Source organism: Mesorhizobium sp. CA16 (genome assembly GCF_020165175.1).
GTDB lineage: Bacteria > Pseudomonadota > Alphaproteobacteria > Rhizobiales > Rhizobiaceae > Mesorhizobium.
The window spans coordinates 56,494-166,830 of sequence record NZ_JAIUHP010000012.1 but is presented as its reverse complement, the minus strand read 5'-3'; the positions used below and the strand labels follow the sequence as shown (position 1 = coordinate 166,830).

Here is a 110,337-nt window from a genome sequence, read left to right as displayed (position 1 = left end):
ACCCATGGGAGATCTCGCAAGAGGTGGGAGGGACTTATCAATGCACCGAGTCAGGAGAGCAGATAGTTGGTGCAGTGCAGCACGACAATGGCACGGCCATGTGTCGGCTCGATTACAGCGCGGCAGCGCCATCTTGCCGGCTCCGTGGCGGCGTGTCGCCGGGCTGACACGGCACTGTCATGCTGCCATGCAACATATTTGCCAGCGCATTCGCGCGGGTCATTTCAAACCTTACTGGGGCACCAGCCATGGAAATCGCCGATGTCGTGAAGCGAGCCTATGCCATGCCGCTCACCAACCCCTCCTTCCCGCCCGGCCCTTATCGTTTCTTCGACCGCGAATACATCATCATCACCTACCGCACGACGCGCGAAGCGCTGGAAGCCGTCGTGCCGGCGCCGCTCGAGATCGACGAGCCTCTGGTCAAATACGAGTTCATCCGCATGCCGGATTCGACGGGCTTCGGCGATTACACCGAGACCGGCCAGGTCATCCCGGTGCGCTACAAGGGCCAGCACGGCGGCTACGTGCATTCCATGTATCTCGACGACGACGCGCCGATCGCCGGCGGCCGCGAGCTCTGGGGTTTCCCGAAAAAGCTCGCCAACCCCAAGATCGTGCATGAGGGCGAGGTGGTGGTAGGCACGCTGCACTATGGAAGCGTTCTGTGCGCCACCGGAACCATGGGATACAAGCACCGCGAAGCCGACCACGACCAGGTGCTCGCCTCGCTCGCCGCGCCCAATTTCCTCATCAAGATCATCCCGCATGTCGACGGCAGCCCACGCATCTGCGAGCTGGTCCGCTACTACCTCACCGACATCACGCTGAAGGAAGCCTGGACGGCGCCCGCCGCGCTCGACCTTCGGCCACATGTCATGGCCGATGTCGCCAAGCTGCCGGTGCTCGACATCGTCTCGGCCGTTCACTTCACCGCCGATCTGACGCTGGGTCTCGGCGAAGTCGTGCATGACTATCTCGCGGACCGCGGCCGATCGGCTGCCGGCGCGAAGGAACTGGAGAAAGCCGGTGCTTGAGCGTACCCGCAACAAGGCGGTCGCCGCCACCATCCAGGAAATCACTGCGCAATATGACCGCATCGCCCTGGTCTTCCAGGGCGGCGGTGCGCTCGGCGCCTATCAGGCAGGGGTCTATCAGGCGCTTGCCGATGCCGGCTGCGAGCCGACCTGGCTTTCCGGCGTCTCGATCGGCGCCATCAACGCCTCGATCATCGCCGGCAACGAGCCGAGCCGCCGCCTGCAGCGGCTGGAGCAGTTCTGGCAGACGATCTCGGGCCGCAAGATCTGGGCCTATACGCCCGAAGGCGACATCTATCGCGATATCCGCAACCAGACCTCGTCATTGATGACCATGACGATGGGCCAGCCGGGCTTCTTCAAGCCGCGCAGCCCGAACCCCTGGTTCCAGCTGGCGGGAGCCGAAGGCGCCACCAGCTTCTACGACACCGCCGAGCTCAAGGACACGCTGGAGAGCCTGATCGACTTCGACGTGCTGAACGACGGCAAGAAGCGCTTGAGCGTCGGCGCGGTCAATGTCAGGACCGGCAACTTCGTCTATTTCGACACCGACAAGGTGCGCATCGGGCCGGAGCACATCATGGCGAGCGGCGCGCTGCCGCCGGCCTTCCCCTCGATCCGCATCGAGGGCGAGTATTACTGGGACGGCGGCATCGTGTCCAACACGCCGCTGCAATATCTGCTCGACCAGGAGGAGGACCGCTCCTCGCTGGTGTTCCAGGTCGATCTGTTCAGTGCCCGCGGCGTGCTGCCGCGCGGCTTGGCCGACGTCCTGTCGCGCCACAAGGACATCATGTATTCCAGCCGCACGCGCCAGAACACCGACAACTTCCAGCGCATCCATGCGCTCAAGATGAAGCTGCTCGACGCGCTGAAGCGCGTGCCGCCGGACCAGCTCAAGGACGGCGAGAAGGAACTGATGGCCGACTATTCCGACGCCGGCGTGGTCAACATCGTCCACCTGATCTATCAGCACAAAGGCTATGAAGGCCACGCCAAGGACTACGAGTTTTCCGGCACCTCGATGCGCGAGCATTGGGAGATGGGCCTGGAAGACACCGAGCGCACGCTGCGGCACAAGAAGTGGCTGATGCTGCCCGACAATGCCGACGGCGTCACCATCCACGACCTGCATCGCGAAGACCCGACCTGATATTTGCATCCGCCACAAGCGGAGCAATCTCGGGAAAAAGTCACGACGGTCGCTCGCCTGGGAGCCCGTAAAACTGTGAAGCTTTGCTTCATAGCCCATCAACATTGTCGCGGATAGCCGCTTGCGGAGAGCGGGCTTACATCTGGGCGTCAGCAAAATGCGCTGGGCTCAATGGAGTACCGCCGATGACCGCAGAAGCTGTTCCCCCTGCCGTCGTTCCATTGCGTGACGCTTGGCGAGGCCTGCTGTGGTTTGTGCCGCTCACAATGCTCTGGCTACTCTTGATCTATCGTTGGTCGGCGATCCCGGAGAGCGGCGTTCCGACCACGTTCCACCAGCTCGCGACCCATGGGCTCATCGCCCTGGGATTGTGGCTCGGCCTCGAACATACGAGCCTGACACCGGGTCAACGTCGCGCGACTTGGTTGACGATCATGATCCCGGATACGCTGTGGTTCGCCGTCGCTTGGAGCGCCGCGATCAATGGCATCTTCCATCTGGACGCCACGGCTTTACCGGCGTTGCCATCGGCTATCTTCCTGCCGGTGATCTTCGGTGCGCCGCTGTTGCTGTTCTCCAGGCGGGTCGGGCAGGTGCTCGATGCAATGCCGGCGAGCTGGCTCGTCGCGGTTCAGCTCTACCGCGTATTCGGCAGTTGGGCGCTCGCGGCGTGGCTGCATGGTGCGCTGCCCGGCGTATTCGCGGTGCCGGCAGGCGTCGGCGACGTGCTGACAGGGCTGTTCGCATTGCCTGCGGCGATCGCGGTGGCGACCGGCACAGCCGGGGGCCGGAGGGCAGCAATTCTCTGGAATATCCTCGGCCTTGCCGATTTCGCTGTCGCGATCACCATGGGCATAATCACCTCGCCCGGCCCGTGGCAGTTGATCGTTCCGGATGTGCTGAGCATCGGCGCTGGCGATTATCCGGATGTGCTGACCCCTGCTTTCGTGGTGCCAAGCTCAATCCTGCTGCATGTTTTGTCGCTGCGCCAGCTGCGCCGCCGCAGCAGGGAAATTGCGCGACGATAGAAAGAAACGGCGCCGCCAGCCGCGCCGTTCCTTTGAGGGCCTTCCTGCTCAGAAAACGTGGCGGAGGATCACGAACAGCACGAAGGCCAGCGCGATCGAGCAGGGCAGCGTGAGCACCCAGGCCAGCAGCAGGTTGCGCACGGTCGACCACTGCAGGCCGGAGCCGTTGGCTGCCATGGTGCCGGCGACGCCGGACGACAGTACGTGCGTCGTCGACACCGGCAGGCCGAAACGGTCGGCCATACCGATGGTGATCATCGCGACCAGCTCGGCGGCGGCGCCCTGACCATAAGTCAGGTGGCTCTTGCCGATCTTCTCGCCGACGGTCACGACGATGCGCTTCCAGCCGACCATGGTGCCGAGGCCGAGCGCCAGCGCCACGGCGATCTTCACCCACAGCGGAATGAACTTCGTCGCGTTGTCGACCGCCTTGTGATAATCGGTGACCGCCTTGAGATCGGCGTCCTGCATCGGCAGCAGCTTCTTCTTGTCGATCAGCTTCAGCGCTTCGCCGATCAGGTAGATGTCGTTGCGCGCGTTGCTGACAAGGTCGGTCGGCACGTTGTCGACCGAGGCGTAAGGCTGCAGCCCGGCGGTGGTGTTGTGGATATAGGTCTGCAGCGCGATCGTGGTCTGATCGTTCCAGCTCTTGCTGCGCACGGCCTCCTGCACGGCAGCCTTTGCAGCATTGGCATCGGCGACAGCAACGCCAGGCTTGACGTACTTGCCCAGAGCCTGCTCGACAGACACCGAGGCCGCCTTGTAGGCGTCAAGATAGTTGATGTCGGGCGTGCGGTTGAGCGCGTAAGCCGTCGGCACCACGCCGATCAGGATCAGCATGATCAGTCCCATGCCCTTCTGGCCGTCATTGGAGCCATGCGCGAAGCTGACGCCGGTGCAGGTGAAGATCAGCAGCGCGCGGATCCACCATGGCGGCGGCGCATTGCCCTTCGGCGCTTCATAGAGCGCCGGATTGCGCACCAGGAGCTTCATCGCATAGAGCAGGATGGCGGCGGCGAAGAAGCCGACGATCGGCGAGACCAGCAAGGTGATGCCGACATTGGTCGCCTGCCCCCAGTCGACGCCGCTGGTGGCGCTTCCGGCCGGGGCCATGAACTGGTTGGCGAGGCCGACGCCGATGATCGAGCCGACCATCGTGTGCGAGCTCGAAGCCGGCAGGCCGAGAAACCAGGTGCCGAGGTTCCACAGGATGGCGGCGACCAGAAGGGCGAACACCATGGCGAAGCCGGATGACGAGCCGACCTGCAGGATGAGCTCGACCGGCAGCAGCGACAGGATGCCGAAGGCCACCGCGCCGCTCGAGGTCAGCACCCCGAGGAAATTGAAGACGCCCGACCACATGACGGCGAATTCGGCCGGCAGCGAGCGCGTGTAGATGACGGTGGCGACCGCGTTGGCGGTATCGTGGAAGCCGTTGACGAATTCGAAGCCCAGCGCGATCAGAAGCGCGATGCCAAGCAGGATCCAGGGCACCGTCTTGGCGATGGCCAGATCCTGGCTGAGCGCATAGCCGACATAGACGATGCCGACGAGCACCAGCACGCCGAAGGTCGGCAGGAACCATTTGGCACCGCCCGATTGTTCCAGGGGATGATCCGGTCTCGGGATCCCCGCCTCACTCGAAACTACGTCCACCATTGTCCCACTCCTTTTGCATTGCAGCAAAGAACCGGGAAGGACGCTATGTCCCTAGAATGAAGCTGGTGTGACGCTCTTAACCGTTTGGTCACCACCACTACCAAGCCGTTTGGTCACCACCAAACCGTTGGTGACCTATCCGGCTATCTTCAGGAGCGAGGACACCAGGAGCTTGCGCTCGTCTTCTGAGAGCACGTCTGAATCAAACAGATTCATGCTGCGCATCCCCTCAATGGCGAGATAGCAGACCAGCAACGAGCCGAGGTCATCCGTCTCTCCCTTCAGCCGTTCGAACAGCTGGCGCTTGAAGGCCTTGATCGGCGTCAGAAAATCGGGATCTTCGGCGATCGCCGAGAACATCCACGACGCCGAGGGTTTTGGCCGCTCGCAGTCGTCGGCCGACAGCTTGATATAGGCTGAGAGGACGCTCTCGTGGCTGGCCTCGGCGGCGCGTGTTTCCAGCGCCTTCTGGAAGTCGCTGAGATAGCTTTCGACCAGGCCCTGCATCAGCTTGGCCTTGGTCGGAAAATTGTAGAGCAGGCCGCCTTTCGACACTCCGGCGCGGCTGGCGACCGCCTCGAGCGACAGGCTTCCCGGGCCTGCCTCGCGCGCTACGTCGGCGGCGGCGGCAAGTATCTTTTCGCGTGAGTTCGCCCTAGGTACTCTCATCGCGCTCCCCGTACATTAGCTTAGGCGGAATTGACAAGACCGTCCAGCCGGTACAGTAAAGCGCGCCGATTTGAAATCGGGACTTATCGTCGATATGTGTCCCGGCATCGATTGTTTTGCCGGTTGCCGGCTCGAGGGGACTGTCCGTGAAGCGCTTTTTCATCATCGCCGGATTCTTGCTGCTGCTTGCCCTGGTATGCGTCGGCATTGTTGGCTTCAACTTCATGCGCGATGCCGGCATCAAGCAGTATTTCGCCACCATGAAGCCGCCGGCCGCGACCGTCTCGACAGTGATGGTCAAGCCTTCGGTATGGACCCCCGGCATCGAGGCCATCGGCACCGTCAACGCCGTGCGCGGCGTCGATCTCACCCTCGAGACGAGCGGCATCGTCAGGGACATCCTTTTCCACGCAAACCAGAAGGTTGCCGCCGACGCGGTGCTGGTGCAGCTCGACGATGCCGTCGAGAAAGCCGATCTGGTGGCGCAGAAGGCGCAGGCCGCCTCGGACCAGGCGGCGCTGACCCGCGCGATCGAATTGCAGCGGCGCGGCGTCGGCACCGACGCGACGCTTGACGCCGCGCGTGCCGCGGCGGACGCCTCGGCCGCGCAGGTCAACAAGCTGCAGGCGGTGCTCGACCAGAAGCAATTATCCGCGCCCTTCGGCGGCACGGTCGGTATCCCGAAGATCGACATCGGCCAGTATCTGGCGCCAGGCAACGCGGTGGTGACGATCCAGGACCTGGACACGATGCGGGTCGACTTCACGGTACCCGAACAGCAGCTGCCGCTGCTCAAGATCGGCCAGACCATCAAGCTCGGCACCAATCTCGCCGATATGTCCTTTGCCGGCTCCATTCGCGGCATCGACCCCAAAATCGACCCGGCAAGCCGGCTGGTCTCTATCCGCGGCGAGGTCGCCAATCCGGAAGGCAAGCTGACGCCTGGCCAGTTCGTCCAGATCCGTGTCGAGCTGCCGCAGGAAAACAATGTCATTTCCGTGCCGCAGACGGCGGTGACGACCAGCCTCTATGGCGATTATGTCTTCGTGGTCGAGCCGGCGAAGCCCGCAGCCGCTGCCGCGCCGGCGAAGCCGGATGAGCAGAAGGTTAGCGCCGATAAGGCGGCCGGCGATGCCGCCAAGCCGCAGGCGGACGCCACCAAGCCAGCCGACAACGCCGCAAAGCCGGCGGACGCGAAGCCGGCCGACAAAGCGGCCGGCGACGCCGCCAAGCCGGCCGAGGCCGCGCAGCAGCCTGCGCTCACCATCTCGCAGGTCTTCGTCAAGCTCGGCCGCCGCAACAACGGCATGGTTGAGATCGTCGAGGGCCTCAAGGACGGCGACCAGGTCGTCACGGCCGGCCAGAACCGGCTCTTCAACGGCATGTCGGTTGCCGTCGACAACACCATCGATCCCAGCAAATCGGCGAACAAACAGGTTCAGCAATGAGCTTTTCCGACCTTTTCATCCGCCGGCCCGTGCTGTCGACGGTGCTGGCCTGCCTGATCCTGCTGCTCGGTTTCCAGGGCATCTTCGGCCTGTCGATCCGTCAATATCCTAAGGTTGACGAGACGGCGATCACCATCACCACGGCCTATCCCGGCGCCAGTGCCGACCTGATCCAGGGCTTCATATCGGCCCCGATCGCGCGCGCCGTCGCCTCGACCGAAAACATCGATTACGTCACCTCGTCCAGCCGTCCGTCCTCGAGCACGGTCACGGTGCAGATGAAGCTCGGCTCCAATCCGGACGTCGCGCTGGCAGAGGTGCTGTCCAAGGTCCAGGGCGTGCGCGGCACCTTGCCGGACGCCTCCAAGGATCCGGTCATCGTCAAGGGCACCGGCCAGCAGTTCGCGATGATGTACATCTCGATGCAGAACCCGAACATGACGAAGGAGCAGCTCACCGAATATATCGAGCGCGTCATCCGGCCTCGCATCTCGACCGTGGAAGGTGTCGCCGACGTCCAGATCTTCGGCGCCCAGGAATATTCCATGCGCGTCTGGATCGACCCGATCAGGCTTGCCGCCCGCGGCGCCACCGCCGTGGACGTGCTGACCGCGATCAACAACTCGAACTTCCTGTCGGCGCCCGGCAACACCGAGAACGAATATGTGGTCTCCTCGATCACCGTGCATTCGACCCTGCAGACGCCTGAGGCCTTCGCCCAGCTCCCGATACGCTCGACGGATGGCCAGGTGGTGCGCCTGCGCGACGTCGCGCATGTCGAGCTCGGCGCGAAAAACACCGACACCAGGGTGAGCTTCAACGGCAAGCCGGGAACCTTCCTGGCCATATTCCCGACGCCTGCGGCCAACCCGCTGACGACCGCCGCCGCGGTCACCCGGCTCGTGCCGCAGATCCAGGAGACGCTGCCGAAAGGCATGACGATCGAGGTCGTCTACGACGCCACTGGCCAGATCAGCGCCTCGATCGAGGAAGTGTTCAAGACCATCGGCGAAGCCGTCGCCATCGTCATCGTGGTCATCCTCCTGTTCCTGGGCTCGTTCCGCTCGGTGATGATGCCGATCGTGACGATCCCGCTATCGCTGATCGGCGTCTGCTTCATCCTGTTTGCGGTCGGCTATTCGATCAACCTTCTGTCGCTGCTGGCCATGGTGCTGGCGATCGGCCTTGTCGTCGACGACGCCATCGTGGTGGTGGAGAACATCCACCGCCACATGGAGGAAGACGGCATGTCGCCGATGCAGGCGGCCTTCAACGGCATGCGCGAGATCGCGACGGCCATCGTGGCGATGACCATCACGCTGGCCGCCGTGTTCGCCCCGCTTGCCTTCACCGGCGGCCTGACCGGCGCGCTGTTCCGCGAATTCGCGGTGACACTGGCCGGCTCGGTGGTGTTGTCGGGCGTGATCGCCATGACCATCACGCCGATGATGTCCGCTCGCCTGCTGAAGCCGGGCCAGCACGGCCGCTTCCAGCGGATCGTCGACGGAACCTTCAGCCGCGTCGAGCGTGTCTACGAACGGGCGGTCACCGCTTCGCTCAGGAACCGCCCGGTGACGCTGATCATTGTCGTCGCTCTAGTGGCGCTGACCGGCTTCATGTTCACCAAGACCTCGACGGAGCTGGCGCCGGAAGAAGATCAGGGCTTCCTGCTCTCGATCGTCACCGCGCCGCGCTATGCGACATCGGATTACACCGAGGCCTACGTCAACCAGATGCTTGGCCTGGTGAAGGACATTCCCGAGACCAGGGCGCAATTCTCCGCCGTCGCCTTCGGCGGCGCGACCAACGGCGCCTTCGTCGGCTTCGCCTTCAAGGACTGGGCAGAGCGCAAGCGCAGTTCGAAGGAGCTCCAGGCCGACATTCAGGGCCGCCTCGCCAAGGTCGCCGGCGTCGAAGCCTTCGTCTTCGCGCCGCCGACGCTGCCCGGCTCCGGCGGCGGCCTGCCGATTTCCATGGTGGTGCGCTCCACCGGAGCTCCCTCGGAGGTCTTCGAGCAGGCGGAGAAGATCAAGAGCAAGGCGCAGGGTTCCGGCCGCTTCATCGTCGTGCAGAACTCGATGTCTTACGACGCGCCGCAGGTGACCGTGACCATCGACCGCGAGCGCGCAGCAGCATTGAACCTGCCGATCGCCGATATCGGCAATACGCTGACGCTGCTTGTGGGCGGCTCCGAAGTGGCGCAGTTCGACCGCGACTCCAACAGCTACGACATCATCCCGCAGGTGCCGCAGGAATTCCGCGACAATCCCGACAAGCTCGGCGAGTATTTCGTGCGCAGTGTCGACGGCAAGATGGTGCCGCTGTCGGCGGTCGTGAAGATCTCGACCAATGCCTCGCCGGCGGCCATCGAGCAGTTCAACCAGCTGAACTCCTCGACGATCTCGGCCTTGCCTCTGCCTGGCGTGACCACCGGCGACGGACTGAAGGTGCTGGAGGATCTCGCTAAGGAGACCCTGCCCGACACCTTCTTCGTCGACTATTCCGGCCAGTCGCGGCAGGAGAAGGAGCAGGGCAACACCATCCTGATCGCCTTCGCGGCGGCGGTGATCGTCATCTACCTGGTGCTGGCGGCCCAGTTCGAGAGCTTCCGCGATCCGCTTATCATCATGATGGCGGTGCCGCTGTCGATCTTCGGCGCGATCGTGCCGCTCAACATCGGCCTGGGGACGCTGAACATCTACACCCAGGTCGGCCTGATCACGCTCATCGGCCTGATTACCAAGCACGGCATTCTGCTGGTGGAATTCGCCAACCAGCAGCGTGAAATACATGGCATGCGGCGCCGCGACGCCATCATCGCTTCGGCCAAGGTGCGCCTGCGGCCGATCCTGATGACCACGGCGGCCATGGCGCTCGGCGTCGTGCCGCTGATCGTCTCCAGCGGCGCCGGTGCAGCCGCGCGCTATTCAATGGGCCTGGTCATCTTCACCGGCATCCTGGTCGGCACCATGTTCACGCTCTTCGTCGTGCCGATGTTCTACACCTTCATCGCCAGCAAGGACCTGCCGCATCTCGCCGAGAAGCCCGATCCGAATCTGATGCCGGCGCTGCCGAGCTGAGACGACAACCGAAGCGAAAAACAAAAGAGGCCGGAATTTTCCGGCCTCTTTTTTTGGCGGCTGCCTCACAGCTTCGCGATCGGTGGAAGGCGGCAACCTGCCTGCTACTCTTACCCAGCCGGTTACTTGGCCAAGCCTTATTTGACAATGACGATGCTGGTGTTGCCGGGGCCGAAGGCCTCGACCAACTGATAGAAATCGGCCGCAGCATCGGGATGCAGCCGCACGCAGCCATGCGAAGCGGGGCGGCCGAGACGGCTGACGGCATAGGTGGCGTGGACCGCGTAGCCGCCGCTGAAAAACACCGAATGCGGCATCGGCGCGTTGTCGTATTTTTTCGAATACCACATCTCATGCAGGCGGGTCGGCTTGAACGAGCCGGTCGGCGTGATGTGCCTTTTGTCGCCGGTCGACACCTTCCAGATATAGGTCGGGCGGCCATCGACCGTGACTTCCATGATCTGCTGCGACAGCGAAACCTTGGCGACGATCTGGTTGGCATGGGCGGCGTTGCCGGCGCCGAAGAGCAGCGCCGCGCCGGTGAGCGCGGCGGCGGTGATGTTGATGAGCTTGGCGGAATTGGCGGAGTGCATGACGATCCCTCTGTTTTTTGCCGTTGTGTCCGGCTTCAATTTCGATGGGGCCTTATCGTGCTCGTCCGTTTCAGACCTATTTCGCTTGATGCTCGTTTCTGTTTCGAAATCGTTTCTGCAAATTAACAACCAGGCCAGTAGAGCAATACTGCGGACTTATTCGAGAGGTGGCGGTCCGGCGTCGCACAATCAGCTTATGCCAGAAACGAAAGTTCATTTTATCCGTATATGAAAGACCAGGGCCCATTTTCGAAACCGATTTGCAACAAAGTGCGTCTCCGGCGGCATGATCTGGATACAGGCCGGCATCAAATTTGACGCAACGGGAACAGACATCCACAAACGAAATGGGCAGGAAATCGAAACTCCGCTCCTGGCTTCCCAGGATCAGCGTCGCGGCGATCGTGCTCGGCGGCGCCGGCTCGGTAGCCGGCAAGCCGGCGACGACGCTGGCGGCGATGACTTCCGGCGAGGTTTCGACGCTGCACATGGCTCTGTTCATCGCCACGGTCTGGATTTTGTCCAGCCTGCGCGTCCACCGGCTGAAGGCCTTCTGGCGGGTCGGCCTCCGGTTGATGAGGACGCGCGGCCCCTCCGGCTACTTGCTGCCGAGAGGACCGAAGGCCCGCGCCGCAGCGGGGGGCTCCGTCAGCGGCGCGGGCGCTTCGGGAGTTTCCTGAGCCCGATTTCGAGATCGAGGATTTGAAGAGATGAAGACGAAACTTGCCGCCTCGGTGCTTTCAGCGCTGCTTTACGCGCAGGGTTTGCTGGGCTTTGCCGCTCTTGCGACGGTGTTGCTAAAGGAGCGCGCCCAGGCCGGGATAACCGTCAGCGCGAACGTTCCAACTGGACCCTCTGTCATCGTCGTGCGCTGAACGCCAGGCGTTGTCGGACCCAAAATGACCACCGCTTTGGGAAATCCGATGCTCAAAAGCCTCGCTGATCAAAGCTTACTCGTTGCGTGGAACCGGCGGATCGAAACGATAGCCGGCACCCCTGATGGTGGTGATGGTCTCGGTGTCGAGCTTGCGGCGCAGCCGCACGATGCGCGAATCGATCGAACGGTCGAAAGCATCTGCATTCTCCGCCGGCGCCGCGGCAATGATATCGTCGCGCGTCAGCACCTTGCGCGGGCTGGCCAGGAACAGCTTGAGCAGCGCCACCTGGCCCGGGGAGAGCTGCTCCTCCGCGCCCGAGCGATGCATCACCATGGCCGACCGCAGGTCGACGGTGGCGTTTTCCAGTACGACCAGCTCGCCGCCGGCCCTGCCGCGTCTCATCAGCAGGCCGCCGATGCGCGCGGCAAGCTCGCGCACGTTGAGCGGGCTTTCGATGACGTCGGCGGCACCCAGCTCGAGCGCCAGCACCTTGTCGACGAGGTCGCGCGGCCGGCAGATCAGGATGAAGTCGGGACCGCCCTTGCCACCCCCGCCCTGACTGCTGTAACGCCTGAGCAGTTCGCGGCCTTCGGCCTGGGTGACGTCGTCGCCGACGACCACGACATCGATGCCGCCGGCCGAAAGCAGCGTCTCCGCCTCCCAGGGCTGGCGCGCCTGACGCACATCGTGCCCGCGCCGTTCGAGATGATCGGCGAGATTTTTGGCGACCACCTCGGCGACGGACACAAGCGCAATGACGGATCGTGCGGCCATTTTCTTCACCCCGCCACAGACAACTCGAGATGAGTGCTGGACATCATGTTTATACCCAATCTACTTTCCGCTGAAAGCGGGAGCGAGCTCGTCGTGAAGGCACGCATCATCGTCGTCGAGGACGAACCGGATCTGAGGGAGGCTGTGGCCGAATATCTCGGCGCCAGCGGCTATGACGTCGTGACGGCCGAGAATGCGGCCGCCGCGCGCGCGCTGTTCGAGGCGCAGTCCTTCCACCTCGCCATCCTCGACATCGCCATGCCCGGCGAGGACGGGCTGTCGCTCGGCCGCTGGCTGCGCTCGAAAACACAGATCGGCGTCATCTACGCCACGGCCGCCGGCACCGCGCTCGACCGCATCGTCGGGCTGGAGCTCGGCGCCGACGATTATATCGTCAAGCCGTACGAATTGCGCGAGGTGCTGGCGCGGGTGCGCAGCGTGCTGCGCCGCGTGCCGCAGCCGGCCGAGCCGCAGCCGGCGAAGGCCGAAACCGCAAATCGCCGTTTCGTGAATTTCGGCGGCTTCCAGGCCGATTTCGACGGCCGTCTGGTCATCGGCGCCAATGGCGCGGTGATCGAGATGGCCAAAAGCGAGTTCGACGTGCTCGAGGTTTTTCTCACCCGCGCCAACCGGCTTCTGACGCGAGCGGCGATTTCGGAGGCGATCGGCTTCGTCGAGGATCCGGAATCCTCGCGCGCGGTCGACATCCGCATCATGCGGTTGCGAAAGAAGATCGAGGCCGACCCCGCCAATCCGAAATTCCTGCGCACGGTGCGCGGCGAAGGCTATATCTTCTCGCTGCCGAGCGGCGACGCCAACTAGAGCATTCCGGGAATGGCATGAAACGGCTAGGCTCAGCGCCTTGGCCGTAGCCTTCCGTCCGGAATTGCGCCAAAACAAAGCGGTAGAGCGGTTCGCCGTTTCCGTGGAACGGAGGGGCGCTCTGAACGACCGACGTCCGGGCCTGGATGACCATGACTGCTGATGCAGCACGCACCGATACGAATGGCTCGCGTCCCGGCGGCGCCGCGATGGCGGCTGTCCATGTCGTGCGCCGCCTGCGCGAGGCAGGCGACTGGCAGCGCGAGATGGACGACATACTAGGGACGATGTGCCGCAAGATGGATTGCCAGCGCGGCATTCTCTTCCGCCTGCGTGAATTGCCGGGCGAAGGCTTCGCCCAGTCCGTCGCCGCTTATTGGATCGACCCTGACTTCGGCGGCGAGCTGGCCTCGCCTACGGTGATCATGCAGTCGATCATCAACTCGGACTCGCTGCTGGAGCAGTTGCAGGAGGACGAGCGGCAAGGCAAGATTTTCTCCGGCCACACGCGCGACCTCGAGGGTTTCCTGCGGGCCGATTTCGAGAAGCAGAACATCAAGTCGTTCCTGTCCGTCTCAGTGTTCGCGCATGGCCACCTTTGGGGCACGCTGGCCATCAATGACTGCATCGCTGAGCGCGAATGGACGGATGAGGAAGAAGCGACGCTGCACATCATCGCTTTGGCGATCGGCGACGCCATCGAGCGCTCGCCATCGGAAGCGCATGCCAGTGAAGTGATCCGCCGCACCATGCTGCAGGCTTCACTGGACGCCATCATCGTCATCGACGAGACGGGTTCGATCATCGAATTCAATCCGGCCGCCGAGAAGATGTTCGGCTTCCAGCGCAGCGCAATTCTCGGCAAGGACCTGCTCGATACCATCGTTCCGGTATACTACCGCAAAGGCTATGCCTCTGGCGCCGAATACATGGCCGGCCGCGGCGCGCCGATGGTCGGCCAGCGGCTGGAGACCGTCACGCAGAACGCCGCGGGCGAGATTTTCCCGATCGAGCTGACCGCAACCGAGATGCGTGTTGCCGACCGCCGCCTGATCTTCGGCTCGATCCGCGACCTGCGCGAAAAGCTGCAGGCCGAGGAGGAGATCAACCGCCAACGCGAGAAGCTGCACCAGAACGAGAAGATGGCGGCGATGGGCTCGCTGCTCGCCGGCGTCTCGCACGAGCTCAACAATCCGCTGGCGGTGGTGGTGGCGCAGTCGACGCTGCTGCATGAATTCGCCGGCGACCCGCAAACCAAGGTGCGGGCCGAGAAGGTGCGCGCCGCCGCCGAGCGATGCGGCCGCATCGTCAAGAGCTTCCTGTCGATGGTGCGGCTGCATCCGACCGAGCAGGCCGAGACGGATCTCAACCAGGTGATGCGCTCGGCGCTCGAAGTCACCGCCTATGGGGCGCGCTCCAGCGGCATCATCATCGACACCGACTTTGCCAACGGGCCGCTGCTTGCCATGGCCGATGCCGACCATATCACCCAAGTGGCGGCCAACTTCCTCATCAACAGCCAGCATGCGCTGGCCGGCGTCACCGGCGAGCGGCGCATCAAGGTGCGGACGTTCCGCAACGAGCACGGCAATCCGGGCTTCTCCGTCGAGGACAACGGCCCGGGCATCCCCGCGGCGATCCGCTCGCGCATCTTCGAATCCTATTTCACCACCAAGCCGGTCGGCGTCGGCACCGGCATCGGCCTGTCGATCTCGAAATCGATCGTCGAGCGCCACAAAGGCAACATCTGGTTCGAGGAGGTCGAGCCGCAAGGTGCGCGCTTCGTCGTGCAGTTGCCGGCGATCGCGGGCGGCAACGCCGCGCCCGGCGAAGGTCCGGCGCGTTCGAGCGGCCTGCGCCACGCGCTGGTGATCGACGACGAGCCGGACGTCGCCGGCTCGTTGTCCGACATACTCGAACTGATGGGCGTGAAGTCGCGCGTCGTGGCAAGCTGGACATCGGCGGCGGACGTGTTGAACGGCTACATGCCGCCGGACATCGTTTTTTCCGATCTGCGCATGCCGGGCATCAGCGGCATTGCGATCTACCGCGAACTGCTTGCTCAGCGGCCCGCGCTGGCGCAGCGCTTCGTGCTGGTCACCGGCGATCTGATCGGCGCCAAGGCGGAAATCGAAGCGCTGCCGCCGCAGCAGCGCCCGCACATCCTGGAAAAGCCATTCTCGACGCTCGACGTCCGCGGCATCCTCTCGGCCATTGCCGACGAAGCCGCCGCCGACAACGGCGCCCATATCTGAGCAGGTTAGCCTGGGACCACCAGGTAGGCGGAATCTGAACCTAAACTCGCCGTCGCCGGCTTCGTCGAGATTCAGGTCAGGCTGAGTCGAAAATGGTGACTTCCGAGAACCGGAACGGAACGTACTTTAAGTACGTGAGCACCGGAAGCGCAGCAAGCTGTCCTTCGCAGGTCGGCCTCACCTGAATATCGACAGGCCCCAAAAAAGAGGCTCCCGACCGATTTCCACGGCGGGAGCCTGACTGGAGCGCAGGAGGGCGCGCTCAGGGGAGGTCTTAAAAAACGTTCGGCGTGTTGGTGAGCGGCGCGGCGTTGGCGATCATGCGCACCGCGCGCTCCCTGTGCTTGCCGGATTGCTCGGCGATGGCGCGCAGGCACTCAAGGCTCTCGGCGCCCCAGTTCTGACCCTTGCAGGCAAAGTCGATCGTGGATTCCGGCAGGCGAGCGGTCTTGAGCGTGGTCTGCGCGCCCTCGACGACATTGGCCGGCGGATTGATCGAGGCGAAAGCCGGCCCTGAGGCAGGCGCGGCCAGCATGGCGACAAAGGCGCAGGCGCCGATCAGCATGAACATCGCCATCGGATGGTCGCTGGCGCGCTGCCGCAGCGCAAGCTTCGGCCGGCGGTCATTGCGTTGCGGTCCATGCAGGCGGCGATTGGCATCGGTGGTGCGAACTTTCGCAAACATCGGTTGTTCCCTTCGTTCTCTTTCTTTTTGGTTATGAAACGAACATAACCGCACCAGGTAACTGCCGGATGGTCGGCGATGATTGCCTGTGTAACAGGATTGAAACAGATGCCGGACGCGCCAGCCTTCCCAATCCGAGGCAACCATTCGAGCGGCCATCGAAATGGTCAGCTCAGATATGCGCCTGCCGCGCCTGGCCGACTGTAAACGGCATCACATAGCAACGCCTGAATCGAGCGCGCCGCCGCTGTCTGCCGCACGCCCGTTAACTCATCGAAACAGGCCTTCTCCGAGGGCGGCATCCGCCCGCTGAATTGCCGCTCCGCTTCCTCGATTAACACGAGGATTTTCCGGGATTTTTTCGGCTCGGGCGAGGTCAAACTCACCGCCACGGAATTTCCATACTCCTACAAGTAATTGCATTTCAATGAAAAATATGCTTTTATTGAATGAGTATTCAACAAAAAGAAGACATGCAGATGAACCCGCACCTCCGTGACGTGGCGATCCCCAACGATTGGGACCGGCGGGGTTTGCCGGGGTGGAGTTACCATTCCAACGCCCTTCTCGAGCTTGAGAAGGAGTACGTCTTCCGCAACCACTGGCAGATTGCCGGCCATGTCTCCGACGTGCCGAATCCGGGCGACTATCTGACCATGGATGTCGTCGGCGAGCGCGCACTGATCGTGCGCGGCAAGGACGGCGTCGTGCGCGCCTTCAACAACATGTGCCGCCACCGCGGCAGCCGCGTCGTCGCCGACAGCCAGGGCACCTGCAAGAACGCGCTGGTGTGCCCGTTCCATGGCTGGGTCTACAATCTCGATGGCACGCTGCGCGGTGCTGCCCGTCCGGGCTCGTTCCCCGAGCTGGACAAGGCCGAGTTCGGCCTGATGCCGCTCGACCTCGAAATCTGGATGGGCTTCATTTTCATCCGCTTCCGCAAGGGCGGCCCGCAGCCTTCGGTGGCCGAGCTGCTGAAGCCGATCGAGGCCGAGATGGCGCATTACAATGTCGCCGACATGGTCCCGTCCTGGGGCATCTGGACCCAGAAATCGCCGGTCAACTGGAAGTCGGTGCGCGACGTCGACAATGAAGGCTACCACGTCGCCATGGCCCATCCGGCGCTGCAGGACCTCTATGGCGCGACCTATTTTGACGAGCCCTTCATCAACGGCGTGTCGCGGTCCTTCGCCACCTACAATCCGCATGCCGGGCGGCGCTGGAGCGTTCGCGAGTACATCAAGCTCGCGCCCGAGGCCACGCATCTGCCGGAACATCTGCGCAAGGCCTGGATCTATTACGGCATCTTCCCCAACAACGCGCTGTCGATCATGCCGGAATCCGTCCAGTTCTATCAGGAGTTCCCGCTATCGACCGGCGAGACGCTGCTGCGCGGCGCCATCTACCGCTACAAGAACGAGACGCGCGAACAGGCGGCGGCACGCTACCTCGCCTATCGCATCGACCGCGACACCATGAACGAAGACGTGCAGCTCTCGGTGTGGTCGAACGAATCCATGCTGTCGGAAGCCTTCGAGGGCTTTTACCTCTCCGACCTCGAATACGGCGTGCGCACCCACCACGACCACCTACGCAGGCAGATCCCGGTTCTGAACCTGGAGACGGCGCCCGAGGAGAAGGACATGTGGGGGCTGAACGAGGCGCTGAGGTCGAGGGGATGAGCTCTCTCCTTCTCCCCGTAAAACGGGAGAAGGAAGAGCCAATCACCCCCGCCAGACCCCTTCCTTCCTTAAATCATCCATGGTGCGTGAAATGCCTTCGCGCAGGATCGCCACCATGTCGTCGACCTGCTCGCGGCTGATGATCAGCGGCGGCGACATCACGCACATGTTGATCAGCGGCCGCACCAGAAGCCCTAGCTCGTGGCAATGCGTATCGATGCGTTTGCCCACATTCTTGTCGAGCTGCAGCGGATCCTTGCTGTCGCGGTCGGCGACGCATTCGACGCAAGCCATCAGCCCGACGCCACGCACCTCGCCGACCAGCGGCAGCTCTTCCAGCGTCTTCAGTCGCGCCTGGAAATAGGGCGCGATCTCGCGCGTGTGGGCGAGCACGCCCTCTTCCAGCAGATCGAGATTCTTCAGCGCGACGGCGCAGCCGATCGGATGGCTGGTGTAGGTGAGCCCATGGCCGAACAGCGCATCGGGATGGTTGGAGCGGCGCAGCTCTTCGAGCAGGCGCTCGGAGATGATGACGCCGCCGAGCGGGAAATAGCCCGATGTGACGCCCTTGGCGAAGGTGATCATGTCCGGGTCGATGCCGAACACGTCGCCTGAGGCAAAGATATGGCCGAGCCGTCCGAAGCCGGTCACCACCTCGTCCGAGACATAGAGGATGTCGTTCTCGCGGCAGATCTCGCGGATACGCTTCAGGTACCCGTCCGGCGGCACGATGACGCCTCCGGAAGCCTGCACCGGTTCGCCGACAAAGGCGCCGATGCGCTCCGCGCCGACGCGCGCGACGGTGTCGCGGAACTGGTCGACCAGGAAATCGGTGAAGGCGGCGATGCTCGTCTCCTTCGGCCGCCGGAACGGGTCGGGCGAGGACAATTTGACCACCAGATCGTCGGCGCCGTCCATCCAGTCGCGGTCACGCGGCCGGCCGTTGAGCGAGGCCGACAGATAGGTCGAGCCGTGATAGGCGCCGCCGCGGCTGAGGATCAGCTTCTTCTCCGGCCGTCCGCGCACATTGTTGTAGAACTGCATGAAGCGCAGCGCCGTCTCCACCGCCGAAGAGCCGCCGGTGGTGAAGAAGGTGTGGCTGAGATCGCCAGGTGCCGCATCGGCGATGCGCCGGGCAAGCTCGGCCGAGGGCGCGTTCATCGTATACCAAGGCGTGTTGTAGGAGAGCGCCATCGCCTGGTCGTACATGACCTTGGCCAGCTCTTCGTGGCGATGGCCGACATTGATGCACCACATGCCGGCCGGGCCGTCGATGAGGCGCTTGCCGGAAGCGTCAGTGATGTAGATGCCGTGGCCCTCGCCGATCAGCGCGCGCGCCTCGTTGCCGACCGAGCCGGCGTAGGGCCAGGGCTGCAAGAGATGGCGCTTGGCGAGCTCGACCGCGTCGTCATCGCCGACATCGATGAGTTCGCTTGCCTTGATCTTCCTTTGAGCCGCCATTTTCGCCTCGCATCACCAGGGTTGTCAGATTTCGTCGGATATCAACGATATGGAAAACCATGGAAATTCGGCTTTTCATCATTTGATTTTGAATATCCGTTCAATCAATATCACAGAAATAGCGCTTGATTTCAATCGGCGGATGCGCTCATGATGAAAGAAAGCCGGCAAGCTAGGGAGCGATCGCGCTCCAATCATAATTCGGGAACAGGCAGCCGGCGCCACGAATGGGAAGGCGCATGGCGGGACAGTCCGAGCCAGCTACCGAAATCACGCCCGGAGCGTTGCAATGACGGTTGCCGCGGAAGGGTCGCCCCCGTTGCGCATGGCGGGATCGAGACGAAGGCCCTTTCTGCAATCGGAAGCCGTCCAGGGCTTTGCCCTGATCAGTCCCACCTTCGTCTACGCTCTCATTCTCCTCGTCTTGCCGATCCTGGTCGTCATCGCCCATTCCTTCTGGACGCAGAACTATCTCACCATCGATCACACATTCACGCTGGAGAATTACCGGATCGCGCTGACCGAGCCGATCTACCGCGACCTGCTCTGGCGCTCGCTCTACATCTCGCTGACCGTCAGCCTGTTGACCGTGGCTCTGGCCTATCCGATCGCCTATTTCATTTCCTTCCATGGCGGCCGCCACAAGAGCTTGTGGCTGTTCCTCATCACCATCCCGTTCTGGACCAGCTACCTGCTGCGCGTGATGTCGTGGAAGGTGATCCTCGGCTATAACGGCGTGCTCAACTCCGGCCTGATGGGCCTCGGCATCATCGACGAGCCGTCGACGGCGCTGCTCTACAATTCCACCGCCGTCATCATCACGCTGACCCATGCCTGGGCAACCTTCGCGATCCTGCCGATCTTCGTTTCGCTGGAGAAGGTCGACCGGACCCTGGTCGAGGCGGCGACCGACCTCGGCGACGGGCCGCTGCGCTCCTTCCTGCGCGTCACCCTGCCGCTGTCGGCGCCCGGCGTCATCTCGGCGGCGCTGATCGTCATGATCCCGACAGTCGGCGACTACGTCACGCCGAAGCTCGTCGGCGGCAAGGACGGCGTGATGATCGCCAACGCAATCCAGGCGCAATTCGGCAAGGCGTCGAACTGGCCGCTGGGTGCAGCACTTTCCGTAACCACGATGATCATCGTCTCGCTGATGGCCGGCGCCACTGTGCTGGTCTTCCGCGCCCTGCAGAGGCTGGCACGATGACGGCGATCAGACGTTACCTGCCCGGCTGGCTGTCGAGCTATGCCGTCCTCTATCTGCTGTTCCTTTACCTGCCGGTGATCTTCTTGCCGATCTTCTCGATCAACACGGCGGCGACGCCGAAATTCCCGCTCTCGGGCGTCACGCTGCGCTGGTACGAGGACCTGCCGCGCACGCCGGCGCTGATCGACGCCACCTGGAACAGCCTCATCGTCGGCGTTTCCGCCTCGATCCTGTCGACGGTGCTGGGCATCCTCGCCGCCCGCTCGATCACCCGTTACCGCTATCCCGGCCGCCGCGCCATCAACGGACTGATCATGGCGCCGCTGGTGCTTCCCGAAGTGATCGTCGCTATCTCGATGCTGCTGGTCATGCTGCAGCTCGGCCTGAGCCTGTCGCTGTTCACCGTGGTGCTTGGCCATGTGCTGGTCTGCATTCCTTATTCGATGACCGTGCTGACCTCCGGTTTCGAGGGTTTCGATCGCAGCCTGGAAGAAGCTTCCGCCGATCTAGGCGAGAGCGCGTTCGGCACCTTCCGGCGCGTGACGCTGCCGATGGTCGCGCCGGCGATCATCTCCAGCCTGCTCGTCTGCTTCACCATCTCGCTCGACGAATTCATCATCGCCTTCTTCCTCACCGGCACCGAGGCGACGCTGCCGATCTACATTTGGGGCCAGCTGCGGTTTGCGGCCAAACTTCCCGGCGTGCTGGCGCTCGGCACCTTGCTGCTCTTTGCGTCATTCCTGCTGATGACGATTGCCGAAATCCTGCGCCGCCGTGCGGCGAGACGCACCCAGAACGAGGGAGGCCTCTATGCTTGAGCGGATCCACTCCGAGCGCACGCAAACCGATCGCACCATGATCGAGATCCGCGACGTTACCCGCAGCTACGGCTCCTTCAAGGCGCTGGACAATGCCTCGCTGGCGATCAGGGAGGGCGAGTTCTTCTCGCTGCTCGGGCCTTCCGGCTGCGGCAAGACCACGCTTTTGCGCATGATCGCCGGTTTCGACACGCCGACCAGCGGCTCCATCGCCGTCGACGGCCAGCCGATGGACGGCATTCCCGCCAACCGCCGGCCGACCAATATGGTCTTCCAGAGCTATGCGATCTTCCCGCATCTCAATGTCGAGCAGAATGTCGCCTACGGCCTGAGGCGGCTGAAGCTCGACGCCGGCGAGGAGAAGCGCCGCGTCGAGGAAGCGCTGGCGCAGGTCTCGCTTACCGGTCTCGGCAAGCGCCGCGCCACCGAGCTTTCCGGCGGCCAGCGCCAGCGCGTCGCTTTGGCCCGCGCGCTGGTCATGCGGCCCAAGGTGCTGCTGCTCGATGAGCCGCTCTCGGCGTTGGACAAGAAGCTGCGCGAGCAGATGCAGGTCGAACTGCGCCGCTTGCAGCAGGCGGTCGGCATCACCTTCGTGCTGGTCACGCACGATCAGTACGAGGCCCTGGCGATGTCGGACCGCATCGCGGTGATGTTCGGCGGCAAGATCGCGCAGGTCGCTTCGCCGAAGGAAATCTACCAGCGCCCGGTCAATCGCCAGGTCGCCGACTTCCTCGGCGGCATGAATTTCGTAAAAGCCGAGATCGTCGAGGAAAACGGCGCTTCGCTGGTGCTCGACACGCTGGGCTTCGGCCGCGTCAGGACAGACAAGCCAAGGGCTTTCGTGCGCAATGGCGGCGCGGCGACGCTTGGCATCCGGCCCGAACGCCTGCGTGTTTTGTGGGACAACGCGTCAGCAAAATTCGAGGTCGCCGGCAAGGTCGTCGAGCGCCACTATTTCGGTGAGATCACGCATCTGATCGTCGAGATCCCCGGACTGGAAAAGCCGCTTTCGGTGACCGAGACCAACGATTTCGGCGCCGACGACATTCCGGTCGGCGCGCCAATCCGTCTCGCCTACGACCCCGAGGCGCTGGTGGCGATGGCGGACTGAATCTTTGCAGCAGCGACGCGCCCCGCCACGATCGCGCCTTCGACATAGCCCGGGAAAGACGGCGAGACTTCCGAAGCGGCAAAATAAACCGGCGGCGCGCCGGCAAGGATCACGTGCTCGGCATTCCGCGCCGTCACATCGGTGATGAGATCGCTATAGGCGCCGCCGCTCCAGCGGTCATGCGTCCAGTCGCGCGAGCTGAAATCGATGACGTCGGCGGCCCGCAGGCCGAGCGCCTGGACAAGCCTCGCGATGATTTCCGCACGCAAGGCCGCCTCGCCGAGCGGGTGCCAGCGCAGCGCCAGCGGCCCGCCAACGAAGACGACAAGCGCGGCATGGTCGGCATCCGTGCTGGCGTCGCAGGCAAACAGCCCCGGCTGGTCGCGCCACATGACCATGCCGCACAGGTCGCGCTCGCGCCAAAAAGGCTTTGCGTAACGCACCAGGATCTTGATCACCGCGCCGCTTTCCCAGACGCCGAGCGCACTCGCCAGTTCAGTCGGCAAAGGCGGCGCGAAGTCGAGCTTCGCGGCCGTCGCCGGCGGCAAGGCGACCAGCGCTGCGCCCGCTTCGACAACGCCGCCGGTCGAGACGACGCGAATGCCTTGCCGCCCGCGCTCGATCCGCGTTGCGGCTTCTCCCAGCCGCAGGCGGTTGCCGAGATCTGCTGCCAGATCATCGGCCAGCGACTGCATCGTCTCGCGCAGAAAATACTGCAGCTCGAAGACTTCGTTGGTGATGCGGCGATCATTGTCGATCAGGTACCACAACGGCACCTTGTCCAGCGGCAGGCACCACAGGCCCTCGATCATCGAACGGAAGGCTGCCTTGGCGTCGGCCGCGTCCGCCTGGCGCTCGAGCCATGTCGCCACGGTCAACCCGGCGATCGACGGATCGTCCGGCTCGATCCCGTTCATGCGCTCGCGGATTGCCATCGCGACATGATAGGTCCGCTCCGCCCGCGCTGGCGTCATCGACGGATAGGTGATGAATTCGCCCTCGACATAGGTCTCGACGAAGCTCTTGCCGTAGGCCCTCGCCAGCGCCATCACTTCGGGCATGTCCACGCACAAGAACTGGCCGCCGCTGTCGATCAATTCGCCGAGCCCATTGCGCACAGCCTCTACCCTGCCGCCGACGCGGTCGCGCGCCTCGAGCACAAGGAAATCGATACCGGCGCGCTTCAATTCGAGTGCGGCGGACAGACCGGTGAAGCCGGCGCCGACGATGACGACGTCGGTCCTTTCGATGATGCTCTTCAATAGCCGGCCTTGATCTTCTCGAATTCGGCGATCATCTTGAGCTTGAGCTCCGAGGGCAGCGGCTGCTGGAACAGCGTCTTGTCGACCCATTTTTCCACGTTGTCGTAGCCCTTTTCCTTCAGGACCGCCGGATCGACGCCGGCCATGCCCTTGGCATTGGCCTGGCCGTAGCCCCAATCCTTCACCAGCACCTTGGCGACTTCCGGATCGTTGACGGCGTTGAGGTAGTCATAGGCTTTGTCGACGTTGCCGGGCGCGTCCTTGAACAGCACGTAGCCGCAGACCCAGGTCGAGATGCCTTCGTCGGTGTCCTTCTTGGATTTGATCGGCACGCCGGCCTTGACCGACTGCACGGTCGCATCGTTCCAGGCCCAGGCGAGGTCGACCTCGCCGCCGGAAAGCAGCTGCACGATGTCGGTGGTGTCGGTCCAGTAGGAGCGCACATTCTTGTGCACCTGGCGCAGGAAATCGGATGCCTGCTTGAACTGGTCGTCCGTCATCTTGGTCCAGTCCTTGAGCCCGATGGCGAGGCTGGCCAACGCGTAGGCGTCGTCGACATTGTCGCCGATCGAAACCCTGCCCTTGTATTTCGGATCGGCGAACGCCTTCAGCGACTGCACGTCCTTTTCGGCGATCTTGTCGGAATTGTAGGTGAGCTGGGTATTGCCCCAGTCCCACGGCATGAACCAGGCCTTGCCGTCGGACGTCGTGGCAAGGTCCTTCATCGCCATGATGCCGGGGTTGAGATCCTTCCAGCCTGCGATCTTGGACGTGTCGAGCGGCTGCAGCAGCCCCGCCTCGCGCCATTTCACCACGCTCTGCGAGCAGGGATGGCCGAGATCGGACTTGAAGCCGGAGCGGATTTTTTCGAAGGCCTCGTCCTCGTCGCCGAAGAAGGCGAAGGTCGGCGAATCGCCGTTCTTCTCGACATACTTGCCGTGGAAGCTCGGATCCTCATAGCCTGACCAGTCGAAGACGATCAGATCCTTGTCGGCGGCGACCGCGAACGCCGCCGCCGAAGCGGCGAGCACGCTCCCAAGCGCCAGGGTCAATGTCAGGCGTCGGCTGAGTTTCTTCATGATGTTCCATCCTCTTTTGCCGGTCTTGTTGGCCGGCTGTTGCTAACCCGGCTTTCGCTAGCTCCAGTTCTCGCTAGCCAAAGTGTTTCGGGAAGGCGGCGGCCAAAAACGCATTCGCCGCCTGCAATGCGGTCTCTCGCGTGGTGTCCTCAGTCCCCATCATCAGCCGCAGCCACAAGCCCTCGAGCATGGCGCTGAGCGCCAGCGCTATGACCTGCGGGTCATAGGTGTAGTTGCCGCTCACTTTGAGCGTCGTGCAGAGATCGATGAAGACCTGCTGGTAATAGGCGTCGCGCGAACTGCTCAGCGCCTGGTAGGTCGGCCGCGACTTGGCTTCGCCCCAGAAGGCGAGCCATGCGGCAAGCTTGCGCTTGTTGCAGATCGAACGGTCGAAATCGGCCCATACCAGATGCTGCAGCTGCCGCGCCGGATCGTCGCCCGCCTTTTGCAGGGAAGTGCGCCAATGCGCCGAATATTCGTCATACATGTGCTGCAGCGTGGCGATCAGCAGCTTTTCCTTGCTCTCGAAATGGAAGTTGACGATGCCGCGCGACAGGCCCGCGCCGTCGGCCACGTCCGCCATCGTCGTTTCGGCATAGCCGCGCTTGGCCAGGGAATCGATCGTCGCCTCGATCAGCTGCAGCCGCCGGACCTCTTTCGAGGCCTTGCGGCCACGCTTTTCGGCATCGCCTTTCCGCGCCGTTTCGGGGAGAGCATCGCTCGCCTCTGCAGTCTTCATGGGTGTGACGGTCTCCAGCATTGCCGGCTATCCGACCGGCTTCCAACCGCGCAGATGAGTGGGGCGGTGCTCGCCACTGTCAAGCACCTTCTGCATCGCCTCCCAGGTCTTGATGTTCTTGTCGACATAGGCCGCGCCGACCGCTGCCGCGGCCCGCGCGTAGAGCGGTCCCTTGAGCCGCGAAAGCTCTTCGCGCGCGACCTCGCGGTACCATGGATTGCGGTCGCGTATGGTGATGTCGGTAAAGCCGGCGCGCCGCATCGCCTCGGCATAGCGCGCCGGCGAGGCCATGGCGAAGGAGAGCCCTTCGGCAGCGACATAGGCCTTCATCTGAGGCGACGGCTCGCCATCATGCGAAATCATCCAGTTCGACGCCGCAAACACCCCGCCGGGCTTCAGCACGCGAAAGATCTCGGCGAACAGCGCGTCCTTGTCCGGCACATGCAGCAGCGCGTCCTTGGAGAAGACGACGTCGAAGGAAGCGTTCGTGAAAGGAAGCGGTCCCCGCGGCGCCTGGACAAAGCTGACACGATCCTCGAGGCCCTGCATGATCGCCCCTCGCCTCGCCGTCTCGATCACCGGCCTTTCGACGTCGAAGCCGGTGGCTCGAGCCGCGCCGTGCGTTGCCGCCAGATGCAGCGTGATGCCGCCGGCGCCGCAACCGATATCGAGGATCGTTTTGCCCTTGAGGGAGAGGCCTTCGACCACGCGGTCGACCTCGTCCGGACCGCCCGGCGACAAGTAACCCTCGCCCCACAGCGCTTCGAGGAAGCGGATGGCGGTTTCGTCATATTCCGGCTCGGCGTCGGCCGTCTCGATCATCCGATCCTCAACCTCAAATGGCGATGCGGATCAATCCAGAAATCAAGGCAAAGCCTAGCGCATCAACAGGAAAACGCAACACCATTTGTTGAACATTCATTCAATATTGCTGGACAAAAAACTGTGATCCGTGCCAAATTCGGGGCAATCGGGGACAAGACGCACGGAGCAATTCCAGGAAAGCGTGATGCGGTTCTCCGACCGGAATTGCGGAGAAACAAGCAGATAGGGCAACCGGCGGGAGGTTCGGCGCGCATGAAGGCATGGGACGCGATCGTCATCGGCGGCGGCCATAACGGGCTGGTCACCGCCTGCTATCTGCAGCGCGCCGGGCTGGACGTGCTGGTGGTTGAGAAGAACGATTGGGTCGGCGGCGCGGCCACCAGCCGCGAGCTGACGCCGGGCTTCCTCTATTCCAACTGTTCCTATGTCTGCTCGCTGTTTCGGCCCGAGATCATGCGCGACCTGGAGCTGCCGCGCTTCGGCCTGCAGGTGATCTCCTATGAAGGCGGCGCGGTGTTCACGCGCGACGGCGACTACCTCGCCAACTACCGCGATCATGACGCCCATCGCCGTGAGTTCGCCCGCTTTTCGAAGCGCGACGCCGAGGCCTATGACCGCTATTCGCGCGACGTCACGAGGCAGTGCCGCTTCATCCAGCCGCTCCTGATGCGCACTGCGCCCGACCCGACGAGCTTCAGGCCGCGCGACCTGGGCGAGTTGCTTTATCTCGGCAAGAAATTCGCCGGCATCTCGGCCGAGGAGATGGCGCTGACCTTGCGCTTCTGGACGATGTCGATCTCGGACTTCCTCGACGAGTATTTCGAGACCGACGTCATCAAGGCGAACTTCGCGCTGTCCGGCATCATCGGCACGGCGCTGGGCCCGATGTCGCCCGGCACGGCTTATGTGCTGCTTCATCATTATATGGGCGAGGTCGACGGCTCGGTCGGCGCCTGGGGCTACGCGCGCGGCGGCATGGGCGCCGTCACCAAGGCGCTGGCCGCTTCCTTCAAGGCCAGTGGCGGCACCATCCGCACCGGCGCCGAAGTTGATCACGTGCTGATCAGGAACGGCAAGGCCAAGGGCGTGGTGCTTGCCGGCGGCGAGGAGATTTACGGCAAGCTCGTCATCTCCAATGCCGACGTCAAGCGCACCTTCCTGAAGCTGGTCGAGGAGAAGGAGCTGCCCGACATCTTCCTGCGCCGCGTCAGGAACTTCAAGATCCGCGGTTCGTCCGGCAAGGTCAACATCGCGCTCGATTCCCTGCCCAAGTTCCCGGCTTTGCCGAAGGATTCGCCGGTCTACCGCGCCGACATGCATTTCACCGATTCCATCGAGCGCATGGAGCGCGCCTATGACGACTGGAAGGCCGGACGCTGGTCGGCCGATCCCTTCCTCGACATGATGATCCCGACCACGCTCGATCCGACCATGGCGCCGCCGGGCAAGCATTTCATGAGCTGCTTCGTGCAATACGCGCCGCCGAAGATAAGAGGGGCGGACTGGACCGATGCCGACCGCGACGGCTTCGCCGAAAGCGTGATTGCGCAGATCGCGCAATATTCGCCCGGCTTCCGCGACCGCATCGTCCATATGGAAGTGCGCACGCCGCGCGAAATCCAGGCCGAGGTCGGCCTCACCGAAGGCAACATTTTTCAGGGCGAGCTCACCTTCGACCAGCTGCTCTTTAACCGCCCGGTGCCCGGCTACGCGCAATACCGCTCGCCGCTCAGTGGGCTCTATATGTGCGGCTCCTCCACCCATCCGGGCGGCGGCGTTATGGGCGCGCCCGGGCGCAATGCCGCCGCCGAGATCCTGCGCGATCTTGCCAAGCCAACCCTGCATATGAGCCCGGCCCATGACGTCATCTGATTTGAACTGGGACGCCATCGTCATCGGCGGCGGTCACAATGGCCTCGTCGCCGCCGCCACGCTGGCCAAGTCGGGCCGCAAGGTGCTGCTGCTCGAGGCCAGCAACGAGGTCGGCGGCGCCGCGCGCACCGAGGAATTCGCGCCGGGCTTTCGCGTCTCCACGGTCGCGCATCTGCTCAATCGCCTGCATCCCGATGTCGTGAAGACGCTGGAGCTGGAACGCCACGGGCTGACGGTAGAGCGCGGCGACTTCGTGCCGTCGGTTGCGCTGTCGAAGGACGGCCCGCTGGTGCTCCACGGCGCCTATGGCGAGGTGCTGACGGGCGCCAGCCCTTCGGAACAGTCCGCCTGGAAAGATTTGCGCGCGCAACTGCTGCGCTATGCCGGCGTGCTGAAGCCTTTCCTGTCGCGCCGACCGCCTGATCTTGGCGGCATGTCACTCGCCGATGTGACCGGGCTCGGCCAGACCGCGCTGGCGCTGAAGCGGCTTGGCAGGGAAGACATGCGCGACTTCCTGCGCGTGCTTTTGATGAATGTCTACGACCTGCTCGACGAGCAGCTCTCGGACGACCGGCTGAAGGGCCTGCTTGCTTTCGACGCGACGCTCGGCTCGCATCTTGGGCCGCGCTCGCCGACTTCGCTGCTCGGCCTCTACTACAGGCTGGCCGGCGAAATTGGCGGCCTTGCCGGCGCGCAGGTCCAGCCGAAAGGCGGCATGGGCGCCGTCGTCGCCGTCATCCGCACGGCGGCGGAAAAGGCGGGCGTTTCGATCCGCCCGGCTTCGCCGGTCGCCAAGGTGATCGTCGAAAAGGGCCGCGCCGTCGGCGTCGTCACGCAGGGCGGCGAAACGCTGCAGGCCAACATCGTCGTCTCCGCGATCAACCCGGCGACGACGATCCTCGATCTTGTCGGCCCGCGCGACGTCGATACCGGCTTCGTGCGCAAGGTGAAGAACATCCGCATGAAGGGCGATGCGGCCAAGCTGCATCTGGCGCTGGATCGGCCGCCGCAATTTTCGGGCGTCGACGCCGCCGGCCACAAAGGTCGCCTCGTCGTCGCGCCTTCGCCCGACCATGTTGAGCGCGCCTTCAATCCGTCGAAATATGGTGAGTTCTCGCCTGAGCCGGTGATGGAAATCACGCTGCCCAGCCTGGCCGACCTATCGCTCGCCCCATTCGGCGCCTGCGTGCTTTCGGCTGTGGTGCAGTACGCGCCTTATGCGTTGAGAGAGGGCTGGGGCGCCGGCAAGCCGCGCTTCCTCAAGGCGATCATGGCGCAGCTCGAGACCTATGCGCCCGGCATCGGCGCAACGGTCAGCCACGCCGAGCTTTTGACGCCCGCCGACATCGAGGCGCGCTACCGCATGCCTGGCGGCCACTGGCACCATGGCGAGTTGCAGGCCGACCAGATGCTGATGTCGCGGCCGGTCTCCGGCTGGTCGGGCTACGACACGCCGCTCGAAGGCCTGTTCCTCGCCGGCGCCGGCTCGCATCCGGGCGGCGGCATCTCCGGCGCGCCCGGCCTCAACGCCGCGCGCCGCATCATCGCGATGAAGGGGTGAATATGTTTTTGCAAATCGCTGAAGTCGCGCTCCATGGCGCCCCCCTCTGGCCTGCCGGCCATCTCCCCCACGAGGGGGGAGATCAGCAGCTCGATCTGTCGGCGCTTTTCTTGCGACGTTGGAGATTGGCGAAAGTCAGCGTGACGTCCAATCTCCCCCCTTGTGGGGGAGATGTCCGGCAGGACAGAGGGGGGCGCGAAGGAACGCCGTCATGAATCGTCATGTGAAAACCGACGCCGCCCGCACCCTCGCCCAATCCCACTTCCGCACGCTGCGGCTCGGCACCCCCTTCCAGCCGCGCATCGACGCGCTGGCGCTGACGAACGACTGGTACAACTGGGCCGGCTACCGCGCGCCGCATTCGCTGTGGGACGAGGAGCTCGAATATTTCGCCATCCGCAGCCAGGCGGCGCTCTTCGACATCTCGCCGATGACCAAGTACCGCATCGAGGGCCCGGACGCCGAAGCCTATCTCGACCGCGTCACGCTGCGAGACGTGACCAAACTGAAACCCGACCGCGTCCACTACACCGCCTGGTGCGACGACGATGGCTTTGTCCTTGATGATGGCACTTTGTTCCGGCTCTCGCCGACACGCTTCCGTCTCTGCTCGCAAGAGCGCCATCTGCCCTGGCTGCTCGACAGTGCGATCGGCTATGAGATCAGTGTCGAGGAAGAGACCGAAGCGGTCGCCGGACTTGCGCTGCAGGGCCCGACCTCCTTCGCCATCCTGCGCGAGGCGGGCTTTGGCGGCGTCGAGCGGTTGAAAATCTTCGACCTCGCCGAGTTCGCGCATGACGGCGCTGCCGTGACCATCTCGCGCACCGGCTTCACCGGCGATCTCGGCTACGAATTGTTCGTGCCGGCCGACAAGGCGCTGAGCCTCTGGGATCGGCTGATGGCGGCGGGCGAGCTGCGCGGCATCCGCGCCATCGGCTATACGGCGCTGAACCGGGCCCGGCTGGAAGCCGGGCTGATCGTCGCCAATGCCGATTTCACAGCTGCCGAGCACGCCATCCGCGCCGACCGCCTGCGCATGCCGGACGAGATCGGCCTCGGCTTCATGATCGATCCGGACAAAGGCCATTTCAACGGCCGCCGCGCCATCCTCGACGCCCGGGCGAAGAAGAAGCTGCGCCATGTGCTGGTCGGCCTGGAGATCGAAGGCAACATCCCGGCTGAGCATGCGATCGTCTACTACAAGAAAAGCCAGGAGGTTGGGCTGGTCAGCGCGGCGATGTGGTCGCCCATGGCCAAGCGCAACATCGCGCTCGCCTCGCTGCGGCGGCCCTATGGCGAAACAATCGTCGACGACCTCTGGGTCGAGATTTACGCCATGCGCGAGTTGCAGTACCAGAAGCTGATGAAGAAGGCGAAGGTGGTGCCGAGGCCCTTCATCAAGCTCGACCGCCGCACCGCCAACCCGCCCGCGGACTTTTGACATGGCAAGCGAAGCGGAAGACCTGGAAGCGGAAGCCGCCGAGCAGTGGCAACTGGTCAACACGCCACTCGGCGAGATGTGGTCCGGCCGCACTCGCTACGCGGCGGCGATGTATTTCTTCAAGCGCGGCGAAATGAACGCCGAGACGCTCGAGGTCTACCGCATTTGCGCCCGGCTCGACGCGGAAAACCCCTTGGCGATCATCCGCGACCGTGGCGTCGGCAAGGAATGGCTGAAGCGTATCGGCTACGACGGATAGACCCGCCTTAGCCTATGGTGCGCTCAAGCACGCTCAACCAATTCCGGTAAGCGATCTTCTCGATCAGCGCGCGCCCGAAACCGCGCGCGGCGAGCGCGTCGATGAGCTTCGGCAGACCGCCGACGTCGCCGATGGGGGCCGGGATCATGGCGCCGTCGAAATCCGAGCCCAGCCCGACCCCGTCTTCACCCAGCGCCTGCAACAGCGAATCGATGTGGCGCACCATGATATCAATGCTGGTGTCGGCGTTCATGCGGCCGTCCTCGCGCAGGAAGCCGGTGGCGAAGTTCAGGCCCACCATGCCGCCGGATTCGCGGATCGCGCCGAGCTGCCAGTCGGTCAGGTTGCGCGAATGGCCGCAGATCGCATGCACATTGGAATGGGTCGCGACCAACGGCGCATCGCTAAGCTCGGCCACGTCGCGAAAACCCTTCTCGTTGAGATGCGAGAGGTCGATCATGATCCTGAGCTGGTTGCACGCCTTGACCAGCGCCTTGCCGGCATCGGTGAGACCTGGCCCGGTGTCGGGCGAGGACGGAAAGCGGAACGGCACGCCGTTGCCGAAGGCGTTGGGGCGGCTCCAGACGATGCCCAGCGAGCGCAGCCCTGCGGCGTGCAGCACATCGAGCATGGCAAGCCCGGGATCGATCGCCTCGACGCCTTCGATGTGGAACACCGCCGCGATCGAGCCCTTGGCCATCGCGTCCCGCACATCGCCGGCGCTGCGGCAGACGGTCAATGCGCCGGCGCGCTCCAGCCGGAACAGGATCGAAGCCATGCCGATGGTCGAGGTGATCGCCTCGGCCTGCGGCAGTTCCGGCGGCAGCGGTTCATTGTCGCTCGGTGCCGGCGGCACGGCGCTGCGTTTCGACTTTTCGACCGGAGGCGGAAAGATCGCGAACATGCCGCCGGCAAAGCCGCCCTTCCTGGCGCGCGGCAGGTCGATATGCCCGCCCGGCGTCCCCTCGATGAACAGCTTTTCGACGTCGGCTTCCTTCGACTGGTAGAGCCGAAGCAGCGTGTCGTTATGTCCGTCGAAAACGGGGATCAGGTCGGTATCGGTCATCAGGGAAGCCATTCAAATCGGGGACGGGCGGGACGACGGGTTTCGTCCGAGCGAACCGTCAACTTAGGCAAGATGACCGGACGGTGCAAATGCCAAGAGCTTCCCCTTCTCCCCTTGTGGGGTCCGAAGGACGGGCGAGACGCGTGGCTCGCCCCGGGCGGTGGATCGGCGCGCAGCGCCGAGACGGATGAGGGGTGTTCCAGCGGAGTGAGACGCCGGCTTTCTCTGGAGCACCCCTCATCCGGCCGCTGCGCGGCCACCTTCTCCCACAGGGGGAGAAGGGAAAGACGGTGCTACCGCTTCAGCACATCCGCCCATTCCGGGTGGCGGCGGAACTGGGCGTTGGCGAAGGGGCAGAGCGGGATGATCTTCTTGCCGGCGGCACGCGCATCCTTGACCGCGCGGGTGACGAGCCGAAGCCCGGCGCCCTGGCCGCGAAAGACGTCCGGCACCTCGGTGTGGTCGATGATGAGCTGGTGCTCGCCGATCTTGGTGAACGTCATCTCGGCCTCGGCGCCGCCCGGGCCGCGCAGCACGTAACGCCCCTTGGAGCCGCGGTCTTCCAGTTCGATCTCGGGCAGTTGGTCGGCCATGTTACTTGCCTCCTTCGGCAACCGGCGCCGGCGCGAAAAACCGCCGCGCCGCTTCGATTTCATTCGGCCGAACCTCATGCCCGCCGTCGTGCCATTCCACTGTGACATCGGCGCCGTCGGCGCGCAAATAGGCCTCGAGCCGCGACGTCAAGTTGGGCGGACAGATCGGGTCGCGCCTGCCGGCCGTGATCAAGATGCGGCGGCCGGCAAGGCTGCCCTGGACGCGGGGTTCGAACGGGATCAGCGGATGCATCAGCGCCGTGGCGTCGAACAGGCCCGGCTCGGCGAACACCACCGACGCCAGGAGGTTGGCGCCGTTGGAGTAGCCGAGGCCGAACACCGCCGAGGGTTTTGCGGTCCCGACATGCGCCTTGACGAAGCTCGCCATCTTCGAGGTCGCGCGCGCCAGGTCGTCCATGTCGTAGACGCCCTCGCCGGTGCGGCGAAAGAACCGGGGAGCACCGTGCTCCGAGACATCGCCGCGCGGCGAGACGATCGTCGCCGAAGGCATAAGCTCGCGGCCGAAGCCGAGAAGCTGGTTCTCGTCGGCGCCCGTGCCGTGGAGGACGAAGAGCAGCGGACTGCCCGGCGTACCGGGCAGCACCTTATAGATGTAAGCGTCCTTGCTCATGGCTTCAGTCTTCCAGCTTCTGCAGATGCTGTTCGAGATAGGGCCTCAGATGCTGGTGCTGCGCCGGCAGCCTCAGCGCCTCGCCCAGATGCGCGGTGTCTTCGTCGCGGTCGAAGCCCGGCTCGTTGGTCGACACCTCGAACAGCACGCCGCCCGGCGTGCGGAAATAAATCGCCCAGAAATAGTCGCGATCGATGACCGGCGTCACGCCATAGCCCGTGTCGACAAGCGCCTTGCGCACTTCCAGCTGCTTGGCACGATCCTCGACCGCGAAGGCGACATGGTGCACCGAGCCGGCGCCGAGATTGGCAAAGCCGGCGCCGGGCAGTGATTCGATGTCGACGACATCGGCGCCGTTGCCGTTCTTGATCGCCAGCCGGCGGATATTGCCGGACTTGTCGACCTCCTCATAGCCCATGAATTTCAAAAGCTCCTCGGTGGCGCCGCCGTCCTTCAGCCGCAGCGAGACCGAGTGAAAGCCGCGGATCGCCTCGTCGCCGGGAACACCGCCCTTGACCCAGGGCGCCCGCTTGTCGGTCTTGTCCTCGACGAGCGCGAAACTGTCGCCGTCCGGGCCGGTGAAGGTGAGCCGCTTTTCGCCGAAGCTTTCGATGCGGGCAACATTGCCAACGCCCTCATCGGCAAAGCGCTTTTCCCAATAGGTCAACGTGCCTTCCGGCACCGAGAATACCGTTGTGCCCACCTCGCCGACGCCGTGCCGGCCCTTGGCGATATCGGGGAACGGGAAATAGGTCATCACCGAACCCGGCGTGCCGACCTCATCGGCATAGTAGAGATGGTAGACATCCGGCGCGTCGAAATTGACGGTCTTCTTCACCCGGCGCAGGCCAAGCTTTTTCGTAAAGAACTCATTGTTGCGGCGTGCATCGCTCGCCATCGAGGTGACGTGATGCAGCCCCTGTATCTGCTTGAGCACGATCCTGCTCCTTCCCTTTGTCCTTGTGCGGCCCTTGCCGCTGTCCACGCCAATATGAGGATGAGCGGGCCGGCGGCAAAGCGGGCAAACATAGAATGGACTGTATCATGAAAGTGAACGACAGTTCGAAACATGTTCACCGATCTGTCACCAAGCTTGGCTTGCAACGCGGGTGATTTCCGTTCCATCTGAACGCTTCCACAAGGAGACGATCTTGGACAATCGCAAGCACCGCCCGAACGTCCTGCTCATCACTTGCGACCAGTGGCGTGGCGATTGCCTGTCGGCGGCTGGCCATCCGGTGGTGAAGACGCCGAACGTGGATGCGCTCGCCGCGGAAGGGGTGCTTTTCCGCCGCCATTATGGCGGCGCAGCACCCTGCTCGCCTGCCCGCGCGTGCCTCTACACCGGCCTCTACCAGATGAACAATCGCGTCTGCCGCAATGGCACGCCGCTTGACGCGCGCCATGGCAACATCGCGCTTTCGGCGCGCGCGGCGGGCTATGATCCCACCCTGTTCGGCTACACCGATGTCGCGCTCGATCCGCGCCAGCTGGCGGCCGGGGATCCGCGCCTGCGCAGCTATGAGGGCGTGCTGCCGGGCTTCACCGTACGCCAGGCCCTGCCCGAGCATCAGAAGCAATGGCTGTCGTGGCTGCGCGCGCAAGGCATCGACACCGGCGCAGGCAGCCCCGACATCCACCGTCCGGCCCGCGGCCAGGCGGAACAGGACGTGACCAACGCGCCGCCGATCTATTCGAAAGACCAAACGCCAACCGCGTTCCTGGCCGGCGAGTTCATCCGCTGGCTTGGCGAGCAGGAGGCGAGCGCGCCGTGGTTCGCGCATATCTCCTTCATCAGCCCGCACCCGCCCTTCATCGTGCCCGAACCCTACAATACCATGTATGATCCGGCCGAAGGTCCCGCGTTCAAACGCGCTACAAGTTGGCAGGCCGAGGCCGGCAGCCATCCCTATATCGCCTACGATCTGGCCGGGCAAAAGCGGACAAAATTCGTCCCCGGCATCGAGGGCAACGTGCCCGACTGGAGCGAGGAGAACTTTCGCCGCATCCGCGCGATCTATTACGGCATGATCTCCGAGGTCGACGCGCAGCTCGGCCGCATCTGGCAAGCGATCAAATCGGCGGGTGCCTGGGACGACACCGTGATCGTGCTCACCTCCGACCATGCCGAGATGATGGGCGATCATTACATGCTCGGCAAAGGCGGCTTCTTCGACGCCAGCTACCACATTCCGTTGATCATCCGCGATCCGCGCCGGGAAGCCACGGCCGGTTTGTCCGTGGATCGCTTCACTGAAGCCGTCGATATCTTCCCGACCATGCTCGACCTGATCGGCGCCGCGCCGCAGCGCCACCTCGACGGCCGTTCGCTCGCGCCCTGGCTGGATGGAACGGAACCGGAAGCCTGGCGCGACGCCGCGCATTGGGAGTTTGATTTCCGCACGGTCGCCCAAGGCGAAGCCGAACGCCATTTCGGTATCGCGTCGAACGCCTGCAACCTCGCCGTTATCCGCGCGGCGGACTTCAAATATGTCCATTTCGGCGGCGGCCTGCCGGCGCTTCTGTTCGACCTATCGAAGGACCCAGGCGAGCTGAACAATGTGGCGAACGACCCGGCCTATCTCCCGGTACGGCTCGAGTTCGCCGAGAAGATGCTTGCCTGGCGCGGCGCTCACCTCGATCAGTCCCTTGCCTTGGCGGAACTGACGGAAGATGGAGTGGTGGGGTACGTGAGTGGGCAGTAGGCAGTAGGCAGTAGGCAGTAGGCAGTAGGCAGTAGGCAGTAGGAGATGGTCCGCCTTGGATGGCCGGAGGCAATAGCCTCTTTCCCTATACCCTACTGCCTAATTCCTACTGCCTACTGCCTGATCGTCACTTCAGAATCATCCGCTGCTGGTCGCGGTTGGCGGCATAACTGCTCTTGTTATAGGCCGTTTGCGCCTGCAGCTGCTCCTTGGTGAAGTTGGTGTAGAGATACTTCTTGCCGTTCTTGTCGGTCATGAATTTGAGCTTATCCATGGCGATCGCCACTTCCTTGGCGCCGATGCCGAGGAAGCCGCCGACATCGACGATGACCGCGTCCGGCTTGTTGTCGGGCGTCAGCACGACGTCGCCGATTGAACCGATCTTCTCGTCGTTGGCGCCATAGACCGTCGTGCCCTTGAGATCGTCGACGCGCATGTTGCCCATCGGCATCTCAGTCAGTGTCGACTTATCGATGGAAGCCGTCTTGGTCTGGTCGGTGGCAGCGCCGCTATTATCGGCGGGCTTGTTCTCAGCCGTGCTCTGGGCCGGCGGCGTCGCAGGCTTGTTCTCCGCCGTCGACTTGGCGGGCTCTGCCGGCTTCGCTCCCTTATCGGACGTCGTGCCCGAAGCGACCACCGCAGGCGTGGTCGTTGCCGGCGCGTTGTTCGCGGCCGTCGTCGTGCCAGGCGCCGGATCATAGGGCTTGCGGTCGAACTCCGGCTGGGCCTGCAGCTGCTCCTTCGTCGTCTCGGCCACCAGCCAGCGGTCGCCGTTCTTCTCCGCCCATTTCGCCTTGTCGAAGTCGAAAGTGACGTTCTTCGTGCCGATGCCGAGGAAGCCGCCGACGCCGATCACCAGCGACTCGGCCTTACCGTCCTTGGCAAGCACGATGTCCTTCACGTCGCCGATCTTCTGGGCATCGTCCGCAGTGCCGTTATAAACCGACTCGCCCATGATGTTCGTGGCCAGATTGCCCTCCGCCTTCTTCACCGGCTCGGCCGGCGCCGCAGCGGGAGCCTGGGCTGTTGTCGTGTTGTTGGCGGGCTGCGTAGCGTCGGTAGACTGCGCCGGCGCCGGATCGTAAGGCTTGCGGTCGAACGCCGGCAAAGCGTTCAGCTCATCCTTGGTGGACTTGACAACCAGCCAGCGGTCGCCGTTCTTCTCGGCCCATTCCAGCTTGCCGTAGTCGAAGGCGACGTCCTTCTTGCCCACGCCGAGGAATCCCCCGACGCCGATGATGGCGGACTTGGCTTTGCCGGCGGAATCGAAGACGACATCATCCACCTTGCCGATGTTCTGGGCGTCATCACCGGTGCCGTTGTAGACGGACTCGCCGATGATATTGGTCATCAGGGCGCCATCGGCGCGCGGGACCGGCGCCGGATTCTCGGCTGCTGGGGGCTGTGGAGCCGGGGCGGGCGTCGTCTGCGCGAAAGCGCCGGTTGCTAGAAGGGTTGCGATCGCGGTCGTCGCAAAAAGAGTGCGGATCATCATGATGGTCTCTCCTCGTGCCTGATCTGTGCATGACGCTCCTTGGCCAGCCTTGACGGCGGGTCGGAAGCGGCAATGTCTACAGGTTCACAACGTTGTGACCGGAGGGTTGTTCCAACCGCAACGCGTTCACGCGTCCGTGGATTGCTGACCTCCCGGCGGAACCTTTGCGGCGGCCTCCTCGTTTCAGCCTGCGGCTGAGGGTCTGCCGGCTCAAAGTGACCCGAAAACGGAGCGCGATATGCGGTTTGCTGCGGTGCTGAACCAGGACGGCGGCACCCTCCGTACCATCGACATGGAAGCATTTTCCGAAAAGCTGCGTCAGACCCTCGAAGCGGCGGGGCATTCGGTCGAGATTGACATCGTTGCCGGTCGCGACGTCGCCACGGCGCTGGAAAAGGCCATCGCCAGGCGAAATATCGACGTTGTTCTCGCCGGAGGCGGCGACGGCACGATTTCCACCGCGGCATCCCTCCTCATGAACAAGAAGAAGGCCCTGGCCATCTTGCCGGCCGGCACGATGAACCTGTTTGCGCGCGGCCTGGGCATCCCGCAGACACTGGAAGCGGCGTTGCAGTCCTTTGCCGACGGCGAGGTGATCGCCGTCGATATGGCGAGCGCCAACGGCCAGCCTTTCGTGCATCAGTTCTCCGTCGGCATGCACGCCAAGATGGTTCAGTTGCGCGAGAAAATGGATTTCAGCTCGCGCCTTGGAAAGATGCAGGCGTCCGTCCGCGCGGCGTGGGCGGCTATCAAGAACCCGCCGGCGCTCAAGGTGAGCCTGAGCATCGGCAAGGCCGAGATCGTCGCCCGCACGACCGGCATCGGCATCTCCAACAATCTGTTCGGCGAAGGCCACCTGCCCTATGCCGACAACCCGGCTGGCGGCGTGCTCGGCATCTATGTCAGCGTCGCGCGCCGGCGTCATCATCTGGCGAAGCTGCTGCTGGACATGCTGCGCGGCAGGTTGCGCCAGAGCGCGCATGTCGAAGTGCATCAGGCTGGCAAGGTCGTGCTGAAAATCCGTTCGCCCACCAGGAAGTTCAGCGCGGTGCTGGACGGCGAATTGATCAGGCTGGAGAGGGAAACCACGGTCGAGAGTCACCCCGGCGCCCTGAACGTGCTTGTCCCATCCCGCAATGCGCAGGCGAAGGCGGCGTGATGGAAAGATCAGCTGCCTTGAGTGGATTTCTGCTCGGCGGGCGGGGCCGTCGGCACGTTCTGCTGGGTCGTCGGCGACTTGATCAACTCGCCGTAGATCTCGACCGCGCCCCACGCGATGAAGGCGAGCAGCAGCCCGGCGATGAGGATTCTGAGGGCGTGCCAGCCCCAATGCCCCTGGCGAGCTTTGTCTTCAGGTACGATCTTGGTCACGATTGGCCTCCATGCTGCGCGGCGGCGGGCGCTTCAGGCACGACATGGTCGGTAACGGATCCTGTTCGGGAAGGTTCCGTGTGGGAAAAGACGCCCCGCAAGCATGCGGCAACCGATTGCGTGTATATGATGGCCGATTGCGTGGCGTTTTGAGGGAATGGTGAGCAGCAAGGCGGATAGTTTGCCAGCGGACGTCAGCCGCGTCGTGATCGATGCGGAACGGCTCGCCCTGCTTCAGGGCCTGGGCGCCATGGATACCGCAACCGATCCGGACTTCGACCGTATCACCGGTCTCGCTGCGGCAATCGCCGAAGCGCCTGTCGCGCTGGTGAGCCTGATCGGCAGCAGTCGCCGGCGGTTAAAGGCGCGCATCGGCCTCGACGAGAAGGAGACGCCAACCAGCACTTCCTTCAGCGCCCACGCCATCGCCGCCGGCGACGATCCCATGGTGGTGACCGACGCCACGCTCGATCCGCGTTTCGCCGATAATCCGCTGGTCACGGGCAAGCAGCACATCTGTTTTTTTATCGGCGTGCCGATGATGGTGGCCGGTGCCAGGATCGGTACGCTCTGCGTGCTCGATCGCCAGCCGAGACCGTTTCCGGCCGAGGACAAGGTGGCGAAGCTGAGAATGCTGGCCGACCTCGCGGCCAGCCTGTTCACGCTGAAGGACGCCACCCGCGACGGCGCCATCGCCAAGGCGGAACTGGCGCGCGAGGAAAAGCGCCGCGCCATCGCGCTCGACGCCGCCTCACTGGCGAGCTGGGCGTGGGACATACGCACCGACATGATCGAATGCGACACGCTTCTGGCCGAGCTTTCAACCTGCCGCCTTCGAACCGGCTGAAGGCGCGCGACATCCTGCGCGCCATCGACCCGCGCGACGTCTACCAGACCGAGACGCGTTTCCGCGACGCGCTGAGCGGCAGCGACGACTATTTTGGCGAGTACCGGGTCAAGGGGGTCCATCCACCCCGCTGGATCGCCACGCGTGGACGCGTGATCGAACGCGACGGCGAGGGCAAGCCGACGCTGATCTTCGGCGTCAACTACGACATCACCGAGCGCAAGCTCGGCGACGAGCGGCAGCGCCTCTTGCTGCGTGAGCTCAACCACCGAGTCAAGAACACATTGGCGACCGTGCAGGCGCTGGCGACGCAGACCGTCCGCCACGCTCGCCAGCCGAGTGTGTTCCTGGAGGCCTTCGGTGCCAGGCTGCAGGCGCTCGGCGCCGCCCATAATCTGCTGTCCGACCGCGAATGGCGCGGCATTGGCATCGGCGAATTGGCACGCATCGAGACCAGGGCTTTCGACACGGGCCGCCAGCCGCGTATCGCGATTTCGGGTCCCGAGCTTCTGCTCTCGCCCGATCAAGCGGTCGGGCTCGGCCTGATCCTGCATGAGCTCGCCAGCAACGCGATGAAATACGGCTCGCTCTCCGCGCCGTCGGGAAAAGTCGATCTCGACTGGAAGACGCAAGGCCGCAAAGGCGCGCGCCGCCTGGTGCTGACCTGGCGCGAAAGCGGTGGGCCGCGGGCCGAGCCTCCGGATCGCCAGGGTTTTGGCTCGATCCTGATCCGCCGCAGCCTCGCCAAGGTCATCGACAGCGAGGTGATCCACGAATTTCGCCCGGATGGCGTCTTCGCCGAAATATCGATGCCGCTCGAGCCGTCCTTGAAATGAGCGCTCCGGCACTGCTCAAGGCAAGTTTTCCGGGTCCGGCTTCGACGGCCTGGACTTGGTGTTCTCGCGATAGATAGCATACGCGACGACCGCTAGGGCAGGCGCGACAACGGCTCCAAGCCCGCCTTTGCTTTTGGCGAGGGCCGGAAGCAAGGCAAGTGCTGCGGTAACGCCCGCCGCCGTCATATCGGCCTGGCGTCGCCGCGCGCGGCGCTTGCTGCGCATGCCGGCCGCCAGCTTGTGAGTGACGAGGATGAGCCCGGCAACCACCAGGAAGCCGATGCCGAAGCCGAGACTGGTCGCCATCGGTCCGTAGCGGACCGCCAGCCAGATGTAGGCGGCGCCGATGAGGAAGCCGACACCGCACACGGCGAAAATGGCGGCAAGCCCGTAAAGGATTGCCGCGGTCCGCGCCCTATGCAAAGCGGCCATCGCCTCGCCCGAGGCGAGGGCCGAGATCAGCGAGACAAGCGCCCCCATCTGCGGTTAGCGGCGGGAAAGCAGGGCGAACAGGTAACCGACGCCCGCCGCGATGGCCAGCGAGGTCACCGGCTTCTCGCGCACCTTGGCGATCAGCTGCGCTTCGATATCCTCGGCTCTTCCCCGCATGCTCTCGAACGCGGCTTCGCCCTGCGCGCGCAATTGCTCGACGCCGTCCGCGGCGGCGCGACGGGCCGCGCCGTAGCCGTGTTGACCGGTCGTGGCGAGTTGCTCGGTGAGTCGCTGGATGTCCGCTTTCAGTTGCTCGATATCGGCCTCCAGATCGGCGGCGGTTGCTTCGTCTGTGGCGGATTTGCCTGCGGCGGTTGCCATTCTCTAACTCCTTGTGTTTGCGTTGGTTTCAACGCCCGTTCGGCGCCATGGTTCCGGTCGTCGCAAGCCAAACCTAGATCAGCGGCCTGCATTCCTCGCCTAGCCCCTCCCAGCGGGCAAGCTTCTTCAGCCCGTCATAGTCGATCACTTCGCAGCCGCCGTCTCGCCACATGATGAGCTTGCGGTCCATCAGCTTGCGGATCGTCTTGTTGGTATGGACCAGCGAGAGGCCGAGCGTGTCGGCGATGTGCTGTTGCGTGATCGGGATCTGCACCGGCGTCGTGCCGTTGAGGCCGGCGCCGCGAGCCCGGCGGGCGATGAAGGCGATAAGATAGGCGGCGCGCTCAAGCGCGGTACGGCGGCCGATGCTGAGCAGGTTCTCATCCAGCATGCGCTCCTCGCGCGACGCGATCCAGGTGATGTCATAGGCAAGGCCGGGATGGTTGCGATAGAGTTCCTGCAGCTGATCGCGTTCGAAAACGCAAAGCAGCATCGGCGATAGGGCTTCGACGGAATGCTGCATTTCGCCCATCAGACTTCCCTGCAGGCCGATGAGGTCGCCAGGCATGGAAAAATTGAGGATCTGCCGGCGCCCGTCGGGCAAAAGCTTGTAGCGGAACGCCCAACCCGACAGCACCGTGTAAAGATGCGCGCTGTGGCTGCCTTCGACCAGCACGGTCGCACCTCTGTCGACCGCCAATTCGCCACGCTTGAAGGTGTCGATAAATGACAATTCCTGCTCGTCGAATTCGCGGAAGGCCGGCAGCGGCCGCAGCGGGCATTTTTCACAAGGATATTGGCGAGTGGCAACCAAACGTCCGGACATTCGACCCCTCTTCGAAATCCCTGCCCTAGGGGCGCAAGGAAACGTTTGAGGGGGGCAGCGGTTCCGCTGGGTCATGTCCATGTCTTTTTTAAATGACATCGTGACGGATTCCGCGCATGAGTGCGGCTGCCAAGGAGACACCCCATAAGTGACAGCATTGCTTGACGGATTGCGCATTCTTGTCCTCGAAGACGAGTTCCTGATAGCGATGGATGTCGAGCAGCTTTGCCGTGATCACGGCGCCGCGGATGTGACGATCGCGCGAGAGATCGCCGACATCGACGGGCAGGCGCTGCCTTCGAGCTTCGACGCGGCAGTTGTCGATCTGATGCTTGGCGGGGTGTCGACCCTGGATTTCGCCGCGCGGTTGCGCGCAGAGGGCGTGCCGTTCGTATTCGCCTCCGGCTATTCGGATTCGGACGAAGTCAAGAACTCGTTCCCCGACGTTCGACTGGTGACCAAGCCTTACTCGGGCGACGATCTCGTCGAAGCCGTGGCGATCGCCTGCGGACGGGCCGCTCCGGCGGCCTGACTGCCGCCGCCGAGGCGATCTCAGGCCGCTTTGCGCGCTCACATCATGGCCGGTACGAATCCGGGTTCCCCAAGGAAATGCCGGATACGTTAAGCGCGCCGAACGATGACGCCGAATGGCGCGAGCAGGTACTTGTCGCCTTCGCGTCCCGGAAGTTAAGCCGCGTTCGAGCCTGTGACCTGCGCCGAGATCGCGTCGGGCCCGAACTCGTCCTCTCCGGAAATCTTGAGGATCTCCTGCAGCCTGGCGCGCGCCCGGCTGACGCGGCTTTTGATCGTGCCGACCGCGCAGCCGCAGATCTCGGCGGCTTCTTCATAGGAGAAGCCGGAAGCGCCGATCAGGATGATGGCTTCGCGCTGGTCCTCGGGCAGTTGCTCGAGCGCGCCGCGGAAATCCTTGAGATCGAGCTGGCCATGCTGAGCCGGATGAACGGCAAGCCTGGCCGTCATGATGCCGTCGCTGTCCTGCACTTCGCGGCCGCGCTTGCGCATCTGCGAATAGAATTCGTTGCGCAGGATGGTGAACAGCCAGGCCTTCAAATTGGTGCCCGGCTGGAAGCTCTCATGCTTGTCCCATGCCTTCACCAGCGTTTCCTGGACGAGGTCGTCGGCCCGATCGGCATTCTGTGTGAGCGACACGGCGAAAGCCCGCAGGCTCGGGATCGCGCCGAGCAGCTCGGTCTTGAAGCTCTGGGATACCGCCGCCATGCCTCAGTCCTTTTTCTGGGCAGGTTCGGTCTGTTCCAGCTGGCTGAGCAGCTGAGCGAAACGGTCCGGCACATGATCCGAGACCAGTTCGTCATAATACTGCTTGAGCTTGCGAGCGATTTCGGAGTTTGCACCAAGCGGATTGCCATCCCCGTTCCGATGCCTGCTTGCGGCATCAGCCATCTGTTTTTTTGACATTTCCTTCATAATAGCCCTAATTTCCAGCACCCGAGCCGCTCTTCGATTTCAAACCACAACGCAAGCGGAACCCTCGTCTGGTTGCCCATCCCTGGATCCGAAACGCTTGCCTGCTAATTTAGTTCCGCGGCCGGGCGGAACTTTTTCCGGAAGCCGGCGTTTGATGCAGAGGGGCTTGCAACCAATGCGGCCTTGAACATGAAACGTCATCTGAGGGAGACGTCAATAATGAGTCTGTCCGCAACCATCGCTCCTCATCTCCCGTTCCTTCGCCGCTTCTCGCGCGCGGTGTCGGGATCGCAGGAGAGCGGTGACGCGCTGGTCGCCGCGATGCTGGAAGCCATTATCGCCGATACCAATATCTTCCCTGAAGCCTCGAGCGACCGTATTGCGCTGTACAAGGTTTTCGCCAGGCTGTTCACCTCCGTGGCCATCCGCGTGCCGCAGGAACAGGCGCAGACCGCCTGGGAGCAACGGGCCGCGGCCAATCTGAATGCGATCGCGCCCCTGCCGAGGCAGGCTTTCCTTCTGGTTGCCGTCGAGGGCTTCAGCGAGGACGAGGCGGCGGAGATCCTCGACGTCGACGAGGATGAGTTCTCGGAGCTGCTTGCCCAGGCGAGCAACGAGATTTCTCGGCAAGTTGCGACCGATGTGCTGATCATCGAGGACGAGCCTCTGATCGCCATGGATATCGAGGAGATGGTCGAGAGCCTCGGCCACCGCGTCGTCGGCACGGCGCGCACGCATGCCGAGGCTGTGGCCTTGTTCGGCAGGACGCGGCCGAAAATGGTTCTGGCCGACATCCAGCTCGCCGATGGGAGCTCGGGCATCGAAGCTGTCAACGAGATTTTATCCTCGACGCCTGTGCCGGTGATCTTCATCACCGCCTTCCCTGAACGCCTGCTTACCGGCGAACGGCCCGAGCCGGCCTTCCTGGTCACCAAGCCGTTCAATCCCGACATGGTCAAGGCTTTGATCAGCCAGGCCCTGTTCTTCGACCGTCAGGCCAAGGCCGCCGCCTGATCCCTTCCGAAGCTGGATCCCAAGTGTCACGCCAAGGCTCCGCGCCATGCGTGACGCGTGGCTGTGTGCGGTCTGAAAAGCTCGCTTTGGGGGATCGTCTTTTTCAGCAAATGGTGGAACAAACGGCATCTGGCCACGTTCTTTTCCCGACATAAGAAGGAGACGCATCATGCTGTACTGGGCGCTCGTATTTCTCGTAGTTGCGATCATCGCCGGCGCGCTTGGGTTCGGCGGCATCGCCGGCACTTCGGCAGGCATCGCGCAAATCCTGTTCTTCATCTTTCTCGCCTTCCTGGTGATTTCGCTCATCGCAGGCCTCTTCAGGAGAGCCTGACCGCAACACTGGAAGCCGCACCCCTCAAACGGTTTCCAGCCACCGCCGGACGGCGCCTCGAAAGAGCACCGTCCGGCGGACCGTTTTTGGAAGCCCAATTTCAGGGTGTCGTCTCGTGCGGAACAAGTTGCGGATTGGGCCGTTCAAGGGCCGAGTGGGGGATTTCCGATGCCTTCCCAAGGTCCCACACAAGACAGGTTCGAAAAGCGCGAAGTGATCGCGATGCATCCCTCGGAAAGCGGGATGCAGGTGGGGCGGGCCTTGCTTCACGCCCTGCATAACGCAGGGATTTCGGTTCTCTACCAGGATCGGCAGATGGAAACGGTCTGGGCGCGCAACATGAACGCGCCCTGGGCGTCCGATACAGCCGACGGCAAGGACTTGCTCTCGCCGGCGCAGGCCGAACGCATAAGGGCTGCCAAACTCAAGGTGATCGAATCCGGCAACCCGGACCAGCTCGAGCTCAGCATTCCGGGGCACCAGGGGGTACGCTGGTTCCAGCTTTGGATCGATGCAGACCGGGGGGAAGCCGGCGATGTCCTCGGCGTCGTCACGACGATGGTGGAGACGACGGAGCAGAAACGCCGCGAGCAGACCCTGAAGACATTGCTGCGCGAAGTCAGCCATCGATCGAAAAATCTCCTCGCCATCATCCAGAGCGTCGCCACTCAGACCGGGCGGTATACGGAGACGCTCGGCGAGTTCCTGGCGCGGTTTCGTGGCCGGCTGCAATCGCTCGCGTCCTCGCAGGATCTCGTCACATCCTCCAACTGGCGAGGAGCAGCGCTGCACGAGCTCGTATCCGGCCAGGTCGGCCGCTACAGCAGCGATCTGGCTCAAAGCCTGCGGTTCGCGGGCGAAAATCCTTACCTCAACCCCAACGCTGCCCTGCATATCGGTCTCGCCATGCATGAGCTGGCCGTCAACTCAGTGAGCTATGGCGCACTGTCGCGGCCGGACGGCCATGTCGAGGTGCGCGCCAAGCTCGAGGCCGAAGATGGAACCTCGCCCAACCTCTTGCTGACCTGGACGGAGGCGGTCGGCGACGCGCAGCGCAATGAGAAGCGTTTCGGCAGCGTGGCGCTGGAACGCGTCGTGCCGATGTCGCTGAATGGCTCCGCGACGCTGGAAATCGGCAGAGACCGGATGGAATACCGTCTCACCGTCCCGCACGGGAATTTCGAGACGGATTGATAGCGCGGTCGATGGCGTAGGAACATTCCAGGCAAAGTGCGCGACGGTCAGGCGGCTTAGCCGTAACCATCCGTCCGCAATTGCGTCAGACGGAGACGGGAGCGCTTTGCCGGCGGAGGCGCTTTAACCGGCTGTTCACCATAAAGTCCGATCCTGTGCTCCCGGCTGACGATGCGCCGGAAACCCATCCGCGCCCCGGCGCGACCTGGGGAGACCGAAATGGTGGTTGCCGACCTGAACAGGCTGGAGCAGGCCGCCCGCGTCTCGATGAGCGGCTTCCAGGATGCCGAGCTGCCGCCGCCGCCGCGGTCGTCGCATCTTTCGCTCCGCCTGGGCACGATCGCGCTTCTGGCCGCCGTGGCCCTGACCGCGGCCTGGCAGTTGTTCTGACCCCGCACGCGGCTTTGACTGTCGGCCACTATGGATCCCGCGCTGGACGACTGCGATCGGATCGTCTGGAACGTGCGGCCCGACGGCACACAGTTCGCAACGCTGGAGGTGCCCGGCATGCTTGTCGTGTCGAACGGCAAGCGTTCCGAAAAGACTACGTTAGGCAACAGTAAAATCGGGCAGGCAAAGCACCTTTTTTCATGCTAAATGGCTGCTGGCACTGCCGAAAGTGAGGACAAAAGTGAGGAGCAATTCTATGCGGAAGATGATGATTGCCATGGTTGCCGTGGTCGCTGTCAGCGGCTGCACAACGACCGAGCAGGACGTCGTCGGCGGCGGCCTGATCGGCGCTGGCGTGGGCGGCTTGGTCGGCGGCAGCAAGGGTGCGCTGATCGGCGCGGCCGTCGGCGCCGGGTCGGGCCTTCTGGTTCGCAACCTGCGCAACGGCTATTGCCAGTATCGCGATCATCGCGGCCGGATCTACACGGCTCGCTGCAACTAGTTCAGCACGGGAAAGACCGGGGGCCGGCAGCCGGCCTCCGGTTTGCTCTGAATTCAAATTCAAGTCGCCGTTTTGCCTTACGCGCCCAGCGGGATCCTGATTTCCACCTTCAATCCGTCGGCGTGGTAGTCGCGCGCGATCGTGCCGCGCAATTCGCGCGTGACGTTGAGATCTATCAGCTTGGTGCCGAAGCCGGTCTTGACTGGCGCTTCCAGTTCCTTCTGACCCGCCTCGCGCCAGTTCAGAACAAGCGTCCGCTCGCGGCCGCGGCCTTCGATGCTCCAGTCGACCTTGAGAGCCCAATTTCCGTTGGCCGAATTGACCGAACTGCCGGCCTCGCCATATTTCAGCGCGTTGGTGGCAAGTTCGTGGAAGGTCAGCCCGAGCGCCTGCGTCGTCGTCTCGTCCAGCAGCACCTCCGGCCCTGACAACACGCCGTCGGGAAGGTCCTTGCCGAACACCTGCCCGAGTTCGATGCGAAGCAGGTCGCCAAGATCGGCCTTCTGCCAGCGCGAGCGCGTCAGCATGTCCTGCGATGCGGCCATGGCCTGCAGGCGCGCCGAGAACGATGCCGAAAACTCCTTCACGTCGGTGGCTTGCGAGGCCGTCTGTCGCGCGATCGCCAGCACGCGGGTGATCGAATTCTTGATGCGGTGCTTCATCTCCTGCAGGATCAGATCCTTTTCCAGCAGGCTCTTTTCGGTCGCCTCGTGCAGCGCCGATTTCGCCTCATAGGCGCGCTCCTGGTAGCGCGCCACCAGCGCGATGGCGCCGGCAAGCAAAAGGCCGAATAGCCCGAGCATCACCGGAATGGCGCGCGAGGACGGCGGTTCGAAGGCGCTTGTCGGCCTGAACAGCACGGTCCAGGGCCGGCCCGCGACAACGATATCGCGACGCGCCAGAAGCGTCGCCCCCATGCGTTCTGCCGGCGGCGCCTCCGAACGGAACAGAAGATTGCCGTCCTCGGGCTTGCCGTCATAGACCTCGACATTGACCGGCAGCAGCGGAGAACGGCTGAGCGCGACCTGGAACAAGTCCTGCGCGCGGAAGGCAGCGTAGAGAAAGCCGGACGTGGAGGAGCGGCTTGCATTGATCACCTCGGGCGCGGTTTCGACGTTCAGTCGCACGAAAACCAGGAACCCGGTGAAGGTCTGCGCCACGCCGGCGCCCTGGCCGAGCTGGACCAAACCGCTCGCATGCTGCCGGTCGTCTGCCATCGCCTTTTCGATCGCCGCGCGCCGTACCGGCTCGGTGAACATATCGAAGCCGATGATCGACTGGTTGGAGGCAGCGAGCGGCTCGAACAGCACGATGGGCGTGCGCCATTGCTGCGTCGTGGCAGGATAGATCGGATGCGCCGACCCATGGTCGTGCAGGATGTCACGTTCCACCGCCGCCTCGTCGCCGGTCTTGGCGAGCCTCAGGAAGCCGATGCCGCGCAGCCCGGCGAAATTGTCGTCGATGTCGAGGGCGGTGAAGAAGGCCTTGAATTCGCCGCGCGAGATGTCGCCGTTGCGGGCATCGAACAGCGCCTGCGTCGAACGCAGCAGCGACAGATGCAGGTCGACGCGGCTCTCGATGCGGTTGAGCGCGTCGTCGGCCGTGCCCTCGAACTTGATCCGCGCCGCCTCCTGCGTCGCGAAATAGGCGAACCCTGCCATGGTCAGGCTGATCAGCGCGACGGCGACAAAGGCAAGGATCGGAAAGAGCTTCTTCAAATCAAGGATGCGGCCCGTGGACGGTCGACGATCTTTATGGGCAAGTCTCGGCGCCAACACAATGGCGCGGTCAAACCATCACCGCGGTTGGTACATCACGCAGCCGTTAATTAGCCGGCTACCAGTTCGACTTCATGCCGCGATTTTCAGCGCCCCCGGGCCCGGAATGGCGCCCGGCGGGCATTTGCCCAAAATGATCATGCCGAGCACCTCGTCTTGGGTAACATCGGTGGTGCGCGCGGTGCCAACCACCTGGCCGTTCTTCATCACGCAGACGCGGTCGGCGAACTCGAACACGTCGTGGATGTCGTGGCTGATCAGGAAGATGCCGATGCCGTCGGCCTTGAGCTGTTTGACCAGTTCGCCGACCTGCGCCGTCTCTTGCGGGCCGAGCGCCGCCGTCGGCTCGTCCATGATCAGGATACGGGCGTTGAACAGGATCGCGCGCGCGATCGCCACCGACTGCCGCTGTCCGCCCGACAGCTTGACGACAGGCTCCTTGAAGCGCTGGAAACGCGGATTGAGCCGGCCCATCACCTTGCGCGCTTCGGCTTCCATGGCGACGTCGTCGAGCGTGCCCCAACCCGTCATCAGCTCGCGGCCGAGGAAGAGATTGGCCGCGGCATCGACATTGTCGGCCAGTGCCAGCGTCTGATAGATCGTCTCGACGCCGTATTTCTTGGCGTCGCGCGGATTGGAGATCGAAGCCTCCTCGCCATTGATGAATATCTGTCCGCTGTCGCGCTTGTAGGCGCCGGACAGGATCTTGATCAGCGTCGATTTGCCGGCGCCATTGTGACCGAGCAGCGCCATCACTTCGCCGGGGAAAAGATCGACAGATGCGTCGTCGACGGCGCGGATGCCGCCGAAGGCGATCGAGACGTTGCGCATGTCGACCAGCGGAACGCCGGCGGGAGACGATTTTTCAGCCATGGTCCTTCTCCTGCTATCAGACGCGCTTGCGGTAGAGGGTGTCGAGCCACACCGCGATGACCAGCACGGCGCCCACGACGATGCTCTGCAGCGGTGAATCGACGCCGAGCAGCACCATGCCGGATTGCAGCGACTGCATCAGCAATGCGCCCAGCATGGCGCCGAGCACGGTTCCGGAACCGCCTGCGAGCGACGTGCCGCCGATGACCGCCGCGGCGATGACCAGCAGTTCATCCAGCGTCCCCAGCGCGTTTGTCGAGGAGTTCTGCCTAGCCGATGAGATCGCCGCCGCGATCGTCGCCAGCACGCCCATGATCATGAACACCTTCATGGTGATCCAGCGCGTGTTGATGCCGGCGAGATTGGCGGCTTCCGGATTGCCGCCGATGGCAAAGACGTAGCGGCCGAATCTAGTGCGCTTGGTGACGAAGGTCATGATCAAGCCGACGGCGACCGCCATCAGGACCGGAATGGCGATACCGTGCGCGATGAACAGCCCGCCTTCGGGCACGATGATGTTGTTGGCAGCGGCGTAGCGGTTCACGATGCCGACCGGCCACGGATAGGAGTTGGCGAGCCACACCGCGCCCAGGATGACCGCGCAGGTAACCGTGGCAAGCAGCGTCTCGGCCCAGACCGGACGCAGCGGGAAGCGGAAGCGCTTGCGCTGCACGCGGCCGTTGAAATGCATGAAGATAACCGCCAGGCAGGCGACGATGCCGACGGCCCAGCTCCATCTGGCGCCGATCGAGCCCGCCGGGCCGCCGCCCATCAACTGGAACGTGGCGTCGAGCGGCGCAACGGTCTGACCGCTGGTGACCCACCAGGCAGCGCCCCGCCATACTAGCAATCCGCCAAGCGTGACGATGAAGGCCGGCACTTCGAGATAGGCGATAACGAAGCCCTGGAAGGCGCCGATGATGAGGCCGAGCGCCAGGCCGATCAGCAACGCCAGAACCCAGATCCAGGGGTTTCCCAGTTCAAGCCCGACGAAGCGAACCAGAAAATGCGCCTGGGCAAAGCCCATGACCATGCCGATCAGCCCTTCGGCCGACCCGACCGACAGGTCGATGTTGCGCATGACGATGACGAGCACCATGCCGGAGGCCATGATCGCCACAGCCGAAGACTGAACCGACAGGTTCCAGAGATTGCGCGGCGTCAGGAACGTGCGGCTGTCGAAGTCGAGCGGGTTGACGCCAAGCCGCAGGCTGGAAATCACATGCAGCCCGATCCAGATGAGGAGCAGCGCGCCGATCATGCCCAGCATGCGGGTGTCGAGCTCGGTCGCCTTCAGGAACCGGGCAACAGTGCCGAGTTCCGACGCGCGCGCGGTGTCCGCCGGTTGGGTAGACGTCGTGTCGGTCATGATTTCCTCCCACCGGCTTGCCGTCTGGCGCGGATGCCGGAACTCAGCCTAGAAGCTATCCGCCTGAGGCAGAACGGCAAAATCTTTTGAGAAAACGCCGCGGCTTTAAGGCAATCCCAGGAAAAGTGCGTAGCGGTTTTCCGTCCGGGATTGCGGCAACAAAAACCAGGAGCGGTTCATTGAACCGCTCCTGGCCGCGGCGCAGGTATTTTTGATCGAACGTCGGCAAGGCTCAGTTGCAGACCTGGACGCTGCCGGCGGGCACGCCCGCGCAGACCTCGTCCTTCTTGATCCAACCGGCGTCGATGACGACGTTGAGGTTGTCCTTGGTGATCGCGACCGGCGTCAGGAACAGCGACTTGACGGTGTTGCCGCCGGGCGTCGTGAAGTCCTTGGCGCCGGCGATATCGCCCATCTTCTTGCCGTCGGCGAGCTGCGAGGCGATCTCGGCGGCGTTCTTGCCGAGCTCGCGCGCGTCTTTCCACACCGACACGGTCTGCGTGCCGAGCGCGATGCGGTTGAGCGCCGCGTGGTCGCCGTCCTGGCCCGAGACCGGCACGGTGCCGGCCAGCCCCTGCGCCGTCAGCGCCGCGACAACGCCGCCGGCGGTGCCGTCATTGGCAGCCACGACCGCGTCGACCTTGTTGTCGTTGGCGGTCAGGAACTGCTCCATGTTCTTCTGCGCGTTGGCCGGCAGCCAGCCGTCCGTGTAGGCCTCGCCGACATTCTTGATCTTGCCGCTGTCGATGGCGTCCTTCAGGACTTCCATGGAGCCCGCGAACAGGAAGTCGGCGTTCGGATCGGAGCCCGAGCCCTTGATGAAGACATAGTTGCCTTCCGGCTTGGCCTTGAACACCTCGCGGGCCTGCATGCGCCCGACTTCCTTGTTGTCGAAGGTCAGGTAGAACACGTCCTTGTTCTCGATCAGGCGGTCGTAGCCGACGACCGGGATTCCTTCATCGAGCGCCTTCTGCACCGCCGGGCCGATCGCCGAGGCATCCTGCGCCAGGATGATCAGCGCGTTGGCGCCCTGCGAGATCAGGCTTTCGACGTCGGTCAGCTGCTTGCCCGGATTAGACTGCGCGTCGGCCGAAATATACTTGTCGCCGGCAGCCTCGATGGCGGCCTTCATCGCGGCTTCGTCGGTCTTCCAGCGCTCTTCCTGGAAATTCGACCACGACACGCCGATCACCTTGTCCTTCGCCTCGGCGACGGACGCCAGCGTCAGCGACATGGCAACGCCCGCCAGAATGGCGGCTGCAAATTTCTTCATGATATCCTCCCTGCGCCCGTGCGGCGCGACCCAGACTGGCCCGAAGGCCGGCACAGAGGCTTTTTTTCGAGCCTCAAAAAAATAGTGGTCCAGCACAACAGCGCTGTCAACCGAGATTCTGATGGGTTTTGATGGGCTCAGGCATTTTTTTCGGTATCCGCAATAAATAATGACATGGCCCCTGGCTTCTGCCACAATCCCTAGCGTGTCAGCGACAGGCCATGGCATTATCACAAGGCCGCGATGACCGGGGAGGACGTGCGAAACGATGTCGGTCGGAATCCGCCATGACGATTTGCGCCGGCGCAACCGCGCCATGGTGATTTCGGCGGTACGCCGCGCCAGTCAGCCATCACGGACCGAAATTGCCGCCACCACCGGGCTCAGCCACTCGACCATTTCGGCGATCTCCGCCGACCTGATCCAGGAGGGCATTCTCACCGAAAGCAAGGCCAGCGAGCCGACGGCGTTGAAGCGCGGCCGGCCGCAGATCGGCCTGGCGCTGAACCCTGAAGCCGCCGCGGTGCTGACCGTGGTGTTGTCTCTGAACTTCCTGTCGGTCGCCGTGATCGACTATGCCGGCCAGGTTGTCGCCGAGGAGCAGCAACGCCTGGACACGCTTGTCATGCCCCGCGACGAGCTGATCGGCGAATGCGTGGCGATCGTGCGGCGCCGGCTGCAGGATCCCGACCTCGACATTGGCAGCGTCGCCCGCATCGCCATGGGCATTCAGGGCATCACCGATTCGCATGCGCGCTCCATGCTGTGGTCGCCGATAACGCCGCTGACCGACATTCCTTTCGCCGACATCCTAGAGAAGGAGTTCGGCATCTCCGCCACCATGGAGAACGACTGCAACATGATGGCGGTGGCCCTGCAATGGCGCGACCCGGAGCGCTATCGCGACGACTTCATCGCCATCCTGTTGTCGCACGGCATCGGCATGGGTCTCGTGCTCAAGGGTGCGCTGTTCACCGGCACGCATTCATCCGGCGGCGAGTTCGGCCACATGATTCACCGCCCGGGCGGGGCGCTTTGCCGCTGCGGCCGCCGCGGCTGCGTCGAGGCCTATGCCGGCAACTATGCGATCTGGCGCAGCGCCATGAAAATGAGCGAGGACGCCGAGCCGGTCGACGTCGGCGACGCCGACATGCGGGCCCTTGCCGCGAAGGCGCGCGAGAGGGACGGCCCCGAACGGGAGGCTTACCGCCGGGCCGGCGAAGCGCTTGGTTTCGGTCTCGGCAGCCTGTTCGCCCTCATCGACCCGGCGCCTGTCGCCATGGTCGGCGTCAGCGCGGCCGCCTTCGACCTAATCGAGCCGGCGCTAAGGGAAGCGATCGCCCAGACGGCCGGCGGCCAGCACTCCGAATCGATCTCCTTCGACACCGAGCCGAACGAGTTGCCGCTGATCCGCGAAGGCTGCGCCATGCGCGCGCTGACCTTCGTCGACCAGGAGATTTTCGCGCCGGGAGGCCAGGCAAGAGTGGGGACGGGAAAGAACGTGGCCTGAGGCAGCCTTGAAGAGGTCCGGGACAGCAGCAGACGCTTGAATTAGCGAAGGGAAGGCCCCGCAGCTTCGTCATTCCAGGGCGGAGCAGGAGCGAAGCTCCGTCGCGGAGACCCTGGAATCCATGCCGCTACCTCACGCGTCGGGCGCAGCGGCACAGAATTCTGGACTGTCGCAACGCATCGACATCACGGAATGGATCCTCGGGTCTGCGCTGCGTCGCTGCGCTCCTTGCTCCGCCCGTGGATGACGAAGCACAAGCGTCTCGGCTAACCGCCAATGCACGCGATCCGATGCTGGAGACACAGAACCCGTCAGCGTCTCGGCCCCTATCCCTAATCTTCCCTGATCGCGTAACCCGCCCCGCGGATGGTGCGGATGACGTCCGGCATGCGGCCGTTGTTGACTGCCTTGCGCAGGCGGCCGACATGGACGTCGACGGTGCGTTCGTCGATATAGATCGTCTCGCCCCAGACATTGTCGAGCAGCTGGCTGCGCGAGAACACCCGGCCGGGATGACGCATCATGAATTCCAGCAGCCGGAACTCGGTCGGGCCGAGCCTGATTTCGCTCTTCTTGCGGTAGACGCGGTGCGACTCGCGGTCGAGCACGATGTCGCCGACCTTGAGCACGCTGGACAGCACCTCCGGCTTGGCGCGGCGCAGCAGCGCCTTGACGCGCGCCATGAACTCCGGCGTCGAGAACGGCTTGACCAGATAGTCGTCGGCGCCGGTCGAAAGGCCGCGCACGCGGTCGCTTTCCTCGCCCCGCGCCGTCAGCATGATGATCGGCAGCCGCTCGGTCTCGGGCCGCATCCTGAGGCGCCGGCAGAGCTCGATGCCGGAAACCGCCGGCACCATCCAGTCGAGCACGAGCAGGTCGGGAACGTTTTCCTGAAGGCGGATTTCGGCCTCGTCGCCGCGGGTCACCACTTCGACCTGGTAACCCTCGGATTCGAGATTGTAGCGGAGCAGCACCCCAAGCGGCTCCTCGTCCTCCACCACCATGATGCGTGGCGCGATCATTGGCAGATACCCTTCGTCAGGCCGCCGGCGCCGACATTGTCGTCTCGTCCTGCTTGGGACGATTCGCGGGCAATTGCGTGCCGGTCAGCACATAATAGGCGTTCTCGGCGATGTTGGTCACATGGTCGCCGATGCGCTCGAGATTCTTGGCGCAGAACAGAAGATGCGTGCAGGCGGTGATGTTGCGCGGGTCTTCCATCATGTAGGTCAGGAGCTCCCGGAAGACGGATGTGTATTTGACGTCGATGCGCTCGTCGTCGTTGCGAAGCTTGGCCAGCGCCGTGGCGTCGCCCACCGTATATTCCTGGATCACGGCCTGGACCTGGATCAGCACCAGTTGCGCCATGGAATCGATCGAATGCGTGAGGTCGCGCGGCGCGGCGCTGACGCCGACCGAGCCGACGCGCTTGGCGATGTTCTTGGCGAGGTCGCCGATGCGCTCGAGGTCGCCCGCCATGCGGATCGAGCCGACCACGTTGCGCAGGTCGTCGGCCATCGGCTGGCGCTTGGCGATCAGCGTGATGGCGCGGTCGTCGAGCTCGCGCTGGCGCGCGTCCATGATGGCATCGTCGGAAACGACGCGCTGCGCCATGGCATTGTCGGTCTCGAGCAGGGCCTTGGTCGAAGCGCCGACCATGGAGGCTGCGAGATCGCCCATGTCGTTGATGAGCCGGCTGATCTGCCTCAGATCCTCGTCGAAGGAAGCGACGGTATGTTCGGCCATGATGATGTCCTCGTATGAGCTCAGCCGAAGCGGCCGGTGATGTAGTCCTGCGTGCGCTTTTCGCGGGGCGAGGTGAAGATCTTCTCGGTCCGGTCGAACTCCACCAGCTCGCCCAGATACATGAACGCGGTCTGCCGCGACACGCGCGCCGCCTGCTGCATGTTGTGGGTGACGATGACGATCGTGTAGTCGGCCTGCAGCTCGTCGATCAGTTCCTCGATCTTGGCGGTCGACAGCGGATCGAGCGCCGAGGCCGGCTCGTCGAGCAGGATGACCTCGGGCTTCACCGCAACGGTACGGGCGATGCACAGGCGCTGCTGCTGGCCGCCCGAGAGGCTGAGGCCGCTGGCGTTGAGCTTGTCCTTGACCTCGTTCCAGAGTGCTGCGCGCTTCAGCGCCTGCTCGACGCGGCCGTCCATCTCGGCCTTGCTGATCTTCTCATAGAGCCTGACGCCGAAAGCGATGTTCTCGTAGATCGACATCGGGAACGGCGTCGGCTTCTGGAACACCATGCCGATCTTGGTGCGCAGCAGGTTGAGGTCCTGCGAACGGTCGAGGATGTTCTTGCCGTCGAGCAGCACCTGGCCCTCGGCGCTCTGTTTCGGATAGAGCTCGTAGATGCGGTTGAGCACGCGCAGCAGCGTCGACTTCCCGCAGCCCGACGGGCCGATGAAGGCGGTCACGCTGCGCTCGGGCAGGGACAGGTTGATGTCCTTCAGCGCCTTCGACTGGCCATAGTAGAAATTGAGGTTCTTGACCTCGATCTTGGCTTTCTCGACGGTCGTGTCGGCTGCGTTCAGGTCGGTGGACAACATCGGTTTCATCTGTCCTCTCTGCGTCCGGTTAGGCTGCGGGCGATGATGCTCAGCCCGAGAACCGTCAGGGTGATTATGAGTGCGCCCGTCCAGGCCAGTTGCTGCCATTCCTCGTAGGGGCTGAGAGCGAACTGGAAGATGGTTACCGGCAGGCTGGCCATCGGCGCATTGAGATTGCTCGACCAGAATTGGTTGTTGAGCGCGGTGAAGAGAAGCGGCGCCGTCTCGCCGGAGATGCGGGCGATCGCCAAAAGGATGCCGGTGACGATGCCGGAGAGCGCCGCGCGATAGGCAACCGAGCGGATCACCACCCAGCGCGGCGCTCCGATGGCGGTGCCTGCTTCGCGCAGCGCGTTGGGCACAAGGTTCAGCATGTCCTCAGTGGTGCGCACCACGACGGGGATCACCAGGATCGACAGCGCGACCGCGCCGGCAATCGCCGAGAAGTGCCCCATCGGCCGCACCATCAGCTCGTAGACGAACAGGCCGATGATGATCGACGGCGCCGACAAGAGGATGTCGTTGATGAAGCGCACCACCGTCGTGAGCTTCGAGAAGCGTCCGTATTCGGCCATGTAGGTGCCGGCCAGCACGCCGATCGGCGTGCCGACGACGATACCGATGATCGTCATGACGATGCTGCCGTAGATGGCATTGAGCAGGCCGCCGGCATCGCCGGGCGGCGGCGTCATTTCCGTGAACACGGAGAGCGACACCCCGGAAAGCCCCTTGTAGAGCAGGGCGCCGAGAATCAGCGCCAGCCAGGCCAGCCCGATGCCCGCCGCGACGACGCACAGCGTCATCATCACGGCATTCTTGCGCTTGCGGCTTTGGTGAAGCGATGCGGCAGTCGACATCGGTCAGGCTCCCGTGCGGCTATCGATGCGCAGCAGCATGTAGCGTGCGAGCGCGAGGATGATGAAGGTGATGATGAACAGGATCAGGCCGAGCGACACCAGCGAGGATGTATAGAGGTTGCCGTCGGCTTCGGTGAATTCGTTGGCGATGGTCGCCGAGATCGTCGTGCCCGGCGCAAACAGCGAGGCGCTGATGCGGTGCGCGTTGCCGATGACGAAGGTGACGGCCATCGTCTCGCCGAGCGCGCGGCCGAGGCCGAGCATGACGCCGCCCATGATGCCGATGCGGGTATAGGGGATGGTCACGCGCCGGGTCACTTCCCAGGTCGTGCAGCCGATGCCGTAGGCCGATTCCTTCAGCACCGCCGGCACCGTGTCGAACACGTCCTTGGTGATCGAGGTGATGAAAGGCAGCACCATGATGGCGAGGATCAGCGACGAGGTCAGCAGGCCGATGCCGTAGGGCGGACCGGCAAACAGGCTGTCGAGGCCGGGGATGCCTTTGAACAGCCAGATGATGAAGGGCTGGACCGTCGTCTGCAGGAACGGCGCGAAGACGAACAGGCCCCAGATGCCGTAGATGATCGAGGGAATGCCGGCGAGCAGCTCGACGGCGATGCCAATCGGACGCCTGAGCGGGCGCGGACAAAGCTCGGTCAGGAAGACGGCGATGCCGATGCCGATCGGCACGGCGATAAGAATGGCGATGGCCGAGGTGACGATGGTGCCGTAGATGGGCGCGAGCGCGCCGAAATTCTCGGTGACCGGGTTCCAGGATTCGGTGGTCAGGAAGGAGAAGCCGAACTTCGACAGGGCCTCCCACGATCCGGCGACCAGCGAGATCGCGACCCCGCCGAGCAGAACGAGCACGAGGATGGCGGAAAGGCGCGTCGCCGTCCGGAAAACCATGTCGGTGACGGCGAAGCGGCGCACCGTCGCTTCTCTGGTCCGCAGGGCGGACGATGTCGCGGCTTCGGAAACGGCTGTCATTTAGCCCCTCGCATTTCGAAAGAGACAGGAGGGCGCCGTAGACGCCCTCCTTATTTTGCGGGAATTACATGCCGGAGTAGAGCGGCTTGCCGTTCGCGTCGACGATGTCCTTGCTCCACATTTCCTCGACGCTCTTCACGACCGCGTCGGGCATCGGAACATAGTCCAGGCCGGCGGCCAGCTCATCGCCCTTGGCATAGGACCAGGCGAAGAATTTGAGCGCTTCGGTCGTCGCCGCGGCGTCGTCGGGCTTCTTGTAGACGAGGATCCAGGTGGCGGAGGTCATCGGCCAGGATTCGGCGCCGGCCTGGTTGGCCAGGATGACGCCGTAGCCCGGCTGCGAGCTCCAGTCGGCATTGGCCGCAGCGGCCGAGAACGCGGCGGCGGTCGGCTCGACCTTCTTGCCGTCCTTGTTGATCAGGTCGGTGTAGGTCAGCTTGTTCTGCTTGGCATAGGCGTATTCAACATAGCCGATCGCGCCGCCGGTCTGCGACACGTTGTTGGCGACGCCTTCATTGCCCTTGGCGCCGATGCCCACCGGCCACTCGAGCGCGGTGTTGACGCCGACCTTCGATTTCCAGTCGGCGCTGACATCGGCCAGGTAGTAGCTGAAGTTGAACGTGGTGCCCGAGCCGTCCGAACGGTGGACGACGGCGATCGCCTGGTCGGGCAGCTTGACGTCGGGGTTGAGCTTCTTGATTGCTTCGTCGTTCCAGTTGGTGATCTTGCCGGCGAAGATGTCAGCGAGCGTCGGACCGTCGAGCACCAGCTCGCCCGGCTTGACGCCTTCGAGGTTGACGACCGGAACGATGCCGCCCATCACCATCGGGAACTGCGCGAGCCCGGTGGAGTTGAGATCCTCGCCCTTCAGCGGCGCGTCAGAAGCGCCGAAGGTGACGGTCTTGGCCTTGATCTGCTTGATGCCGCCGCCGGAGCCGATCGACTGGTAGTTGAGACCGATGCCGGTCTCCTTCTTGTAGGCGTCGGCCCACTTCGCGTAGATCGGATAGGGGAAGGTGGCGCCAGCGCCGGAAATGTCGGCTGCCATCGCGGCGGCCATGCTAAGGGTTGATGCCGCAGCCATTGCAATTGCAACGGCCGCAGAGCGGATGAAATGTCTCATGTGGCCTGCTCCTGTTCGGAAGATGGTCTTTCGGCACCCGTTGTATCGGCGCCCGGTCAGCGCAATAGCCCTCGATTATTACAGTCGCATGACAGTTTCGTGTCAGCCCGGTAACGTCTGGACGAGGATGCTCGGAAGGGTTCCGCAGCGGCCTCGAAGGGCCGGACGGAGTTTGCCGCGGAAATCAGCAACTTGTCTGACTTTTGAAACAAAATTTATCCCGGCGGCCGGATGACGGCCGCCGGGAAATAAAATCCGGACGAGAGTGCGTTGCCTGTAAGCCAGAGCGGATCATGGCCTGGCCATCGCCGAAAACAGGGTCCGTTGGGGTAGAGTCGACGCTGTTTCTTGTCGGCGGTCGCTGCTCCCGCCCGTAACCGAAGAGCGGAATCAATGTCATGATTGTCCGAGCTTGGCGCTTGCTTTGGTATGGTGCGATCGCACCATACGCATGCGTCAGCCCCTTGCCGCCGTCCTGCCCGCCAAATTCGTTCTAGCCGGCGTTGCGCCGGGTCTCGACGTCCGAACCCAGCCAGCGCTCGAGCTTTTCGAGCAGCGCCCGCGGACTGATCGGCTTCGGCAGGTAATCGTCCATGCCGGCTTCCAGGCAGCGTTCGCGGTCGCCCTTCAGTGCATGCGCGGTGACCCCGACGATCGGCACATGCGTGTCCATGTCCTCCTCGAGCCGGCGGATGGCGCCCGTCGCCTCCAGCCCGTTCATTTCCGGCATCGATACATCCATCAGGATCATGCGCGGATTGAGCCTGCCGAAGGCGTCGAGCGCCTTGCGGCCGTTGCCGACGATCTCGAAGCGGTAACCGGTCTCGCCAAGAATCTGGGTGAACACCATCTGGTTCACCTCATTGTCCTCGGCGACGAGGATGTCGAGCTCGCGCTCGGCATCGGCGGGGCGCGGACGCGCCCGCGCTGGGGGCGGTTGCAGCATGGCGCGCTCCGATGCCGCCGTCTGCGCCGGAGCGGCTCGCGGGGGGCTGGCGGTGCCAATGGCGGGTTGCGCCGCCGCGCTGCTGTGGCGGTGGCGCTGGATGGTCGAGACCAGCGTTTCCAGGAGAATGGAGGAGCGCGCCGGCTTGATCAGCTGCGCATCGATGCCGAGGTCGCGATAGGCCGTGCCGGCAAGCGACTGGTCGACCGAGGTCAGCATGATGATGGGCGTATGCGCCAGGCCCGCCGTATTGCGCACGATGCGCGCCATCTCGGCGCCGGTCATGCCCGGCATCTGATAATCAAGCACGACGCAGTCGACCGGCACGCCGTAGGCGGCGGCGGCAATCAGCACCTTCAACCCCTCGGCGCCGCTTTCGGCCGCGCAGGAATCGAACGTCCACGACGCCATCTGCTCGCTGAGGATCGAGCGGTTGACGGCATTGTCGTCGACGATGAGCACGCGCGCGCCGGTGACGTCGACCGGCATGATGCGCTGCCCGCCCTGCTCGGCCTTGGGCAGCGTGATCGTGAACCAGAAGGTCGAACCCTTGCCTTCGGCGCTGTCGACACCGATCTCGCCGGCCATCATCTCGACCAGACGCGAGGTGATGGCAAGGCCAAGCCCGGTGCCCTCATGCCGCCTGGTCGAGGAGGTGTCGACCTGGCTGAACTTTTCGAAAACCTGCTTCAGCTTGTCTTCCGGAATGCCGATGCCGGTATCGGTCACGGAAATGGTGAGCCTCGTTCCCGCCGGAACCCGCTCACCCGTCACGTCGACCAGGACATGACCCTTGTCGGTGAATTTCACCGCGTTGCCGAGCAGGTTGGTGACGATCTGCCTTACACGGCCGACATCGCCGACGAACTGGCCGTCGAGGCCCGGCTGGATGCGAACGATGAGCTCGAGGTCCTTCTCCTTGGCGCGCGTCGAGACCAGCGTCGCCACATCCTCGATCGCCTCGGCCAGATTGAAGGGCGCAGGGTCGAGCACCAGCTGGCCGGCATCGATCTTCGAGAAGTCGAGGATGTCGTTGATGATGGTGAGCAGCGCATTGCCGGATTTGACGATGATATCGGTGAACGTCTTCTGCTTCGGATCGAGGTCCGACTTTGCCAGCAGCTCTGCCATACCAAGAACGCCGTTCATCGGCGTGCGGATCTCGTGGCTCATATTGGCGAGGAACTCCGACTTGGCCCGGTCGGCGAGCACGGCGCGCCGGCGCGCCTCGCTGAGCTCCGCCTCGCGCTGCTTGAGCTCGGTGATGTCGGTGGTGGAACCGATGAGATAGAGCGAGCCGTCCGAGGCAATCATCGCGCCCTTGCGCGCGAACTGGTGCCTGACGCTGCCGTCCGGCATCGTCACCGTCTCTTCGATCTCCTGCGTCTCGCCGGTGCGCAGCACGGCAAGGTCGCCGGCGACGAAGGCTTCGCCGTCCGCGCCGAAAATCTCGACATCGGTCTTGCCGATCGCTTCTTCCCTGCTGAAGCCGGTGAGATCGCACCAGCCCTTGTTGACATAGAATTGCCTGAGGTCCGAGCGCTTGGCGTAGATCGACACCGGCACATTGTCGATGAGGCTGCGGAACACCTCGTTCTCGCTCATGCTCTGCCGCAGCGCCTGCTCACGCGCCTTGACGTCGGTGATGTCGGTGCTGGAGCCGACCAGATGCACCGACCCGTCGATCGCCACCAGCCGACTCTTGCGCGTCATCAGTTGGCGCACCGTGCCGTCGCGGTGGGTGACGGCTTCCTCGATCTCGCGTCCCGCGCCGGTCGCCACGACTTCGTTGTCGTCATTGCTGAAACCGTCCGCCTCTTCGGTCGCGAAAAGCTCGCGATCGGTCTTGCCGAGCACCTCGTCCTTGGGCAGTCCGGTCAGCGCGCACCAGGCCTTGTTGACGAATTCTATGGTGAGATCGTCGGCCTTGATGAAGGCTGCCACGGGCAATTCGTCCATCACATGCCGGTAAAGGTCGATCTGGCGCATGGAATCGCGCAACGCCTTCTCGCGCGCCTTGATGTCGGTGATATCGACACGCACGCCGATGAATGTACCGTCGTCGGTACGCATGTCATAGACCTGGTACCAGCGCCCGTCGGCGTTGAGGCGTTCGTAGGCCGAGCTCGGCAAACGGTACCGCTTGAGCATGGCGTCAAGCCAACGCTCGGTGTCGACGCCATACAGGCTGTCGATTCCGGGGTCGCCGCTCGAGCGGAAGTAGCCGACGGAGTGGCCAAGCGCCAACGCCTCGCGAAACGTGCGGCCAGGCTGCCAGGCCGGCTTCAGCGCCGGCAGCGTATCCTGCAGCTTGCGGTTGGCGAAGACGAAGCGGTCGTCGCGATCGTAGATGATGACGCCAGCCGGCAGCGACTCCAGCACGGTGACGAGATTCTTGCGCGCGTCCTCCGCCTCGTTCTCGCGCTGTTTCATGTCGGTGATGTCGACATAGGAGATCAGCCGCTTGCCGCCTGGAAGAGGCGCCAGCGAGGCGATCAGCGTGCGGCCGTCCTTGCGCGGTAACTGCCTGGACCCTGCGCTTCCAGCCCGGATTTCGGCCTCCCGTTCGGCCACATGGCTTTGCCAGGCCTGTTCCTCGGCGCCGAACGGATCGGCATCACGACTGGCTTCCATGAGGTCGCGAAAACGACTGCCGGCCGGAGCGCGCTGCGGATCGATCTGCCAGAAGTCGTAAAATGCCCGGTTGACCACCTCCGCCCGCAATTCGGCATCGAGAACGATGACGCCGATCGGCATCGAATCGACCATCAGCCTGAGATTGGCAAGCGCCTCCGAGGTCCCGGCCATATCGTGGACGTCGCCGAGAAAGGCCTCGTTGCCGCGTCTGTCCGCCTTGTTGTCCGCCTCGACAGTCCCGTCCGTATCCGCCATTCCTACCCCCAAGGCCGAACTGTGCCGGTCCGTCGGGGGAATGTGCCCGACAAGCATTAACGATCCGCTAACCATAATGATTGCAACCGCCTGCCACCCGGTGCCGTTGAGCCATCTTCCGACCCTGGCGCCGGCTGCGGTAATCCGCCCGTTGGCGATGATGGCAACAACGCATTATAAGGTGCCTGAGGTGTTGCTAATGTTTGGTCGAATCGCGGCTTTCATCCTGTGTCCGGCGCTGCTTGCGGCGGGCGGCTGCGCGCGCAGCGACGACGGCACGGTCATCGTCCCTAGCCGGATGGACGTCAGACGTGTCTGGGACAAGGCGCCGCCGGGAACGACCGCGTCGCGGCAGATCGCGTCGGACGTGTTTCCTTTGCCGCCGCCGGGCGCGCCGCAAGGCCCGTCGGTCAGGCGCTATTCCACGTCTCCGGCAAGGCCTTCATATAACCAGAATCTGGCTGATCAGTCTTCGGACGAGCAGACCGCTCTTACCTGCAGGAATGTCGGCGAAACCGGCAAGCGCTACCGCGTCATCTGCGAGTAGCTTTGCCTCAATCCGCCGGTCGATGCCGGCTGGATCCACGGCCCGTGAAGAAAGACAGCCCGACAGATTCAGCCCGACCGCGACCGCGGCGCGATCACGGATCGCTGATGAAACCTTTGCCCGGCGCCGGACGTTGTTGGCGTTGATGCGATCCGCGCAGCGCAGAGGGAGACCGAAGATGTCCATTCACTTCACCGTCTCTGGCCTGACCAGAAACCTGATCCATTCGCTTGGGCTGGATCATGAGCATGCGCCGAGAGCCCTTACCCCCGAACAAAGCCTTCTGCTGGATTGCTACCTTGCCGGGCAGATTCCGGACTCCGCCTGGAACGATTATGTCTTCGAGATGCCGGAGTTGGAAAAGCACGCCCAGATCAGGCGCGCACGCGGTTTGACCTGAAAGCAATTCCAGGAAAGTGCGACACAGTTAGAACATGTCTGCCGAAAGTGGAACCGATTTCGGGATAAAGACATGCCTAAAAACCTAAAGCGCATGGAGCGAATCTAGAAAGATCGCGACGCGCCTTAGGCTCGGTGCCTTCGCCGTGGCCTACTTCTTCGGCGAGTTGAACTGCAGCGTGAAGACGTTTCCGGCGATGCCTTGCGCCAGCGAGGGCGAAAGGCTGAGCGGTAGACAATCGTTCAGGGCCTTGGTCGCAGCGTCGATATACGCCTTACGCGCCTTGTCGTCGCCGCTGACATGGATAGCGGTTGTTTTCGGCGGCCCGATCAGCGTGCCGTCGCGTTTGAAGCTGAAGCTGAGCGTCACCGAGGAATTGTCGGAATTGGCCGGCGGCGTCCAGCAAGCGAGCAAGGCGGCGCCAATCTCGTTCATACCGTTGAGCGGCGCGGCTTCGGCCGCGGCGCTCGCCAAGAGCGCGACCGCAACCGCGGAAAGTTTTACCGTTCTTTTCATCGCCGTCCTCATCCGCTTTTTGCCCGGCTCGCACCTGTCAACCTTAGGTAATGGTAGGATCAATCCTGCCGATGACAATAGGATTTCAACCGGTCTGGCACCGGATAAGTCGTATGTCGTGATTGCCGATGGGAGGCGATACAACCGCCGGAAAAGCAAAAGGCCGGCGCCGGGCCGACCTTTCCCTTCGCCTCCGCTTCGCGCCAGTACATCCGTGGTCGCGGCGAGGACTGTGACCAGTAGACAGGCGTTGGGTAAATGAAACCTTAACCTGAGCCGGCTGTTAGGCCCTGGCCTGCGATTTCACATGCGCGATGTAGCCGCGCACGTCGCCTGCCGGCTCCGCATAGGCCTTGCCGAGCTTCTTTTCCATGGCCGCCATATATTCCTTCGCCCAGCTGGGCAGCGCGTAGTCGATGACCGCCAGGAATTCGAGCGTTGCCGCCAGCCTTATATCGGCGATCGACGGGTTGTTGCCGCCGATGAATGGTTTGCCGTTGCGAAAGAAGGAGTGAAACACCTCGAGCGGCTCGGCGATCGCAGCCATCGCCGCCTTCTGCGCTTCCGATTTCTTGTCGGGATGGGCGTCGCTGTGGCCGACCTCGCCGGCATATTGCGGAAAGCCGAGCGCCGGATACGTCGCGCGCGCGACATAGGGATAGAGCGTGCCGACCAGGTAGAACATGGCGCTATCGATCATCGCCCGCTTGGCCGGCGCCTTCGGATAGAACTTGTCCAGCCCGTGCTTGTTGGCGAGATACTGCATGATGGCGCAGCTTTCCCACAGCACGCCGCGCGGCAGGCCCTTGTCCTCGATCATCGGCGTCAGATGCGCCGGATTGCGCGCCAGGAATTCGGGCGAACGCGTAAGGCCCCAGGCATCGGTCTCCGCCGGATCGAGCCCGGCCGCGCGCGCGAACACCCGCACCGTCATGTTGTTGACGCTCGGCCTCAGCATGCTGAGTTTTATGCCAGGCTTCTTAGCTGGCTTGGCCACTTTCGAGGTCGCCTTCGCGGCCGCTTTGGCAGTCGCCTTCGCCGATGTCTTGGCGCCCGATTTCGCGGCGGCTTTTACCGCGGCTTTCGGCGCGGTCTTGGCAGCGGGTTTCTTCGCGCTCTTTGTTGCGGCTTTTGCCATTTCATGTCCCTCCCTTTGCTTGCTCAGTACGGATTCCTCGGCGCCCTGTTTTCCGACAGGGTTGCGCGTGACCGCTCGACCAGCGCCTGGATGGCGTCGGCAAGGTGCAATTCGGCGATGTTGTAGTCCCCGCGCGCCACGCGGATCTTGTGCGCCTCCATCAGCACGTCGGCATGGGTGAAGCCGGACGGCGGGTCGAAGCGGTAGGACGCGAGCTCGATCAACAGCCCGAGCGGATCTTCGAAATAGATCGAATCCATGAAGCCGCGATCCTTGACGCCGCTGTGCTTGATACCGCGCTCGTCGAGCCGCGCGACTGCCTGCAGGAAGGTGACCCGCGACACCGAGAACGCGATGTGATGGACGCAGCCTATATCGGTCGGTGTCCGCCGCTTGACCGGGACCCGGGTCTCGTCGGTGAAGACGGTGATCAGCCGCCCGTCGCCGGGATCGAAATAGAGATGGCTTTCGCTCGCCTTGTCGAGATTGGGCTGCTCGAAGATGAAAGGCATGCCGAGCACGCCCTCCCAGAAGTCGATCGAGGTCTGGCGCCCGGCGCCGACCAGCGTGATGTGATGAACGCCTTGCGACTGCAGCTTCCGCATTGGACTCCTCCCGCCCGCACTTGCGGCAGGCTTTGTGCAAGGGAATGCTAAAGCAACTGCAAGCGCTGCGCCAGAACGGACGAACGCGCGAACGCCAGATTGGACCCAGCAGGGATTGGTCTTTCGGTCTACAGGAGAGTTGCTTGGTACGCCCAAGGGGAATCGAACCCCTGTTCCCGCCGTGAGAGAGCCCCAAATCCGTCCCGCTATGTCCCACGTTGTTTCGTATAAGCATCTGATGTTATTATATTAATTCCCTAAACTGTCCCGCCCTGTACCGCCCTGTGACAAGCTGTTATATTTCACAAACGTTGCACAAAGGCAATCCAGGAGGCCAAAATGGCAAAGCGCGTTAGGGACGTAAATCTGGAATCGAGAGCAGCCCGCGAGAAGCTGAAAGCGAGAGGCGACCCCTACTACCGCAGCATCGCTGAGGGGCTGCATGTGGGTTATCGGAAAGGGAAAGTCGCTTCAGTCTGGGTGATGCGTTCGTACGTCGGCGACCAAAACTACAAGGTCGCCAAGATCGGCACTGCTGATGATGTGTTGGACGCGGACGGCGTGGAAGTGCTCAACTGGTGGCAGGCCGTCGATAAGGCGCGTGCCATCCTGGCGGCGAAGCGCGAGGGTCCAGCGTCGCCCTACACTGTGGGCGAGGCGTTAGACGATTACCTGGCTCACGCCAAGGAGCGGCAGAAGTCGTATCGCGATACAGAGATAACCGTCGAGCAGCTTATCCGACCCGAGTTCGGAAAAATCGTTGTGGCAGACCTGACGCCGGAGCAGATACGGCGATGGCATAACAAGCTTGCCGCCACGCCCCCTCGCCTCCGTACCAAGAAGGGTAAGGAGCAGAAGTTTTCAACCATCCAAATGGACGACGAGACGAAGCGCCGACGCAAGTCCACGGCGAACCGGGTGCTGACCGTTCTCAAGGCGGCTCTCAACCGAGCCTTTCGCGAGGAGAAGGTGAAGGATGACAAAGCATGGCGGCGCGTTGAGGCATTCGAGGACGTGGACAGCGCCCGCATTCGTTTCTTGCACGTGTCGGAAGCGCAGCGGCTGATCAACGCGAGTGCCGCCGACTTCCGCAAGCTAGTGCAAGCTGCGTTGCAAACGGGCTGCAGATATGGCGAGCTCTGCCGTCTGCGCGTCAGGGACTTCAACGCTGCAGCCGAGACACTGGCGATCCGTGTAAGCAAGACAGGGAAGCCGCGACACATCAACCTGACCGAGGAAGGGGTAGAGTTCTTCAAGTCCATCACAGTTGGCAGGGAAGGCTCCGAACTGATGCTAGTGAAGGCCGATGGAACGGAGTGGCGTGAGTCGCATCAGTCGCGCCCGATGATCGAGGCATGCAAGCAGGCGAAAATCAGCCCTCCTGTGAAGTTCCACGAGCTGCGCCACACGTGGGCGAGCTTGTCGGTCATGAACGGAATGCCGCTGATGGTGGTGGCGAAGAACCTCGGGCATGTTGATACCCGCATGGTCGAGAAGCACTATGGTCATCTGACGCCCTCGTATGTGAAGGAAGCAATCAAAGCCGGCGCTCCTCGCTTTGGCGTGGTGGAGAAGACGAATGTCGAAGCGCTCCAATCGTGAACCCAATCCTGAGCGGGATGGCCTCGACCAGTGGCTTGGCCTGAAGAAAGAAGTGATCGCTAAGCGTTACGCGAAACTGATCGAAGCCCGGCAGCACGACCCCCAATATGAGGACATGTTTCACGAAGGGATGCATGCGGACTTAGTGACAGGGAAAAGCAAGCTGAATGGGGGCAGGCCACGGGGGTCCGTCAGGCCTAACGTAAAGCTTGATTTAGCGGTTGCCGAGTACTGGCGTCGCGCAGCGGAAATTCGAGCGGAGGGAAACCTCTACGGAAAGGCGGAAGACTTAAGGAAGACTATCGCAGCCGAGTTTGGCGTCGTTGATGGTCGCTTAAAGAGTCGTCTTAGCCACGGGAAAATCCGCAAAAAACCATGACCACTTCGTTGCGCTAGCGTTTCTATCCCACGCTGTCCCAAAGTGTGCCCCTAACAACGGAGCACATTCATGGAAACGCTTCTCCCGTCATATACCATCGATGAATGGTGCGAGATCGAAAAGGTCAGCCGCACCAAGTTCTACCGTCTGCGGCAGCTTGGCACCGGGCCAAAGCTGATGCGCGTTGGCGGCCGCTACATGATCTCCCACGACGCCGCTCTTGCGTGGCGGGAAGCGCGCACTGCTGAAGCGCTGGAGGCAGCTTGAACAAAGCCATGGCGCGCGTGAGCGAGGGTGCTTGTGCTTTCTCCCCTCGCAAGGTCAGCGACCTGGCATAGCGCCCGCTCTCCGGTTTGCTGTTTCCTGAGAGCGGGCGCCCCCGTCAAGAAAAACCCGCCGCGAGCGATTGAGCCGCGCGGCGGGCAGAGAGCTGAGGGGACTTGCGGTATCCTCGACGGGGACATTAGCCGCGAATTGTAACCATAACAAGGACTTGCGGCTCATGGACCAATTTAGCGACGATCCCATACTCGCACTGTCGAAACGTTTCGACGGATATGAAAAAGCCTACGGAGTCTACGCCACCGGTGCGCCCGATCCAAAGGGCAAGGTGCAGGGGAAAGCTCAGACAGTGCATGAGCCCATCACCGTTGGCCGTTGGCGCGCGCACGTTGAGGGCAATCCCCCTGGAATTGGCATCATTCCTTTGAAACAGGACAACACGGTTGTCTGGGGCGTGATAGACATTGATATCATTGGCATTGATCACAAGGCGCTCGAAGCCAAGATCACGCAGTTGAAGCTCCCGCTCATCGTCTTCCGATCCAAGTCTGGTGGGGCACATTGTTTCCTGTTCACGAAGGAGCCGGTCGCAGCTGGGTTGATGGTGGAGAAGCTGACTGCCATTGCCGCCGCTCTTGGGCATGGCGGATGCGAGATCTTCCCAAAGCAGACATCGCGTCATGATGAACGCGATACCGGCAATTGGCTGAACATGCCATATTTCTACGCAGAGCGAACAAACCGCTACGCCATCAAAGATGGTGAGGTGCTTTCCCTCCCTGCGTTTCTAGCACGTGCAGCCGATACGAGCGTCACAGAAGCCGAACTTGCGGCGATTGAAGTCCTGCCACCCTCTGCGCCGAACGATCTGCTTGCTGACGCACCCCCATGCCTCCAGTTCCTTCACGCCCACGGCGGCTTCCCTGATGGGACGCGGAACGATGGCATGTACAACGTTGGTGTTTACCTCAAGAAGCGTTTCAGTGACGACTGGAAGGACAAGCTCACTGCCTACAATGCGGAAATGTGCGACCCGCCGTTGACGCTGGATGAAGTGAATACTATCGCCAAAAGCGTCAGCAAGAAGGACTATTTTTACCGGTGCGGAAAGCCACCGATTAAGGACTATTGCGACCGAGCCGTATGCAAGACACGTGCTTGCGGGATAGGCGACAGCGGGCCGGAACTTGGCCAGCTCACCAAATACATGAGCGATCCTGTTTTATGGTTCCTTGAGATCGACGGCAAACGCGTCATGCTGGAGACGCGAGAGTTGATGAACCAGAAGCTATTTCAAGAGAAGGTCGGCCAAGAAATCAATCGCTATCTCCCTACATTGCCGCAAGCGCAATGGGAGCGAAAGATCGACACCGCCATGCGCAACTGCACCGAGGAGCCGGTACCAGAGGAAGCGTCAACGTTCGGTCAGTTCAAAAGCATCGTTCATATGTACTGTCGAGGCCAGGCGCGCACGACGACCAAGGCGCAGTTGGCGGAAAGTCATTCACCCTTCATCACGGGCGACGGTGAGGTTTGGTTTAAGGCGATCGGATTGCGAAAATATCTCGATGTTCAAGGCTTCAAGTTTAAGTCGATGCATCACGTTTTCCAGATGCTTCGAGACATGGGGTGCGTGCATGAAACATTGAGGGTGAAGCCAGGGGCCGGCGGCACTGTCAATGTATGGGTGATCAAGGAGGATGCGCTGCCGCCTGAGTCCGAGGACGAGCCAGCCCTAGCGTTTGGAAGTGGGACAATCGAGTTCTAAGGCGGTTATGGCGGTTATGGCGGTTATGCTAATACGCACGTAGCAAAAAAAAAATTTGTTTTGCTTTTGCGAATGTCGGGATAACGGGATAACCGGCACCCGTTAAAGCATTGCAACTGTTGTGCTTTCGCAGGTTATAGCAGTGAGTTATCCCAGGTTTTTGGACCATAACAGGGATAGCAGTGAACCCATATCCGACGTGTGCGGGGAACTGTTTCTGAAAATGCTCCCCTGTGTGCGCATTAAGGGCGGCGCAGCTAGCGCGCCAAGCGCTTCTGGAAATGCCATGGCGTGCCGGGCAGAGCCGGGCTGTGGGGCGGAACCGCCTCGTGCCCGAGTACTACACTGGAAGCAGCGAGACGCCCCTGTAGGCGGCTGTATTTCGGTGATGAAGAAACCCGAAAAATCGGGTGTTTTCCCACGCCCCTTCGCTCCTCCCCTGTAGCGCAGCACTGGCGCCCCCTCTAACCAACCCGCAAAAGCCAAGTTAAGGCTTGAACACAGCGGGAACCGCTACAGTTTGCGACACTATAATACAAATAAATACAGTGCTTTAAGCTTCGCTTCCAGCTATGCTTTGCTTCATCTGTCTAATCGTTGTGCAATATGACAGGAAAAATGGAAGCAAAACTCGCCCATGGATCGCCCACCCGATCAGCCCCCTGTTGCTTATGCGCCGTCCCCGCAGCGCTCCCAGATAGCAAATGGCAGCGCCACCCTGCTTGGCGCGAAGGACGAGCGTTCCGTCTACGTGCGCCGCATGAAGGAGATCATCGCGGAGCACTTGGCCGACCGAGGCGGGCTTGATGCCGTGTCAGCCGCCGAGAAGTCCACGATCCGGCGCGTTGCTGTGCTGACCATCGAATTGGAGAAGCTTGAAACGCGCTTCGCTGAGGACCCGACAGTCGGGGAGCGGACCCTTGACCTGTACAGTCGCACCGCCGGGAACCTTGGTCGCCTGTTGGAGAGGCTAGGCATGAAGCGCCGGGAAAAGCCGCCCCAGACGATCAAGGGATATCTCGCCGCGAAGAAAGGGGCATCGGCATGACACCTCTCGTCACCATGCGCCATGCACTTGAAGACGAGAACCTGTTCGGGACCATCTTGGCCGGCGACAGTTGGTTGCCGTGGCGCATCCTGCTGATCGCCATGATGGGCGAGCCGCTTACGGACGACGAGCGCATCGTCTTCACCGCCCTCACCCAGCGCGAGCATGAGCCCCTCCAAGCTTGCGAGGAATTCTGGGGCGTCATCGGACGGCGCGGCGGCAAGACCCGCGCCATGAGCGTCCTCAGCACTTATCTAGCCGCCTTAGTCGATTGGAGCGACGTGCTCGTGCCCGGTGAGATCGGGAAGCTCCAATACATGGGCTACAACCAGAAGCAGGCGAACATCGCTTTCGAGTATGCGAAGGCAATCTTTACCGATCTGCCCCTGTTCGCCCAACAGGTCGAAAATATCAGCGCCGACATCATCAAGCTTAAGACCGGCATTGAGCTGGAAGTGCGGGCGGCGACATGGCGCGGGTTGCGCGGCGTCACCAGCATTGGCGCAATTTTCGATGAATTGGCGTTCTTCCAGTCCGAGGAGCATAGCGCGAACACAGACAAGGAAATCCTCAATGCCGTTCGTCCCTCGCTCGCCACCACGTCTGGACCATTGATCGCGATTAGCTCGCCGTTCGGCAAGATGGGAGAAGTATACGCGGCGGTCCAACGCGACTTCGGCCCGAAGGGCGATCCCTTAGTTTTGGTAGCCCGCGGGGCCAGCCGTGATTTCAATCCGAGCCTGCCGCAGCGTGTCGTTGACCGCGCAGTGCAAAAGGATGCAGCCGCGGCGAGCGCTGAATGGTTGGGACAATTCCGTGAGGACCTGGCGGCCTTTGTGGACGCCGCAATTGTGGAAACGTGCATGGCCAAGGGCTTGGCAGCTATTCTGCCAAACGCGTTGCGGCAACCCTACACGGCCTTCTGTGACCCGGCGGGCGGCAGTGGCACCGACTCGATGACATTGGCAATCGGGCATGATGGGTTGGACGACAGGCAGCTTGGCAAGGATCTGATTGTTCTGGACAAGGTGGTCGAGGTGAAGCCACGGTTCAGCCCAGACCTAGTGGTGGCGCAGTTTTGCGAGACGCTGAAGTCATATGGCTGCGACAGCGTGCACGGTGACAACTACGCGGCTCAGTGGGTCGTTGATGCATTCGACCGACACGGCATCCGATATTTGAAGTCCTCGCTAAATAAGAGCGAGTTGTTCTTGAACTTCCTGCCGATGCTCAACAGCCGCTCAATCCAGCTTCTGGATCACGGGAAGCTGGTCAGCCAGCTCGTCGGTCTGCAAAGACGCGTCACAGGCGGGGGCCGCGAAGTAATCGACCATTCTCCGAATGCACACGATGACGTTGCGAACGCTGTGGCTGGATGCCTAGCGCTCATCGCGCAAGCTCGGCGTCAGACGGTCACCAAAACCACGGCCATTCCGGTATGAGTGATATGAGAAGCCATTCAACCGAACTGCCAAGGCTCCTGCGTCCGGGCGACTACATAGGTGCCAATGGCCACATATGGGTCATCGCCTTTGTGCTGGATGCGCATGACGTAGCGGGCCTGCCCGACTGGCCGCATTACTTCGCGGTGCGGCTCCTGCGTGATGGCACGCGGTCGGTGGTCATCTACAACCTGTACCCCGCCGATGATCGGTTGCACCACAGCGCCAGCCAACTGAATGGCATCTACACGCTGCACGAGGACAATCGCAAAATGGCGTTTCTGTGCCGCGATTGTGAGGACGGCATGTTCGCACGGCTTCAGCGGGCAACGGGCGGTAGCGAATGGTCCACCCGCTGGCGCATCGCTTTCAACAAGCTGACAGGGGCGGACGTTCCTGCCAACGCGAACTGGCGGCAAGCCCTACCGGGAGAAGTCTGATGACCGTTGCGGTTGGCGACATCGTTCTGCTCGGGAGCGGTCTGAAATATTGCGTCTTGGGTTTCGTCGGCAACGCGTCCGGCGGGCAAGACGCGAAACTGATCCGCAAGAACTCGGACGGTTCATTCAGCGGCTTTCAGAAAAGCACGTCGATGCTGATTCCGGCAGAGACGCCAACCTTCGAGTCCGGCGAAGCCGTGAAAGTAGATGGCTTACCCGGCGCGTTCATGAGCTTCGACGGCGACGACGCGCGCGTGCTGCTCGCGCCACGAAGCCGTGCGCTACCAAACGGCGGGTTCATAGCGATTGAGGCCGCAACCTGCCGGGTCTCGCGCGCCCTGCTCGTTCTGGAAAATAGAAAAGTCTGATGGAGAGATTATCATGGCAATTAAAGTCCCCCTAGACCTGAACGAAGCATTCGTGGATCGACACGCAGAGATCGATCCGACTACCGGCTCCCCTGTCGCTGATCCTGTGATGAGCAGCTTATCGAACGCGGTGAAGCTGGCGCGCGAGGGCGCAGTAAGCCTGCGCGACTATGAAACAGCGGCGACTGCCGACCGATCCGTGACGCCCGAGTGGAATATTCTGCGGATCGCGGAGGCTGCACGCAAGACCGGCCAGCGCGTTGCGGGGCAGATGGACGCCGCGCGCAGCAAGGCTATCGCTGAGATAGAGGCCATTGAGAAGCGGATCAGCGCCCCGCCCGCTCCCAAGGACAACGTTGCTCTATCCATCGAGAGTGACATCACGCGCACGCTAGCGTCTATGGGCGACAAGGAACGCACCGACGCCGTCGCAAAGGCGAAGGCTGACAACAACGAGACGATCCTCGCTGCCATCCTGCGCAGGCCTGCCATGGTTAGCGGCTTGGGCGAAGCGCAGCTGGAGAGCATTCGCCATCACTATCGGGCGCACCTCCATCCCGCCGACTACGCCCGCCTGCAAAGGCTGCGGAAGGCGGTGGAGGCGACCGAGCGGTCAGGCCACCTGTTCGTTTCCATCGTCAATTCCGCTGCCGATACCCCTGCGGCTCGGCTGGCGGCAGCCAATGCGCGGGCGGTCGAAGATGCGCAGCGTTTGCATGCAGGACAAGGAGCATAAACATGGCTGACATTTTTTATGAGACTGGCGGCGTGAAGCTGCGCCGGAAGATCACTGTAGCTGAGCTGGAATCAGTGCCGGAACCCTATCGCCTCGCCTATGGTGAGCGTGGGCATGCGGACGGCGATCTTGTTCTGTCGAGCCGTGCAGCGGACTACGCCACGTCGGCTCTGGCCGAGATTGCCGAGCTCAATGCGAAGATCGAAAAGCTCAAGGCCTAAGGGCCGGCGAAGGTTGAAGCGGCGAAAAAAGCGCGCCGCGATGGGCAGGTGGAAAGTGCGTTGCACCGCGCCCTGACGAAGGCCCGCGTCAAGCCCGGCCTCGTTGAAGGCGCGATAGCGATGCTGATGGAGCAGAACGAGTTCGAGTTGGAGGCGTCTGAGACGGGGAAGGGCTTCGTCGTTCTAGCGAAAACGCGCTATGGCCTGAGCAGCGTCGATACAATCGTGGAACGGCTGGTCCAAGGCGAAGAGGGAGCGGTGTGGCTTGATAAGCGATCCGCCCCCTCTGCCGGCTACTTCAATTCGCTTCTGTCTGGAATGAAGGAGCGTCGCTGACGGTCGCTCCCTTGCCGAAGGCGCGTGCGGCCTTTGCCTTGGGCTTCTTACCCTCGCCCACGCTGTAGTGCATCGCGCCATCCTTGAGGGCGCCGTTAACGGCGACACCGCCGCGCTTCACATCGCCTATCAGCGAGTAGGCGGCCTGCTTGCTGATTGAGAGCTTCTCAGCGATCTGCTGGACGCTCACGCTACCCTCACGCAGCATTTCCAGAACGATGGACTTCTTGGTGGCAGGCTTGGCGGCTTCGGTCTTGCTCTTGGACATTGCTGATTCTCCTGTCTGGTTGTGTCCTTGTTTGGACGAAGACAGGTGTAGGGCAGCGCATCAGATCGGTAGACGAACTGATAGTTGTCACCAAAACGGTTACAATTTTTGCAGTTGTAACCAAAGCGGTTACAGATTCGGCGAAGGTCAACGCCAGCATGTCAGAATTGTGTGGACAGCTTAAATTTTAGGGGTATTGCCGTGACATTGGCGAGTACCTGTGGAGCCCCTTAGCAACCAAGGACTAAACCCCATGACATCTCTCCAATTCGCCTACCTACTGCTTGCCATGGCTTATCTCAACGCGGTGATGGCGCTGTACTCCTCCCATTAAACGGAAAACGCCGGCCCCTATGGCGAGAGGCCGGCGTTTCGGGTGGGAGCCCTGAACATCCGTATCGTCCGTTTCAAACACCGCAACTCCGGTCGAACCGGTGCTGCCCCAAGGAGAAGACCTCCTTTCCTTGGTGTGGTTGAATTGGGGGCAACACCATGCTGCCCCCATCACATGCAAAGCTACGGCGGGGTGCTGGTTGGTACAAGGACTGGCTAAAAGAGATAGTAGCCGATGACCTTGTAAATGACCCAGATAAAGCCGCCGAGGACAACCAGAACGAAAAAGTCGTCGTGGAGCTTGTCAATCAGGGTTTTGCGCCTGCGCCGGAAAGGGTACGGGCTGGTCGTGTATTCGACCTGTGCCTTGTAGTCCCTCCACGCTCTTTGAAGCGCGCTTTTCGGTTCATCAGACATTCTGCATGTGCCGCCGTAAGGTGCGATTAACAGGGCGGCGGATATGGTGCGCTCAAACGGAGCGCTATGCCATGGCTAAAATGTCTGATGACGAGAGGGTCGAAAAAGCGATCAGGAAGCTGCAGAAGGCCCTCGGCGAGCTTCAGGCGATGAAGATCCATTCGCTCTGGACCGACCAAAGGAAGAGGCTGAAGGCCGCCGCCCTTGCCATTGAGGACTTGGAACGGGACGTCCCTAGCTTGTGGGATGAGGGAACGAATCGCTAGCCATATTCCACAGATATTGCACAACGCCGGAAGTAACAGGCGACAAAGACAGAAGGTCGAACAGGGTAAGCCGCTGTTTTACCTACGCATTTTCGGGATGGGAAGCTTGGTACGCCCAAGGGGAATCGAACCCCTGTTACCGCCGTGAGAGGGCGGTGTCCTGACCGCTAGACGATGGGCGCGCTCAAGAACCGGCTACATAGGCTGGCGGCCGCGAAAAAGCAACCGAGCAGATTCCGGAAAAATGTCGTACGGTTTTCCGACAAGAATTGCGACAAAACAAAAAACCTAAGCGGAGCATTCACTGGCGTGCCCGATGAGTGCTCCGCTCCGGGTTTCGACCGCTTCGCGCGCTTCGCCGGCCGCCACCGGTCAGCCCTGCCGTTTCGGCTCGATCAGGTCCCAGAGATTGCCGTAGAGATCGGAAAAGACCGCCACCGTGCCGTAGGCCTCGAAGCGCGGCGCCTCGCGGAACTCGACGCCCTTGGCGAGCATCGCCTGGTGATCGCGGGAAAAATCGTCGGTCTCAAGCAAGAGAAAGACCCGGCCGCCGGTCTGGTTGCCGATGCGGCTTGCCTGCTCTTCGCAGGATGCTTCCGCCAGGAGCAGCCTCGCCCCCTTGCCCGTCGCCGGCGCGACGGTGACCCAGCGCTTGCCGCCGCCGAGATCGACATCCTGGCTCAGCGCGAAGCCGAGCCGCTCGACATACCAGGCGATCGCCTCGTCGTAATTGGCGACGACGAGCGCGACGGTTGCAATGCTGCGCTGCTCGGCAAAGCCGCTCATTTGTTGCGAACCGCGAATTGGCCGATGATGCGGCGCTCGGCGATGTCGTAGACGAAAATCGAACGGCCGCCGTCGGCAAGCTCGGCGTCGATCGACAGGCGGTTGCCGGAGAGCGACTGGCTGATCACCTTGGCGCCGACGGGCAGCACGATGTCGCCCGAGAGCGGCGCACCGGCCGGAGCCTGGACATTGCCGGCGGGCGCCGATCCGGTCACCGGCGCGTTGCGGGCTTTGTAGACAAGCGCCCCGATCACCACCATAAGGGCGAGGAACAGAAGGCCGAGATTGACGATCATGAAGCGGACGAGCTTGCGGCGCACATTCTCGGCCGCGGGGTCGAGCGGCTTTTCCTCATCTTCTTCGGCGATCGGCCGGGCCATGGCTAAACAATCCGCAACGGGTTTCGATGAGCGCTCATAACGAAGAGAGTTCGACATTGATAGGGGAGGAACCGACGGACGATGAGTTGGCCGCAGGCGAAGCCACCGTGCTGGAAGCCGGCGCCGATGCCGCCGGCCAGCGCCTCGACCAGTGGCTTGCCGCCAAGCTCGGTCCGGAGCTCTCGCGCAGCCGCGTGCAGGCGCTGATCAAGCAAGGCGCGGTCTCCATCGCCGGCAGGAAGGTGCTGGAAGCCAAGCGCAAGCTGACGGTCGGTGAGACGATCGAGATCCTGGTGCCCGCTCCGGAGCCGGCAGAGCCGCAGGGCGAGGACATTTCCCTCGACATTCTTTACGAGGACGACGAGCTGATCGTCATCAACAAGCCGGCGGGACTGGTCGTCCATCCCGGCGCCGGCAACTGGACCGGCACGCTGGTCAACGCGCTGATCCATCACTGCGGCGACAGCCTGTCCGGCATTGGCGGCGTCAGGCGTCCTGGCATCGTCCATCGCCTCGACAAGGAAACCAGCGGCGTCATGGTCGTGGCCAAGACCGACCGCGCCCACAAGGCGCTGTCGGAAGCCTTTGCCGATCATGGCCGCACCGGCGACCTCGAGCGCGCCTATCTGGCGCTGGTCTGGGGCATCCCGCAACGGCCGACCGGCACCATCGAGGCTGCCTTGGGTCGCGCCGCCGACCGCGTCCGCCGCGCGGTGGTGCCTGAAAGCCGCGGCGACGCCCGCCATGCCGTCACCCATTTCAGCGTCGTCGAACGTTTCGGCGAAGGACAGCAGGCTTTCGCCACGGCAAGCCTGGTCGAATGCCGGCTGGAGACGGGCCGGACCCACCAGATCCGCGTCCACATGGCCCATATCGGGCACCCCGTGATCGGCGACCCGGATTACGGGCAGGCCTTCCGCACCAAGGCCAACCGGCTGCCCGAGCCCTTGAAAACCAAGGTCAAAGCCTTTCCCCGGCAGGCCCTGCATGCCTGGCTCCTTGAATTCCGGCATCCGACCACCCATCTAACGATGAGGTTCGAAGCGCCGATACCGGGAGATATGGAGGAACTCGTCGGCGACTTCCGAAAACTCTGAACCGACCCGCCACGAACAAGCTGCAAACCAGCCATCAAAAAACCTGACCGGCGTTGTTCACTTTAGCGTGACAGACTGTTTAGCGTTGAACAAATGCCTGTCTTTTCTGGTTTTGTTCCTATATACACAGGTTGTCGCGGATGAGCCTTTGGCATCCGTGACGAATGCCCGCCGCGTTTCGGGGGCATCCACTCCAAAGAGAGAGGGGCGCTATCATGGCCCAATCATTACCCAGTATCGTTTCCGGTGAAGGCGGTCTCGCCCGTTACCTGGAAGAAATCCGCCGCTTTCCGATGCTTCAGCCGCAGGAAGAGTACATGCTCGCAAAGCGTTATGCCGAGCATCAGGACACTACGGCTGCCCACAAGCTCGTCACCAGCCATTTGCGGCTCGTCGCCAAGATCGCCATGGGCTATCGCGGCTACGGCCTGCCGATCGGCGAGGTGATCTCGGAAGGCAATGTCGGCCTCATGCAGGCCGTGAAGAAATTCGAACCGGAGCGTGGTTTCCGGCTCGCCACCTATGCCATGTGGTGGATCAAGGCCTCGATCCAGGAATACATCCTGCGCTCGTGGAGCCTGGTCAAGATGGGCACCACCGCCAATCAGAAGCGTCTGTTCTTCAACCTGCGCAAGGTGAAGGGCAAGATCCAGGCGCTCGACGATGGCGACTTGAAGCCCGAGCAGATCGCCGAGATCGCCACTCGCCTCAACGTTTCCGAGGCCGAAGTGGTGTCGATGAACCGCCGCCTTTCGGGCGACGCTTCGCTCAACGCCCCGATCCGGGCGAGCGAAGGCGAGTCCGGCGAATGGCAGGACTGGCTGGTCGACGATCACGAGAGCCAGGAAGAGATGCTCATCGAGCAGGACGAGTTGGAAAACCGGCGCACCATGCTGTCGGGCGCCCTGTCGGTGCTCAACGACCGCGAGCGGCGCATCTTCGAGGCGCGTCGCCTGGCCGAAGAGCCGCTGACGCTGGAAGAACTCTCGGCCGAGTTCGACATCAGCCGCGAGCGCGTGCGCCAGATCGAGGTGCGCGCCTTCGAAAAGGTGCAGGACGCGGTCAAGGCGGCCGCCAAGCGCCAGACCCAGGCGCTGCGGACCATCGAGGCGCAGCCGGCGGCGTAAAGCCACCCGCGCACTGAGCAGCAAAACGGCGGCGCCAGAATCTGGCGCCGCCGTTTTTTTGGCGAAAGCGGTCGCGCGCCCCTTTCTCCCCGTCACTATACGGGGAGAAATGACCGGCAGGGCAATGAGGGGCAGCGTCGAGGCTGCGAGGTTATCGTTCAGGCAACAATCGCTTCACAGGCCGGCGCGCTTATCTTCGAGCGCCGCCCCTCATCCGCCCTTCGGGCACCTTCTCCCCGTGGAACGGGGAGAAGGAAAGGCTCAGGCCGTCGGCTGCTTGGTCTTCCTGAGGTACGGCAGCACCGTCTCATACGCGCCGAAACGCTTGATCGCGTCCTCGTTGGAGACGGCGGCGGTGATGATGACGTCGTCGCCCTGCTTCCAGTTGGCCGGCGTCGCCACCTGGTGCTTGGCCGTCAGCTGGATGGAATCGATGACGCGCAGGATCTCGTCGAAGTTGCGGCCCGTGGTCATCGGATAGGTCAGCGCCAGCTTGATCTTCTTGTCCGGGCCGATGACATAGACCGAGCGCACGGTGGCGTTGTCGGCCGGCGTGCGGCCCTCGGAGGTCTCGCCGGCGCCTGCCGGCAACATTTCATAAAGTTTGGCGACCTTGAGGTCCTTATCGCCGATCAGCGGATAGTTCACCGTCTGGCCGGTGGCGGTCTTGATGTCAGCCTGCCACTTCTCGTGACTCGATACCGGATCGACCGAGATGCCGATGATCTTGACGTTGCGCTTTTTGAACTCGCCTTCGAGGCCGGCCATGGTGCCGAGCTCGGTGGTGCAGACCGGCGTGAAATTCTTCGGATGGCTGAACAGCACCGCCCAGCCGTCGCCGATCCAGTCGTGGAATTTGATGGTGCCCTGCGTGGTTTCGGCCGTGAAATCCGGCGCGACATCGTTGATACGAAGACTCATGACCTATCCCTACCCTTTTTTATGAAACGATGGCCGGCGTGGCCGGCAAGCATTCTAAGCTACCACCATCGCGGCATCGGTCAAACGCCAGGAGCCATAACCTAGCTCGCTGCAGCCAAATATTTTTTTGGCGAGCACGGCGACGTTCGGCAGGATTTTTTCCGCTTTTGCGAGAGGGTGGGCCGCTCAGGCTTTCCTTATCGCGAGCGTCGCCGTGAGGTCTTCCATGCGCTGCGCGAGCGCGCCGAGCGCGGTCGTGAGCACGCTGTCGCTCTTGTCGGCCTTGGTCAGCGCCTCGTCGCGCGTCTTGCGCAAGGTCAGCACTTCGCTCTCCATGCCTTTGACACGCTTGGTGAGCTCCGAGAGCTCGTCCATCACCATGATGCCGGCCATGACGGTCAGCCGCTGATCGCCGATCTCGCCGAAGGAATCCTTCAGGTGCGAGACATAGCGGTCGAAGCGCTCGGCAAGGTCGATCAGATGCTCTTCCTGGCCTTCGTCGCAGGCCATGCGATACTGTTTGCCGTCGATGGAAACCGTGACCTGTGCCATTGCCTTACCTGTCCAGGACCGCGCGGATGGTTTCCATGGCGGTCACCAGCCGCCGCGACACTTCCTTGTTGGCGTCCTCCAGCCGCTCGGCGCGCGCTTCCGAATTGTCGAGCTCCTGCGCCAGGCGCGAACGATCCGCGTTCATGCGCTGCACCTCGGCCTCGGCTTCCGAATAATCGCGCTCATGCTCGAGCTTCGCCGCCACGGCGTTTTCCAGCCCTTCCATGGCCTTGCCCAGCCTGGCGATGACTTCCTTGAGGGTCGTTTCCCCGGTCATGGCTTCGTCCTATGCCCTGCCCATCACCGAATCGCACGCGTTCAGAATGCGTTACCTGGGAAAGATTAGGCGCCGGGTGAAGGGCGCGTCAACAAAGCTCTCGCGACTGTCCCCCGCTATCGCTAATGTAGGCGCCGGGTGCCATCACAAGCCCGGCAAAATCCATCCCGATTTGTTGACTAAAAGACCGCGCCTGCTATGTGTCGCGGCATCCTTTTCCAAGGGTTCTCCCCAGGCTCCAACTCACTTCCGGAGGAAGCATGACCTCGCGTGAACAACATGATCGGATGGCCAACGCGATCCGTTTCCTTTCCATGGACGCCGTCGAGAAGGCGAACTCCGGTCACCCAGGCCTGCCCATGGGCTGCGCCGACATCGCCACGGTGCTGTTCAGCCGCTTCCTGAAATTCGACGCCAAGGCGCCGCACTGGGCCGACCGCGACCGCTTCATTCTGTCGGCCGGCCACGGCTCGATGCTGCTCTATTCGCTCCTCTACCTCACCGGCTATGAGGACATGACGATCGACCAGATCAAGAATTTCCGCCAGCTCGGCTCCAAAACCGCCGGCCATCCCGAATACGGCCATGCCGCCGGGATCGAGACCACCACCGGCCCGCTCGGCCAGGGCCTCGCCAATTCGGTCGGCTTCGCGCTCGGCGAGCGCATCATGAACGCCGCCTTCGGCAACGACCTCGTCAACCACTATACCTATGTGCTGGCCGGCGACGGATGCCTGATGGAAGGCGTCTCCCAGGAAGCCATTGCACTGGCCGGGCATCTGAAGCTCAACAAGCTGATCGTCTTCTGGGATAACAACAACATCTCGATCGACGGTCCGGTGTCGCTCGCCGACAACACCGACCAGGTCGCCCGCTTCCAGGCCAGCGGCTGGAACGCCAGCCACATCGACGGCACCGATCCGGAAGCGATCGCCTATGCCATCGAGGCAGCGCGCCATTCCGACAAGCCGACGATGATCGCCTGCAAGACCACCATCGGCTTCGGCGCCCCGACCAAGGCCGGCACCAACAAGGCGCATGGCTCGCCGCTGGGCGCCGAGGAAATCGCCGGCGCGCGCAAATTCTTCAACTGGGACTCGCCGCCCTTCGAGATTCCGGCCGACATCCTCGACGCATGGCGGACCGTCGGCACGGGCGGCGCCAAGGCCCGCGCCGACTGGGAAGGCCGCCTGGCGAAGGCCGAGCCGAAGCTCAAGGCCGAGTTCGAGCGCCGCCTCGCCGGCAAGCTGCCCTCCAACTTCGACGCCGTCATCGCCGACTACAAGAAGCAGCTGTCGGCCGACAAGCCGAAGGTCGCCACCCGCAAGTCGTCGGAGATGGCGCTGGAAGTCATCAACGGCGCAGTGCCGGAAACCATCGGCGGCTCGGCCGACCTCACCGGCTCCAACAACACCAAGACCAGCCAGACCAAGAACATCACGCCCGACGATTACGGCCAGCGCTATGTCCATTACGGCATTCGCGAGCACGGCATGGCGGCGGCGATCAACGGCCTGACCCTGCATGGCGGCCTGATCGCTTATGGCGGCACCTTCCTGTGCTTCTCCGACTACGCCCGCCCGTCGATGCGTCTTGCCTCGCTGATGGGCATCCGCTCGATCTTCGTCATGACGCATGATTCGATCGGTCTCGGCGAGGACGGCCCGACCCACCAGCCGGTCGAGCATCTGGCGGCGCTGCGCGCCATCCCCAACCACAATGTCTTCCGCCCGGCCGATGCGGTCGAAACCGCAGAATGCTGGCAGATTGCGCTGGAATCCGAAAAGACGCCCTCGACGCTGGCGCTGACCCGCCAGAACCTGCCGACCGTGCGCACGGAGCACTCGGCAACGAACCTCTCCAGCCAGGGCGCCTATGAGCTGGCCGCCGCCGGCGGCGAGGCCGTGGTGACGATCTTCGCCACCGGCTCCGAGGTCGAGATCGCGCTTGGCGCGCGCGACCTGCTGGAAAAGCACGGCCATCCGACCCGCGTCGTCTCTGTGCCCTGCTTCGAGCTGTTCGACCAGCAGAGCGAAGACTATCGCGCCAAGACGATCGGCAACGCCAAGGTGAAGGTCGCGATCGAAGCCGGCATCCGCCAGGGCTGGGATCACCTGATCGGCACCGACGGCATTTTCGTCGGCATGCACGGTTTTGGCGCCTCCGGCTCGATCGAGCAGCTCTATCCGCATTTCGGCATTACCGCCGAAGCTGCCGCCAAGGCGGTCGAAGCCCGGCTACACGGCAACTAAGAATTGGCTCAGCCCGGCAACGTCGGTTGACGCTTTGCCGGGCTGGACCAACCTAATCGATTTAAATGCGACCTTCTGCGGCTGGATTCTTGCGCCTTCCGCCGTTATGACACTGCGGACCCATCCGCCCCAAGGGAGAGAACAATGACCGTCAGAGTTGCCATCAACGGATTTGGCCGCATCGGCCGCAACATCCTGCGCGCCATCCATGAATCCGGCCGCAAGGACATCGACGTGGTCGCCGTCAACGACCTCGGCCCGGTCGAGACCAACGCGCACCTGTTGCGCTATGATAGCGTGCATGGCCGCTTCCCGCATGAGGTGACCGTCGACGGCGACCAGATCTCGGTCGGCAAGGAGAAGTTCAAGGTCACCGCGATCAAGGATCCGACCCAGCTGCCCTGGAAGGAGCTCGGTGTCGATATCGCGCTCGAATGTACCGGCATCTTCACCGCCCGCGACAAGGCCGCCGCGCATCTCACCGCCGGCGCCAAGCGCGTGCTCGTCTCGGCCCCGGCCGAAGGCGCCGACCTCACCGTCGTCTACGGCATCAACCACGACAAGCTGACCAAGGACCACATCGTCATCTCGAACGCGTCCTGCACCACCAACTGCCTGGCGCCGCTGGCGGCCGTGCTGCACGAGACCGTCGGTATCGAGAAGGGCATGATGACGACGATCCACTCCTACACCGGCGACCAGCCGACGCTGGACACCATGCACAAGGATCTCTACCGCGCCCGCGCCGCGGCGCTGTCGCAGATCCCGACCTCGACGGGCGCCGCCAAGGCGATCGGCCTTGTGCTGCCCGAGCTCAAGGGCAAGCTCGACGGCATTTCGATCCGCGTGCCGACCCCGAACGTTTCGGTTGTCGACTTCAAGTTCATCGCCAAGCGCTCGACCTCCGCGCAGGAGATCAACGAAGCGGTCATCGCCGCGTCCAATGGCAAGCTGAAGGGCGTTCTGTCGGTCACCCATCACCCGAACGTGTCGATCGACTTCAACCACGACCCGCATTCCTCGATCGTGGCGCTCGACCAGACCAAGGTGATGGACGGCAACTTCGTCTCGGTGCTGTCCTGGTACGACAACGAATGGGGCTTCTCGAACCGAATGGGCGACACCGCCGTCGCCTTCGGCAAGACCATCGGCTGATCGCTCGTCAATTTACAGTTCAAAACGCCCGGCTTCGGCCGGGCGTTTTCGTTTAAGTCTCGGCGGATCAGCGCACCATGGTGACTAGCCGGAACACCAATCGCGTCGTCATTCCAGAATCCGCGGCTGAGCTTCGCTCCTGCTTCGCCCTGGAATGACGAAGTTTGGAAGCATTGAACCCAAAAAACATCCTGTTGCCTTGCACTGGTCATGTCTTCGCCCCACTCTCCCGTAAAGCCACAAACAGAGGGATTTGGAGGGGCAACAGCGGATGGAGCATGCGATCTATCTCGTGACGCTGGTCGGCACGGCGCTCATTGTCGCCGCCGCGTTTTCGAGCCTGATCGCCTTCCGCTTCGGCGCTCCGTTGCTGCTGCTCTTCCTCTGCATCGGGCTTGCCACCGGCGTCGACGGCCTCGGCATCGAATTCGACAATGCGCGGCTGGCTTATTTTGCCGGCTCACTGGCTTTGGCCGTGATCCTGTTCGATTCCGGTTTCGGCACGCCGCTCAACGCGCTCAGGCAAGCAGCCGGGCCGGCGCTGTCGCTGGCCACGATCGGCGTTATCCTGACCACAGCCATCTTCAGCGCCGCCGCTTCCTATGTTCTCAAGCTCAGCTGGCTGGAATCCTCCCTGCTTGGCGCTGCCGTCGCCTCCACCGACGCGGCCGCCGTCTTCTTCCTGCTGCGCGCCGGCGAGATCCATCTGCGCGAGCGCGTGCGCGCGACGCTCGAGGTGGAATCCGGCACCAACGACCCGATCGCCATCTTCCTCACCATCACCCTGGTCGAGATCATCGCCGCGCATGCCAACCCGGAAGCCAACGTGCTGGCCACCAACCTTTTGCTCGGCTTCCTCGCCAATATGGGGCTAGGCGCCATCATCGGCGTGCTCGGCGGCTTTGCCATCGTGCGTCTGGTCGAGCGGCTGAATCTCGATCACGGCCTGCTGCCCATCTTCGTGCTGACGCTATCGCTGATGGTGTTCGCGGCAGCCGGCGCCGTCGGCGGCTCGGGTTTCCTCGCCGTCTATCTTGCCGGGCTGATCGCCGGCAATTCCGACATACGCGCCGTCACCATCCTGAAGCGTTTCCAGGACGGCATGTCGTGGCTGGCGCAGATCATCATGTTCCTGATCCTCGGCCTGTTCGCCACACCCTCGCAATTCCCCGAAATCCTAGTGCCGGCGACCCTGCTCGGCCTGTTCCTGATCTTCGTCGCCCGCCCGGTCGCGGTCTGGCTCTGCCTGATCCCGTTCCGGCTGCCGCGTCCCGAGGTCGCCTTCGTCTCCTGGGTCGGCCTGCGCGGCGCGGTCTCGATCCTGCTCGCCATCACGCCGCTGCTCGGCGGCATCGAGCACGGCCGGCTGATCTTCAACGCCGCCTTCATCATCGTGCTGGTGTCGCTGGTGGTGCAGGGCTGGACGGTCGGTCCGCTGGCGCGCCGCCTTGGGCTGATCGTGCCGGCTCGTCTTGGGCCGCTGGACAAGGTGGAGCTCGAATTGCCGGGCTCGGCACATCATGAATTGCTCGCCTATCGCGTAGCACCCGGCAGTCCGGTGGCGCGAGGCGAGCGCATCCCGCGCTGGGCGAGGCCCTCGCTGGTGCTGCGCGACGGCCGCTCGATGCGCTTCCAGGACATGGGCCGGCTGGCGGCCGGCGATCAGGTCTACATCTTCGTACCGGACCGCTACCCGCGCCTGCTCGACAAGCTTTTTGCCAGCCGCGCCGTGGTCGATCCTGAGGATGCCGACTTCTTCGGCGCCTTTGCCGTCGATCCGGCCCGCTCGGCCGCGGAGCTGGAGGCCGCCTATGCCCCCGGCCTGTCCGAGGCCGAGCAGAAGCTCACCGTTGCAGCGCTCGTTACCGAGCGGCTCGGCGGCCGTGCCGAATATGCCGACCGTGTGATGATCGGACCGATCGAGCTGATCGTGCGCGATGTCGATGAGAAAGGCAGGATCACCGGCCTCGGCCTGTCCTTCGAGCCGACCGCGCCGGTCGCGCGCGTGCCGGTGTTCATGAGCGCCGGCGAGATCGGCGACCGCATCGCAGCGCTGATCCGCAGCTGGCGCAGGCCGGCGGCGAAGCAGGCAGCCGACGACGTGCCGGTCGACACCGTGGCGCCCGCACCGGACGGGCAAAAGGCAACCGGCGAAGGCTGATGTCTCACGGCGACATCATTTTTGCGCGCGCGCCATTGACGCGGCCCTTGCATCGTCTTCCGCGCCGAGTAAGGTCGCCGCGTTTTCGCTAGAGCAATTTCAGGAAAAGTGCGGGCGGTTTTCCGTCCGGATTGCGTCAAGGCACCAGGAAGGAACGACCATGGCCGGCTTCAAGACACTCGATGATATCGGCGCCGTCAGCGGCAAGCGCGTCCTGGTGCGCGTCGACCTCAACGTTCCCGTCGCCGACGGCAAGGTGACCGACGCCACTCGCATCGAGCGCATCGGCCCGACCATCGCCGAGCTCTCGAAAAAGGGCGCCAAGGTCATCCTGCTTGCGCATTTCGGCCGCCCCAAGGACGGCCCGTCGGACGAATTCTCGCTGGAGCCGATCGCCAGGGCCACGGCTGACGTTCTCGGCCGCCCGGTCGGTTTCGCCGCCGACTGCATCGGCGCCAAGGCCGCGGACGCCGTCGCGGCGATGAAGGACGGCGACGTCCTGCTGCTCGAGAACACCCGCTTCCACAAGGCGGAGGAGAAGAACGAACCGGCCTTCACCGAACAGCTCGCCGCCAATGGCGACATCTATGTCAACGACGCCTTTTCGGCCGCGCACCGCGCGCATGCTTCGACCGAGGGTCTGGCGCATCATTTGCCGGCCTATGCCGGCCGCACCATGCAGGCCGAGCTCGACGCGCTGGAAAAGGGCCTCGGCGATCCGGTACGGCCGGTGGTGGCCATCGTCGGCGGCGCCAAGGTCTCGACCAAGATCGACCTGTTGATGAACCTGGTGAAGAAGGTCGATGCGCTGGTGATCGGCGGCGGCATGGCCAATACCTTCCTTGCCGCGCGCGGCACCGATGTCGGCAAATCGCTCTGCGAGCATGACCTCGCCGGCACCGCCAAGCAGATCATGATCGAGGCGGCGGAAGCCGGCTGCGCCATCATCCTGCCTGCCGATGGCGTCGTGGCCAAGGAATTCAAGGCGGGCGCCGCCAGCGAGACCGTCGCCATCTCGGACGTGCCGTCCGACGGCATGATCCTCGATGTCGGTGCAAAGACCGTGCAGAGCGTCAACGACTGGATCGACCGCGCCGCGACGCTGGTCTGGAACGGGCCGCTCGGCGCCTTCGAGATCGAGCCCTTCGACCGCGCCACGGTGGCGGCGGCAAAGCATGCCGCGGACCGCACCAAGGCGGGCAAGCTGGTCTCGGTGGCCGGCGGCGGCGACACCGTGGCCGCGCTCAACCATGCTGGTGTCGCCGACGACTTCACCTATGTCTCGACCGCCGGCGGCGCGTTCCTCGAATGGATGGAAGGCAAGCCGCTGCCCGGCGTCGAGGTGCTGAAGCGGTAAACAGTCCGAGACCAGGCAAAGCCCGCGCGGCTTTCAATCGATTCTAGCTTTCCGGCGTCATTCCTTTGGCGGTAGTGTTCTGCTAGCGCGGAATAAACGCAGCGTAGGAGAGCACCCATGAGCGAACGTCTCGAAGATATCGCCGCCGCGATGGTGAGCGGCGGCAAGGGCCTGTTGGCCGCCGATGAGAGCTCCGGCACCATCAAGAAGCGTTTTGACGTCATCGGCGTCGAATCCACGGCCGATAACCGGCGCGACTATCGCGAGATGATGTTCCGGTCCAGGGAGGCGATGTCAAAATACATCTCCGGCGTCATTCTCTACGACGAGACCATTCGCCAGAAGGCCGCCGACGGCACGCCGCTCGTCGACATCATCAAGGCGTCCGGCGCCATTCCCGGCATCAAGGTCGATCTCGGCGCCAAGCCTCTCGCCGGCTTTCCCGGCGACACCATCACCGAGGGCCTGGACGGGCTGCGCGAGCGGCTCGCCGACTATTACAAGCTCGGCGCCCGCTTCGCCAAATGGCGCGCGGTGATCGACATCGACACCAGCAAGGGCGTGCCCTCGGCCAATTCGATCGCCTCGAACACCCACGCGCTGGCCCGCTACGCCGCGCTCTGCCAGGAAGCCGGCATCGTGCCGATCGTCGAGCCGGAAGTGCTGATGGACGGGGCGCATTCGATCGACACCTGCTACGACGTCTCCAAGGCGACGCTGGTCAAGCTGTATGACGAACTCTACGCGGCGCGCGTCATCCTGGAAGGGTCGATCCTGAAGCCGAACATGGTCATCTCCGGCAAGAAGTCCGGCAAGACCGACAGCCCGGAGGAAATCGCCGAAAAGACGATAAAGCTGTTCCGCGAGGTGGTGCCGTCGGCAGTGCCAGGCATTGCCTTCCTCTCCGGCGGCCAGGAGGACGAGGAGGCGACCGCCAACCTCAATGCCATCAACGCCATCGGCCCGCATCCTTGGAAACTGACCTTCTCCTATGGCCGCGCGCTGCAGGCCGCGCCGCAGAAGGCATGGAGCGGCAAGGCCTCGAATGTTGCCGCCGGCCAGGCTGCCTTCACTCACCGGGCCCATATGAACCATCTGGCGGCGCTCGGAAAATGGCAGCCGGCGCTGGAAAAGGCCGCCTGACGCCATCTCTGAGCAGTGCATAAAACCCGGGCCGGCAGCCCGGGTTTTTGCTTTTTGCGAGCCGCGTTCCCACTTGTCAGGCGCCGACCGCTATCGACCATGTCGGATCGCGCCGATGTCGAACGTCCTTGGCAGGAGAGGACAGGAGATGGTCATGCATCGCAATGCCGTGGTTTCGCGCGAAGACTGGTTCGAAGCGCATCGCAAGCATCTCGAGCGCGAGAAGGAGCTGACAAAATTCCGCGAGCTTATCGCCGCGGAGCGGCGGCAACTGCCCTGGTTCAAACTGCGCAAGGATTATGTTTTCGAGAGCGAAGCGGGGCCGAAGCATCTTGCCGAACTGTTCGCCGGCAAGAGCCAGCTCATCGTCTATCATTTCATGATGGCCCCGGGTTCCGACCACCGCTGCGAGGGCTGCTCGTTCCTCGCCGACCATATCGACGGCGCCAACCGGCACCTGAAGCATCATGACGTCTCGCTGGTTGTCGTCTCGCGTGCGCCGCTGCTCGAAATCCTGCCTTACAAGCAGCGCATGGGCTGGAAGTTCGACTGGGTGTCGTCCTATGCGTCCGATTTCAACTTCGACCTGCAGGTCTCCTTCACCGACAGGCAGATCGCGGCGGGCGAAACCACCTACAACTTCGAGAAGCGCCCGCTGCGGTCGAAAGACCTGCCCGGCACCAGCATCTTCTATCGCAACGAGTGCGGCGACATCTTCCTCACCTTCATGTCGCGCGCCCGCGGCGGCGATGCGCTGATCGGCGCCTACCACTATCTCGACATGACGCCGAAGGGCCGCGGCGAGACGGGTCCCTATCACAACCTGATGGACTGGGTGCGCCTGCATGACGAATATCGGGACAAAGACAAGGATCGGTCGGACTGCTGCGCGTGAACGGCAGGACGCGCCACTCGCGGGCGGTCCCACGAACAGGCCTATACCCAGTGTCCAAGCACCGCCGCCAGCGAGATCGCGGCCATCGCAAGCAGCGCCAGCTTCCAAAAATCGCTGCGCCGCTTCAGCCCCGGCCAGCCCAGCGGCTTGATGACCTGGATCAGCATGATGCCGCAGATGACAAGGGCGAGCAGTTTCGTCATGCCGCCTTTGACCAGCATCGATGGCGACTGTCAAAGCTGTTCTCGAGCGCACCCTCGGGCGGAGCATTCCTGACAGAAATAGGGCCTATTCGAACGCTGCGAGCGGCACCGCACCGTCTTTCTCCGCACCCTGCCAACTTCCTGACAGACTGCTGTCAGGAGGGGTGTGAGATACTCTTCCCATCCAAAAGAGAGGAGTGAGGTCATGAACGGTTTTACAATTCTGCGTAGTGTGCAGCATTATGTCGGCAGAATCCGCACCGTGCGCAACGAGATTCGCACCCAGCGTTTCCTGAACACCTTGCCGGCGGACATCCGCAAGGACATCGGCTGGCCGGACCTTTACCAGGGCCGCGTACGCGAAAACTGAAATTTCGCTGCCGCGACTTGGATTGTGGCGGCAGCGCGCCCAGATGTAATGGCGGCCAGCGATGTTGAGTTCAGGGAAGAAGCCTTTGTTTGCCGGTAGCTTCGCCGCAGCCTCCTGACAGTATGTTGTCAGGAGGCATGCGGTAATTGGAGCGGCTTCGATCCTGACAGCAACGAACATGGTTCGACGATCCGGAGTAATCCGCAATGGTGAGAAGCTGGAACGACAAGCTGGAACGCACCGGGCGTCAACCACATCAAGCCGTCGCCGCGACTGTCCTTCGGTGCGAAATTCATTGCCGCGCAGCGCAAGCGCGAAGGGCTTATGCCATAATCCTCGGGGGATCTAGCGATGCGTCGTGCTGACAGGCTTTTCCAGATCGTGCAGCATTTGCGGGGCGGCCGGCTGGTCACCGCGCAGAAGCTTGGCGCATGGCTCGAGGTTTCAGAACGCACCATTTACCGCGACATAGCCGACCTGCAGTCGACCGGCGTGCCGATCGATGGCGAAGCGGGCGTCGGCTACATGATGCGGGAGGGATTCGATCTTCCCCCGCTGATGTTCACACGTGACGAGATCGTGGCGCTGGTTGCCGGCGCCCGCATGGTGCGCGCCTTCGGCGGCGCTACGATGGCGAGGGCCGCCGACGAGGCGCTGGTCAAGATCGGCGCCGTGCTGCCCGACACCGAGAAGGACCGCATCGCCCGCACCGAGATCCACACGCCGATGTGGGTGGTGAGCGACGCCGCGCGGGAAGCGATCGACCTGATCGAGCGCGCCATCGAGAAGCGCCAGGTGCTGACCATCGACTATTCCGACGAAGCCGGCCGCGGCACCGCGCGCGACATCAGGCCGTTGGGGCTGTGGTTCTGGGGCAAGGTCTGGACACTGGTCGCCTGGTGCGAGATGCGCGACGATTTCCGCGCCTTCCGCATCGATCGCATCGCCTCGGTCGTCATTGCCGGCCGCATCTTCAAGCCGGAACGGGGCAAGCAGCTCGCCGATTTCTACCGCGCCGTCGAGCGCTCAGAGGATTACGGCATGGCCCCCGACCGCGCCGCGCGGACGTGACTTGCGCTTTTCTCCTTCTCCCCTTGTGGGAGAAGGTGGCCGCGAAGCGGCCGGATGAGGGGTGTTCCAGGGAACGCCGACGTCTCACTCCGCTGGAACACCCCTCATCCGTCTCGGCGCTATCGCGCCGATCCACCTTCTCCCACAAGGGGAGAAGGTAAGAGCGCTCATTCCTCGTCTTCGTCCTTGTTCTTCGACTTGAGCGCCGAAAGCTTGGCGAAGACGGCGTTTGCATCGAGCTCCTGGTCCTCGTCCTTCGGCTTCTCCGGCGCCGGCACCAGCCGTTCGGTGAGCGCGGCGGGCAGCAGCGTGTCGCCGACAGGCTGCGCCGGCTCGCGGCCGCGCGAGGCGCGGTTGACTTCGAGGTCCAGGTCGATCTGCGAGGTGAGGCCGAGCGTCACCGGATCCATCGGCTGCAGATTGGCCGAGTTCCAGTGCTTGCGCTCGCGGATCTGCTCGATCGTCGACTTGGTGGTGCCTACGAGACGGGCAATCTGCGCATCCTTGAGCTCGGGATGGTTGCGCACCAGCCACAAGATGGCGTTCGGCCGGTCCTGGCGCTTCGACAGCGGCGTGTAGCGCGGGCCTTTGCGCTTCGATTCCGGCACCCGCACCTTCGGCTCCGACAACTTCAGCCGGTAGTTGATGTCCTTCTCGCCGCGCGCGATCTCGTCGCGCGTCAACTGGCCGGTGATGATCGGGTCCATGCCCTTGATGCCCTGGGCCGACTCGCCGTCGGCGATCGCCTTGACCTCCAGCGGATGCAGCCCGCAGAACTGCGCGATCTGCTCGAAGGAAAGCGCGGTGTTGTCGACCAGCCAGACGGCGGTCGCCTTGGGCATCAGCAGCGAATTGGCCATATCAAAAATCCTTCTCGTTCGCCCGCGTTCCCGCGCGGGCGGTGGTTTTAGAGCCACCAAAATGGGAAATTCGCGGCCTGTATAAACGCTCCCTCCAATTTTCGCAATGTTTTTGGGAAGGGCCGATTCAAGGCCCTAAAAAGACAAAACCCGCTGGACGAGGTCCAGCGGGCTTGGAACCGGAAACAAAGCAAGCGTCTCGACGGCTCTGGCTTGCATGTCGCAGCCCGACCGCGAGGCCGGGCTGCGTCTGATTACACCGCCTGGCGGGCGATACGCTCGATGTCGGCCCGGTTGATGCCGAGGTCGCTCAGCTGGCGGGCATTGAGCTTGTTCAATTCGCGCACGGTCTCGTTGTACATGCGCCACTTACGGAAAGCACTGATCGGGTTCATGATGGTTCTCCAGTCGTTTGGTCAAATCGTTTGATGCCGCGTAAATAGGCACTCCTGCCCACAAATTGAACGGACGCTTTTGCATGGCCGCAATGCGTTTTGTGCAATGCAGCATTAAGGTTTCGTTCAGCTTGGAACCGGACACGCGCCGACGCCAAGATGGGTCGAGATTCAGGTCAGGCCGAGTCGAAAATGGTGGACTTCGAGAACCGGAGCGGAGCGTACTTTAGTACGTGAGGCACCGGAAGCGCAGAAGCCCGGCATTTGCAGGCCGGCCTCACCTGAATAACGACCCATCCTACTCCACGTCGAGGACGATCTTGCCGATATGCTCGCCCTCTTCCATCCGCTCGTGCGCCCGCCAGGCTTCGGTCAGCGGAAAGATCATGTCCATCACAGGAGCCACCTTGCGCGTGCCGAGCAGTGGCCACACCTGGGCCTCGAGCGCGGCTGCGATCGCCGCCTTGAACTCGACGGTACGCGGGCGAAGCGTCGAGCCGGTATGGGTCAGCCGCTTCACCATGATCTTGGAGAAGTCGGCGCTGGCCACGGCCCCGGCCTGCACCGCGATCTGTACGATGCGCCCTTCGACGGCCGCCGCATCGTAATTGCGCCCGACATAATCGCCGCCGACCATGTCGAGGATGACGTCGGCACCCTTGCCATCGGTCGCATCCTTCACGGCGGCGGCGAAATCCTCCGCGCGGTAGTTGACTGCCCGGTCGGCGCCGAGCTTCAGGCAGGCGTCGCATTTCTCCTTGCTGCCCGCGGTGGTGATCACATGGGCGCCGAAGGCCGAGGCGAGCTGGATGGCGGTGGTGCCGATGCCGGACGAACCGCCATGGACAAGCAGCGTCTCGCCTTTCTTGAGGCCGCCGCGCTCGAATACATTGTGCCAGACGGTGAAGTAGTTTTCCGGAACCGCGGCGGCTTCCGAATGCGTGAAACCCGCCGGCAGCGGCAGCACGCTGCCGGTATGAACCTTGACATATTCGGCATAGCCGCCGCCCGGCGTCAGCGCGCAGACCCGGTCGCCGATGCGCCAGCGCGATATCTCGTCGCCGAGCGCCGCGATTTCGCCCGACGCTTCGAGGCCCGGCAAGTCGGATGCACCGGGCGGCGGCGGATAGGCGCCCTTGCGCTGCTGGACGTCCGGCCGGTTGACGCCGGCCGCGTGCACCCGGATCAGCACTTCGCCGGGGCCGGGCACCGGCACGTCGCGCGTTTCCGGCTTGAGCACCTTTGGCCCACCCGGTTGCGAGATCGCGATGGCCGTCATCTTCGCCGGAATCTTCTGTCCGTCTGCCATGATATCGTGTTCTCCCTGTATCCCGGTCTATCGCCGCCCGTTTGCATCGGCGCCGCTGCCTGGAGCAGTTCGGGCGCTTGAAGAAGCGCCAACCTGCTCCAACTCTTTGTTCCTACGCTATTCCGGACGGAAAACCGCTACGCACTTTTCCCGGAATTGCTCTATGTATGCCGATTGCCAAATCAGGCAAATGGCCGAGTAAGAGAGGAGCGACGGATGGCGATCTTCGACGACGAACCCAGGAAAAAGCAGCGCCCGCACGAGATCGGCCAGGACCTGTCTTTGCTGTCCGTCGACGAATTGTCCGAGCGCATCGCATTGCTGCGCGACGAGATCGCCAGGCTGGAAGCCGAGCGCACCGCCAAGGGCGCCACCAAATCCGCCGCCGAGTCGCTGTTCCGCCGCGGATAAATTGTTCGGCGTGCTCTCTCGCCGCCGAAAAGCCCGAATACATCTGTCTTCAGGCCCTGCGTCTCGAACCCGGATCAAGCGATGTTTGCAACCTACAGACCGATCCTCTCGCTGCTGCGCGGCACCGCGTTCCTGCTCGCCGCATCCGGCCTGCACGGGCTGCTCCTGCCGCTGCGCGGTCAGGTGGAAGGCTTTTCGACCGCATCGCTCGGCCTGATGGGCACGGCCTGGGCCGGCGGCTTCGTCGCCGGCTGCTTCTTCGCGCCGCGCCTCGTGCGCCGCGCCGGCCATGTCAGGGCTTTCGGCGCCTTCGCCGCGTCAGGCGCGATCATCGCGCTGCTCACCGGCCTCATCATCGACGAATATTTCTGGATCCTTTTGCGCGCCTTCACCGGCTTCACCATGGCCGGGGCCTTCATGGTGATCGAGAGCTGGCTGAACGAGAAGGCCACCAACGAGAACCGCGGCACCGTCTTCGGCCTCTATATGATGGTCACCTATGCCTCGATCATGGGCGGCCAGATGATCGTCGCCGGCGGCGATGTTCGGTCGGCCTCGCTGTTCATGATCACCGGCATCCTGTTTTGCCTGTCGCTCATTCCGACGGCCGTGTCGACGCAGTCGCATCCCAAGCCCCTGCAGGACGTCAAGCTCGACGTCAAAGGCCTTTACGCCAACTCGCCGGTGTCGGCGGTGGCCTGCCTCCTGATCGGCATCGCCAATGGTGCCTGGGGCACGCTAGGCGCCGTCTATGGCGCGCGCGTCGGCATATCGACCGCCGAGATCGCGCTGATGATGAGCCTGGTCGTCATTTCCGGTGCCGCCATGCAGCTACCGGCCGGGCGGCTGTCGGATACAACCGACCGGCGCTTCGTGCTGGCCGGCGCAGCCTTCGGCGCCGCCCTGGTCGCGATGCTGATCTTCCTGATCGCGCCGCGTTCGGGCGTTTTCATCATCGTGATGACCGCCGCCTATGGCGCCTTCGCCTATACGCTCTACTCGATCGCCGTCGCTCATGCCAACGACCACGCCCGCTCCGAGGACTTCGTCAAGGTTTCGGGCGGTCTGCTCTTGCTCTACGGCTTTGGCACGATGATCGGCCCGCTTTTGGCCGCGGCCTTGATGGGCTCGGTGCGTCCGGAGGGGCTTTTCCTGGCAACCGCGCTCGCGCATCTCAGCCTCGCCGGCTACACGCTGCTGCGCATCCGCGCCCGCGCGCCGGTGCCGATCGAAGACCGCGATGCCTTCAAGACGCAGCCCGCAGACCGCGCGGTCACGCCCGAGGCCACGCGGCTCGATCCGCGCAGAAAGGTTGAAACCGATAGTTGAGATTCGCGAGACTTTGCCTCACAAATAAAGGCATGATGTTTTCTGACGCCTTTGTGGCGATAGCCGATCCCAACCGGCGCTATCTCTTGGAAGAACTCCGGCGCGGCCCAAAGACGGTGAACGAATTGGCCGCCGGATTGCCCGTCTCACGCCCGGCGGTTTCCCAGCATCTGAAGGTCCTGCTCGACGCCGGCCTGGTCAACGCCAAGCCCGAAGGCACGAGGCGCGTCTATACCGTCAGCAGCGCCGGCTTCCTCAGGCTCAATATCTGGCTCGACCAATTCTGGGAAACGGCGCCTGGGGAATAGTCTTTGGCGTTTGATGCATGTCGCTCGGAAGTGTGCAGCGGTTCTGAGACAACGACAGGCGTCAAGACCCAAAGCGCGATGCGCTTTGGCCGGAGCCCTCAGCTCCCAGTGCCGTCCCGAGCGCGACGAGCAATTCGCCGGTGCCGTGCTCGCGGGTGGCCGGTGAGTCGATGCCGTCGAAAAAGGCGCCCTGCTCCGTCAAGATGAGCCGCGTTCCCTTGCCTTCGGCGATGAGCTCGATCGTCGCAAGCGACACGGAGACTCGGGTTTCGCCGAACAGAAGCTCATAGCTGTAGACGATGCGCCGGTTGGGCACGATATCGTGATAGATCGCGTTGTAGAAATGCATCTGTCCGTCGCTGGGACAGCCGGCATTCACTTCCTTGCCGCCGACCCGAAAATCCATCTCATGCCGGCTGGGCATGGGGTTGTCGGGGTCAAAGAACCAGCGCTTCTTCGCCGTCGGATCGCTCAGCGCGAAATAGACCTTCTCCGGCGCCGCCGGATAGACGCGCTCGATGACGAAGGTGGAATGGACGACGGATCGTTCGCTCATGACGGGACCCTTCAGGTTTCATCTTTCGTTTCAGCGAGGAAATCGCCGAGGCGGTCGAGCCGACGCTCCCAGGCAAGCAGCCGCTCGTTGATCCAGTGCTCGGCGGCCCGAAGCGCCTGCGGCTCGATCCGGCAGGTCCGCACCCGGCCAAGCTTTTCGGTCCGCACCAGGCCGCTTGCCTCAAGCACGTTGAGATGCTGGACGACGGCCGACAACGACATCGCTAACGGTTCAGCAAGCTGGCTGACCGAAGCCGGTCCGCGCGACAGACGGTCCACCATCTGCCGCCGCGCCGGGTCGGCGAGCGCCTGGAACATCAGGTCGAGCTGGGCGGGATCGTGGAGCATCTCGCTCTAGCCGTTATTGTACGGAAAGAGCTTGAAGTAAGGTCCCGCTTCCTCGATCACCCGGGCGAAGGACGGGCGCGCGAGCAGCCGGTCGTGGTAGCGTTTCAAGGCCGGGAATTTTTCGCCGAAGGGCTCGACCTTGTTGGCGTAGAACAGCGCCGGCGAGGCGGCGCAGTCGGCCATGGTGAAGCTTTCGCCTACGGCCCAGGTCCTTGCCGCCATCTCCTCGTCGACAATGGCGTAGGAGTTGCGCAGCTGCGCGCGGGCCTCCTCGACCCCGAACGGATCGGTCTTGTCCGTCGGCCGCAGCCTGTCGCCGACGATCTTCTGCATCGGATGCTGCACGTAGAAATCGTAGAAGCGGTCTGCCTGGCGGACCTGCAGGGCGAGATCGATATCGGCGGGAATGAGCTCGACCGGCCCGGGGTAATGCGCGGCGAGATATTCGACGACGATGGTCGATTCCAGCACCGTGCGGTCCCGCGCATCGTCACGCAGCGCCGGCATCTTGCCGGTCGGCGACACTTTCAGGAATGCGGCGCGGGAAGCCTCGTCGCCGAGGTCGACAATGACCGGCTCGAATGGCGTGTCGTTCTCGTAAAGCGCGATTAGCGGCTTCCAGCAGAACGAGGCCAGCGGGTGGAAATGCAGCGTCAGGGACATTCCGGCTCTCTTTCGCATTCGGATAATCGATACTGAAGTAACTACTTCACTATTGTCGCGGACGGCTCGAGTCAAGCCGGCGTCTTGCCGGCGCTAGCCGTGTGCGGCGATGGCCTCGATGATCTGCGACCAGTCGTTGCGATGCAGTTCGTGGCCGCCCCCTTCGACCTTGACCAGCTTTGCGCCGAGAACCGCCTTGGCGAGCGCCTCGCCATGTTCGATCGGGAAGAGCGGATCGGCGGTGCCGTGGATGACGAGCAACGGCACGCGAAGATCCCGCACCGTGCGTTGCGGGCCTCCGCCTTTGAGCAGGAAATGATTGGTCGCGCTGACCAGCCCGCCGGAACGGCCGTAATCCTCCTCGATCATCTTGCGCGTCTGCCCCTCGTCCAACGGATGGCGAGTGCTGGCAATGGCACGGGCGTCCTTGACCATGAAGTCGATCACCTGCTCCCGCTTCGACCAGTCGACATTGCCGCCTTCGGCCGAGTGCTGCTTGTAGGCTTCGGTCGTTCCGGGCAGGGCGGACGTATCGACGCCGAGCGGCGAACAGGAGATCACGGTGAGCGCGCTGACGCGTTCGGGATATTTCAGCGCCACGCTCTGCGCGAGCATGCCGCCCATCGACATGCCGGCGACATGCGCCTTGGTGACGCCATGGTCGTCGAGCACGCGCATGGCGTCGTCCACCATGTCCTCGAATGTGTAGGACGGCGCGCCCGGCGGAAATTTGGTCGATAGGCCCGTGTCGCGGTTGTCGTAGCGGATGACGAAGCGGCCGCGCCCGGCAAGCTGCCGGCAGAAGGCTTCCGGCCACCACAGCATCGAAGCCATGGCGCCCATGATCAATAGGATCGGCGGATCTTTCGGACTGCCGAAGCTTTCCGAAATGATGTCGGGAAGCTGCGCCGCGTTAGTCATCTGCTCCTCCTATCCGATTGCAATTTGCAATCAGTTGCACGATAATCAAACCGATATCATAATGCAACTGGTTTTTCTGGAGAGTGCCATGAGCATCGACCGTCGGTCCGGCTGCCCGATCAATCTGTCGCTCGAAGTCTTTGGCGACCGCTGGAGCCTGATCATCCTGCGCGACATGATCTTTGGCGGCCGGCGCCATTTTCGCGAGTTGCTCAACGGCTCGCTGGAAGGCATCGCCTCCAACATCCTGGCCGACCGGCTGAAACGGCTGATGGAGCTTGGCCTGCTGACCAAGGCCGACGACCCCAGCCACAAGCAGAAGGCGATCTACAGCCTGACCGAGATGGCGATCACCCTGGTGCCCATCATGGCGCAGCTCGGCGCCTGGGGACGCGTCTGGCTGCCGGTCACGGAAGAATTGTCGATCCGAGCCGAGCTGCTCGAAAAGGGCGGCCCGCCGCTATGGGACCAATTCATGGACGAACTGCGTCACGAGCATCTGGGCGCGCCATCCAAGACGCCGCCGGGCACGCCAACCGTGCGCCAGCAACTGCGCGCTGCCTACGAGGAAGTGGTCGCGCGAAAGGCTGAGGCGGTTGCAGGTTGAGGCGGGGCGAAGAAACTTCGTCATTCCAGGGCGAAGCAGGAGCGAAGCTCCGTCGCGGAGACCCTGGAATCCATGCCGTTACCTTGGCCAGGCAATGCAGCGGAGCAGAATTCTGCACCGCGGCAACGCTTCGAAGTCACGGAATGGATTCTATGGTCTGCGCGCGTCGCTTCGCTCCTTGCTCCGCCATAGAATGACGACGCGATCAATGTGCTTCGCCAATCGCGAAGTCATGCAAATTAAAAATTCTATGCGTCAGTTCAAATTGATATCCCGGCTGGCCGACCGCATCGACACCGAGAAGCCGGCCAGAACGTCGAACAGCGCGATGACCATCAGCGTGAAGAACACCGAATGCGCCGCGCCTTTCACCAGCAGGAATTCGACCAGGAAGGCGATGAAGACCAGCGTCGACAAAAGGTGATCGAGGATCGAGGCATTGGTCGTGCGCACTGATTTCGAGATCTCGACGAACAGGAAGATCAGCCCGATCAGCACCATCAGGTCGCCCAGCGTCATCGAGAACACGCCGCCCGACATCATGCGGAAGGAGAACATCTCGGTCGTCCAGGGATCGTCGCCGCCGCCGAACAATCCCAGCAGGCCGAGATTGTAGAGGACGAAGGGCACGATCAGCAGCGGGATGGCACCGAACATCTGGGCGACTCCATGGGCACCCTTTTGTAAAATCCGCGGCAGGCGCGCCGTCAAGGCTTTTCGCCGGCGGCGGCGAACACGCTCTAAGACCTAATGAAATAACAATGTCAGCCGGTTGTCCGGCTTTTCTGCAGCCTGCGAGGCCCAGGCCTCCATCAACCAAGGGCCGCACGCAAAAAGACCGGCCAGAGGCCGGTCTTTTGAAACGTCACGAACCGCGGAAGCTTCTCAGCTTTCCTTCGGCTCAAGAACCTGGCGGCCGCGATACATGCCGGTCTTCAGGTCGATGTGATGCGGGCGGCGCATTTCGCCGGAATTCTTGTCCTCGACATAGGTCGGGGCCTTGAGCGCGTCGGCCGAGCGGCGCATGCCGCGCTTCGACGGAGAGGTTTTTCTTTTTGGAACGGCCATGGATATGCTCCACTACATGGTCAAAATGCCCCGGCAACCCTCGCGAAAGGGCCGCATCGAGGCCATAATCTGAGAAAGTCGGGTGCCTATACACGCCTTGCGCCGTTTTGGCCAGCGCCGGCGCGAATTTTTTTGCCGCAGGAGGACAGGAACTAGTGTGTCGAGATTCAAGTCAGGCCGAGCGGAGAACGGTGGCCACCGAGAACCGGAGCGGAGCGTACTTAAAGTACGTGAGCACCGGAAGCGCAGGTAGCCGCCGTTCGCAGGCCGGGCTCACTTGAATATCGATGTACCTAGTCAAGGCAGCCGACATAGGCGCCTGACCTGCTCGCGCGCCGCTCGATCAGCGATGCCAGCCGCCGCAGGCCCGGCCCCGGCCTGGCGGGATTGCGCGCGATCGGGTTGGGCAGGCTGACGGCAAGTAGCGCCGCCTGCCGGCGCGACAATTGCTTGGCAGAAACGCCGAAATGATGTCGAGCGGCGGCCTCGATGCCGTAGATGCCCGGCCCCCATTCGGCGATGTTGAGATAGATTTCCATGATCCGCCGCTTCGACATCAAAGCATCGAAATAGACGGCCAGGGGCAGCTCGACCACCTTGCGCACGCTGCCCAATGGGCGCGACCACAGAAAAAGGTTCTTCACCGTCTGCATGGTGATGGTGGAGGCGCCGCGCGTCGCCTCGCCGGCCAGCGCGTCGTCGACCACGCCGCGCAACTCGCCCAGATCGACGCCGCGATGAAAGCAGAACTGCCCGTCCTCCGACATGATCACCGAATGCGCCAGCACCGGCGCCACGTCATCGATCGACACCCAGCGCCGGTCGTAGCCGGAAAAAGTCACGAGGTCCTTCAGCATCAGCGTCGAGACCGGATGCACGAAAGGTGGCAGATAAAGGAAGGTGAGCACGACCGGTATGATTGCCAGCACGAGCGCCACGACCAGGCAACGCCGGCCAAGCCGCTTGAGACCGGCGCGGTTCAGGCGCCGACGTCGCGCCATGTCCAGCCCTTCGCTTTCATATTCGACGATCGGTTCCGTCAAGCCGTCCACCCGTGCCTCGCCTCCTCCGGCATAAAGGCGCGAGCCTGCTTGCGCAATGTCTGAGTGTCGGCTACCGGTCCCGGCCATGGGCAAAGACGACCAGATCGCCTTCGAATCCGCGCTTTTCATGCGCGCCGCCGCGGTCGAGACCGAGCTGCGGCGGATCCTCGACGCGCGTCCGCTCACCAGTGAGATCGTGCGGCCGGAGCGCCTGATGGCGGCCATGCGCCATGGCGTGCTCAATGGCGGCAAGCGGCTGCGGCCATTTCTGGTCATGGAAAGTGCCGCGCTGTTTTCGGCCGATAGCGAGGCGGCGCTGCGCGTCGCCGCGGCGCTCGAATGCGTGCATTGCTACTCGCTCATCCATGACGACCTGCCTTCCATGGATGACGACGATTTGAGGCGCGGCCAGCCGACGGTGCACAGGGCCTTCGACGAGGCGACCGCGGTCCTCGCCGGCGACGCGTTGCTGACCTTGGCCTTCGACGTCGTCGCCGACGATGCGACCTTGCTGGCGGCGGAGCGCCGCGCCACTCTGGTCCTCGCCCTTGCCCGCGCGGCCGGTGCCGGCGGCATGGTCGGCGGCCAGATGCTGGACCTGGAAGCGGAGCGCGAACGGCCGGACGAGGCGGGGATCATCACGCTGCAGGCGATGAAGACCGGCGCGCTGATCCGCTTCGCCTGCGAAGCCGGCGCGATCGTCGCCGGCGCGCCTCCTGCCGACCGCGAGCGGCTGGCGGAGTTCGGCTCGGCGATCGGCCTTGCCTTCCAGCTCGCCGACGACCTGCTCGACCTGACCGCCGACGCAAAGCAGATGGGCAAAGCCACCAACAAGGATGCGGCCGCCGGCAAGGCGACGCTCGCAGCACTGCACGGTCCCGGCTGGGCGCGCGGCCAGCTCCACGGCCTCATCGACCAGGCGCATGCGCTGCTCGAGCCCTATGGCGAGCGGGCTGAGCTGCTCAAGCAAGCGGCGACCTTCGTGGCGACGCGCAACAGCTGAACTGTGGCGCGGCGGGCCCCATTGCCGAAACCGACAACAGCTCCGATTGTTCGCTATGTTCGAATACTGCTGTCGATGGCCGGGTGATTATCCGGCATCCGCAGCAGTCTATATCCGCTCCAGGACAACGAACGGACATCATCGGTCCGGTCGCTGACGCCTCCCCGGCCCTCCGTCCAGAGCCGTGAAATCCACCGGAAGGAACCTGGAAATGCCCTTTGCCAACTTCAAGATGCCCGAGGCCGCCCTCACAAAGGCGCAAAAGGAAGACCTCGTCCACAAGACCACGCAGATGTTCGTCGACTATTTCGGCGAAGGTGTACGCCCCCACACCATGGTGCTGATCGAGGAAGTTCCCGACGGAGGCTATGGCCGCGCCGACGAGGTCTTCATTCTTCCCGACGCCTACCGGGCCGAGGATAGTGCCTGACTTGAACCGGGCGAGTCGCTTGCCGAGCGGCACGCCCAACTTTCCGTGTCGGAGCCGACACTCGCTTTCCCTTGGATCAGCCCCGGTTCGGCAAGCTCCGCAGGAAATCGATCATCGCGGCGTTGACCTCGTCCGGGCGCTCCTGCTGGGTCCAATGCCCGCAGCCGGGCAGCATCAGCGTATCGCGGATTTGCGGGACGAAGTTCCTGAGATTGGCCAACAGTTGATCCATGCCGGGGAAGGCGACCACAAGGTCACGGTCGCCCGCTGCGTAGAGAGCGGGAACCTTGATCCGCGCGCCGGCAAAGGGCGCCATCAGTTCCCAGTTCCGGTCGATGTTGCGGTACCAGTTGAGACCTCCGGCAAAGCCGGTGCGCTGGAACTCGCCGGCGTAGAAATCGCTGTCGCTTTCGCTGAGCCAGTGCGGCAGACTTGCAGGAACCTCGGCGGCTTGCAGGAGCCCTCCGCAGTGCGGGACCATGGCAATTCTGGCGCCGCCCTCCGAAGCGTCTCCCGACACTGCGTAAAGCATGGCGCGCACCGTGGCCCGCGGGTCCCGTTCCAGCTCCGCCTCGGCAATGCCGGGTTGCTGGAAATAGAGCTGGTAGAACTGGGACTCCGCCGTTCGCGGCATGAGGCTGGTCGGACGCGCATTGCCGCGCGGCCGGAACGGAACGCTGAGGCCGATGACGGCATGGAAGCGGTCCGGCCGCAGCAGCGCGGCATGCCAGGCCACCACCGCACCCCAGTCGTGGCCGACGATGACAGCGCTGGGAACCTCGAGGGCGTCGAGAAGACCCACCATGTCGCCGACCAGATGAAAGAGTGTGTATTGGTCGATCGCTTCCGGCCGGTCGCTCTTGCCGTAGCCTCGCATGTCGGGGGCGACGGCACGGAAGCCCGCTGCTGCGAGCGCGCCCAGCTGATGCCGCCAGGAATACCAGGATTCAGGGAAGCCATGGCACAAAAGCACCACCGGCCCTTCGCCCTGCTCCGCGACATTGAGGCGGATGCCGTTGGTCTCAACTATCCGCTGTATAGGTTCGCTCACGGCCGCTTCTCATGATCGCGTTCCACCTCTGATCAATGGCGAAAGGCCAGACGCCGCAACGGGTGGCCGAGCCAGCGGGGTGCCAAGTTTTGGAGGCGCGCATCTTCCATTGACTGTCTCAGGGGCGGTCGCGGCAGTCAATATCCGACATGGTCACGTAGCGCCACGGCGTCCACCCACTTGAATAGTTCTGGCGATGCGCGTCCATTCGTGCAGGATCGCTGACTGACGAGGCGGGGAACCAATGCTTAAGCTGAAAGCCTGGCTGGCCGATTATTGGGTCATCGGTGCAGGGTTCATGGCAGCATCGCTCATAGCGGCCGCGCCGGTCTTATCGCTTCCGCTGCCGGTGTTCCTGATCTTCCTGCACAGCCCGTTTTACATGGTCCACCAGGTCGAAGAGCACGCCGGCGACCGATTCCGCAAATTCGCGAACGAGAATGTTTTCGGCGGCCGTGACGCCCTTACCGTCGCCTCGGTTCTCGTCATCAACCTGCCGTTTGTCTGGGGCATCAACCTGCTGGCTCTTTATGCGGCATTCCTGTGGGGACCCGCCTGGGGCCTGGTTGCCCCGTATGTCATGATCGTCAACGCGCTCGCGCACCTCGTCACATCGGCGCGGCTCGGCAAATACAATCCCGGCCTCGTCACCAGCGTCATTTTGTTTTTGCCGCTGAGCGTCGTCACGATCTGGATGATCGGCCGGACGGGAGGTCTTGTCCCGCAATTGATCGGCGCAGCTCTCGCGATCCTGCTTCACCTGGCGATCATTGCGGTCGTGGCCGCCCGATACCGCTCTCTCGTCGTCACCTCACAGCATCGGCGACGTCATCAGTCTTGATCATCGGCAAAACGGCCCTTTGTCCTCAACCGCACCACATTCGCGCTGGCCGGCTGTTCCGGCTCGGCGCTCTGCGCGGCGACTGCCATATCGGCCCGGGGCAGATAGATCGTCACCGTCGTGCCCTTGCCGACTTCGCTTTCAATTGTGACCGCGCCGCCGGACTGCTGCGCCAAGCCGTAGACCTGGGCGAGGCCGAGACCTGTACCCTTCTCGGGCCCTTTGGTCGTGAAGAACGGTTCGAAAACCTGCGGAAGCACGTCTGCCGCAATGCCGATGCCTGTGTCGGTCACCCGCAACGCGACGAATTCACCTTGCAGGCCGGCTGCGTTATCCTCGCTCGACAACAGCACGTTCTCCGCCGTTATCGTTACCAGGCCACCGTCTGGCATGGCGTCCCGCGCGTTGAAGGCAATGTTGACGAGACCAAGCTCCAGTTCGCCGGGGTCGACCTTGACTGGCCAGGTTTCGGGTCCGACAGCGGCGACCAATTTCACCGATTTGCGCATGGAGCCCGCTATCATTGCACGGACGGCTTCCACGCGCTCTGCCAGCGAGACGACCTCGGCGCGGGCAGCCTGCTTGCGCGAGAATGCCAGCAACTGGCGTGTCAATGCGGCGCCGCGCTGGAGTGCAAGTTCCACGGATTCGGTCGCGCGCTTCATTTCGGGATCGGCACCGACCTTCTTGCCCAGGCGAACAAAGCTTTCGACCACCGTCAGGAGGTTGTTGAAATCATGCACGATGCTGCCGGTCAGTTGGCCGAGCGCATCCATTTTCTGCGTATGAACGCGTTGCGCTTGCGCCTGCCGGCGTGCGATCTCAGCATCGCGTCGATCGGTGATGTCGCGCGTGATCTTGGCGAAACCGATCAGCTCTCCCCGCTCGTCGCGGATCGGATCGATCACGACATTCGCCCAGAACAGCGTCCCGTCCTTACGGACGCGATGGCCCTCGGTCTCGAAGCGTCCATCCCGTGTTGCCGTATAGAGCGCGCGGCCAGGTAAACCGGCGGCGCGGTCGTGCTCCGTGTAAAACCGGGAGAAGTGCTGACCGATGATTTCCTCGGCCGCATAGCCCTTGATGCGCTCCGCACCGGCATTCCAACTGGTCACCAGCCCATTTGGATCAAGCATGAAGAGCGCATAGTCGGTCACGCCGCTCACCAGAAGGCGGAACTGGCGCTCGCTTTGGCGCAAGGCTTCGTGCGCCGCACGGCGTTCGGTGATGTCGCGCGTGACCTTGGCGAATCCTTGGAGTCGGCCTGCGTCGTTGTGGATCGGGGTAACGACAACGGATGCCCAGAAACGGCTGCCATCCTTGCGTACGCGCCAACCCTCGCCTTCATATCGTCCGTTCTGCACGGCTGCTTCGAGGACCCGAAGCGGCGTGCCTTTTGCGCGTTCTTCACGAGTATAGAATTTGGAAAAATGCTGGCCCACGATTTCCTCGGCAGCGTAGCCTTTCAGCCGCTCGGCGCCGGCGTTCCAATTGGTGACCACGCCGCTTGGATCGAGCATGTAGATGGCATAGTCGGTCACCCCGTCGACAAGGATGCGGAAGCGCCGCTCGCTCTGCAGCAGCGACTCATGCGCGGCGACGCGCTCGGTGATGTCTCGCGTGATCTTCGCGTAACCCAAAAGAACGCCGTTGCGGTCCAGTACCCGTTGAACAAGGCCGCTCGACCAGAACCTGGTTCCGTCCTTGCGCACCCGCCATCCTTCGGCCTCGTATCTTCCCTCCGCCTTTGCCGCGGCAAGCATCCTGCTCGGAACCCCATTCGCCTGATCTTCGACTGTGAAAAATCGGGAAAAATGCTGCCCCAGGATTTCCGAAGCCGCGTAGCCCTTTATCTTCTCGGCGCCGGCATTCCAGCTGGTGATGAAGCCATCTGCATCAAGGGTGTAGATCGCGTAGTCGGCGACAGCGTCGATGAAGAGTTCGAGGCGGCGGCTGTCGGAAAGGTGTTGCGCGTCGGCTGTGGTCAGTGGCATTGTCGAACCCGCATTACGCTCGCATCAGGCAGTTCGTCCGGTGACGCGTCTGCAACATAAGCGTGCCTATCCTGCATAGCAACGAGCTTGGATCAATGGCGACATATTCATCCGCTCTCGCAGCCAATCTCAGAAACCCAGGTTATTTGTACAGCTTTGCTCCGGAAAACGAGCCTGGAGATGACGAGGAAAATCCCGTCTCTCACGAACTCGGCTCTGCCGAGCATGACGAACTCCCGTATAGGGTCGAGTTGTGGAACGCCGCCAAGAACGGTGTCGAACAAGTCCTCGCCGTCACGGCAAATGCCAGCATCGGCTACGCTGCCTATTACGCAGCGACGCGTGAGCACCCGGACCGCTACGTCACCTTGCGGCACAAGAACAATTTCGTTTCGAGATGGAACGGTCCGGCGAATTAGGCAGGGGCCTGTCTATGACACGGAGCGCCAACTCTTCCCGTTCGGCCGAAGCGCTGCCCTATCGTATCGAACTCTGGCACGCCGACAGCCATGAGGTCATCGAACGGGTTCTCGCACGCGCCGTTACAGCCCAGCTTGCCCGCGCCATTTTTCAAGCCGCAAGGGACGAGCATCCTCGACGGCGGATCACGCTGCGCAAGGGAAACCGTATCCTCTCCGATACGACGGATTGACGATCTGCCGTCCGGTTTCAAAGCGCTGTCCGGAGGTCCAGTGCGCTAGGCCTGTCTGTCGCGGACAGCGATACGTCGCCTTTGTCAGAAGCTGCGACAAGGCCACCCTCCTCCAACGAAATCTTAATGTAAATCAAGCGTAATCCCGACCATTAAAATTGTGCGTATGTGTTGGGGTTGCGCATGCCGGAATATTCTTCCTTCCTCCGGTCGATCCGGATCCGCTACATTTCGGGATTGCTTGTCTTCGCGCTGGCCTCGGCCGCCGTCATGTTCGCGCTCAACCGTGTGAATTCGTACCGCCACGAGGTCGATGCTCTCAGCGGCAATTTCGTCATCTTCGCCCGCGACCTGCGCAACGCCACCAATTTCGCCGAGACCACCGGCACCGCCTGGCGCAGCGAGACGCGCGATGCGTTGGCGACCGCCGCGCGCGGCCATTCCGAACGCCTGATGGGCGAGATCGGGATCCTGAACGCCCAGCTTGCCGCGATCAGGCCGCGCCTGTCGAACAACACCGTCAACGCGCTGGACACCGCTTCGGTCAATGATGACCTGTTCTGGTCGGCGCGCGATATGGTGCGCAACTTCAACTTGATGGCAGTCGCCCAGAAGGTCGACGAGTGGAGCTACCGCGAGATCCGTAACCAGAATGACCTTTTCGCCCAGCCGATGCTGGTGAAGGTGCGCACCGCGCTCGACGAGGAGCGCCGCCTCGCCGATGCTTCCAGCGACCGGCTGCTCCTGTGGGCGAGCGGCCTGCTGTTCGCTGTGCTCGCTATCGCGGCGTTTCTGATCTTCCGGCCGATGGAGAATGCGATCCGCCGCGCCTTCGCCGAGACCGCCGCATCTTTGTTCAAGGCCGAGGCCGCCGACCGCGCCAAATCCGAATTCCTTGCCAATATGAGCCATGAGATCCGCACGCCGATGAACGGCGTGCTCGGCATGGCCGAGCTGCTCGCCAAGACGGAGCTGACGCCGCGCCAGAAGACCTTCACCGACGTCATCGTCAAATCCGGCAACGCGCTGCTCACCATCATCAACGACATCCTCGATTTCTCGAAGATCAATGCCGGCCAGCTGACGCTCGACCCCGCCCCCTTCCGCCTGGCGGAGGCGGTCGAGGATGTGGCGACCCTGGTGTCGGCGCGCGTTGCCGAAAAGAACCTCGAGCTCATCGTGCGCGTCGACCCGCGCCTGCCGGCCTTCGTCGTTGGCGATGCCGGGCGCTTCCGCCAGATCGTCACCAACCTGCTCGGCAACGCAGTGAAGTTCACCGAGAAGGGCCATGTCCTGATCGATGTCGGCGGCGACGTCGTCGACGGTGTGGTCCAGCTCAAGGTCCGCGTCGAGGACACCGGCATCGGCATCCCGGCCGAAAAACTGCAAAGCGTGTTCGAGAAATTCGCCCAGGTCGACGGCTCCTCGACCCGCCGCCATGAAGGCACCGGCCTTGGCCTTGCGATCGGCGCCCGGCTTGTCGACCTGATGGGCGGCAAGATCGGCGTCGAAAGCGAGATCGGCCGCGGCTCCGTGTTCTGGTTCGCCGTGCCGCTGCCGGCGCATAGCCAGCAGGCGCGTGACGAGCTGGTGCCGGTCGATGTCACCGGCGCCCGTGTGCTGGTCATCGACGACAATCCGGTCAACCGCGAGATCCTGCTGGAGCAGCTCAGAAGCTGGAGCTTCGACTGCGCGGCCGCCGAAAGCGGCGCGGTCGGCCTCGCTTTCCTCGACCGCGCCTGCCAGCTCGGCGCCTCGGTCGACTGCATCATCCTCGATTACCAGATGCCCGGCATGAACGGCGCCGACGTCGCCAGAGCCATCGCCGCCGACAGCCGCCTCTCCTCCATCCCCGTCGTGCTGCTCACCTCGGTCGACCAGGTCGATTTCGGCCGCATGGTGATCGATTTCGGCATCGTCGCGCATCTCACCAAGCCGGCGCGTTCGGCGGTGCTGCTGGGCACCGTGATCGCCGCCATCCAGAAGGCGCGCACGCAAGGCGCCAAGGCGCATTTCGTGCGCGAGCCGGTCGCAGCCCAGGCGGCCCCGCCAGCCTT

At 63.1% G+C, this 110,337-nt stretch carries 117 protein-coding genes, 1 tRNA gene and 1 pseudogene (2 of these 119 cut by a window edge); 60 read left to right on the top strand and 59 right to left on the bottom strand.

The features are described from left to right. Positions 1–6: the 5' portion of a 3-hydroxybutyrate dehydrogenase gene (locus tag LB525_RS18290; RefSeq protein ID WP_224545640.1), read on the bottom strand. Its footprint begins 783 nt before the window's first position; the window shows 6 of its 789 coding nt (coding positions 1–6); it begins with the start codon at positions 4–6; its stop codon lies off the left edge, out of view. Between the two features lie 242 nt (positions 7–248). On the opposite strand from LB525_RS18290, the gene LB525_RS18285 reads away from it, so the two are divergent. The 3 genes from LB525_RS18285 to LB525_RS18275 all read left to right on the top strand — a co-directional run bounded on the left by LB525_RS18285 (position 249) and on the right by LB525_RS18275 (position 3,218). Further along, positions 249–1,037 (top strand): acetoacetate decarboxylase, encoded by a 789-nt coding sequence (locus tag LB525_RS18285; protein ID WP_140633071.1) that lies wholly within the window; start codon positions 249–251, stop codon positions 1,035–1,037. Further along, on the top strand, positions 1,030–2,190 hold the full coding sequence (locus LB525_RS18280; protein ID WP_224545639.1) for a patatin-like phospholipase family protein: 1,161 nt from the start codon (positions 1,030–1,032) through the stop codon (positions 2,188–2,190). The genes LB525_RS18285 and LB525_RS18280 overlap by 8 nt, the downstream gene beginning before the upstream one ends. Before the next feature lie 185 nt (positions 2,191–2,375). Continuing rightward, the gene (locus tag LB525_RS18275) at positions 2,376–3,218 is read left to right on the top strand and encodes an MFS transporter (RefSeq protein WP_224545638.1); all 843 of its coding nucleotides are present in this window, start codon (positions 2,376–2,378) and stop codon (positions 3,216–3,218) included. Positions 3,219–3,266: 48 nt separating this feature from the next. Here the strand turns inward: LB525_RS18275 and LB525_RS18270 are convergent, their stop codons facing one another. Beyond that, on the bottom strand, positions 3,267–4,877 hold the full coding sequence (locus tag LB525_RS18270; protein ID WP_224545637.1) for an inorganic phosphate transporter: 1,611 nt from the start codon (positions 4,875–4,877) through the stop codon (positions 3,267–3,269). A gap of 135 nt (positions 4,878–5,012) precedes the next feature. Next, positions 5,013–5,546 (bottom strand): TetR/AcrR family transcriptional regulator, encoded by a 534-nt coding sequence (locus LB525_RS18265; protein WP_224545636.1) that lies wholly within the window; start codon positions 5,544–5,546, stop codon positions 5,013–5,015. A 146-nt stretch (positions 5,547–5,692) separates the two neighbouring features. Here LB525_RS18265 and LB525_RS18260 point away from each other — a divergent pair, with 146 nt between their 5' ends. Both LB525_RS18260 and LB525_RS18255 read left to right on the top strand, forming a co-directional pair. Then, positions 5,693–6,994: an efflux RND transporter periplasmic adaptor subunit gene (locus LB525_RS18260; protein WP_224545635.1), complete on the top strand. Its 1,302-nt coding sequence runs from the start codon at positions 5,693–5,695 to the stop codon at positions 6,992–6,994. Further along, a complete protein-coding gene (locus LB525_RS18255) occupies positions 6,991–10,074 on the top strand; it encodes an efflux RND transporter permease subunit (RefSeq protein ID WP_224545634.1) in 3,084 nt (1,027 codons plus the stop codon). The genes LB525_RS18260 and LB525_RS18255 overlap by 4 nt, the downstream gene beginning before the upstream one ends. A 137-nt stretch (positions 10,075–10,211) precedes the next feature. Here the strand turns inward: LB525_RS18255 and LB525_RS18250 are convergent, their stop codons facing one another. Further along, positions 10,212–10,667 carry a L,D-transpeptidase gene (locus LB525_RS18250; RefSeq protein ID WP_095767557.1) on the bottom strand — a complete coding sequence of 152 codons (456 nt, stop codon included), beginning with the start codon at positions 10,665–10,667 and terminating at the stop codon, positions 10,212–10,214. 347 nt (positions 10,668–11,014) lie between these two features. Here LB525_RS18250 and LB525_RS18245 point away from each other — a divergent pair, with 347 nt between their 5' ends. Both LB525_RS18245 and LB525_RS18240 read left to right on the top strand, forming a co-directional pair. Next, on the top strand, positions 11,015–11,347 hold the full coding sequence (locus LB525_RS18245) for a hypothetical protein (RefSeq protein WP_140544285.1): 333 nt from the start codon (positions 11,015–11,017) through the stop codon (positions 11,345–11,347). Positions 11,348–11,377: 30 nt separating this feature from the next. Next, positions 11,378–11,542 carry a hypothetical protein gene (locus tag LB525_RS18240; protein WP_224545633.1) on the top strand — a complete coding sequence of 55 codons (165 nt, stop codon included), beginning with the start codon at positions 11,378–11,380 and terminating at the stop codon, positions 11,540–11,542. Positions 11,543–11,617: 75 nt separating this feature from the next. Here LB525_RS18240 and LB525_RS18235 read toward each other — a convergent pair whose 3' ends face one another. Further along, positions 11,618–12,319, bottom strand: coding sequence for a response regulator transcription factor (locus LB525_RS18235; RefSeq protein WP_224545632.1), 702 nt, complete (start codon positions 12,317–12,319; stop codon positions 11,618–11,620). A 93-nt stretch (positions 12,320–12,412) separates the two neighbouring features. Here LB525_RS18235 and LB525_RS18230 point away from each other — a divergent pair, with 93 nt between their 5' ends. After that, a complete protein-coding gene (locus tag LB525_RS18230; RefSeq protein WP_224545631.1) occupies positions 12,413–13,141 on the top strand; it encodes a response regulator in 729 nt (242 codons plus the stop codon). A gap of 152 nt (positions 13,142–13,293) precedes the next feature. Continuing rightward, complete coding sequence (locus LB525_RS18225) at positions 13,294–15,396, top strand: ATP-binding protein (protein ID WP_224545630.1); 2,103 nt, start codon at positions 13,294–13,296, stop codon at positions 15,394–15,396. Positions 15,397–15,670: 274 nt separating this feature from the next. On the opposite strand, the gene LB525_RS18220 is transcribed toward LB525_RS18225, so the two are convergent. Both LB525_RS18220 and LB525_RS18215 read right to left on the bottom strand, forming a co-directional pair. Next, positions 15,671–16,081, bottom strand: coding sequence for a hypothetical protein (locus LB525_RS18220; protein WP_224545629.1), 411 nt, complete (start codon positions 16,079–16,081; stop codon positions 15,671–15,673). A 167-nt stretch (positions 16,082–16,248) separates the two neighbouring features. Continuing rightward, positions 16,249–16,473 (bottom strand): hypothetical protein, encoded by a 225-nt coding sequence (locus LB525_RS18215; protein WP_224545628.1) that lies wholly within the window; start codon positions 16,471–16,473, stop codon positions 16,249–16,251. 87 nt (positions 16,474–16,560) lie between these two features. Here LB525_RS18215 and LB525_RS18210 point away from each other — a divergent pair, with 87 nt between their 5' ends. Next, positions 16,561–17,763 carry an aromatic ring-hydroxylating oxygenase subunit alpha gene (locus LB525_RS18210; protein ID WP_224545627.1) on the top strand — a complete coding sequence of 401 codons (1,203 nt, stop codon included), beginning with the start codon at positions 16,561–16,563 and terminating at the stop codon, positions 17,761–17,763. 42 nt (positions 17,764–17,805) lie between these two features. On the opposite strand, the gene LB525_RS18205 is transcribed toward LB525_RS18210, so the two are convergent. Further along, positions 17,806–19,224 carry an aminotransferase gene (locus LB525_RS18205; RefSeq protein WP_224545626.1) on the bottom strand — a complete coding sequence of 473 codons (1,419 nt, stop codon included), beginning with the start codon at positions 19,222–19,224 and terminating at the stop codon, positions 17,806–17,808. Positions 19,225–19,513: 289 nt separating this feature from the next. Here LB525_RS18205 and LB525_RS18200 point away from each other — a divergent pair, with 289 nt between their 5' ends. The 3 genes from LB525_RS18200 to LB525_RS18190 are packed head-to-tail and all read left to right on the top strand — an operon-like array spanning position 19,514 to position 22,360. After that, positions 19,514–20,431 carry an ABC transporter permease gene (locus LB525_RS18200; protein WP_224545625.1) on the top strand — a complete coding sequence of 306 codons (918 nt, stop codon included), beginning with the start codon at positions 19,514–19,516 and terminating at the stop codon, positions 20,429–20,431. Beyond that, positions 20,428–21,249, top strand: coding sequence for an ABC transporter permease (locus tag LB525_RS18195; protein WP_224545624.1), 822 nt, complete (start codon positions 20,428–20,430; stop codon positions 21,247–21,249). Before LB525_RS18200 ends, LB525_RS18195 begins: the two co-directional genes overlap by 4 nt. 37 nt (positions 21,250–21,286) lie before the next feature. Next, entirely contained in the window at positions 21,287–22,360 is a 1,074-nt protein-coding gene (locus tag LB525_RS18190) for an ABC transporter ATP-binding protein (RefSeq protein ID WP_224545664.1), read from the top strand. Here the strand turns inward: LB525_RS18190 and LB525_RS18185 are convergent. The 4 genes from LB525_RS18185 to LB525_RS18170 form a co-directional block, all read right to left on the bottom strand. After that, the gene (locus LB525_RS18185) at positions 22,324–23,622 is read right to left on the bottom strand and encodes a flavin monoamine oxidase family protein (RefSeq protein ID WP_224545623.1); all 1,299 of its coding nucleotides are present in this window, start codon (positions 23,620–23,622) and stop codon (positions 22,324–22,326) included. The genes LB525_RS18190 and LB525_RS18185 overlap by 37 nt on opposite strands. Continuing rightward, positions 23,619–24,701 carry an ABC transporter substrate-binding protein gene (locus tag LB525_RS18180; protein WP_224527217.1) on the bottom strand — a complete coding sequence of 361 codons (1,083 nt, stop codon included), beginning with the start codon at positions 24,699–24,701 and terminating at the stop codon, positions 23,619–23,621. Before LB525_RS18180 ends, LB525_RS18185 begins: the two co-directional genes overlap by 4 nt. 73 nt (positions 24,702–24,774) lie before the next feature. Then, on the bottom strand, positions 24,775–25,461 hold the full coding sequence (gene betI, locus LB525_RS18175; RefSeq protein WP_224527215.1) for a transcriptional regulator BetI: 687 nt from the start codon (positions 25,459–25,461) through the stop codon (positions 24,775–24,777). 6 nt (positions 25,462–25,467) lie between these two features. Beyond that, complete coding sequence (locus LB525_RS18170) at positions 25,468–26,262, bottom strand: methyltransferase domain-containing protein (protein WP_224527213.1); 795 nt, start codon at positions 26,260–26,262, stop codon at positions 25,468–25,470. A 255-nt stretch (positions 26,263–26,517) separates the two neighbouring features. Between LB525_RS18170 and LB525_RS18165 the strand changes: the two genes are divergently transcribed. The 4 genes from LB525_RS18165 (at position 26,518) to LB525_RS18150 (ending at position 31,398) form a co-directional block, all read left to right on the top strand. Next, positions 26,518–28,137 (top strand): phytoene desaturase family protein, encoded by a 1,620-nt coding sequence (locus LB525_RS18165; protein ID WP_224527212.1) that lies wholly within the window; start codon positions 26,518–26,520, stop codon positions 28,135–28,137. Continuing rightward, a complete protein-coding gene (locus LB525_RS18160) occupies positions 28,124–29,698 on the top strand; it encodes a phytoene desaturase family protein (protein WP_224545622.1) in 1,575 nt (524 codons plus the stop codon). The genes LB525_RS18165 and LB525_RS18160 overlap by 14 nt, the downstream gene beginning before the upstream one ends. A 211-nt stretch (positions 29,699–29,909) precedes the next feature. Next, positions 29,910–31,139, top strand: coding sequence for an aminomethyltransferase family protein (locus LB525_RS18155; protein ID WP_224545621.1), 1,230 nt, complete (start codon positions 29,910–29,912; stop codon positions 31,137–31,139). Between the two features lies 1 nt (position 31,140). Further along, positions 31,141–31,398 carry a hypothetical protein gene (locus tag LB525_RS18150; protein WP_224527205.1) on the top strand — a complete coding sequence of 86 codons (258 nt, stop codon included), beginning with the start codon at positions 31,141–31,143 and terminating at the stop codon, positions 31,396–31,398. 7 nt (positions 31,399–31,405) lie between these two features. Here LB525_RS18150 and LB525_RS18145 read toward each other — a convergent pair whose 3' ends face one another. From LB525_RS18145 to LB525_RS18130, 4 genes are all read right to left on the bottom strand, one after another. Then, positions 31,406–32,464 (bottom strand): dipeptidase, encoded by a 1,059-nt coding sequence (locus LB525_RS18145; protein WP_224545620.1) that lies wholly within the window; start codon positions 32,462–32,464, stop codon positions 31,406–31,408. 293 nt (positions 32,465–32,757) lie between these two features. Continuing rightward, positions 32,758–33,057, bottom strand: a complete 300-nt coding sequence (locus LB525_RS18140) for a GNAT family N-acetyltransferase (protein ID WP_224545619.1) — start codon at positions 33,055–33,057, stop codon at positions 32,758–32,760. Position 33,058: 1 nt separating this feature from the next. Then, complete coding sequence (locus LB525_RS18135) at positions 33,059–33,688, bottom strand: alpha/beta hydrolase (protein WP_224545618.1); 630 nt, start codon at positions 33,686–33,688, stop codon at positions 33,059–33,061. A gap of 4 nt (positions 33,689–33,692) precedes the next feature. Beyond that, on the bottom strand, positions 33,693–34,625 hold the full coding sequence (locus LB525_RS18130; protein ID WP_224545617.1) for a VOC family protein: 933 nt from the start codon (positions 34,623–34,625) through the stop codon (positions 33,693–33,695). 214 nt (positions 34,626–34,839) lie between these two features. Here LB525_RS18130 and LB525_RS18125 point away from each other — a divergent pair, with 214 nt between their 5' ends. Further along, on the top strand, positions 34,840–36,393 hold the full coding sequence (locus tag LB525_RS18125; protein WP_224545616.1) for an alkaline phosphatase family protein: 1,554 nt from the start codon (positions 34,840–34,842) through the stop codon (positions 36,391–36,393). Positions 36,394–36,520: 127 nt separating this feature from the next. Here the strand turns inward: LB525_RS18125 and LB525_RS18120 are convergent, their stop codons facing one another. Continuing rightward, positions 36,521–37,885 (bottom strand): PRC-barrel domain-containing protein, encoded by a 1,365-nt coding sequence (locus LB525_RS18120; protein WP_224545663.1) that lies wholly within the window; start codon positions 37,883–37,885, stop codon positions 36,521–36,523. 241 nt (positions 37,886–38,126) lie between these two features. On the opposite strand from LB525_RS18120, the gene LB525_RS18115 reads away from it, so the two are divergent. Next, positions 38,127–39,047, top strand: a complete 921-nt coding sequence (locus LB525_RS18115) for a diacylglycerol/lipid kinase family protein (protein WP_095767386.1) — start codon at positions 38,127–38,129, stop codon at positions 39,045–39,047. Between the two features lie 8 nt (positions 39,048–39,055). Here LB525_RS18115 and LB525_RS18110 read toward each other — a convergent pair whose 3' ends face one another. Further along, complete coding sequence (locus tag LB525_RS18110; RefSeq protein ID WP_095767385.1) at positions 39,056–39,259, bottom strand: hypothetical protein; 204 nt, start codon at positions 39,257–39,259, stop codon at positions 39,056–39,058. A gap of 157 nt (positions 39,260–39,416) precedes the next feature. Between LB525_RS18110 and LB525_RS18105 the strand changes: the two are divergent. Continuing rightward, positions 39,417–40,942, top strand: a pseudogene (locus LB525_RS18105) (sensor histidine kinase). A 15-nt stretch (positions 40,943–40,957) separates the two neighbouring features. On the opposite strand, the gene LB525_RS18100 reads toward LB525_RS18105, so the two are convergent. The 3 genes from LB525_RS18100 to LB525_RS18090 form a co-directional block, all read right to left on the bottom strand. Continuing rightward, positions 40,958–41,422, bottom strand: a complete 465-nt coding sequence (locus LB525_RS18100; protein ID WP_224545615.1) for a phage holin family protein — start codon at positions 41,420–41,422, stop codon at positions 40,958–40,960. 6 nt (positions 41,423–41,428) lie between these two features. Continuing rightward, a complete protein-coding gene (locus tag LB525_RS18095; protein ID WP_095767382.1) occupies positions 41,429–41,755 on the bottom strand; it encodes a YqjD family protein in 327 nt (108 codons plus the stop codon). A gap of 73 nt (positions 41,756–41,828) precedes the next feature. Beyond that, positions 41,829–42,581 carry a Crp/Fnr family transcriptional regulator gene (locus LB525_RS18090; protein WP_224545614.1) on the bottom strand — a complete coding sequence of 251 codons (753 nt, stop codon included), beginning with the start codon at positions 42,579–42,581 and terminating at the stop codon, positions 41,829–41,831. 148 nt (positions 42,582–42,729) lie between these two features. Between LB525_RS18090 and LB525_RS18085 the strand changes: the two genes are divergently transcribed. Next, positions 42,730–43,113 (top strand): response regulator, encoded by a 384-nt coding sequence (locus tag LB525_RS18085; protein ID WP_095767380.1) that lies wholly within the window; start codon positions 42,730–42,732, stop codon positions 43,111–43,113. A 155-nt stretch (positions 43,114–43,268) separates the two neighbouring features. On the opposite strand, the gene LB525_RS18080 is transcribed toward LB525_RS18085, so the two are convergent. Further along, entirely contained in the window at positions 43,269–43,820 is a 552-nt protein-coding gene (locus LB525_RS18080; protein WP_040985057.1) for an RNA polymerase sigma factor, read from the bottom strand. Positions 43,821–43,823: 3 nt separating this feature from the next. Further along, positions 43,824–44,027 (bottom strand): NepR family anti-sigma factor, encoded by a 204-nt coding sequence (locus LB525_RS18075; protein WP_095767379.1) that lies wholly within the window; start codon positions 44,025–44,027, stop codon positions 43,824–43,826. A 219-nt stretch (positions 44,028–44,246) separates the two neighbouring features. Here LB525_RS18075 and LB525_RS18070 point away from each other — a divergent pair, with 219 nt between their 5' ends. The 5 genes from LB525_RS18070 to LB525_RS18050 all read left to right on the top strand — a co-directional run bounded on the left by LB525_RS18070 (position 44,247) and on the right by LB525_RS18050 (position 47,461). Further along, on the top strand, positions 44,247–45,041 hold the full coding sequence (locus LB525_RS18070; protein WP_095767378.1) for a response regulator: 795 nt from the start codon (positions 44,247–44,249) through the stop codon (positions 45,039–45,041). 169 nt (positions 45,042–45,210) lie between these two features. After that, the gene (locus tag LB525_RS18065; protein ID WP_018429836.1) at positions 45,211–45,375 is read left to right on the top strand and encodes a DUF1328 domain-containing protein; all 165 of its coding nucleotides are present in this window, start codon (positions 45,211–45,213) and stop codon (positions 45,373–45,375) included. 222 nt (positions 45,376–45,597) lie between these two features. Further along, positions 45,598–46,569 carry a sensor histidine kinase gene (locus LB525_RS18060; protein ID WP_224545662.1) on the top strand — a complete coding sequence of 324 codons (972 nt, stop codon included), beginning with the start codon at positions 45,598–45,600 and terminating at the stop codon, positions 46,567–46,569. Between the two features lie 219 nt (positions 46,570–46,788). After that, the gene (locus LB525_RS18055) at positions 46,789–46,959 is read left to right on the top strand and encodes a hypothetical protein (protein WP_224545613.1); all 171 of its coding nucleotides are present in this window, start codon (positions 46,789–46,791) and stop codon (positions 46,957–46,959) included. Between the two features lie 256 nt (positions 46,960–47,215). Then, on the top strand, positions 47,216–47,461 hold the full coding sequence (locus tag LB525_RS18050; RefSeq protein WP_095767375.1) for a YMGG-like glycine zipper-containing protein: 246 nt from the start codon (positions 47,216–47,218) through the stop codon (positions 47,459–47,461). Positions 47,462–47,538: 77 nt separating this feature from the next. On the opposite strand, the gene LB525_RS18045 is transcribed toward LB525_RS18050, so the two are convergent. From LB525_RS18045 to xylF, 4 genes are all read right to left on the bottom strand, one after another. Then, positions 47,539–49,179: a CHASE domain-containing protein gene (locus LB525_RS18045; RefSeq protein ID WP_224545612.1), complete on the bottom strand. Its 1,641-nt coding sequence runs from the start codon at positions 49,177–49,179 to the stop codon at positions 47,539–47,541. A 132-nt stretch (positions 49,180–49,311) separates the two neighbouring features. Beyond that, positions 49,312–50,112 (bottom strand): ATP-binding cassette domain-containing protein, encoded by an 801-nt coding sequence (locus LB525_RS18040; RefSeq protein ID WP_224545611.1) that lies wholly within the window; start codon positions 50,110–50,112, stop codon positions 49,312–49,314. Positions 50,113–50,128: 16 nt separating this feature from the next. Next, a complete protein-coding gene (locus LB525_RS18035; protein WP_224545610.1) occupies positions 50,129–51,481 on the bottom strand; it encodes a sugar ABC transporter permease in 1,353 nt (450 codons plus the stop codon). A 232-nt stretch (positions 51,482–51,713) separates the two neighbouring features. Then, entirely contained in the window at positions 51,714–52,754 is a 1,041-nt protein-coding gene (xylF, locus tag LB525_RS18030) for a D-xylose ABC transporter substrate-binding protein (protein WP_095767551.1), read from the bottom strand. Between the two features lie 268 nt (positions 52,755–53,022). On the opposite strand from xylF, the gene LB525_RS18025 reads away from it, so the two are divergent. Beyond that, the gene (locus tag LB525_RS18025; protein ID WP_224545609.1) at positions 53,023–54,264 is read left to right on the top strand and encodes an ROK family protein; all 1,242 of its coding nucleotides are present in this window, start codon (positions 53,023–53,025) and stop codon (positions 54,262–54,264) included. Between the two features lie 332 nt (positions 54,265–54,596). On the opposite strand, the gene phoB is transcribed toward LB525_RS18025, so the two are convergent. The 8 genes from phoB to LB525_RS17985 all read right to left on the bottom strand — a co-directional run bounded on the left by phoB (position 54,597) and on the right by LB525_RS17985 (position 64,366). Then, entirely contained in the window at positions 54,597–55,286 is a 690-nt protein-coding gene (gene phoB / locus LB525_RS18020; RefSeq protein ID WP_010911896.1) for a phosphate regulon transcriptional regulator PhoB, read from the bottom strand. Positions 55,287–55,302: 16 nt separating this feature from the next. Then, entirely contained in the window at positions 55,303–56,010 is a 708-nt protein-coding gene (gene phoU, locus LB525_RS18015; RefSeq protein ID WP_095767370.1) for a phosphate signaling complex protein PhoU, read from the bottom strand. Between the two features lie 20 nt (positions 56,011–56,030). Then, positions 56,031–56,834 carry a phosphate ABC transporter ATP-binding protein PstB gene (gene pstB, locus LB525_RS18010; protein ID WP_140545897.1) on the bottom strand — a complete coding sequence of 268 codons (804 nt, stop codon included), beginning with the start codon at positions 56,832–56,834 and terminating at the stop codon, positions 56,031–56,033. Then, positions 56,831–57,682 (bottom strand): phosphate ABC transporter permease PstA, encoded by an 852-nt coding sequence (gene pstA, locus LB525_RS18005; RefSeq protein ID WP_095767368.1) that lies wholly within the window; start codon positions 57,680–57,682, stop codon positions 56,831–56,833. Before pstA ends, pstB begins: the two co-directional genes overlap by 4 nt. A gap of 3 nt (positions 57,683–57,685) precedes the next feature. Next, complete coding sequence (gene pstC, locus LB525_RS18000; protein ID WP_224545608.1) at positions 57,686–58,672, bottom strand: phosphate ABC transporter permease subunit PstC; 987 nt, start codon at positions 58,670–58,672, stop codon at positions 57,686–57,688. A gap of 64 nt (positions 58,673–58,736) precedes the next feature. Next, complete coding sequence (pstS, locus tag LB525_RS17995) at positions 58,737–59,795, bottom strand: phosphate ABC transporter substrate-binding protein PstS (RefSeq protein ID WP_224545607.1); 1,059 nt, start codon at positions 59,793–59,795, stop codon at positions 58,737–58,739. 493 nt (positions 59,796–60,288) lie between these two features. Beyond that, positions 60,289–63,633: a response regulator gene (locus LB525_RS17990; RefSeq protein ID WP_224545606.1), complete on the bottom strand. Its 3,345-nt coding sequence runs from the start codon at positions 63,631–63,633 to the stop codon at positions 60,289–60,291. 442 nt (positions 63,634–64,075) lie between these two features. Continuing rightward, positions 64,076–64,366: a hypothetical protein gene (locus tag LB525_RS17985; RefSeq protein WP_224545605.1), complete on the bottom strand. Its 291-nt coding sequence runs from the start codon at positions 64,364–64,366 to the stop codon at positions 64,076–64,078. Between LB525_RS17985 and LB525_RS17980 the strand changes: the two genes are divergently transcribed. Then, complete coding sequence (locus LB525_RS17980) at positions 64,359–64,580, top strand: hypothetical protein (RefSeq protein WP_140545139.1); 222 nt, start codon at positions 64,359–64,361, stop codon at positions 64,578–64,580. The genes LB525_RS17985 and LB525_RS17980 overlap by 8 nt on opposite strands. Positions 64,581–64,730: 150 nt before the next feature. Here the strand turns inward: LB525_RS17980 and LB525_RS17975 are convergent, their stop codons facing one another. The 3 genes from LB525_RS17975 to LB525_RS17965 all read right to left on the bottom strand — a co-directional run bounded on the left by LB525_RS17975 (position 64,731) and on the right by LB525_RS17965 (position 66,839). Beyond that, complete coding sequence (locus LB525_RS17975; RefSeq protein ID WP_224545604.1) at positions 64,731–65,096, bottom strand: hypothetical protein; 366 nt, start codon at positions 65,094–65,096, stop codon at positions 64,731–64,733. Between the two features lie 283 nt (positions 65,097–65,379). Beyond that, positions 65,380–66,234 (bottom strand): glutathione S-transferase family protein, encoded by an 855-nt coding sequence (locus tag LB525_RS17970; RefSeq protein WP_224545603.1) that lies wholly within the window; start codon positions 66,232–66,234, stop codon positions 65,380–65,382. Positions 66,235–66,257: 23 nt separating this feature from the next. Beyond that, positions 66,258–66,839 (bottom strand): VOC family protein, encoded by a 582-nt coding sequence (locus LB525_RS17965; protein ID WP_224545602.1) that lies wholly within the window; start codon positions 66,837–66,839, stop codon positions 66,258–66,260. A 339-nt stretch (positions 66,840–67,178) separates the two neighbouring features. Between LB525_RS17965 and LB525_RS17960 the strand changes: the two genes are divergently transcribed. The 11 genes from LB525_RS17960 to LB525_RS17910 all read left to right on the top strand — a co-directional run bounded on the left by LB525_RS17960 (position 67,179) and on the right by LB525_RS17910 (position 75,461). Beyond that, positions 67,179–68,441 carry a tyrosine-type recombinase/integrase gene (locus LB525_RS17960; protein WP_224545601.1) on the top strand — a complete coding sequence of 421 codons (1,263 nt, stop codon included), beginning with the start codon at positions 67,179–67,181 and terminating at the stop codon, positions 68,439–68,441. Beyond that, complete coding sequence (locus LB525_RS17955; protein WP_224545600.1) at positions 68,419–68,820, top strand: hypothetical protein; 402 nt, start codon at positions 68,419–68,421, stop codon at positions 68,818–68,820. Before LB525_RS17960 ends, LB525_RS17955 begins: the two co-directional genes overlap by 23 nt. 69 nt (positions 68,821–68,889) lie before the next feature. After that, the gene (locus tag LB525_RS17950) at positions 68,890–69,087 is read left to right on the top strand and encodes a helix-turn-helix domain-containing protein (protein ID WP_224545599.1); all 198 of its coding nucleotides are present in this window, start codon (positions 68,890–68,892) and stop codon (positions 69,085–69,087) included. A 235-nt stretch (positions 69,088–69,322) separates the two neighbouring features. Continuing rightward, positions 69,323–70,870: a TOTE conflict system archaeo-eukaryotic primase domain-containing protein gene (locus LB525_RS17945; protein WP_224545598.1), complete on the top strand. Its 1,548-nt coding sequence runs from the start codon at positions 69,323–69,325 to the stop codon at positions 70,868–70,870. Between the two features lie 637 nt (positions 70,871–71,507). Next, complete coding sequence (locus LB525_RS17940; protein ID WP_224545597.1) at positions 71,508–71,918, top strand: hypothetical protein; 411 nt, start codon at positions 71,508–71,510, stop codon at positions 71,916–71,918. Continuing rightward, the gene (locus LB525_RS17935) at positions 71,915–73,360 is read left to right on the top strand and encodes a hypothetical protein (RefSeq protein ID WP_224545596.1); all 1,446 of its coding nucleotides are present in this window, start codon (positions 71,915–71,917) and stop codon (positions 73,358–73,360) included. The genes LB525_RS17940 and LB525_RS17935 overlap by 4 nt, the downstream gene beginning before the upstream one ends. Beyond that, positions 73,357–73,800: a hypothetical protein gene (locus LB525_RS17930; RefSeq protein WP_224545595.1), complete on the top strand. Its 444-nt coding sequence runs from the start codon at positions 73,357–73,359 to the stop codon at positions 73,798–73,800. Before LB525_RS17935 ends, LB525_RS17930 begins: the two co-directional genes overlap by 4 nt. Next, on the top strand, positions 73,800–74,168 hold the full coding sequence (locus LB525_RS17925) for a hypothetical protein (RefSeq protein ID WP_224545594.1): 369 nt from the start codon (positions 73,800–73,802) through the stop codon (positions 74,166–74,168). The genes LB525_RS17930 and LB525_RS17925 overlap by 1 nt, the downstream gene beginning before the upstream one ends. A 13-nt stretch (positions 74,169–74,181) precedes the next feature. Then, positions 74,182–74,904 carry a hypothetical protein gene (locus LB525_RS17920; RefSeq protein ID WP_224545593.1) on the top strand — a complete coding sequence of 241 codons (723 nt, stop codon included), beginning with the start codon at positions 74,182–74,184 and terminating at the stop codon, positions 74,902–74,904. Between the two features lie 2 nt (positions 74,905–74,906). Then, complete coding sequence (locus LB525_RS17915) at positions 74,907–75,125, top strand: hypothetical protein (RefSeq protein ID WP_224545592.1); 219 nt, start codon at positions 74,907–74,909, stop codon at positions 75,123–75,125. 60 nt (positions 75,126–75,185) lie between these two features. Beyond that, entirely contained in the window at positions 75,186–75,461 is a 276-nt protein-coding gene (locus LB525_RS17910) for a hypothetical protein (RefSeq protein ID WP_224545591.1), read from the top strand. On the opposite strand, the gene LB525_RS17905 is transcribed toward LB525_RS17910, so the two are convergent. After that, positions 75,424–75,729: an HTH domain-containing protein gene (locus tag LB525_RS17905; RefSeq protein WP_224545590.1), complete on the bottom strand. Its 306-nt coding sequence runs from the start codon at positions 75,727–75,729 to the stop codon at positions 75,424–75,426. The two genes, LB525_RS17910 and LB525_RS17905, sit on opposite strands and share 38 nt — an antisense overlap. A gap of 549 nt (positions 75,730–76,278) precedes the next feature. Continuing rightward, positions 76,279–76,479: a hypothetical protein gene (locus LB525_RS17900; protein ID WP_224545589.1), complete on the bottom strand. Its 201-nt coding sequence runs from the start codon at positions 76,477–76,479 to the stop codon at positions 76,279–76,281. 71 nt (positions 76,480–76,550) lie between these two features. On the opposite strand from LB525_RS17900, the gene LB525_RS17895 reads away from it, so the two are divergent. Then, the gene (locus LB525_RS17895; RefSeq protein ID WP_224545588.1) at positions 76,551–76,745 is read left to right on the top strand and encodes a hypothetical protein; all 195 of its coding nucleotides are present in this window, start codon (positions 76,551–76,553) and stop codon (positions 76,743–76,745) included. Positions 76,746–76,852: 107 nt separating this feature from the next. Here LB525_RS17895 and LB525_RS17890 read toward each other — a convergent pair. The 3 genes from LB525_RS17890 to LB525_RS17880 all read right to left on the bottom strand — a co-directional run bounded on the left by LB525_RS17890 (position 76,853) and on the right by LB525_RS17880 (position 77,911). Next, positions 76,853–76,927: transfer RNA gene (locus tag LB525_RS17890), tRNA-Glu, on the bottom strand. A gap of 190 nt (positions 76,928–77,117) precedes the next feature. Further along, positions 77,118–77,531: a VOC family protein gene (locus LB525_RS17885; RefSeq protein ID WP_224545587.1), complete on the bottom strand. Its 414-nt coding sequence runs from the start codon at positions 77,529–77,531 to the stop codon at positions 77,118–77,120. After that, a complete protein-coding gene (locus LB525_RS17880; protein WP_224545586.1) occupies positions 77,528–77,911 on the bottom strand; it encodes a fimbrial protein in 384 nt (127 codons plus the stop codon). The genes LB525_RS17885 and LB525_RS17880 overlap by 4 nt, the downstream gene beginning before the upstream one ends. Positions 77,912–77,937: 26 nt before the next feature. Between LB525_RS17880 and LB525_RS17875 the strand changes: the two genes are divergently transcribed. Together LB525_RS17875 and rpoH are read left to right on the top strand one after the other, a co-directional pair. Next, positions 77,938–79,008: an RluA family pseudouridine synthase gene (locus tag LB525_RS17875; RefSeq protein WP_224545585.1), complete on the top strand. Its 1,071-nt coding sequence runs from the start codon at positions 77,938–77,940 to the stop codon at positions 79,006–79,008. A gap of 215 nt (positions 79,009–79,223) precedes the next feature. Further along, positions 79,224–80,135: an RNA polymerase sigma factor RpoH gene (gene rpoH / locus LB525_RS17870; protein WP_095767360.1), complete on the top strand. Its 912-nt coding sequence runs from the start codon at positions 79,224–79,226 to the stop codon at positions 80,133–80,135. A gap of 261 nt (positions 80,136–80,396) precedes the next feature. Here rpoH and LB525_RS17865 read toward each other — a convergent pair whose 3' ends face one another. The 3 genes from LB525_RS17865 to LB525_RS17855 form a co-directional block, all read right to left on the bottom strand. Continuing rightward, positions 80,397–81,056: a peroxiredoxin gene (locus LB525_RS17865; RefSeq protein WP_140847021.1), complete on the bottom strand. Its 660-nt coding sequence runs from the start codon at positions 81,054–81,056 to the stop codon at positions 80,397–80,399. 186 nt (positions 81,057–81,242) lie between these two features. Then, entirely contained in the window at positions 81,243–81,608 is a 366-nt protein-coding gene (locus tag LB525_RS17860) for a cell division protein ZapA (protein WP_095767358.1), read from the bottom strand. 4 nt (positions 81,609–81,612) lie between these two features. Further along, entirely contained in the window at positions 81,613–81,885 is a 273-nt protein-coding gene (locus LB525_RS17855; RefSeq protein ID WP_023763725.1) for a DUF4164 domain-containing protein, read from the bottom strand. 260 nt (positions 81,886–82,145) lie between these two features. Here LB525_RS17855 and tkt point away from each other — a divergent pair, with 260 nt between their 5' ends. The 6 genes from tkt (at position 82,146) to LB525_RS17825 (ending at position 90,848) form a co-directional block, all read left to right on the top strand. Further along, positions 82,146–84,137 carry a transketolase gene (tkt, locus tag LB525_RS17850; protein ID WP_224545584.1) on the top strand — a complete coding sequence of 664 codons (1,992 nt, stop codon included), beginning with the start codon at positions 82,146–82,148 and terminating at the stop codon, positions 84,135–84,137. Positions 84,138–84,281: 144 nt separating this feature from the next. Further along, on the top strand, positions 84,282–85,292 hold the full coding sequence (gene gap, locus LB525_RS17845) for a type I glyceraldehyde-3-phosphate dehydrogenase (protein WP_095767356.1): 1,011 nt from the start codon (positions 84,282–84,284) through the stop codon (positions 85,290–85,292). Between the two features lie 271 nt (positions 85,293–85,563). Further along, entirely contained in the window at positions 85,564–87,453 is a 1,890-nt protein-coding gene (locus LB525_RS17840; RefSeq protein ID WP_224545583.1) for a potassium/proton antiporter, read from the top strand. A gap of 160 nt (positions 87,454–87,613) precedes the next feature. Beyond that, positions 87,614–88,810 (top strand): phosphoglycerate kinase, encoded by a 1,197-nt coding sequence (locus tag LB525_RS17835; RefSeq protein WP_224545582.1) that lies wholly within the window; start codon positions 87,614–87,616, stop codon positions 88,808–88,810. A gap of 117 nt (positions 88,811–88,927) precedes the next feature. Beyond that, positions 88,928–89,953, top strand: coding sequence for a class I fructose-bisphosphate aldolase (locus LB525_RS17830; RefSeq protein ID WP_224545581.1), 1,026 nt, complete (start codon positions 88,928–88,930; stop codon positions 89,951–89,953). Between the two features lie 154 nt (positions 89,954–90,107). Further along, the gene (locus LB525_RS17825; protein ID WP_224545580.1) at positions 90,108–90,848 is read left to right on the top strand and encodes a DUF899 domain-containing protein; all 741 of its coding nucleotides are present in this window, start codon (positions 90,108–90,110) and stop codon (positions 90,846–90,848) included. 41 nt (positions 90,849–90,889) lie between these two features. On the opposite strand, the gene LB525_RS17820 is transcribed toward LB525_RS17825, so the two are convergent. Further along, the gene (locus LB525_RS17820) at positions 90,890–91,051 is read right to left on the bottom strand and encodes a hypothetical protein (protein WP_095767546.1); all 162 of its coding nucleotides are present in this window, start codon (positions 91,049–91,051) and stop codon (positions 90,890–90,892) included. A gap of 205 nt (positions 91,052–91,256) precedes the next feature. Between LB525_RS17820 and LB525_RS17815 the strand changes: the two genes are divergently transcribed. Then, positions 91,257–91,421 (top strand): hypothetical protein, encoded by a 165-nt coding sequence (locus tag LB525_RS17815; RefSeq protein ID WP_095767353.1) that lies wholly within the window; start codon positions 91,257–91,259, stop codon positions 91,419–91,421. Positions 91,422–91,772: 351 nt separating this feature from the next. Further along, positions 91,773–92,492, top strand: a complete 720-nt coding sequence (locus LB525_RS17810) for a helix-turn-helix transcriptional regulator (protein ID WP_095767352.1) — start codon at positions 91,773–91,775, stop codon at positions 92,490–92,492. A 167-nt stretch (positions 92,493–92,659) separates the two neighbouring features. Here LB525_RS17810 and LB525_RS17805 read toward each other — a convergent pair whose 3' ends face one another. From LB525_RS17805 to LB525_RS17795, 3 genes are all read right to left on the bottom strand, one after another. Beyond that, positions 92,660–93,352: a DUF1013 domain-containing protein gene (locus tag LB525_RS17805; RefSeq protein ID WP_224545579.1), complete on the bottom strand. Its 693-nt coding sequence runs from the start codon at positions 93,350–93,352 to the stop codon at positions 92,660–92,662. A gap of 254 nt (positions 93,353–93,606) precedes the next feature. Next, positions 93,607–93,747, bottom strand: a complete 141-nt coding sequence (locus LB525_RS17800; protein ID WP_095767350.1) for a DUF1127 domain-containing protein — start codon at positions 93,745–93,747, stop codon at positions 93,607–93,609. Between the two features lie 298 nt (positions 93,748–94,045). Next, positions 94,046–95,056, bottom strand: coding sequence for an NAD(P)H-quinone oxidoreductase (locus tag LB525_RS17795; RefSeq protein WP_224545578.1), 1,011 nt, complete (start codon positions 95,054–95,056; stop codon positions 94,046–94,048). A 216-nt stretch (positions 95,057–95,272) separates the two neighbouring features. Between LB525_RS17795 and LB525_RS17790 the strand changes: the two genes are divergently transcribed. From LB525_RS17790 to LB525_RS17780, 3 genes are all read left to right on the top strand, one after another. After that, positions 95,273–95,467, top strand: a complete 195-nt coding sequence (locus LB525_RS17790; protein ID WP_095767348.1) for a DUF1192 domain-containing protein — start codon at positions 95,273–95,275, stop codon at positions 95,465–95,467. Between the two features lie 81 nt (positions 95,468–95,548). Next, complete coding sequence (locus tag LB525_RS17785; protein ID WP_140841511.1) at positions 95,549–96,796, top strand: MFS transporter; 1,248 nt, start codon at positions 95,549–95,551, stop codon at positions 96,794–96,796. 32 nt (positions 96,797–96,828) lie between these two features. Further along, complete coding sequence (locus LB525_RS17780) at positions 96,829–97,104, top strand: ArsR/SmtB family transcription factor (RefSeq protein ID WP_224545577.1); 276 nt, start codon at positions 96,829–96,831, stop codon at positions 97,102–97,104. 61 nt (positions 97,105–97,165) lie between these two features. On the opposite strand, the gene LB525_RS17775 is transcribed toward LB525_RS17780, so the two are convergent. The 4 genes from LB525_RS17775 to LB525_RS17760 form a co-directional block, all read right to left on the bottom strand. Beyond that, entirely contained in the window at positions 97,166–97,660 is a 495-nt protein-coding gene (locus LB525_RS17775) for an SRPBCC family protein (RefSeq protein ID WP_224545576.1), read from the bottom strand. A gap of 11 nt (positions 97,661–97,671) precedes the next feature. After that, positions 97,672–98,007 (bottom strand): ArsR/SmtB family transcription factor, encoded by a 336-nt coding sequence (locus LB525_RS17770; protein ID WP_224545575.1) that lies wholly within the window; start codon positions 98,005–98,007, stop codon positions 97,672–97,674. A gap of 6 nt (positions 98,008–98,013) precedes the next feature. Beyond that, positions 98,014–98,670, bottom strand: a complete 657-nt coding sequence (locus LB525_RS17765; RefSeq protein WP_140841517.1) for a glutathione S-transferase family protein — start codon at positions 98,668–98,670, stop codon at positions 98,014–98,016. Positions 98,671–98,763: 93 nt separating this feature from the next. After that, on the bottom strand, positions 98,764–99,591 hold the full coding sequence (locus LB525_RS17760) for an alpha/beta fold hydrolase (RefSeq protein ID WP_224545574.1): 828 nt from the start codon (positions 99,589–99,591) through the stop codon (positions 98,764–98,766). A gap of 88 nt (positions 99,592–99,679) precedes the next feature. Between LB525_RS17760 and LB525_RS17755 the strand changes: the two genes are divergently transcribed. Next, positions 99,680–100,198 (top strand): winged helix-turn-helix transcriptional regulator, encoded by a 519-nt coding sequence (locus tag LB525_RS17755; protein ID WP_224545573.1) that lies wholly within the window; start codon positions 99,680–99,682, stop codon positions 100,196–100,198. A gap of 255 nt (positions 100,199–100,453) precedes the next feature. Here LB525_RS17755 and LB525_RS17750 read toward each other — a convergent pair whose 3' ends face one another. The 3 genes from LB525_RS17750 to LB525_RS17740 all read right to left on the bottom strand — a co-directional run bounded on the left by LB525_RS17750 (position 100,454) and on the right by LB525_RS17740 (position 102,318). Further along, on the bottom strand, positions 100,454–100,855 hold the full coding sequence (locus LB525_RS17750; RefSeq protein ID WP_224545572.1) for a hypothetical protein: 402 nt from the start codon (positions 100,853–100,855) through the stop codon (positions 100,454–100,456). 228 nt (positions 100,856–101,083) lie between these two features. Next, on the bottom strand, positions 101,084–101,266 hold the full coding sequence (gene rpmF, locus LB525_RS17745) for a 50S ribosomal protein L32 (protein WP_006203806.1): 183 nt from the start codon (positions 101,264–101,266) through the stop codon (positions 101,084–101,086). A 293-nt stretch (positions 101,267–101,559) separates the two neighbouring features. After that, a complete protein-coding gene (locus tag LB525_RS17740) occupies positions 101,560–102,318 on the bottom strand; it encodes a transglycosylase domain-containing protein (protein ID WP_224545571.1) in 759 nt (252 codons plus the stop codon). A 76-nt stretch (positions 102,319–102,394) separates the two neighbouring features. Here LB525_RS17740 and LB525_RS17735 point away from each other — a divergent pair, with 76 nt between their 5' ends. Beyond that, complete coding sequence (locus LB525_RS17735; RefSeq protein ID WP_411971032.1) at positions 102,395–103,312, top strand: polyprenyl synthetase family protein; 918 nt, start codon at positions 102,395–102,397, stop codon at positions 103,310–103,312. Between the two features lie 211 nt (positions 103,313–103,523). Then, positions 103,524–103,742 (top strand): tautomerase family protein, encoded by a 219-nt coding sequence (locus tag LB525_RS17730; protein ID WP_095767338.1) that lies wholly within the window; start codon positions 103,524–103,526, stop codon positions 103,740–103,742. A gap of 76 nt (positions 103,743–103,818) precedes the next feature. On the opposite strand, the gene LB525_RS17725 is transcribed toward LB525_RS17730, so the two are convergent. Next, positions 103,819–104,793, bottom strand: a complete 975-nt coding sequence (locus tag LB525_RS17725; protein ID WP_224545570.1) for an alpha/beta fold hydrolase — start codon at positions 104,791–104,793, stop codon at positions 103,819–103,821. A 244-nt stretch (positions 104,794–105,037) separates the two neighbouring features. On the opposite strand from LB525_RS17725, the gene LB525_RS17720 reads away from it, so the two are divergent. Next, positions 105,038–105,634 carry an HXXEE domain-containing protein gene (locus tag LB525_RS17720; RefSeq protein WP_224545569.1) on the top strand — a complete coding sequence of 199 codons (597 nt, stop codon included), beginning with the start codon at positions 105,038–105,040 and terminating at the stop codon, positions 105,632–105,634. On the opposite strand, the gene LB525_RS17715 is transcribed toward LB525_RS17720, so the two are convergent. After that, positions 105,625–107,628 (bottom strand): PAS domain-containing sensor histidine kinase, encoded by a 2,004-nt coding sequence (locus LB525_RS17715; RefSeq protein ID WP_224545568.1) that lies wholly within the window; start codon positions 107,626–107,628, stop codon positions 105,625–105,627. The two genes, LB525_RS17720 and LB525_RS17715, sit on opposite strands and share 10 nt — an antisense overlap. A 95-nt stretch (positions 107,629–107,723) precedes the next feature. Between LB525_RS17715 and LB525_RS17710 the strand changes: the two genes are divergently transcribed. The 3 genes from LB525_RS17710 to LB525_RS17700 form a co-directional block, all read left to right on the top strand. Beyond that, positions 107,724–108,047, top strand: coding sequence for a hypothetical protein (locus LB525_RS17710; protein ID WP_224545567.1), 324 nt, complete (start codon positions 107,724–107,726; stop codon positions 108,045–108,047). Between the two features lie 14 nt (positions 108,048–108,061). After that, complete coding sequence (locus LB525_RS17705) at positions 108,062–108,280, top strand: hypothetical protein (protein ID WP_224545566.1); 219 nt, start codon at positions 108,062–108,064, stop codon at positions 108,278–108,280. A gap of 183 nt (positions 108,281–108,463) precedes the next feature. Beyond that, positions 108,464–110,337 carry the 5' portion of a response regulator gene (locus LB525_RS17700; RefSeq protein ID WP_224545565.1) on the top strand. It continues 460 nt past the right edge of the window, so the window shows 1,874 of its 2,334 coding nt (coding positions 1–1,874); its start codon is at positions 108,464–108,466; the stop codon falls past the right edge of the window.

Coding starts and splice junctions, on each gene's coding strand:
- LB525_RS18285 (WP_140633071.1), top strand. CDS start 249: ATGGAAATCGCCGATGTCGTGAAGCGAGCCTATGCCATGCCGCTCACC.
- LB525_RS18275 (WP_224545638.1), top strand. CDS start 2,376: ATGACCGCAGAAGCTGTTCCCCCTGCCGTCGTTCCATTGCGTGACGCT.
- LB525_RS18270 (WP_224545637.1), bottom strand. CDS start 4,877: ATGGTGGACGTAGTTTCGAGTGAGGCGGGGATCCCGAGACCGGATCAT.
- LB525_RS18265 (WP_224545636.1), bottom strand. CDS start 5,546: ATGAGAGTACCTAGGGCGAACTCACGCGAAAAGATACTTGCCGCCGCC.
- LB525_RS18255 (WP_224545634.1), top strand. CDS start 6,991: ATGAGCTTTTCCGACCTTTTCATCCGCCGGCCCGTGCTGTCGACGGTG.
- LB525_RS18250 (WP_095767557.1), bottom strand. CDS start 10,667: ATGCACTCCGCCAATTCCGCCAAGCTCATCAACATCACCGCCGCCGCG.
- LB525_RS18245 (WP_140544285.1), top strand. CDS start 11,015: ATGGGCAGGAAATCGAAACTCCGCTCCTGGCTTCCCAGGATCAGCGTC.
- LB525_RS18240 (WP_224545633.1), top strand. CDS start 11,378: ATGAAGACGAAACTTGCCGCCTCGGTGCTTTCAGCGCTGCTTTACGCG.
- LB525_RS18235 (WP_224545632.1), bottom strand. CDS start 12,319: ATGGCCGCACGATCCGTCATTGCGCTTGTGTCCGTCGCCGAGGTGGTC.
- LB525_RS18225 (WP_224545630.1), top strand. CDS start 13,294: ATGACTGCTGATGCAGCACGCACCGATACGAATGGCTCGCGTCCCGGC.
- LB525_RS18220 (WP_224545629.1), bottom strand. CDS start 16,081: ATGTTTGCGAAAGTTCGCACCACCGATGCCAATCGCCGCCTGCATGGA.
- LB525_RS18210 (WP_224545627.1), top strand. CDS start 16,561: ATGAACCCGCACCTCCGTGACGTGGCGATCCCCAACGATTGGGACCGG.
- LB525_RS18205 (WP_224545626.1), bottom strand. CDS start 19,224: ATGGCGGCTCAAAGGAAGATCAAGGCAAGCGAACTCATCGATGTCGGC.
- LB525_RS18200 (WP_224545625.1), top strand. CDS start 19,514: ATGACGGTTGCCGCGGAAGGGTCGCCCCCGTTGCGCATGGCGGGATCG.
- LB525_RS18195 (WP_224545624.1), top strand. CDS start 20,428: ATGACGGCGATCAGACGTTACCTGCCCGGCTGGCTGTCGAGCTATGCC.
- LB525_RS18190 (WP_224545664.1), top strand. CDS start 21,287: ATGATCGAGATCCGCGACGTTACCCGCAGCTACGGCTCCTTCAAGGCG.
- LB525_RS18180 (WP_224527217.1), bottom strand. CDS start 24,701: ATGAAGAAACTCAGCCGACGCCTGACATTGACCCTGGCGCTTGGGAGC.
- betI (WP_224527215.1), bottom strand. CDS start 25,461: ATGCTGGAGACCGTCACACCCATGAAGACTGCAGAGGCGAGCGATGCT.
- LB525_RS18170 (WP_224527213.1), bottom strand. CDS start 26,262: ATGATCGAGACGGCCGACGCCGAGCCGGAATATGACGAAACCGCCATC.
- LB525_RS18165 (WP_224527212.1), top strand. CDS start 26,518: ATGAAGGCATGGGACGCGATCGTCATCGGCGGCGGCCATAACGGGCTG.
- LB525_RS18160 (WP_224545622.1), top strand. CDS start 28,124: ATGACGTCATCTGATTTGAACTGGGACGCCATCGTCATCGGCGGCGGT.
- LB525_RS18155 (WP_224545621.1), top strand. CDS start 29,910: ATGAATCGTCATGTGAAAACCGACGCCGCCCGCACCCTCGCCCAATCC.
- LB525_RS18150 (WP_224527205.1), top strand. CDS start 31,141: ATGGCAAGCGAAGCGGAAGACCTGGAAGCGGAAGCCGCCGAGCAGTGG.
- LB525_RS18145 (WP_224545620.1), bottom strand. CDS start 32,464: ATGACCGATACCGACCTGATCCCCGTTTTCGACGGACATAACGACACG.
- LB525_RS18140 (WP_224545619.1), bottom strand. CDS start 33,057: ATGGCCGACCAACTGCCCGAGATCGAACTGGAAGACCGCGGCTCCAAG.
- LB525_RS18135 (WP_224545618.1), bottom strand. CDS start 33,688: ATGAGCAAGGACGCTTACATCTATAAGGTGCTGCCCGGTACGCCGGGC.
- LB525_RS18120 (WP_224545663.1), bottom strand. CDS start 37,885: ATGATCCGCACTCTTTTTGCGACGACCGCGATCGCAACCCTTCTAGCA.
- LB525_RS18115 (WP_095767386.1), top strand. CDS start 38,127: ATGCGGTTTGCTGCGGTGCTGAACCAGGACGGCGGCACCCTCCGTACC.
- LB525_RS18100 (WP_224545615.1), bottom strand. CDS start 41,422: ATGGGGGCGCTTGTCTCGCTGATCTCGGCCCTCGCCTCGGGCGAGGCG.
- LB525_RS18095 (WP_095767382.1), bottom strand. CDS start 41,755: ATGGCAACCGCCGCAGGCAAATCCGCCACAGACGAAGCAACCGCCGCC.
- LB525_RS18090 (WP_224545614.1), bottom strand. CDS start 42,581: ATGTCCGGACGTTTGGTTGCCACTCGCCAATATCCTTGTGAAAAATGC.
- LB525_RS18080 (WP_040985057.1), bottom strand. CDS start 43,820: ATGGCGGCGGTATCCCAGAGCTTCAAGACCGAGCTGCTCGGCGCGATC.
- LB525_RS18075 (WP_095767379.1), bottom strand. CDS start 44,027: ATGAAGGAAATGTCAAAAAAACAGATGGCTGATGCCGCAAGCAGGCAT.
- LB525_RS18070 (WP_095767378.1), top strand. CDS start 44,247: ATGAGTCTGTCCGCAACCATCGCTCCTCATCTCCCGTTCCTTCGCCGC.
- LB525_RS18065 (WP_018429836.1), top strand. CDS start 45,211: ATGCTGTACTGGGCGCTCGTATTTCTCGTAGTTGCGATCATCGCCGGC.
- LB525_RS18060 (WP_224545662.1), top strand. CDS start 45,598: ATGCATCCCTCGGAAAGCGGGATGCAGGTGGGGCGGGCCTTGCTTCAC.
- LB525_RS18055 (WP_224545613.1), top strand. CDS start 46,789: ATGGTGGTTGCCGACCTGAACAGGCTGGAGCAGGCCGCCCGCGTCTCG.
- LB525_RS18050 (WP_095767375.1), top strand. CDS start 47,216: ATGCGGAAGATGATGATTGCCATGGTTGCCGTGGTCGCTGTCAGCGGC.
- LB525_RS18040 (WP_224545611.1), bottom strand. CDS start 50,112: ATGGCTGAAAAATCGTCTCCCGCCGGCGTTCCGCTGGTCGACATGCGC.
- LB525_RS18035 (WP_224545610.1), bottom strand. CDS start 51,481: ATGACCGACACGACGTCTACCCAACCGGCGGACACCGCGCGCGCGTCG.
- xylF (WP_095767551.1), bottom strand. CDS start 52,754: ATGAAGAAATTTGCAGCCGCCATTCTGGCGGGCGTTGCCATGTCGCTG.
- LB525_RS18025 (WP_224545609.1), top strand. CDS start 53,023: ATGTCGGTCGGAATCCGCCATGACGATTTGCGCCGGCGCAACCGCGCC.
- phoB (WP_010911896.1), bottom strand. CDS start 55,286: ATGATCGCGCCACGCATCATGGTGGTGGAGGACGAGGAGCCGCTTGGG.
- phoU (WP_095767370.1), bottom strand. CDS start 56,010: ATGGCCGAACATACCGTCGCTTCCTTCGACGAGGATCTGAGGCAGATC.
- pstB (WP_140545897.1), bottom strand. CDS start 56,834: ATGAAACCGATGTTGTCCACCGACCTGAACGCAGCCGACACGACCGTC.
- pstA (WP_095767368.1), bottom strand. CDS start 57,682: ATGTCGACTGCCGCATCGCTTCACCAAAGCCGCAAGCGCAAGAATGCC.
- pstC (WP_224545608.1), bottom strand. CDS start 58,672: ATGACAGCCGTTTCCGAAGCCGCGACATCGTCCGCCCTGCGGACCAGA.
- pstS (WP_224545607.1), bottom strand. CDS start 59,795: ATGAGACATTTCATCCGCTCTGCGGCCGTTGCAATTGCAATGGCTGCG.
- LB525_RS17990 (WP_224545606.1), bottom strand. CDS start 63,633: ATGGCGGATACGGACGGGACTGTCGAGGCGGACAACAAGGCGGACAGA.
- LB525_RS17980 (WP_140545139.1), top strand. CDS start 64,359: ATGTCCATTCACTTCACCGTCTCTGGCCTGACCAGAAACCTGATCCAT.
- LB525_RS17985 (WP_224545605.1), bottom strand. CDS start 64,366: ATGGACATCTTCGGTCTCCCTCTGCGCTGCGCGGATCGCATCAACGCC.
- LB525_RS17975 (WP_224545604.1), bottom strand. CDS start 65,096: ATGAAAAGAACGGTAAAACTTTCCGCGGTTGCGGTCGCGCTCTTGGCG.
- LB525_RS17970 (WP_224545603.1), bottom strand. CDS start 66,234: ATGGCAAAAGCCGCAACAAAGAGCGCGAAGAAACCCGCTGCCAAGACC.
- LB525_RS17965 (WP_224545602.1), bottom strand. CDS start 66,839: ATGCGGAAGCTGCAGTCGCAAGGCGTTCATCACATCACGCTGGTCGGC.
- LB525_RS17960 (WP_224545601.1), top strand. CDS start 67,179: ATGGCAAAGCGCGTTAGGGACGTAAATCTGGAATCGAGAGCAGCCCGC.
- LB525_RS17955 (WP_224545600.1), top strand. CDS start 68,419: ATGTCGAAGCGCTCCAATCGTGAACCCAATCCTGAGCGGGATGGCCTC.
- LB525_RS17950 (WP_224545599.1), top strand. CDS start 68,890: ATGGAAACGCTTCTCCCGTCATATACCATCGATGAATGGTGCGAGATC.
- LB525_RS17945 (WP_224545598.1), top strand. CDS start 69,323: ATGGACCAATTTAGCGACGATCCCATACTCGCACTGTCGAAACGTTTC.
- LB525_RS17940 (WP_224545597.1), top strand. CDS start 71,508: ATGGATCGCCCACCCGATCAGCCCCCTGTTGCTTATGCGCCGTCCCCG.
- LB525_RS17935 (WP_224545596.1), top strand. CDS start 71,915: ATGACACCTCTCGTCACCATGCGCCATGCACTTGAAGACGAGAACCTG.
- LB525_RS17930 (WP_224545595.1), top strand. CDS start 73,357: ATGAGTGATATGAGAAGCCATTCAACCGAACTGCCAAGGCTCCTGCGT.
- LB525_RS17925 (WP_224545594.1), top strand. CDS start 73,800: ATGACCGTTGCGGTTGGCGACATCGTTCTGCTCGGGAGCGGTCTGAAA.
- LB525_RS17920 (WP_224545593.1), top strand. CDS start 74,182: ATGGCAATTAAAGTCCCCCTAGACCTGAACGAAGCATTCGTGGATCGA.
- LB525_RS17915 (WP_224545592.1), top strand. CDS start 74,907: ATGGCTGACATTTTTTATGAGACTGGCGGCGTGAAGCTGCGCCGGAAG.
- LB525_RS17905 (WP_224545590.1), bottom strand. CDS start 75,729: ATGTCCAAGAGCAAGACCGAAGCCGCCAAGCCTGCCACCAAGAAGTCC.
- LB525_RS17900 (WP_224545589.1), bottom strand. CDS start 76,479: ATGTCTGATGAACCGAAAAGCGCGCTTCAAAGAGCGTGGAGGGACTAC.
- LB525_RS17895 (WP_224545588.1), top strand. CDS start 76,551: ATGGCTAAAATGTCTGATGACGAGAGGGTCGAAAAAGCGATCAGGAAG.
- LB525_RS17885 (WP_224545587.1), bottom strand. CDS start 77,531: ATGAGCGGCTTTGCCGAGCAGCGCAGCATTGCAACCGTCGCGCTCGTC.
- LB525_RS17880 (WP_224545586.1), bottom strand. CDS start 77,911: ATGGCCCGGCCGATCGCCGAAGAAGATGAGGAAAAGCCGCTCGACCCC.
- LB525_RS17875 (WP_224545585.1), top strand. CDS start 77,938: ATGAGCGCTCATAACGAAGAGAGTTCGACATTGATAGGGGAGGAACCG.
- rpoH (WP_095767360.1), top strand. CDS start 79,224: ATGGCCCAATCATTACCCAGTATCGTTTCCGGTGAAGGCGGTCTCGCC.
- LB525_RS17865 (WP_140847021.1), bottom strand. CDS start 81,056: ATGAGTCTTCGTATCAACGATGTCGCGCCGGATTTCACGGCCGAAACC.
- LB525_RS17860 (WP_095767358.1), bottom strand. CDS start 81,608: ATGGCACAGGTCACGGTTTCCATCGACGGCAAACAGTATCGCATGGCC.
- LB525_RS17855 (WP_023763725.1), bottom strand. CDS start 81,885: ATGACCGGGGAAACGACCCTCAAGGAAGTCATCGCCAGGCTGGGCAAG.
- tkt (WP_224545584.1), top strand. CDS start 82,146: ATGACCTCGCGTGAACAACATGATCGGATGGCCAACGCGATCCGTTTC.
- gap (WP_095767356.1), top strand. CDS start 84,282: ATGACCGTCAGAGTTGCCATCAACGGATTTGGCCGCATCGGCCGCAAC.
- LB525_RS17840 (WP_224545583.1), top strand. CDS start 85,564: ATGGAGCATGCGATCTATCTCGTGACGCTGGTCGGCACGGCGCTCATT.
- LB525_RS17835 (WP_224545582.1), top strand. CDS start 87,614: ATGGCCGGCTTCAAGACACTCGATGATATCGGCGCCGTCAGCGGCAAG.
- LB525_RS17830 (WP_224545581.1), top strand. CDS start 88,928: ATGAGCGAACGTCTCGAAGATATCGCCGCCGCGATGGTGAGCGGCGGC.
- LB525_RS17825 (WP_224545580.1), top strand. CDS start 90,108: ATGCATCGCAATGCCGTGGTTTCGCGCGAAGACTGGTTCGAAGCGCAT.
- LB525_RS17820 (WP_095767546.1), bottom strand. CDS start 91,051: ATGACGAAACTGCTCGCCCTTGTCATCTGCGGCATCATGCTGATCCAG.
- LB525_RS17815 (WP_095767353.1), top strand. CDS start 91,257: ATGAACGGTTTTACAATTCTGCGTAGTGTGCAGCATTATGTCGGCAGA.
- LB525_RS17810 (WP_095767352.1), top strand. CDS start 91,773: ATGCGTCGTGCTGACAGGCTTTTCCAGATCGTGCAGCATTTGCGGGGC.
- LB525_RS17805 (WP_224545579.1), bottom strand. CDS start 93,352: ATGGCCAATTCGCTGCTGATGCCCAAGGCGACCGCCGTCTGGCTGGTC.
- LB525_RS17800 (WP_095767350.1), bottom strand. CDS start 93,747: ATGAACCCGATCAGTGCTTTCCGTAAGTGGCGCATGTACAACGAGACC.
- LB525_RS17795 (WP_224545578.1), bottom strand. CDS start 95,056: ATGGCAGACGGACAGAAGATTCCGGCGAAGATGACGGCCATCGCGATC.
- LB525_RS17790 (WP_095767348.1), top strand. CDS start 95,273: ATGGCGATCTTCGACGACGAACCCAGGAAAAAGCAGCGCCCGCACGAG.
- LB525_RS17785 (WP_140841511.1), top strand. CDS start 95,549: ATGTTTGCAACCTACAGACCGATCCTCTCGCTGCTGCGCGGCACCGCG.
- LB525_RS17780 (WP_224545577.1), top strand. CDS start 96,829: ATGATGTTTTCTGACGCCTTTGTGGCGATAGCCGATCCCAACCGGCGC.
- LB525_RS17775 (WP_224545576.1), bottom strand. CDS start 97,660: ATGAGCGAACGATCCGTCGTCCATTCCACCTTCGTCATCGAGCGCGTC.
- LB525_RS17770 (WP_224545575.1), bottom strand. CDS start 98,007: ATGCTCCACGATCCCGCCCAGCTCGACCTGATGTTCCAGGCGCTCGCC.
- LB525_RS17765 (WP_140841517.1), bottom strand. CDS start 98,670: ATGTCCCTGACGCTGCATTTCCACCCGCTGGCCTCGTTCTGCTGGAAG.
- LB525_RS17760 (WP_224545574.1), bottom strand. CDS start 99,591: ATGACTAACGCGGCGCAGCTTCCCGACATCATTTCGGAAAGCTTCGGC.
- LB525_RS17755 (WP_224545573.1), top strand. CDS start 99,680: ATGAGCATCGACCGTCGGTCCGGCTGCCCGATCAATCTGTCGCTCGAA.
- LB525_RS17750 (WP_224545572.1), bottom strand. CDS start 100,855: ATGTTCGGTGCCATCCCGCTGCTGATCGTGCCCTTCGTCCTCTACAAT.
- rpmF (WP_006203806.1), bottom strand. CDS start 101,266: ATGGCCGTTCCAAAAAGAAAAACCTCTCCGTCGAAGCGCGGCATGCGC.
- LB525_RS17735 (WP_411971032.1), top strand. CDS start 102,395: ATGGGCAAAGACGACCAGATCGCCTTCGAATCCGCGCTTTTCATGCGC.
- LB525_RS17730 (WP_095767338.1), top strand. CDS start 103,524: ATGCCCTTTGCCAACTTCAAGATGCCCGAGGCCGCCCTCACAAAGGCG.
- LB525_RS17720 (WP_224545569.1), top strand. CDS start 105,038: ATGCTTAAGCTGAAAGCCTGGCTGGCCGATTATTGGGTCATCGGTGCA.
- LB525_RS17715 (WP_224545568.1), bottom strand. CDS start 107,628: ATGCCACTGACCACAGCCGACGCGCAACACCTTTCCGACAGCCGCCGC.
- LB525_RS17710 (WP_224545567.1), top strand. CDS start 107,724: ATGGCGACATATTCATCCGCTCTCGCAGCCAATCTCAGAAACCCAGGT.
- LB525_RS17705 (WP_224545566.1), top strand. CDS start 108,062: ATGACACGGAGCGCCAACTCTTCCCGTTCGGCCGAAGCGCTGCCCTAT.